A 97276-nucleotide genomic window follows, 5' to 3' on the forward strand; every position below is an offset into this window, starting at 1 on the left:
AGGTTCGCAGGTTCTCATCGGCATTGGTGCGGTTCTTGATCGCATCCGCCAGGCCGGCCTGGGCGTCCTCCAGGTCGTTGACCGACTTCCGGTACGCGAAGCCCGAGTCGATCGCCGCCAGCGCCTGCGCTGCCTGCTCGACCATCGCCGACGTGACGCCGTCGAGCGCGAACTCGGTCGCTGTGGCCTGGCGCTCCAGCTCGCGCTCGGCGGAGGTGAGGGCCCTCGCCGCGCCCTCAGCCTCGCTGCTGCCCTGCCCGTGCTTGGCGACCATGTCGTTCAGGTGCTCGGTGGCGTTGGCGACGCCTCGCTGCGCCTTCTCCAGCGGCGTCATCGCTGCTTCCAGCTGCTTCGCCTTCTGCCCGGCCTGCTCCAGCGTCTGGGCGGTGGTCGCGTACTGCCCCTGAATGCCGGTGAAGAGGCCGACGAGAGCACCCTCGAAGCCCGAGTTGACCTCGGCCATCGCCGTGCCGAAGTCGAGCATCTGCGCGCGGGCCTCATCGGCAGCGTTGCCGCCCGCCGCGAGCGCCTGCGCCCACGAGGTGGCCTGCTCTTCCATGCGGGCCATGACCAGCGTGACGCCAGCGATCGCAGCCCCGAGGATGGGTCCGGCCTTCTCGCTGAGGCTCTCGGCCTTCTCGCCAACCGCCTGCAGCTGCTCGCCCATCGCAGAGCCACCCTCGGAGGCTCCCTGCATCCGCCCGCCGAGGTCACCCAGAGCCGACCCGAGGTTGCTGAGCAGCCCGGTGGCCACCCCGGCGGCCTTGAAGGCGCCGAACGCCGCGACCAGCGGGGGCAGCGCCGGGCCCAGGGCCGTGACGACCGACAGGACCCCGCCCATGGCGGTCGACATCATCGGCAGCACCATCGAGGCAAGCTCGGCGCCCTGGCCGAGGAGCTCCCCGAGGATGGGCAGCAGGTCGCCGACGATGTCGCCGAGCGACGCGAACGCCGCACCGGCGGCCGGCGAGTGGTTGCTGAGCCGGTCGAAGAAGTCGCCGAGCCCCTGCCCGGTCGAGGCCAGGAACGACTCGAAGCCGTCGAACACCGGGCCGGCGGCGGCGACCGAGCGGGCGAGGCCCGGCATGGCGTTCTCGGCGAGCCGGATCACACCGGCGGTGGTCGACTCGATCAGCGGCGCCGAGTCGGCAAACACGGCCCGCAGCTGAGGGCGCATCCGCTGGAACGCGGCACCGATCTGGTCGGCCATCTGCACGTACACCGGCACCAGGACAGCGGAGTCCTCGACCGCGGAGTCGCGGATGTCCCGGCCCATCGCCGTCCACGCCCGCCGCACCTCGAGGGTCTGCGCGGCCGCGGCCCCACCGATGCCTGCGAAGAGGGTCCCTGCCGCGACGGTCATCACCGGCGCCCCAGCGGCGAGCGCCGCGCCCACGCCAGCGACGATCAGCGGGCTGTTCCGGATCAGGCCCTGGTTGATGCCCTGCGCCAGTCGGCCGCCGGACTTGCGGCCCTCGTCTTCGAAGATCCGCGAGACCCGGACCATCTCGCGCTGCACCGTCGGCGGAAGGGTCTCGATCTCGCGCCTGGCCTGCGCGATACCGCGGCCGACGTTGTTCTCGAGCTCCAGTCGGAGGGTGAGCTCACCGAGGTCAAGAGCCATCGGTCAGCCTCTCCCGCGCGGCCAGGATGGCCTCAGACTCCGACCCGGCGGCGGCCAGCTCGGCCAGTGCCGCCTTCGCCGCCGGGTCCGCATCGGCGAGCTGCCGGAACTCCTCCAGCAACTCCTCCCGCTCGCCGACCGGAAGCTGGCGGGCCAGGCAGGCGGCGACGTGCGCCAGCGCCGCGGTCGCAGCGTCCCGGTCGGCTCGGGGCTGGCCCGCCACGATCGAGCGCACACCACGGGCCAGCTCAGGCGCCGTGCCGGCGGTGTCAGCGACTCTCAGCAGCTCCAGCGCCACCCCGTAGGGGTGCAGCCGGATCACGCGGCGTCGCCCTGCTGCCCGCCGTCACCAGCGACGCTGGCGTCCTGGTAACCGGCGGTGGCCTCCTGCTCGGCGAAGCGCGCCTCGAACGCCGCCGCCATCAGCGCCGTGGGGTCCTGCCGAACACCCGCGACGGTCTGCTCAAGGGTGCGCGCCGAGACAGACCAACCAGCCTCCACAGCCTCGAGCTCACGCCGCATCCGGTGCGCCGCAGCCGTGTCCCCGCCGGCGACCTCGGCCAGGCGATCCTCCACGGACCGCACCAGACCGCTGGTGTCGGGCTCCTGCTGCCCGTAGCCCTCCATGCCGGACCGCCGCGGCTGCGTGGCCCACAGGTAGTTGGGGCCGAACTCCCGGATGGCCATGAGGCTCGGCACGTCGGAGAACTGGGTGATGACCTCGGCCATCGAGCGGCCGTTGTCCAGGGCTCGCTGCACGTTCGCCCACGCCATGGTGAGGCGGTTGAGCTGCGCGGCGTCGTCGTCGGCGACCATCGGCCGCTTCCCGTCCGCCCACGCACGGATCTGCGCCGCCGCCTGCCGCTGCTCGGCCTGGAGGCTCTCGAGCTGCTTGGCCGCCTTCGTGCGGGCAATCTCCTCCATCTGCCGACGGCGCTTCCCCAGCCCCTCGGGGGTCAGGTCGGGGTTGCTGTAGCCGGCGGCCTCCTGCAGGGCGTTGCGGAGGTCCCTGTCGACGAGGAACAGCCGGTGCTTGAGGTCGGCCAGCTTGCCGTGCGCCTGCTGCGCGTTCAGCCGATCGAGGAGGTCGCTCATCAGCCGGCCACTCGGGTGGACGGGATGTGCGGGTTGATCGTCTCGGCCAGCGGCGCGAGCTCGTAGACGTCGCCGTCGGGGTAGGTGGTGGTCTGTGCGCCGGTGTCGATGTCGCGCGTGATGGTCGCCATGCGCCCGTCGGGCCCCTGGACCTGGTAGGTCTCGGTGCGGCCGGCGGACTTGCGGGCCACCGGCTGCTCACCCGGCGCGTACATCGCCGCGGGAGCGGTCCCCAGGCCACTGGCGGGCGCGTCACGGGGCGCGTCCACGGTCGACGCGCGCACGCCCTCCGGGGCGTCCTGCGGGCCAGTCAGCTGCTCGGCCATGGTCAGACCACCTCGAGGGAGTACACATTGGAGCCGTGCGGGTTGCCGGCCTCACCCGGCTTCCCGGCGTTCACCGGGGCCCGGTAGTCCCCGGGCTTCGGGTCGACGGCGGCGTCTCGCAGCCGACTTCCGATCTGGATGTCCTGCACGTCGCGGGGGTCGATCATCCGGTGCTCCTGTTCCCTGGCCGCGAGAGCCAGGCGTCGGCGGGCCATCTGGCCCAGGGGGTCGTTGAGGGGCAGCAGCGCGGCCACGTTCGCGGCGACCCGCGCCGGGGACGTCACGGCACCCGCCTGGTGCGGATGTGCCGCTGCAGGTCGTCGACGTCCACAACGAGCGACCGAGCGCCGAGACGGCGGTGCACGACTCGTCCATCCGCGCACAACTGCCGGACACGGCGGCCCGTCATTCCGACGGCCCGGCCGGCCACCTCGGCGCTCGTCCACTCCCTCACGACGTCCATGCTTCCGGCCCGCTCCGTCGCGCTTCCGGTATCGGAAGCCGCCTGGAGGAGGGCCCCGTACAGCTCCACCACCACGCCAGGCACCCGACCGCGGCCACCCGAACGCACCAGCAGCTCAATCGTCGCCAGGAGCCCGTCCGCGGCCTCCTGTGCACGTCGGCCACAGAGCTCCGATAGGTCGCTCACGCCGCCGCCACCAGCCGGGTCCGCTCCGGGCGCGTCAGGCCGCCCCACAGCCCCTCCTCGTCGGCCGCGAGGGCGTACGCAAGGCACTCGGGTTGCACCGGGCAGTCGTCGCAGCCACGGCGGGCCTCCGCCAGCAGGACGCCCTTCGCCTCGAACCACGCATCCGGCACCGCCGACTCCTGGCACGGAGACGGGCCGTGCACCCGCAGCGCCGACCGCAGCTCCTGCCACTCCGACATCTGCTCCGTCCGGCCGGCGGTCACCACGGCTCCGCCTGCTCGCGGCCGGCGGGCAGGTACCACCACTGGCCGGTATCCCGCAGCGGGACAGGCTGGCGCGGCACCAGCAGCCCACCGTTGCTCGTGACGACGTCGAGCTCGCCGGTGGCCAACTGCTCCGCCAGGCGCTCACGCGAACGCTGGTAGCCGTGCTCGGCGGCCTCCCAGTCACCCGGGGAGGCGTAGAAGCTGCCGCCCGGGTTGCGCCACGCGAAGTCGTCGACCTCCCCGACGCACGACACGGCCTGCATCAGCGCGAGCGCCAGATCGTCGTGGCCGGCGCGCTCCGGAACGGCGATCTTCACAGACCCCGACGGGCTGTACTCGAACTGCAGCGCGTTCAGCTGCCGCAGCAGCTCCGGGTGCCGAGGAAGTACTAGCCGCTCCTGCTGCAGCAAGGCCTTTAGCTTGCCGAACCCGGCCTGCTTGCGACGGGCATCCGTCCAGACCTCACACACGTGCACCGACGAGCCGAGCCCGACCCGCTGCAGGCCCTGGCGCAGCATGAAGGTGGCAGGGTCCCCGACCCCGTTGACCTCGGAAGCCGCGACGTGCACCAGGTAGGACGAGCACACCTCCACCAGGTGCTGCACGAACAGCGGCCACGACCAGTCCATCTCAGCCCGCAGCCACGGCACGAACAGCGCCCGCTGACCGACCCCCAACCGGTCGTCGTTCAGCCCCCAGTCCTCCAGCGGCGCCACCAGCGCCACCGCGTTCGCGTCCCGACGCAGACCCCAGTCGATGCCCATCACCGCCGGCAGCGTCCGCTGGTAGCCCGGGCCCTGCACGAACGGCGACGCCTCCCGCGCCACCGCCGGCGACATCAGCTCGTAGTCCGCCGTTGCCGCGTGCAGCTCCTCAGCCGAGAAGTACGCCTGCTGGTCCTGCACCCACTCGGCGAGCACCTCCTGGCGGTACACCCAGTCCGGGTCCGTGCGGCGCCAGTCCTGCAACAGTCGGTCATCCACCAGCGGCGACACCTGCGACGGCCAGTGGAACGACTCGTAGCCCTCCGCGCCGCCCTTCCCCAGCCGGAACGCCTGCCCGAAGAACCGGTCCTGCGACCCGAACGGCGTCCCCGCCATCACCACCCGCGACTCCGGCTTGGCGATGATCGTGTAGCGCACCGCCCGCCACAGCTCATCCGAGATCGACGCCGCCTCGTCCAAGATCAGCAGATCCACCGACGGCCCACGAGCCTGCCGCTCCGACGCCGGGATGCACCGGATCACCGACCCGTTGCTCAACACCACCCGCTGCGTATTCGAGTCCATCTCCGACCCCGACAGCAGCGGCGACGACGACAGCGCCTTGATGTCCTCCAGCAGCTCCTTCGCCGCATCCTCACCGGCCGACAGGATCAGCACCCGGCAGTCCCGGCGGGTGAACGCCGCATGCAGCGCGATCACCGCCAGCGTGCGCGACTTCCCCGCCTGACGGCCGGACACCATCACGCGGGTTCGGGCCGGGGACGTCACCACCTGCTGCTGATGCGCCCACAACGGCTCACCGATCAACTGCCGGGCGAACTCCCGCGGATCCAGCAGTGACTCCACCACCTGCACCGACGTCACGCCCCCTCACCCGACCGCTCCGAGGGCACCCGCTGAGCGGCGTCCTGCGCCTCCTGCATCCGCGACAGCAACTCGGCCATGTCCACCCGGGCCGCCGCCACGTTCCGCCCCAACCGGGCCCGCGACATCGGCGTGAACCCCAGCTGTGTCCGCAGGCTCATCGCCCGCGTCTCCGCCCTGTGCAGCTCCCGGTACGCCGCCTCCACCCGCTTCGCCTCGAGGTCGGCGAGGTCCGTCTCCTCGGCCTCCGCCAGCTTCCCCAGGTACTCCTCGAGCAGCTGCACCTTCGCCTCCGCCCGCCCCAGGGCGTGCAGGGCCGGTCCGTCCGCCGTGGTCAGCCACGTCACCGACGGATCAGCCGCGTACGCGTCGACGAACTGCTGCGCCAGCGGCTCGATGCGCCGGTCGGAGTACACCCCGTGCCGCAACGACAGCGTGTGCCCCGGCTGGAACGGGGGCCGCTGACCCGGGAACGCCGGCGTCCAGTCCGCGGGCTGCTCGGCCGTGGTCACGACGAGCACCCCCCGGCGACCCGACCTACGGTCAGCGGGAGGACCACATCCACCGTGGGCGTGACCGAGGAGAGGGACAGGACATGGCGACGCAGGGCGACGCGAAGGACGCAATCTTCAACCACATCGTGGAGGCGCTGGAGGAGGCCAAGGAGACCCTGGCCGCGTCTGCGCGGGCGGAAGCGATCAAGGAGCTCGCCCTGGCCTACCGGCTCACTTCGGGTGGCACCCAGCCCGGTAGCGCGGTGCTCACGAAGTAGGCCCCGCATCACGGCTCATCCCGCCACGCGTCAGCAGCCAGCGGGGCACGCCCGTCGTCCAGGCCCACGTCGACCAGCAGCCGGCGCAGCGCCATCCCCGCGTCCAGCACGGCCGGGGGAGTGCGATCACCTGACCGCTTCGACAGCTCCTCGAGCGCGTTGAGTAGCCCGCCCGCGCCCCAGGCCGCGACGACCTGCCGCCACTCCGCGGGGTCGACGTACCGCGGGTCGGCCGCCGTGATGGGGGTGTTCATGCCGCTCATGCCGCAGACCGCCCGGCACACTGCCGGTCATGTACGGAATCGCTGACCACTGGGGCTACGGGCAGATCATCACCGCGGCCTGGCTCCGGATCGATGCCGACCGCGAGCGCGGGGGCGCCTACGCCGTGCACGCGCGGCTCAACGAGGAGACGCTCCGAACCCACAAGCCAGCGACCGAACAGCGAGGCGAACCGTGTACCGCCTGTGGCCAGGAGTGGCCATGCGCCGAGTTCGGCAACGTCTTCGCGCCGGACTGACCCAGGGATTGCAGGTCCCACAGCGTTCCTCTGACCAGCGGAGACGAGGCGGATGGGCACAGCGTGGGCACATGGGCTCAGCGTCGACAGTGACATTCGACGTCCCGATGAGAGGCGACCCATCGCGTGCGCGGCATCCCCGCACATCGGCAGGCGGCCGACACCCCGCCGATCGGCCCGGGGTGTCGGCTGGAACCTGTCGGCTGGGGGTGTCGCGTACAGATAGGTGTCGGCTGACGCCGACACCCCTATCAGGTGGGTGTCGGGGGACGTGTCGGGTGACAGGTTCACGGGTTGGGGGTCTCCGTTCGGACGCGGTACCAGAGCCGTTCGCGGCCGGCGCCGAGGTCGAGGTAGTCGGCGATGCCGCGCTGGCGGAGTTGGTTGAGCTCCTTGGAGCAGGTCTGCCGGGTGAGACCGTGGCCGTGGGTGGCTGCGACGTGGTCGACGAGGATGCGGTAGGCCTGCGGGGTCTCTTGGGCGTCGAGGGCGGCCAGGAGCTTGGCGGCGGCCTGGGAGAGGTCGGCGCCCGGTCCGACGGGGGTGGGGTCGGCGACGGTGGGCTCGTCGACGCGGTACTCCAGGGCGCTGTCGAGGTCGTCGGGGTCGAGGGCCCGGATGGTGCGGCGGACGCGGACGGTGCGGTCAGGGACCTCGCCGCCCTGGACGTCGAGTTCGGTGAGCACCGTGGTGGCCTCGGTCACCGGGTCGCTGTGCCGTGAGATGACGGCGGCGGAGATGAGGACGCGCCCCCACTCGGCGGGGCCGGCGCCGGTGATGCGTGCGGCTCCGCGGAGGTCGCGGGACCGGTTGAAGTGGGTGACGACGACGAGGGACGCCCCTGCCTTTTCGCAGAGGTGCTGCGGCTTCTCGAGGAGCTTCCCCATGGCGTACAGATCGGCGCCGTTCGCGCCGCCGGCGGAGAGGTAGAAGGGGTCCAGGACGACGAGGACGGGCCGGGTGGCGGCGAGGTGCTGCCCCATGGCGGCGAGGTGCTCGTCGTCGGCCAGGTGGGGCGCGCGGGTGCACACGCTGATGGGCATGTCGTCGCTCGTGATTCCGCGGCCGGCCGCGATGGCGCGGACCCGGCGGACGATGTTGCCGTCGCCGCCCTCGCCGGCGAAGACGACGACGTGGCCGCTGGTGTCGATCGGGTGCTGGCCGAGCCACGGGGTGGCGGTGGCAACGGAGACGGCCAGGTCGAGCGCGTTCCACGTCTTCCCGGCCTTGGGTTCTGCGGCGTGCACGCCGTAGGCGCCTGCGGGCCAGATGCCGCGGATGAGCCAGCGACGTGGGCCGGCGGCGTCGACGTCGGCGGCGAGCTGCCCGAAGGTGCGGAACTGTAGCGCGGGTCCGGCCGGCGGGACGATGCGTGTCGGCTCGTCCGGTGCTCGTTCGGGCGGTGGGATGTCGCTGTACGGGTCTCGCGGCCAGGGGTTGTGGGCGGCAGCGGTCACCGATCGACGTCCGAGCACGTGACGATGCGTCGCTCGCGCCACTCGGCCCAGGACATGACGTTGTCGACCCGGTCAACGGGGACCATCCAGCGTCCGCGGTCGTGGTCGAAGAGGCGCTCGGTCACGCCGGCGGCGTCGAGAAGTGCCCCGACATCGGGACCTTCGAGCCAGGCGCTGTAGCGCCCGACCTCAACGTGCAGGCTGGCGGGACCGGGGCGTGTGGCGGCAGCGCGCCGGGCCTGGCGAGTGATCCAGTCGGGCCGGAACGAGATGCCTGCGGCTCGGCGTTCGGCGCGGCGACGCTCGAGGTGGGCCCAAGTCTCGGGGACCCAGTGCGGGTGATCCTGGGGCGCTATGGTCATGGTGGCGGCTCCGGGGTGTGGAGTTGTCGGTGGTTGGTGGCGGCCGGCCCCTATGCCCAGGGGTGGCCGCGCCTTCAGGCGCTCGTCACGTGTGCCGCGCTGGCGTCGGCTTTCTCGAGGTCGATGCCGAGGAAGCGGCAGAGCGCAGCGACGGGGACGACGACTCGGCTGCCGACGCGAACGGCCGGGAAGTCCAACTCGCCGCGGCGGAACAGCTCATAGGCCTTGGTGCGCCTGGCCCCGTAAGCGATCTCGCATGCCGTCACCAGGTCGGTGCGGACACCGAGGCAGCGCACCTCGTCCGGCGTCCACGTCTTGGTCAGGCCGCCGGCGGGCACGTCGCCTCCAACTGGCTCTGCAGCCGCCGCAGCAGCCGTACGTACTTCACAGCGACGGGGCCGCGAGGAGTGCGCTCTCCTCGCTCCCACCGACCGATCGCTGAGGGGTCGGCTAGGACCGTCGGTGCGACGTCCATGAGGCTGAGGCGGAGCGCCTCGCGCAGCTGGCGTGCCTCGCCCGACGCAATGAACCTCCGGGCCTCAGCGACCTGCTGCATGGCGCGAGCTGATGTGGTCACGGAAGCCAGCATGCGGCATGACGTGGACATGTCCATGCCAGGAAGCGGGCCAGGATTGCCGACGTAAAACCCGGCATAACCATGGACGGCATGGACTTGACCATGCTAGAAAAGGTCCGTGCCTGATCGAGTGACCGAGGATGACCCGCTCGTGCCAGAGGACGCTCCGCCCCTCAACTTCGTGGAGTCATTCCCCGTGCTCGCCGAGGTCGGCGACCACGTTCTGCTGGTGTGGGTTCACCTGGCGCTGGTGAACGAACGCGTCACTTGCGTCGGCTTCGACGTGCGGAGCTTCATCCCCAAGGTCTACGAGGCGGGAAGCGCCGTCGCGGGATGGGCGCACGAGATGTACCCGACCAACGACAACTACGTCGAGATCACCAGCCCGCTCATCCGAGGACTCAAGGTCGCGCAGATCATCGAGAGGGCACTGACGATGATGAAGTCGAAGGATGCATGGGACGAACGGTTCTTGGTTGCCAAGGCTCCGACGACGGTCGACCTGAGCTCGTTCGATCTGCAATCGGTCGTCGACGGGTTCTTCACCCCGGCGGACGCTGGCCCGCGCCGGGGACCCAAGCCGCAGCTGGACGACGAGGCCCTGCGGACCGTTGTTGCAGCCGCATACCGCACAGGTGGCCGTAGGCCGGTGCAGGCCGTGCAGGCAGCGCTCGAGGAGTCTGGTGTCCTACGCCCGCCAGTGACGATCGACCAGGCGCGGAAGGCAGTTGCCGCCGCCCGAGCCCGGGGCTTCATCCCGCCGGCGAAGCGGGGCCGGCAGGCGGGAGGCCAGTCGTGAAGGGTTCGACGTTCAAGCGGTGTGGCTGCCGCGACGAGGACGGCCGCCAGTTCGGCGCCCGCTGCCCGAAGCTGGGCCGCAAGGGTCATGGCGCCTGGTGGGGTCGGTACGACGCCCCACGCGCAGCGGACGGCCGCCGCCGACAGGAGAAGCTGGGCCCCTTCGACACCAAGACAGAGGCGGACGCCGCCCTGGCCGAGGCCGTGCAGGCGATCAGCCGCGGCACATACTTGCGCCCCGAGAAGGACCTGACCGTCGCCCGGTTCCTCGACGAGTGGCTGGAGGGCAAGACGCGCCTCAAGGCCTCCACCCGGCACGGGTACGCCCAGCACCTCCGCCTCTACCTCAAGCCCGGCCTGGGGCACCTGCGCCTGGCAGAGCTACGCGACGTCGACCTCGAGGCCCTCTACGCCGCCATGCGCCAGATCGGCCGGCCCGTAGACGGCCGCCCGTCGGTGCTGCTGCGCCGCCTCCTCGAGGCACGCACCGACACCCCAGCAGCGCAGCGGGTGCTCGGCGACGCCACGATCCGCCGCGTCCACGCCACCGCCATGTCCGCGCTGGGCACCGCAGTGAAGCGTCGCAAGATCGCCGTCAACCCTGGCGAGCACGTCGAGCTGCCGTCCGGCCGTTCAGACCGGGCGCTCGTGTGGACCGAGCACCGCATCGAGGAGTGGAAGCGCACCGGCAAGCGTCCGGCCGCGGCCATGGTGTGGACCCCGGAGCAGGCCGGTGCCTTCCTCGACCACGCCGCTAGCGACGAGCTCTACGCCCTGTGGCACCTCGTCGCCTTCCGCGGTCTGCGCCGCTCCGAGGCCCTCGGTCTGCCCTGGTCCGACGTCGACCTCGACCGTCGCACGGTCACGGTCCGTGAGACCCGCGTGCAGGTCGCCCGGGACGTCGTCGAGGGCGACACCAAGACCGACGCCAGCGCTCGCACCGTCAGCTTGGACGCCGGCACCATCGAGGTGCTGCGCGCCCACCGCCGGCGGCAGGCCGAGCTGCGGCTGCAGCTGGGCGCCGCATGGGTCGACACCGGCCTGGTGTTCACCAAGGCCGACGGGTCCGCCTTGGTGCCGGACAGCGCCTCCCAGCGGTTCGACCGCATGGTCATCAAGACGGGTCTGCCGCCGGTCCGCCTGCACGACCTCCGGCACCTGGCCGCCAGCCTCACCTACCGCGCCACCCGCGACCTGAAGCTCACCAGCCAGATGCTCGGCCACGCCTCCACGGCGATCACCGAGCAGGTCTACACGTCGGTGTTCGAGGACGTGGAGCGCGAGGCCGCGGAGTCCGCGGCGGCGCTGGTGCCGCGTGCCCACCGTGCGCCGATCGGCGCCGATGTGCCCACCTCGTGCCCACCTGGGGCAGGGGAGGGGCTTCGCGGCCCCGCCGGGAAGAGTGAAACCGCTGGTCAAGACCGGTGGGGCGGGTGGGGCTCGAACCCACGACCCAGGGATTATGAGTCCCATGCTCTGACCGGCTGAGCTACCGCCCCGGTCCTGACAGCCTGCCAGAGAGCTCCGGATCACAGACATCGTCCGCGTGCTGGTCACCTCGGCGAGTCCGCTCCCTAGGGGCCCGGTGCGTCGTTACCTCCCTGTGACAACCGGCGGATCGGGTTGTAGCGTCGCCCGCGGTCCGGACGACCCCGCCCCCGATCCCGGGGGCTCGCCCGGACCCCGCCTAACCGCCTCCGGCCCCCGGGCCGAGCGGACCGGGGACCCACCGTTCCACTGGGGTGAATCCCGCCTGTGCGACCACCGGCAGGCAGGTAGGGCTAGTTCCGGCCCGAACCCGTCAGCTAACTCGGTAGGCGGAGCGAGGAACGGAGAACGTCGCCTTGGCGACCCTGCACCACCTGCACACCCCTGTCCCGGCCCTGCGGCGTTCCGCCGTCGTCGCCACCCTGCTCGCGGCATCGCTGCTCGCGACGCCCACGGCGTCGGCGGCTCCCCGGGACGACCGGGCGGACCAGCAGACGCTCGCCGCCGAGGTCGCGGCCATCGAGCAGCGGGTCCGCGAGGCCGAGGAGAACCTGCAGCGCATGACGATCGAGGCGGAGGCCGCCAGCGGCGCCGCGCTCGAGGCGCAGACGCAGCTGACCGCCGCTCAGCAGCACGCCGAGGCGACCGCGGTGGAGCTCGCCGCCGTCCGCGAGGCCGTCGACCGCACCGAGGACGACGTCGCCGACATCGGCCGGCAGGCCTTCATGGGCGCCGACGAGAGCCGCAGCTCCATGCAGATCGTCCTGCACGCCGACGGGCCGGCCGAGCTGCTGCAGCAGGCGGCCACGCTCGACATGCTGGGGGAGCAGCGCGCCGAGGTCCTCGAGGGCCTGGAGCGTGAGGAGGCCCGGGAGACCCGCCTGGACGAGGAGGCGCGCGCCGCCGTCGTCGACCGGGACGCCGCCGCGAAGGCTGCCGCGGAGACGCAGGCCGCCGTCGAGACCAAGCTGGCCGCCGCGCAGGCCGACTTCGACGCCCGCTCCGCGGAGAAGGCGACGCTGGACCAGCAGCTGCGCGACGCCGAGATCCGCCTGCTGGAGTCGCGCGGGAACGCCGACGCCGAGGCCGCCTGGAGCCAGATGCAGGCCGCCGAGGAGGCCGTCAGCACGCTGACCGCCGCCGGCGGTGCCGTTCCGCCGACGATCGGCCGGGTCACCTCCTGCTACGGCGCGCGCTGGGGAGCCATGCACTCCGGGGTCGACATCGCCGCGCCCATCGGCACGCCGGTGCACTCGCCCGAGCCGGGCGTCGTCCTGCAGGCGGGGCCGGCCAGCGGCTTCGGCCTCGCGGTCGCCGTCGAGCACCCCGACGGGGCCATCACCCTCTACGGCCACGTCAACCAGTACTTCGTCAGCCCCGGTCAGGCCGTCACCGGCGGCCAGCAGATCGCCGAGGTCGGCAACCGCGGCCAGTCCACCGGACCGCACCTGCACTTCGAGGTCCACCGCGGCGGTCTGTACGCCGATCGCTCGAACCCGGTGCCGTGGCTGCAGCAGCGCGGCATCTCCCTCGGGGGCGGCTGCGGCTGATCCTCCGGCGCCGTGACGCAGGATGGTCCCGTGCGCGACGGCGGGGGGATCTGGCTGCGGGCCGCCGTCCTCGGCGTCCTGCTCGCCGTCGGCGTCGTCGCGGCGCTGGTCCTGGACCTGCCCGACGCCGGCCAGGTGCGCACCTGGCTCGACGACGGCGGAGCGACCGCCTGGGTGCTGCTCCTCGGGGGCCTGACCGTCGTGCTCCTGGCGCCGGTCCCGCGGTCGGTGGTCTCGGCCCTGGTCGGGGCGGTGCTCGGCTTCTGGACCGGACTGGCCGTGGCCTTCGCCGGTGGCCTGCTGTCCGCGCTCGCGGCGTTCGGCCTCAGCCGCGCGCTCGGCCGGCCCGCCGCGGCACGATTGGCCGGCCCTCGGCTGCACCGCGTCGACGACCTGTTCACCGAGCGGGCGTTCGTCTCGGTGCTCGCCGGCCGGCTGATCCCGGTCATGCCCTTCGTCGTCGTGAACTACGGGGCGGGGCTCAGCCGGGTCCGCCTCGCCCCCTACCTCGCCGGGACCGCCGTGGGGATGGTCCCCAGCACCGTGGTGCAGGTCGGGGTGGGCGCCTCGACCGCGTTCGTCGTCGACCACCTGACGGCGCTGGCCGTCGTCCCCGCGGTCGTCGTCACCCTCGTGCTGCTCGGTGCAGCCCTCTGGTGGGCGAAGCGGCGCTCCCGGCGGGCGGGGGAGCAGGCACTGCCGGGCTGAGCGGGGTCAGCCGCGGCCGAAGAACCGGCCGATCACGCCACCGGCGCCGCCCATGGTGCGGGCCGCGAGCTGGAGGATCGGTCCGCCGGGGATGCCGGGGACCTTCTGCACGATCGGGGCCAGCTGCAGCAGTCCACCGACGTCGTGCACCTTGAGCTTCCGCCTCGCGACGGCGGGCACCGGGTTGATCCGGCCGGAAGCCGCCTCGAGCAGCAGGTCCGCGGCGCCCTCCACCGCGGGGCCGTCGATCGTGCCGGCGGGCACCCGCCGGACCTGCCACCCCTGGCCGTCGGCGGCGAACCCCCAGCCGCCGTCCGGCGTCGCGAGGGTGACCCGCCCGGTGATGCCCGTGTCGGCGGCCAGCGCCCCGGTGACGTCGGTCAGCGCGGCGAGCCCCGACTGCAGCACGTCGGCCGGCGGCGGCTCGGCCCCGCAGGACACCAGGTCCAGCCAGTGGACGGCGATCTCGTACGCCTGCCCCAGGACGACGCTGAGCAGGGGGATGCGGCCGACGACGGAGACCGCGAGGGCGGTGTCCAGCTCGACGGGCTCCTCGGCGAGGTAGCGGGCGGTGGCGTCCCGGCTGCGGCGCAGGGCGGCGAGCACCTCCTCGCGGGAGGCCGAGCGGTGTGCCGCCGTGACCCGGGCGTTGACCGCATCGGGGTCGGGCGGGGTGCCCTGCTCGCCGGAGCGCGCCGAGGCGATCAGGTCGCGCAGCGCCTGGTGGTCCTCCCAGCACCCGAGGTGGACGCAGATCTCGTGCGCGCGCCACCCGGGCAGCCTCGAGTCGCGGGAGAGGTCCAGCGTCTCCGCCTGGGCGAGGAAGCCGTCCCACGCGTCCAGCACCATGCGGGAGATCTCGTCCCGCCCTGCATCGGCCATTCCCTGGACTCGTCCCACGGAAGCGCCCTACCCGCATCTGCGCTGGTCAGGCATCGGATCCGCCGGCCGTCGCCGTGCTCTGCGCCTCGTCAAGCGGCGTACCACCCCCGCGGGTGAGGAATCGATCAAGGACCAGGTCGGAGCGGTCGATCGCAGGAGGGTGACCGACCGACTGCCTGGGGACCGCCGGGCGAGCAGTACGCCCGCCGCGCGTCCGCTGGGGAGGCTCCGCAGGCTGGGGTCGGCCGTGCGCGCCGGGCTCTACCGCACGCTGGCCGAGGACGACGACCGCGCGGCCTACTGGGTGCGGCACGTGCGCTACGGCGTGATCCAGAGCGAGATCGCCGCCGTCGCGGTGGCGGTCTACACCGCCTTGACGCCCACCCCGATCCGCGGCAACCCGGTCATCTTCGTGCTGGCCGCCCTCGTCGTCGTCGGTTCGCCCATGCTGATGCTGCTCCCGCTGCGCGAGATGATGCGCGACAACCGCGGGCCGCTGCTGATGTACAGCTGGAGCATCTCGACGACGGCGCTGATCACCGTGGCCGCCCGTCTCGACGGCGGCGCCTCCAGCCCGCTGTTCTCCGTGCTGTTCCTGACGCTGGCCTTCATGGCCGTCGCCTACGCGCCCTACGGCGTGGTCGCCATGGGCGCGCTGATGACCGGCTCGTACCTGGCATTCGTCGCGATGCCCGACATCACGCTGTCGGCCCTGTTCTTCGCCACCGTGATGGGCTCGTTCACGATGATCTGCGCGATGGCGTCGGCCAACTCCTGGGCCGCCTACGACCGGCAGCTCCTCCTCATCCGGACCCAGAAGCTGCTCGCCTCGACCGACCCGCTCACCGGCATCCCGAACCGCCGGTTGTTCCTCGACCGGGTCGCCGGGGCGGTGGACGCCTCCGCGTGGGGCCACCGGTCGGTCGCGCTCCTCGTCGACCTGGACGGGTTCAAGGCCGTGAACGACGCCGAGGGCCACGCGGCGGGCGATGCACTGCTCACCGCGGTGGGCGCCGCCCTGGGTGCCGCGGTGCGGGAGACCGACACCGTCGCCCGGCTCGGCGGTGACGAGTTCGGCGTCCTGGCCGACGTCACGTCCGGGACCTCCGCGGCCCTGCTCGCCGAGCGGCTGCGGGAGGCCGTCGCCGTCGCCGGCGCCCGCCACCGGGTGACGGCGAGCGTCGGCCTGGCGGAGATCCACCCGGGGGACGACGTCGAGGACCTCATGCACCGCGCCGACGTCGCCATGTACCGGGCGAAGAGCAGCGGCGGGAACCGGGCGCAGTCGCTCGACGTCTGACCGCCTCCGGGACGGCGTGTGGCGCTCTCGCCACCTTCCGTGATCGGTCACACGCCTGCTTCCGCAGGTCGGGAGCGCCCTGACTGACTGGGCTTGCGACGAACCATGACGCAGAGTGATATCCGTCATGGCGCCGGCGGTCCGCCCGCACGTTCTCCCCGCCGGACCGGCCCGAGAGGTGCTGCGCGGGCAGCCGCTGCGCTACCGGCAGGTAGACGGAGCCCCTGCGGACGTGGTATTGGCCGCTGACCAGCATCTAGAGGCGCCGAGGAAGATCATCGGCCACTTTCGTCCCAGGAGTCGCATCCGGGCTGGCGCGATCGGGTGACCATCGTGCAGACTTGACCCGGGAGCCCTGCTCCGCCACTGCCGAACACAGCCAGTCACCGAATCGATGGGTCCGTAGGGGAAGACGAGACCGATCGAGTCGATGGAGGTGCCCCGTGCAGCGACGGTCAACCCAGGGTGTCGTCTTCGTGCACGCGTGCCCGAAGGCGCTCTGCCAGCATGTCGAGTGGGCGCTTGAGCGCGTGGTCGGCGCGCCGGTCTCCCTGTCGTGGGCTGAGCAGCCCGCGGCGCACGGTTCCTACCGTGCTGAAGTGGCGTGGACGGGTTCGCCCGGCACCGGCGCCAAGCTGGTTGCTGCGCTGCGCGCGTGGCCGATGCTGCGCTTCGAGGTGACCGAGGAAGCCAGCCACGGCAACGACGGCGAGCGCATGTCGTACGTGCCCGGCAAGGGTGTGTTCCGCGCGCCCACGAGCGCCAACGGCGACCTCGTCGTCTCCGAGCAGCAGCTCCGCCACCTCGCCGCGACCGCCGGCTCCATCGAGGCCTTCCGCCACGGTGTGGACGAGCTGCTGGGCGCCGCGTGGGACGCCGACCTCGAGGTCTACCGGCACGCCGGTGACGGCAGCCCGGTCACCTGGCTGCACCAGGTCGTCTAGCTCGTACATCACGAAAGGGGCACGACACTCCCGGGCTCACAATGGAGTCGTCGTAGCCTGGACCGGGCCGTCCGGGCGCCGTCGGGGAAGCGGCGCCGGGGCGGCCTTTCCACGTCTCAGCCACGTCCTCCCTCACCGTTCTGGGTCCTCCCTCGGCGTCGACCGTGAGGGAGGACCCAGAACGATCAGGTCACCTGATCGTCAACGGGCCTCAGAGCGGGATGTTGCCGTGGGCCCCTCGGCCCAGGGGCGCCTCGGACAGCGCCTGGATCAGCCGCCGCCGGGTCTGCGCCGGCTCCACGACCTCGTCCACGACGCCGATCTGCAGCGCGCGGTTCACACCGCCGGCGATGCGCTCGTGCTCGGCGGCCAGCTGCGCGTGCAGCGCCTCGCGCTCCCCGGGAGGGGCGGCGGCCAGCTTCTTGCGGTGCAGGATGCCCACGGCGGCCTTGGCGCCCATGACCGCGACCTCCGCACCCGGCCAGGCGAACACCTTGGTGGCGCCGAGCGAGCGGGCGTTCATCGCGATGTAGGCCCCGCCGTAGGACTTCCGGGTCACCAGCGTCACCCGCGGGACGACCGCCTCGGCGAACGCGTGCAGCAGCTTCGCGCCGCGGCGCACGACGCCGTCCCACTCCTGGCCGACACCGGGCAGGTAGCCGGGGACGTCGACCAGCACGACCAGCGGGATGCCGAACGCGTCGCACATCCGCACGAACCGGGCCGCCTTCTCCGCCGACGCCGAGTCCAGGCAGCCGCCCAGCCGCAGCGGGTTGTTGGCGACGACGCCCACGGTGCGCCCGGCCAGCCGGCCCAGCGCGGTGACGACGTTCGGGGCGAACCGCGGGTGCAGCTCCAGCCCGGGCCCGTCGAGCACCGAGGAGATCAGCGGCTTGACGTCGTAGGCGCGCTGCCGCTGCTCGGGCAGGAGGGCGCTGAGGTCCGCTTCCGGCTCGTCGTCGGCGGCGGCGAACGTGCCCTGGGCGGCCAGCAGGTCGACGGCCAGGCGGGCGGTCTCCAGCGCGGCCGGCTCGGAGTCGGTGACCACGTGCACGACGCCGGATCGACGGCCGTGGGTGTCGGGCCCGCCGAGCTGCTCCTGGTCGACGACCTCGCCGGTGACCGACCGGACGACGTCGGGTCCGGTCACGAACACGCGGCCGGCCGGGCCCATGATCACCAGGTCGGTCAGCGCCGGGCCGTAGGCGGCACCGCCGGCCGCGGCACCGAGCACCACGGAGATCTGCGGGATCCGGCCCGACGCCCGCACCATGGCGGCGAAGACCTCGCCGACGGCGTGCAGGGCGGTGACGCCCTCGGCCAGCCGGGCGCCGCCGGAGTGCCAGATGCCGACCGACGGCACCCGCTCCCGGAGCGCGGTGTCGATGGCGTCGACGATGTGCCGGCAGCCGTCCACGCCCATCGCCCCGCCCATGACGGTGGCGTCGGTGCAGAAGGCGACGACAGGGCTGCCGTCCACGGTGCCGCGGGCCGCCATCACCCCGGAGGTGTCCCGGGCGGCCAGCGGCTGCATCGAGCCCGGGTCGAGGAACCGCGCGAGGCGGTCCTCGGGGTCCCGAGGGTCGGGCGCGGTCAGGGTCGGTGCGGCCGGGGCGGCGGTCACGGCGTCTCCTCGGGAAGCGGGCCTTCGGCGGTGGCGGTCACGCGGTGGTGAAGACCAGCGCGATGTTGTGGCCGCCGAAGCCGAACGAGTCGTTGACGGCGGCGCGGAGCTCGGCCTTGCGCGGTTCGTCCCGGACGATGTCGAGCGCCTGGACGGCGGCGTCGTCGTCGGGGTCGTCGAGGTTGGCAGTGGCGGGCACCACCTGCTCGCGCAGGGCGAGGATCGCGAACACCGACTCCAGGGCGCCGGCGGCGCCCAGCAGGTGACCGGTCTGGCTCTTGGTGGCGCTGACCAGCACGTGCTCGCCGAGCGAGTTGCGGATGGCCGAGGCCTCCGCGGTGTCGCCGACCGGGGTGGAGGTGGCGTGGGCGTTGACGTGCCCGACGTCGGCCGGCGTGAGGCCCGCGTCGCGCAGCGCGGCGGTGATCGCGCGGCCAGCGCCCTCGCCCTCGGGGTGCGGGGCGACCAGGTCGTAGCCGTCGGCGGTGGCGCCGGCACCGGCCAGCCGGGCGTGCACCCGGGCGCCGCGGGCGGCGGCGGAGTCGGCGCGCTCGAGGACCAGCGCGGCGGCGCCCTCACCGAGGACGAACCCGTCGCGGCCCTTGTCGAACGGCCGGGAGGCGCGCTCGGGCTCGTCGTTGCGCGTCGACATCGCGCGCATCGCGGCGAAGCCGGCCATCGGCAGCGGGTGCACGCAGGCCTCCGCGCCGCCGACCAGCACGATGTCGGCACGGTCCAGGCGCAGCAGGTCCAGGCCCCACCGGATGGCCTCGGCGCCCGACGCGCAGGCGCTCACCGGGGCGTGCACGCCGCCCTTGGCGCCGATGGCGAGGCCGACGGCGGCGGCGGGGCCGTTGGGCATGAGCATCGGGATGGTGAAGGGGGAGACCCGCTTGGGGCCCTTCTCCTCGAGGACGTCGTCCTGCCCGAGGAGGGTGAGCGCGCCACCGATGCCGGTGCCGAAGACGACGGCGATCCGCTCGGGGTCCACGCCCGCGTCGGCAGCGCCGGACTCCGCCCAGGCCTGCTCGGCGGCGACGACGGCGACCTGCTGGCTGCGGTCCAGCCGCCGGGCGCGCACCCGGTCGATCTGCTCGGAGGGCTCGGTGGCCAGTCGCGCGACGAGCTGGGCCGGGAACTCCTTGACCCACTCGTCGGTGATCCGGCTGACGCCCGAACGCCCCGCGAGCAGGGCCTCCCAGGTGCTGGCCACGTCGCCGCCGAGGGGCGTGGTGGCACCGAGGCCGGTGACGACGACGTCGGAGGTGGACGCGCTCATGGGGACTCCTCGTTCGGGGAGGGACGGATCGGGCACGGGTCCCGCCGGCGGTCGGCCGGCGGGACCCGAGGGGGTCAGCCCTGGTTGCTCTCGATGAAGCTGATCGCGTCGCCGACGGTCTTGATGTTCGCCAGCTGGTCATCGGGGATGGCGACGCCGAACTTGTCCTCGACGGCGGTGGCGATCTCGACCATCGACAGCGAGTCGACGTCCAGGTCGTCGGTGAACGACTTCTCCGGAGTGGCGTCGGCGGGGGCAACCCCGGCCACCTCCTCCAGGATCTCGCCGAGCCCGGCCTGGATCTCCTGGGTGCTGGCCAACGTGGGGTCCTCTCTCTCGGATGGGACGACGACCCCGGACGGGGTCGACGTCGTCGTCCGGGACACGGTGTCCCGGGAGTCTGTGGCGGTCACGGGAGGACGACGACCTGCCCCGCGAAGGTCAGGCCGGCCCCGTAGCCGAGCAGCAGGGCGACGTCGCCGCTCTTGGCCTCGCCGCTCTCGAGCAGGGCCGCCAGCGCCAGGGGCACCGAGGCCGACGACGTGTTGCCCGAGCGCACGATGTCGCGCGCGATGACCGTGCGCTCCGGCAGCTTCAGCCGCTTGGCCATGAGCTCGATGATCCGCAGGTTCGCCTGGTGCGGGGCGAACACGTCGATGTCGTCAGGTCCGACGCCGGCCCGGCGCATCGCCTCGACCAGCGTGTCGGTGAGCTTGGTGGTGGCCCAGCGGTACACCGCCTGGCCGGCCATGCTCATGCCGGTCTCGTTCTCGGGGATCGCGATGGCCTCGTGCAGGTCGCCGTCGCTGCCCCACACCGCCGGCCCGATGGCCGGCTCGTCCGAGGCGCTGACGACCGCGGCCCCGGCGCCGTCGGCGAAGATGACCGCCGTCGCCCGGTCCTCGAGGTTCGTGTAGTCGGTGAGCCGCTCGCCGCCGATGACCAGGGCGTTGCGCGCCGTCCCGCTGCGGATCGCGTCGGCCGCCGCGCTCAGCGCGTAGCACCAGCCGGCGCAGCCGGCGTTGACGTCGAAGGCGCCGGGGCGGGGCACCCCGAGCTGGTGGGCGATCCGGGGCGCCAGGCCGGGGATCGCCTTGGGCGGGCTGGTCGTGGCCAGCAGCACCAGGTCGATGTCGCCGGCGTCGAGGCCGCTGGCGGCGATCGCCTTGCCGCCGGCGGCGACCGACATCTCGACCAGCGTCTCGTCGGGCTCGGCCCAGCGCCGCTCGGCGATGCCCACCCGGCTCTGGACCCACTCGTCGCTGGTGTCCATCCGCTTCGCGAGGTCGTCGTTGGTCACCCGGGTGCGGGGCCGGTAGCTCCCGAAACCGAGGATCCGGGCGCCGGGGGCGCCGGCGGGCAGCTGGATGGGGGTCACGCGGACACCTCCGGGTAGAGCCGGGCGATCGGGTCGCCGGCGTCGACGAGGTCCCCGTCGTGCACCAGCCACTCGGCGAGCACGCCGTCGTAGCCGGCGGAGACGTTGACCTCCTCCCGCCGGCCGCGGATGCAACCGAGGGGGGAGCCGGCGGGCACGTGCGTGCCCTCGGCGATCTCGGCCGGGCTCACCGTCCCGCGGGCGGGGGCCACGACCATGCGCCAGTCGGGGAAGTGCTCGGCCTCGGCCCGGCCGCGCTCGGCGGCGATGAGCTCACGGGCGCGGTCGAGGTCGGCGGGGCTGCTGACGGCGAGGATCTCGATGCCGGCGCCCTTCCACTCGCGCTTGGCCAGGCCGGCCAGCGCGCCGGCGGGCGGCAGCTCGATGACGGCGGTGACGCCGAGGTCGCGCAGGGTGGCCAGGCAGGAGTCGAACCGCACCGGGCTGGTCACCTGGCTGACCAGGCGGGACAGGGCCTCGGCGCCCGAGGCGACGGCCGCGCCGTCGGCGTTGGACAGCAGCAGCCGGCTGGGGTCGGCCGGGCGGAGGCCGTCGGCCAGGCCCTCGAGCTCCTCCCGGGCGGGTGCCATGTACGAGGTGTGGAACGCCCCGGCGACCGACAGCGGCATGACCCGGGCCTTGGCCGGGGGCTCGGCCTTGAGCGCGGCCAGCCCGTCCAGCGGGCCGGCGACGACGACCTGGCCGCCGCCGTTGTAGTTCGCCGCCGAGAGCCCGTGCCGGTCCAGCGCGGCCTGCAGCTCGTCGGGGTCGCCGCCGAGGACGGCGGACATGCCGGTGGGGGTCTGCGCGCAGGCGGCGGCCATCGCCCGGCCGCGGACGGCGGTGAGCGCGATGGCGGCCTCGACCGACAGCACCCCCGCCAGCGCCGCGGCGGTGAGCTCGCCGACGCTGTGCCCGGCGATGACGACGTCGCGGCCGGCGTGCGGCGAGTGCACGACCGGGCCGGGCAGGCCACCGAGCTCCCGGGCCACGAAGAGGCTCATGGCGACCACGAGCGGCTGCGTGACCGCGGTGTCCTTGATCGCCTCCGCGTCGCCCGTGGTGCCGAGGGTGAGCAGGTCGGCGCCGGCGATCGCCCCGGCCCAGCGGAAGAACGGCTCCGCGCCGGGGAGGTCGAGCCAGTCGGTCAGCATCCCGGGCTTCTGCGCACCCTGACCCGGGGCGAGGACGGCGAGCACCCCTCCACCGTGCCAGTGATCGGGCTTCCGCGCGGTGGGCTGCGGTACGAAAGCCCACCGGTGATCTTTGTGGGAACCCTCCAATACATGCAGCCAAACAGCGACGTGACGGGCCCGTCACTGGTGGGAAGTGCACGGCTGGTGCGGCGTCAGTGCCAGAGCGAGCGGTCCTCGTCGAGAGCGGCGAGGGCCAGCGCGACCTGCAGCGTCCAGCTGCCGCGGGGGTCGGTGGCCGACAGCCCGGTGAGCTCGGCGGCCCGCTTGAGCCGGTACCGCACGGTGTTGGGGTGCACGAAGATGGCCCGCGCGCTGGCCTCCAGGTTGCCGCCGCTGGTGAGCACCGCGCGCACCGTCTCCAGCACGCCGCCGCCGGCCGTCCGCAGGGGCGCGGCGACCCGCTCCTGCAGCGCCGCGCGGGCCAGCGGGTCGCCGTCCAGGGCGCGCTCGGCGAGCAGCGCGTCGGCCGGGACCGGCCGCGGCGCCTCGGGCCAGGCGCGGGCCGCGCGCAGGCCCGCGAGCGCGGCGCCCGCGGAGACCGCCGCCCGGCTCAGCCCGTCGACCACCGGGCCGGTGACGACCGGCCCGTCGCCGAACTCCTCGCTGATCCGCTCCGCCGCGAGGCCGAGGTCGTGCGCGCCGCCGAGGACGACGACCAACTGCTCGGCGTGCACCCCGACCAGCACGTCGCAGCGCGCCGCCCGCGCCGCCCGCCGCACCGCGGCGTGCGGGTCCTCGACGTCGGTGGGCGTCGCGCCCACGACCACGATCGCCGGCGTCGTCGCCGCCCAGCCCAGCGCGGCCGCGCGACCGGACAGCTCGTCGGTGCGCTCGCCCCGCACCAGCGCGTCGACCGCCAGCGCCTCCAGCCGGGCGTCCCAGGCGCCGCGGTTCTCCGCGAAGCTGGCGTAGACGTGCGCCGTGGCGAAGGCGACCTCGCGGCTGAACAGCAGCACCGACAGGCGCAACGCCTCCTCGTCGCCGGGCTCGGCGACCGTGGCCACCCGCTCCTCGACCACCTCGACGGTGACCTTGACCAGGTCGACGGTCTGCTTGAGCGCCACGGTGCGAGCCAGCTCGCGGGGAGCCGCGCCGAACACCTCGCCGGTCAGCTTCGGCGGGCGCCCCGGGCTGCGGCACCACTCCACGAGGGACGCGATGCCGGCCTGCGCCACGAGGGTGACCCAGGAGCGCTGGTCGGCGGGCATCGCCCGGAACCAGGAGAGCTCCTCGTCCATCCGGGCGACGGCCTGGGTGGCCAGCGACCCGGAGGCGCGCTCCAGCCGCCGGAGGGTGGCCTCCGACGGCGGGCGGTTCCCCTCCGGGCTCACCCGGTCAGCGTGTCACGGCACCCGGGGGTGGGGGAGAGTGGACGGGTGAGCGTTCCCCCGGTCGGCACCGCCGATGTCACCCGGGCGCGTGCCGCCGCGCCCGTGTCGCTGGTCGCGGCGACGGTGGCCGGGGTGGCGGTGGTTGCGCTGCTCGGCGCGGGCGTGCGCAGCGACTTCGGCCCGCAGCTGCGCCTCGACGCCGCCGTCAGTGAGGCGCTGTACGCCGGTGACGGCCGCGCGCGGGCGCTCGACTGGCTGCTCGAGGCGCTCACCGCACCCGGGCTGGCGGTGTTCCGGCTCGTGCTGTTCCTGCCCGTCGTGGTGTGGCTGGTCCGCCGGAGCGCCTGGCGGACCGTGGTCTGGGTGGTGCTGTCGGCCGGGCTGATCAGCCCGGTGACGGCGGTGCTCAAGGACTTCTTCGGCCGGGTCCGGCCCCCGTTCGAGGACGGCGGCGCCCGGTACGAGTCGCTCAGCTATCCCAGCGGGCACTCCTCCGGCATCGCCGCGCTGGTCACCGTCGCACTGGTGCTCGCCTGGCCCTGGCTGACCACGTCCGCGCGGCGTGCCTGGGTGGTGGTCGGCGTGCTGGTGGTCCTCCTCGTCGGCCTCACCCGCATGTGGCTGGGCGTGCACTACCTGTCCGACGTGCTGGGCGGATGGGCGCTGGGGCTGTCGTGGTGCCTCCTCGTCGCCGTCGTCGTCGATGCCCTGCCGGGTGGCCGCGCCGCCCTGCCGCCGCGGTGAGCGGGCTCGACCAGCGCATCGTGCTGGCCCCGGAGGACGGCTCGCTCGGCCCGCTGCTGCGGATCGCCGACGACCGGCTGCCACCCCGCGCCGGGTACGGGCGGCACGAGCACCGGGCCGTCGACGTCGTGGCCGTGGTCCTGACCGGGAGCGTGACGCACAGCTGGGCGGAGGGGGCGACGGTGGCCGCGGGCGACGTCGCCGTCCTGCGCGCCGGGCAGGGGCTGGCGCACGACGAGGTCGCCGGCGCCGACGGTGTGCGAATCCTGCAGTGCTACCTGCGCAGCGCCGACCCCGGGGCGCCGACCTCGCACGAGGTGCTGCCCGCCGCGGAGGGCTGGGTGGAGCTGCGGCGCGACGACGCCCGGCTGTGGATCGGGCGCGCGACGCCGGGGGAGGAGCTCGCCGTGCCGGACGGCGTCGTCCTGGTGGCGACCGGCGACGGGGTCACGAGGCAGGACGACGGGCCGGTGCGGGTGACCGGGCCCGCCACGGTGCTGGTGTGGCAGGTCGACACCGCCCGCCCCGCCTGGGCCACCTGACCCCACCCCTGCGGGGAGGGCGCGGTCGTGGGGGGCCCTGTGCGGCGCGGACCCGGCGTCGTGGGCGAGAGTGGGGGCATGCCGACCAGCGCCGCCGACCTGCTGTCCGCCGCCTACAACGACGCCGACCGCACCATCGACCTGCGCCGCAGGTTGCACCGGCGCCCGGAGATCGGGCTGCAGCTCCCGCAGACGCAGGCGATGGTCCTCGAGGCGTTCGGCGACCTCCCGGTGGAGATCACCACCGGCAAGACCACCAGCTCCGTCGTCGGGGTGCTCCGTGGGGCCCGCCCCGGGCCGACCTACCTGCTGCGCGCCGACATGGACGCCCTGCAGGTGTACGAGGACACCGGCCTGCCGTTCGCCTCCGAGGTCCCGGGCGCGATGCACGCCTGCGGGCACGACACCCACGTGGCGATGCTCCTGGGGGCCGCCCGGCTGCTCGCCGAGCGCCGCGACGAGATCGCGGGACAGGTCGTGTTCATGCTGCAGCCGGGGGAGGAGGGCCTGCACGGCGCCCGGTACATGCTCGAGGAGGGGCTGCTGGACGTCGTGCCCGGGGCGCCGGTGAGCGGCGCCTTCGCCATGCACACCATCTCGACGATGCCCAGCGGAAGCATCAACGTCCGGCCCGGGCCGACCATGGCCGCTGCCGACCAGTGGCGGATGACCGTCCAGGGCCGGGGCGGCCACGCGTCGATGCCGCACACCGCCGCGGACCCGGTGCCCGTGGCCGCCGAGATCGTGCTCGCGCTGCAGTCGATGGTGACCCGGCGGGTGGACGTCTTCGACCCGGCCGTCGTGACGGTCGCCCACATCGCCGCGGGATCCCGCGACAACGTCATCCCGGAGATCGCCTTCCTCGAGGGCACGATCCGCACGCTGTCCGCCGAGCGCCGGACGGACGTCGTGACCGCCGTCCAGCGGGTCGCCACGCACATCGCCGCCGCGCACGAGATGACCCTGGTCTTCGAGCACCTGGCCGGTTACCCGGTGACCGTCAACGACCCGGGCGCGGCCGCGCAGGTGCTGGAGAACGCCCGGGAGCTGCTCGGCGAGCCCGCCGCACTCCTCATGCCGGCCCCGATGATGGGCGCCGAGGACTTCTCCTACGTGCTGGAGCAGGTGCCCGGCGCCATGGCGTTCCTCGGGGCCTGCCCGCCCGGGGTCGAACCGGAGACGGCGCCGGCCAACCACTCCAACCTGGTGGTCTTCGACGAGGAGCCGCTGCCGGCCGGCGTCGCGCTCTACGCGCAGATGGCGCTGCAGAACCTCGCCGGCTGAACGCGCGCAGGCTTAGGAACCCGCGCGGGCATAGGAACCTTCGCCCATGGATCCCGGTCGGATCTCCTGGGCAAAGGTTCCTATGCCTGCGTGCCTAGCGGTTCAGGTCGCGGGGGAGGGGTCGGTGCGCTGCTCCGCCGGAGCCGCCTGGACGTCGCGCACCTGGTACTTCTCGACCGCCTCGCGGACGACCGAGCGCTCGACCTGCCCCTTGTCGGCCAGCGAGGCGAGCACCCGGACCACGATCGACTCGGCGTCGACGTGGAAGTGCCGGCGCAGCGCCGGACGGGTGTCGGAGAGGCCGAACCCGTCGGTGCCCAGCGTCGACATGCCACCCGGGACGTAGGGCGCGATCAGGTCGGGCACCGAGCGCATCCAGTCCGACACCGCCACGACCGGGCCCTCGGCGTCGGCCAGCTTCGAGGTCACGAACGGGACCCGCGGCTCCTCCTCGGGGTGCAGCAGGTTGTGCTCGGTGACCTCCTCGGCCTGCCGGCGCAGCTCGCCCCACGACGTCACCGACCAGACGTCGGCCGAGACGTTCCAGTCGTTCGCGAGGAGCTCCTGCGCCCGCAGCGCCCACGGCACGGCCACGCCGGAGGCCAGGACCTGCGCCTTGGGGCCCTCGCCCTGGCCGGGGGCGTACCGGTACATGCCGGCCAGCAGGTCGGCGACCTCGAGGCCCTCGGGCTCGGCCGGCTGCGTGAACGGCTCGTTGTAGACCGTCAGGTAGTACATGACATCCGGCGAGCGGTGGCCGCCCAGCGGGGCGCCGGGGTCGTCGCCGTACATGCGCACGAGGGCGTCCCGGGTGATGTGGGCGACCTCGTAGGAGAACGCCGGGTCGTAGGACACCACGGCCGGGTTGGTGTGGGCGAGCAGCAGCGAGTGCCCGTCCTCGTGCTGGAGGCCCTCGCCGTTGAGCGTCGTCCGCCCGGCGGTGGCGCCGAGGATGAAGCCGCGGGTCATCTGGTCGGCGGCCGCCCAGAAGCCGTCGCCGGTCCGCTGGAACCCGAACATCGAGTAGAAGATGTAGATCGGGATCATCGGCTCGCCGTGGGTGGCGTACGAGCTGCCGACGGCGGTGAACGACGCCGTGGAGCCGGCCTCGTTGATGCCCTCGTGCAGGATCACGCCCTGCTCGGACTCCTTGTAGGCCAGCATCAGCTCGCGGTCGACCGAGGTGTAGCGCTGCCCGGCCGGGTTGTAGATCTTGTGCGACGAGAAGAGGCTGTCCAGCCCGAACGTGCGGGCCTCGTCCGGGATGATCGGCACGAAGCGCGGGCCGAGCTCCTTGTCCTTGAGCAGCTCCTTGAGCAGGCGGACGAACGCCATCGTCGTCGCCACCTCCTGCTTGCCCGACCCGCGGCGGAGCACCTCGAGGGCCTTGTCGTCAGGGGCCTTCAGCGCCTTGGCCTCCGACCGGCGCCGGGGCACCGCACCGCCGAGCTGCCGGCGCCGCTCGAGCATGTACTTCATCTCGTCGGAGTCCGGGTCGGGCTTGTAGTAGGGCGGCAGGGTCTTGTCCAGCGCCGAGTCGGGGATGTCCAGGTAGAGCCGGTCGCGGAAGCCGGCCAGGTCCTCGGCGGTGAGCTTCTTCATCTGGTGCGTCGAGTTGCGGCCCTCGAAGTGGCTGCCCAGCGTCCAGCCCTTGATGGTCTTGGCGAGGATGACCGTGGGCTGGCCCTTGTGCTCCATCGCGGCCTTGTAGGCGGCGTAGACCTTGCGGTAGTCGTGGCCACCGCGGGCGAGGTCCCAGACCTCCTTGTCGCTCATGTCCTCCACGAGCTTGCGGGTGCGCGGGTCGCGGCCGAAGAAGTGCTCGCGGACGAAGGCGCCGTCCTCGGCCTTGTAGGTCTGGTAGTCGCCGTCGGGCGTGGAGTTCATCAGGTGCACCAGCGCGCCGTCGCGGTCGGCGGCCAGCAGCTTGTCCCAGCCGCGGCCCCAGATCACCTTGATGACGTTCCAGCCCGCGCCGCGGAAGAACGACTCGAGCTCCTGGATCACCTTGCCGTTGCCGCGGACCGGGCCGTCGAGGCGCTGCAGGTTGCAGTTGATGACGAAGGTGAGGTTGTCCAGCTCCTCGCGGGCGGCCAGGCCGATGGCGCCGAGCGACTCCGGCTCGTCCATCTCGCCGTCACCCAGGAACGCCCAGACGTGCTGGTCGGAGGTGTCCTTGATGCCGCGGTCGTGCAGGTAGCGGTTGAAGCGCGCCTGGTAGATCGCGTTCAGCGGGCCCAGGCCCATGGAGACGGTCGGGAACTCCCAGAAGTCCGGCATCAGCCGCGGGTGCGGGTAGGACGACAGCCCGCCGGCCGGGTGGCTGACCTCCTGCCGGAAGCCGTCGAGCTGGTCCTCGGTCAGCCGGCCCTCGAGGAAGGCGCGGGCGTAGATGCCGGGGGAGGCGTGCCCCTGGAACCAGATCTGGTCGCCGCCGCCGGGGTGGTCCTTGCCGCGGAAGAAGTGGTTGAACCCGACCTCGTACAGCGATGCCGAGGACGCGTAGGAGGAGATGTGGCCGCCGACGCCGATCCCGGGCCGCTGCGCGCGGTGCACCATGATCGCGGCGTTCCACCGGATGTAGGCGCGGATCCGGCGCTCGACGTGCTCGTCGCCCGGGAAGTAGGGCTCCCGCTCCGGCGGGATGGTGTTGATGTAGTCCGTGCTGCGCAGCGACGGGACGCCGACCTGCTGCTCGCGGCTGCGCTCGAGCATCCGCAGCATCAGGTAGCGGGCGCGACCTCGGCCCGCGTGGTCGATGACGGCGTCGAGGGACTCCACCCACTCCTGGGTCTCGTCGGGGTCGGTGTCGATCAGCTGGCTCGGCAACCCGCTGGTGATGACCGGGCGGGGCTGGCCTGCGTCGCGGGCGGGGTCGCCGTCCGTCTGCTGCGGTGCGCTCATGCGCCCATCGTCCCCCGAGGGGGCAGTCGCCGTCACGTCTCCCGCCGTCCTGCGGAAGGAGGCGTGTCGCGCCGGGGGAGGGACGACGTCCGTCCTGCCTGCGGACGCAGGCTTGCGTCGTGCCCGCCATGCCCTACGCTTCCGCCTGCGGCGCCTCGTTCCGACGGCGCCGCCCCCGGGGGACGTCCGCCGGAGGGCGAGCGCGTCGACGTCAGGCGAGAGGGGTGGCATGACCAGGGTGCGGGTGGTTCTCCCGCTGGTCGTGTCCGCCGTCGGCTCGTGCCCGCTCCGCTCCGGGACCGAACACGTCGCCCGGCCGGTCGTCCTGTGACGCCTCCCCGCGCGGTCACCGGCCCGACAGGGCACCATCCACGTCACAGCCGATCAGCAGGAGCAGCACGCATGGAGGAGCAGCAGGGATGAGCGTCGACAGCGCCGGCATGGCGGCCCGGCTGGGCATCAAGCCGGGCATGGTCGTGCAGGAGCTCGGCTGGAGCGAGGACGCCGACGAGGACCTGCGCGACTCCATCATCGAGGCCTCCGGCAGCGAGATGGTCGACGAGGACACCGACGAGGTGGCCGACGTCGTGATCCTGTGGTGGCGGGAGGACGACGGCGACCTGTTCGACGCCCTCACCGACGCGCTGACCTCCCTGGCCGACGAGGGCGTCGTCTGGCTGCTGGTCCCCAAGTCGGGCCGGCCCGGGCACGTCGAGCCCGGTGACGTCACCGAGGTGGCGCCCACCGCCGGCCTCTCGCAGACCAGCAGCATCTCCGCGGCCAAGGACTGGTCGGGCATCCGCCTGGTCACCCCCAAGGCCGCGCGCAGCCGCCGCTAGTTCAAGGACCCCCTCGCCCCCCGCACCTCGCTCCGCTCGGCGCGGGTCCCTGCGAGGGGGCCGTTCCAGCACGTCGCCGGGCGTGCGGCACGATCGGGGGCATGAGCCTCTCCGTCGGTGACCGCGCGCCCGAGTTCAGCCTTCCCGACCAGGACAAGCAGGTCGTGTCCCTCGCCGAGCTGCGGGGCACCCCCGTGCTCCTGGTCTTCTACCCGTTCGCCTTCTCCGGCATCTGCACCGGTGAGCTGTGCCAGCTGCGCGACGAGCTGGCCGCCTACACCGACGCCGGCGTGAAGGTGCTGGCGATCAGCACCGACCCGGTGTTCAGCCTCAAGGCCTTCAAGGCGGCCGAGGGCTTCGACTTCCCGCTGCTGTCGGACTTCTGGCCGCACGGCGAGACGGCCCAGGCCTACGGCGTGTTCAACGACAAGGCCGGGATGGCCGTGCGCGGCACCTTCCTGATCGACGCCGAGGGCGTCATCACCTTCGCCGAGGTCAACGGTCCCGGTGACGCCCGCGAGCAGTCCGGCTGGAAGGACGCCGTCGCCAAGATCGCGGCGTGATCCGCGGCTCGGGGGCGGGCGCTCGCGCCCGTACCCTGAGCGCGCGGGGCGTGTAGCTCAGCGGTAGAGCCCTCGCCTTACAAGCGAGTGGTCGCAGGTTCGAATCCTGTCGCGCCCACCCCGTGAGGTGCCGGAACGGCCCTCCTCCCCACCGCTCGCGACCCCGCGAGCGGGAGGGAGGAGGGCCCTCCGTCAGGCGGCCGGCTGGGCCGCGATGTCGACCGGGCCCCGGGCCGCCGGGACGGCCGGCTTCGGGAACGCCGGGCGGAGGAATGCCGGAGCCTTGAACGGCTTCCAGGTGCCCTCCGGCTGGGCCAGCCGGTCGGCCACCGCCCAGATCGCGGCCGGGTGGTGGCCGATGCCGAGGTGGCTGGCGGTCACGGCGATGTTCTCGCAGCGCTCGCCGGGCACGTTGAGGCACGTCTGCCAGTGCACGATGCCGTCGAAGTGCGAGTAGATCGAGGTGGCCGGCACGGGCAGCGGGCAGCCGTCGGACTCCAACGGGTACTGGCGCTGCTCCACGTGCAGGTGGGCGAAGCGGTCGAACGCCTTGCCGGCCCGGGTCTGGCTGTGCCGCTCGATGCGGAACGGGCTGCCGAGGGTGATCACCTGGCGCACCTGGTCGGGGCACTGCCGGGCGAGGTCGCGGGCGAAGATGCCGCCCAGGCTCCAGCCGATGACGGTCACCTTCCGGCGGTAACGGCCGTGCAGGTAGTCCAGCTTGTCGCGCAGGCCGTTGACGCAGAGGGCGGTCGGGCCGATGTTGCGGCCCAGCCCCCACCCGTGCACCCGGTAGCCGAGCCGCCGGAGCGTCGCGCGGAGGACGCGGGTCGAGTTGTCGTCGGCGAGCAGGCCGGGGAGGACGAGCACGGGGTGGCCGTCGCCCTTGGGCAGCCGGGCCGCGAGCGGCCGCGCCGCCAGGTAGAGGCCGTAGTCGGCGACCGCCCGGCCGGGCTCGGTGAGGTAGAGCGGGAGTGCCGGGCCGTCACCCTGCTGTCGTGCCACGTCGTCCTCCTGGCTGCCGTTCGTTCTTGGAAGGGCCGGTACCAATCTGAGGCCTGCCTCACACGTGTCCGTCACAAGGACGCGGGCACATGTTGCCGAAATGTGTCCTGCGTCATATCGGCCGCGAGCGTTCCGTTGCGCAAGGCGGATCGTCCCGGGCTGCGCCCTCTGGCAGGACGTGCCACCGTACGGGCGGTCCGGACGGGGAGAGGGGCGCTCATGGGCGAGCAGGGAACGGCGGGACGCAGCGCGACGGTGGACCTGGGAGGCGCGGTCCACTACGTCGACTTCGGCGGCCCCGCCGACGGGCCGGTGCTCGTCCTCGTGCACGGGCTGGGCGGTTCGCACCTGAACTGGGACCTCTTCGCCCCCCTCGTCCGCGAGCACGCCCGGGTGTTCGCGGTGGACCTCCCCGGGTTCGGGCGCAGCGAGCCGGCCGGCCGCGACTCCAGCGTCGCGGCCAACGTGGCGGTGCTGCACCGCTTCCTCACCGAGGTCGTCGGTGAGCCGGTCGTGCTCGTCGGCAACTCGATGGGCGGGATGATCTCGATCCTCGAGACCGGCGAGCACCCCGAGCAGGTGCGGGGGCTGGTCCTGCTCGACCCGGCCGTGCCGGGCCCGCGCCGCGCGCTGGACCCGCTGGTCGTCGCCATGTTCGCCGCCTACGCGCTGCCCTTCGTAGGGAGGCGGCTCATGTGGTGGCGGCGGCAGCGGCAGTCGCCCCTGGGGCGCGTGCGCGAGATGCTCCAGCTCGTCGGCGTGGACCCCGACCAGCTGCCCGCCGAGGTCGTCGACCGCTCGGTGACCCTGCTCGAGGAGCGCCAGGACGTCGACGGCATGGACCGCGCGTTCCTGGTCGCGGCTCGCTCGCTGCTGCGCCTGCTCGCCGACCCCCGCCGCTACCGGTCGGCCATGGCGTCCATCGCCGTCCCGGTGCTGCTGGTGCACGGCGACCGCGACCGGCTGGTGCCGGTCGCGGCCGCGCGCGACATCTCCCGCCGGCACCCGTCGTGGCGCTACGTCGAGTGGGCCGGCGTCGGGCACGTCCCGCAGCTGCAGGAGCCGCAGCGGCTGGCCACCGAGGTGCTGGGCTGGCTCCGGGACTTCTCCCTGGCGCGGCCGCAGGACTGAGCCGGCTCGCTCAGTCCTGCGGGCGCAGCGTGTCGCGGAGCGCCTCGAGGCCCGTGTAGCGCGGGCGCCAGCCCAGCTCCTCGCGAGCCCGTGTGGTGTCCATGATCGCCGGACGGCTGGCCGCCTCGATCCACTCGGCCACGGGTGGCAGGAACGGCAGCCGCGAGACCACCCGCGCCGCGGCCTGGGCCGGAGCCGCCGGCAGCGGGATGGGCAGGGCGCCGAACTCGCGGGCCACGTCGGCGGCGGTCAGGACGCCCTCGCCGGCGATGTTGTAGGCGCCGGCGGGACCGGCGCCCACGATGCACAGCAGGAGCGCCTGGCCGACGTCCTCCTCGTGGATGAACTGCAGCGGGTGCTGCGGCACCAGCAGCGGCACCGGCACCGGCAGGCGGCGCGGCCGGTCGAACAGCTGGCGGCCCAGGGGTGCCAGCGGGCCCGGCAGCACGTCCTTGCCGCCGATCGCGTGCGGACCGACGACCACGGGCGGCCGCAGCAGGTAGAGGTCCAACTCCGGGGCCGAGGCCGACTCGTCCTGCAGCAGGTGCTCGAGCTCGGCCTTCTCCTGGGCGTAGAACAGCCGGGCCGCCGGGCGGACCGGCCACTCCTCGCTGATGCGGTCCGGGTTGTCGCTGTGGAAGCCGTAGGCGGCGACCGACGACGCGTAGACGAAGCGCTTCGCGCCGACCGACGCCGCTGCACGGAACACGGTGAGCGTGCCGTCCACGTTGATGGCACGGGTCGTCTCGCGGGAGGCGTTGCCGGTGATCAGGAACGCCAGGTGCACCACGACGTCGGCATCGCGGAACGCCTCGCGCAGGGCGTCGGGGTCGCGCACGTCGCCCTGGCGGTACTCCATCTTCGTCCAGCCGCGTTCCGCCGGGTCGAACGGCCGGCGGGCCATGCCGATGATCCGGTCGATCCGGTCATCGGCCTGGAGCAGCGGGACCAGGCCCTCGCCGAACGTGCCGGTGGGCCCGGTGACCGCGACCGTCAGCCCGCTCTTCTTCCGCTTCCCGCCGGAGCCCCGCTGCTTGGTGGGGCTCACCGGGCGGCTGCCTTCTTCTTCGCTGCCGGGGCGGTCTTCTTCGCCGCCGGGGCCGCCTTCGGCTGCGGCACGTCGGGGGTGCCCTTCTCCGCGCGGGCGAGCTCGAGCAGCTCCTCGATGCCGCCGCGGATGCCCCCGGAGAGGACGTCGACGTCCGGGAAGGCGTCGAAGTCGGCGTTGATGCCGAAGGTCATCGTCTTGAGGTAGCTGAAGATCCCGATGGAGCAACGGGTGCCACCGGCGATCGGCACGTACGCGTGCGCGGTGCACATCCGCCGGCCGAGCACGTAGAGCGGCACCCGGGGGCCGGGCACGTTCGTCGTCACCGCCTGGCACCACATCTGGCCGGCGTTCACCGCCGCCCGGACGCCCAGCGACAGCAGCGTGGGAGCGACGAAGTCGCCCATCGAGATGATCGAGGGGACGTCGACGGCCTGCATCGCCTGCTTGTACTCGTCCATCTGGCCGCGGATCGTCTCCAGCCGGGACGCCGGGTCGGGGTCACCGACGGGCAGGTCGACGAAGACGGCGGAGACCCGGTTGTCCATGGTCCCCTTCTGCTTCTCCGACCGGACCGAGACCGGCACCATCGACCGCACGACGAGGTTCTCCGACGAGAGCTCCCCGCGGCCCTTGAGCAGGTCGCGGAACCCCTTGGTGATCGCGGTGAGGACGACGTCGTTGACCGTGCCGCCCAGCGCGGTCCGGACCTCCTTGAACTCGTCGAAGTTCCCCGCGGTCCAGGCCCAGCGCCGGTGCGGGCCGATGGTCCCGTTGAGCGACCGGGCGGTGGGGGTGACGGCCTGCTTGGCCAGCGACGGGATGGTCTGGGCCAGCGTGCGACCGGAGTCGGCCATGCTCTTGGCGGTGCGCACCGCGCTGCCCACCGTGGGCAGCGAGCTGATCGTGCGCAGCGGCTGGGTCATCGCCTCGGTGACGGCGCCGGCCACGAGCGCGGCGCCGGACGGGTCGCGGCGGGGCGTCCAGTCACGCGGCTCGTCGTGCTCGGCGTCGGGGGAGAGGTCGAACATCAGCTGCATGAGGTCGCTGCCGGCGACACCGTCGACCATGCAGTGGTGGACCTTGGAGATGATCGCCCAGCGGCCCTCGGCCAGGCCCTCCACGAGCCACAGCTCCCACAGCGGCTTGGCCATGTCGAGGCGCTGACCGAGCACCCGACCGGCCAGGTTGCGCAGCTGCTCGTCGTTGCCCGGGGAGGGGACGGCGGTGTGCCGCACGTGGTAGAGGATCTGGAAGTGGGGGTCGTCGACCCACATCGGCCGGCCGAGCTGCAGGGGCACCTCGCGCACCCGCTGCCGGTACCGGGGCACCAGCGGCAGCTTGCTCAGGAGCAGGCGCACCACGTCGCCGTAGGTGGGCGCGGGGCCCTCGAAGATGGCGACCGAGCCCACGTGCATGGGCGTGTTCTCGCCCTCTGCGAAGTAGAACCCGCTGTCGAGGGCGCTCATGCGGTCCACGTCTCGCTCCTAACCGCCCCGGGACCTCAGCTCGGTCGGGGCCGTCGCACGGTGTCGGTTGGCCGCCGAAGTTAGGTGTGTCGCTGAGTGCGCGCAAATCGAGCATGTGGCGGCGGCCACATCCTGCATGCCCCGCCGAACCGCTGGTCAACCGGCCTGTCGCAGTCCCTCCTGCGCGCGGTCCAGCAGGTCCAGCAGCGCCCGGTCGACGACGTCGGTGCGGGTGAGGTTCACGCTGTGGCCCGCGCCCTGCACCATCACCAGCTCGGCGCTCGGCCCGATGTCCTCGGCCAGCCGGCGGCCGTGCGACGCCGGGGTCAGCCGGTCGTGCGAGGCGGCGACCACGGTGACCGGCACCCGGCTCAGCACGGGCAGCGACTCGTACTCCTCGTGGTCGAGGAAGGTCGCGTAGAAGGCGGCGGTGACCGGGAAGGGGGTCTCCTCGAGCAGGCCCTGGACCAGGCGCACGCTCGTGGGGTCGGCGTCGGCCCGGTTGCCGAACAGGAAGCGCCGGGTGAACCAGCGGCCGAAGGGGCTGCCCCGCCAGCGGAAGCGCTCCAGCAGCGGCGCCGTCAGCTGCAGGATGCGCAGGTAGACCGGCAGCAGGTGCAGCCGGCGGACGAGCTTGAGCAGCCAGCCGAGCAGCCCGCTCTCCACCAGGCCACCGGCGGAGGTGGCGAGCAGGAAGGCTCCGACGACGCGGGTGCCGAACAGCTCGGGACGGCGCCGCGCGAGGGCCATGATGCTCATCCCGCCCATCGAGTGGCCCGCGAGCACGACCGGCCCGGGAGGGACGACGGCGTCGAGCACATGGGCCAGGTCGCGGCCGGTGCGGTCGATCGTCGCGTCGGGCAGAGGGGTGGCCGCCGACCGGCCGTGCCCGCGCTGGTCCCAGAGCACCAGCCGGTAGCGGTCGCGCAGCACCAGCCGCTGCAGCTCCCACTCCGCCAGCCGGGCGGTGAACCCGTGGCAGAACACCACCGTCAACGGGGCGTTCGCGGGGCCGTCGAACTCGACGTGCAGGTTCACGCCGTCGTCGGTGCGCACGACCTGCGAGCCCGGCGGGGGCGGGTCGGTGAGCGGCGGGAGGATCAGCGGCGGCGGCAGGTCCCTGGGCACCGCGTCATCCCAGAGGCTGCGGCGTCCGGCCGCAACCCGAGGCCCGACGCGGTCAGTGCGGGGCGCGCCAGGTGGGGGCCGACTCCCGCACGAGCCGGCGGACCGCGTCGACCTCGCGGGCGACCGGCGCGAGGACGCCGTCGGCGTGCAGCTCGGCGTCGTCCGGCGGCCGGTGCTCTCGGACGTCGTCCTCCAGCCGGCGGATCGCCCGGCGCAGGGTGGCCACCTGGGCGAGATCGGGGGCGGGCTCGCCGCCGCGGGTGGCGATGACCGCCCCGGTGATCGCGTCGGAGGTCCGCTCCAGCTGGACGATGACCGGCCACCAGGCCGCGGCGCGGGTGCTGATCGGCGGCGGCTCGGCCAGCCGGCGCTGGAGCTGGGTCTGCAGCTCGGTGAGCGCCCGGTAGTTGCGGCGCCGGGCCCGGCGCCGTTCGGCCGGGCTGCCGGTGAAGGCGGCGTCGACGAACCCGTCCAGGGCCACGGCGGCGTCGCGCAGCGCCTGGTCCAGCGGTGCCCGCCAGGTCTGCGGCCACAGCAGGTAGCCGAACACCAGCACGATCGCGCAGCCGACGAGCGTGTCCAGCAGCCGCGCGCCGACCAGCCCCGGTCCGCCGGGCAGCGCGAGGTCCAGCATCAGGATGATCAGCGGCGTCTGGAAGACCGAGAACAGGCCGAAGTTCGTGTCCCGGGCCCACGGCAGCACGGCGGCCGAGCACACCAGGGCGACGACCACCCAGCCGTTGCGGGGGAGCACCGCCAGCAGCGCCGACCCCAGCAGCACGCCGAGCAGCGTGCCGGCGCCGCGCTGGATCGCCCGGGTGAACACCGAGCCGAAGTCGGGCTTGAGCACGATCGCGACGGTGAGCAGCACCCAGTACGGGCGCTCGAAGGGCAGGTACTGGCGGGCGATCTCGGCGATGGACATGCACAGCGCCAGCCGGACGGCGAAGCCGCGCGCGTCACCGCTGGCCAGCGTCCGGTCGATGACGTCGCGCAGCCGGGCGCGCAGGCTCACCGTCGGCTGCAGGGCGGCGGCGCGGGAGCGCTCCTCGGGGTCCCCGACCACCGTCCAGGCCAGGCGCACGCCGTGCCGGACCGCCCGCAGCGCCGGATGGCCCTGCTCCCGGTCGGGCGGCCGGTCGTCGGACAGCGGGAGGCTGCCCGAGACCGCAGCGGCGAGGGCGTGCACGGCGGCCACGTCCCGCGGATCGGCCTGCACGCCGGCGCTCGCGGTGGCGACCGCACCCTCGACCAGCACCGCCGCGGCGTTGAGGACCCCGGCGAGCTCGCTGAGCTCCTTGCTGCGCCCGGCCGAGCGGCTGCGGCTGCGGATGACCCGGTCGTAGGCGGCGTTGAGCGCGGTGGTCAGCGCCCGGCGGGCCGTCGGCGCGGAGTCGGTGCCGGCGACGGTGAGCAGCTCCGCGATGCGGGTGAACACGGTCGCCACCGCGGAGCGGTCGGGGTCCACCGGCTCGGTGCGGATCTGCACGAGGGTGGCGAGCGTCGCCCAGGCCGCCCCGCAGAGGAAGAAGCCGACCTCCGCCGCGGCCGACAGCGGGGTGATCAGCCCCGAGGCCAGGGCGGTGTAGATCAGCAGCTGCAGCGCGCCGAGCGAGAGCGCGGAGTTCACCGCGCTGACCAGGGCCGCCACCGCCGAGAGCAGGGCGATGACCGCCACCGGCTCCCAGCCACCACCGGTCGCGTACTGACCGGCGACCAGCCCGAGCATGCCGAAGGTGGTCGCCGCGGCGATCCGCCGGAGCCGCTCGCGGAGCGGGCCGGGCTGCGGGGCCAGCGAGGCGGCGAGCGCCCCCATGGTGCCGAAGACGCCGGCGCCCAGCGTCGCGCCGGAGTCCAGCCCCCCGCCGATCACGATCGCGAGGGCGAGGGGAGCGGGCACCGCGACGGCGAACCGGACGACGTCGCGCCACGGCACGCGGGGTGGCGTCGTGCGCAGCAGCTCCTCGAGCCAGGCGGGAGCACGCAGGCCGCGTTCCCGACGCCGCTCCTCCGCCACGCGCAGAGCTTGACATCCCACGGGGCGGTTCCGCCGTGGACGCCTACGCTGCGGAGCCGTGCCCGTGCTGCTCGGTGAGGTCCTCGCCGCCCTCGACGCCCGCTACCCGTCCGCGCTCGCCGAGAGCTGGGACGCCGTGGGCCTGGTCTGCGGCGATCCCGACGAGCCGGTGGCGACGGTGCTGTTCGCCGTCGACCCGACCGCCGCCGTCGTCGACGAGGTGCTGGCGACCGGCGCCGGCCTGCTCGTCACCCACCACCCGCTGTTCCTGACGCCGGTGCACGGTGTGCCGGCCGACGACCCGAAGGGCCGGCTGGTGCACCGGCTCGTCCGGGCCGGTGCGGCGCACCTGGTCGCGCACACCAACGCCGACCGCGCGCCGGAGCACGGCGTCAACGACGCGCTGGCCGCGGCGCTCGGCCTCGAGGACGCCGTTCCGCTGGAGCCCGACGCGACCGACCCGCGGGCCGGGCTGGGCCGGGTGGGCCGGCTGGCCGAGCCGATGACGCTGCGGGAGTTCGCCGAGCACGCCGCCCTCGCGCTGCCGGTCACCGCCGGCGGCGTCCGCGCGGCGGGCGACCCCGACCGCCCGGTGCGCACGGTCGCGGTGTGCGGCGGCAGCGGCGGGTCGCTGCTGGGTGCCGCCGCGGCGGCCGGTGCCGACGTCCTGCTGACCAGCGACCTGAAGCACCACCCGGTGAGCGAGGCGCTGGAGGCCCCGGGCCCGGCGCTGGTCGACGTCGCGCACTTCGCCTCCGAGTGGCCCTGGCTCCCGGTGGCCGCCGAGGTGCTGCGCGCCGACCTGGGCGGGCGCGTGGAGGTCGTCGTCTCCACCCGCCGGACCGATCCCTGGACCTGCCGCGCCGGCCAGGAGGAGGGCGGCGGCAGGCACGCGGCGGGCTGAGCGCCGGGGACGGCCCGGGGGCACAGTAGCGAAAGGACCCCCGTGCCCCCCGCCCCTCGCAAGCTCGCGGCGGGATCCTGCACGGGGGCCGAGGACATCGGGCTGCACAGGTAGGTTCTCCGCGTGAAGGTGGACCATTTCGAGCAGCAGAAGCTCCTGGAGCTGGCGGCGGAGGACGTCGCGCTCACCCAGCTCGCGCACCGCAGGCGCACGCTGCCGGAGGCAGTCGCCGTGGAGACCGCGGCCGAGGCCGAGCGGTCCCTCGCCGACGACGTCGTCCGCGCCGAGACCGCGGTGCGCGACCTCCAGCGCGAGGTGAAGCGGCTCGAGGGCGACGTCGACACGGTGCGGGCGCGGGCGACCAAGGACCAGAACCTGCTCGACTCCGGCAGCGTCTCGGCCAAGCAGATGACCGACCTGCAGCACGAGCTGGAGTCCCTGAAGCGCCGTCAGTCGGACCTCGAGGACCAGGAGCTCGAGCTGATGGAGAGCCTGGAGACGGCGGAGACCGCGCTGAAGGCCGCGCAGGAGGGCCGGGACGCGGCCCGCGCGGAGCTGGAGCGGGCCGAGCAGCTGCGCGACGACGCCCTGGCCGACATCACCGACGGCACGAACCGGCACGAGGCCGCCCGCGCGGCGGTGGCCGGCGGCATCTCCGCCCCGCTGCTGACCCTCTACGACCGGATCCGCACGCAGACCGGCACGACCGGCGCGGCGATGCTGCAGGCGCGTCAGTGCCAGGGCTGCCGGCTCGAGCTCTACGGCAACCAGCTCACCGCCGTCCGCAACGCCGACCCGCACGAGGTCGTGCGCTGCGAGAACTGCGGCCGGATCCTGGTCCGTACGGCCGAGTCCGGCCTGTGACCCGTCGGTTCGTCGTCGAGGCCGACGGCGGGTCGCGGGGCAACCCGGGCCCCGCCGGGTACGGCGCGCTCGTCCGGGACGCCGAGACCGGCCGGGTGCTCGCCGAGCGCGCCGCGTCGGTCGGCCGGGCGACCAACAACGTCGCCGAGTACGGCGGTCTGGTTGCAGGCCTGCAGGCGGCGCTGGACCTGGACCCGACGGCGTCGGTGGAGGTCCGGATGGACTCCAAGCTCGTCGTCGAGCAGATGTCGGGGCGCTGGAAGGTCAAGCACCCCGACATGCAGAAGCTCGCGCTGCAGGCCCGGCAGATCGCCCGCCAGCTGGGGCAGGTCCGCTACACCTGGGTCCCGCGCGCGCAGAACGGCGCCGCCGACGCGCTGGCCAACAGCGCCATGGACGGCCGGCCGATCCACCGGGACGCCGCCGCCGAGGCCGTCGTCCTGGAGGACGACGTCCAGCCGACGCCCGAGCCCGCCCCGGTCACCACCACGGTCACCCACCTGCTGCGGCACGGCCAGACCGAGCACACCCCCGAGCGCCGGTTCAGCGGCCGCAACGACCTGCCGCTGTCCCGCACCGGCCGCGCCGAGGCCGAGGCCGCCGCGCACCGGATGGCGGGGCTGGGCATCGACGTCGTCGTCGCCTCACCGCTGCGCCGCACGCGGGAGACCGCCGAGGCCGTCGCCTCCGTGCTCGGCCTGCCGGTGCAGCTGGACCAGGACCTGGTGGAGCTGGACTTCGGCGACCTCGAGGGCCTGTCCGGCGACGAGGCGAGGCAGAAGTTCCCGCTGGCCGTGCGCCGGTTCCTGTCCGACGTGCGGGTGGCCGCGCCCGGCGGGGAGTCGATCGCCGACGTCAGCGCCCGGGTGGCGCGGGCCCGTCAGCGGATCCTGGCCGAGCACGCGGGGAAGACGGTGCTGGTCGTCAGCCACGTCACCCCGATCAAGCTGATGCTGGCCGCCGGGCTCGGCGCCGGCGACGACGTCGTCCACCGGGTGTTCCTGGAGGCGGCGTCGCTGTGCACGGTGGCGTGGTCGTCGGACGGGCGCACCTCCGTGCGGCTGGTGAACGACACCGCCCACCTGCGCTAGAGCCGCGCGAAGAGGTAGGCCGACACCGCGACGGCGAAGACCACGATGAACACCCGCAGCGGCGTGACCGGGATGCGGGTGGCGATCCGGGCGCCGACGAAGCCGCCCACCAGGCTCGCGGGCGCGGCGACGCCGACGACCGCCCAGTCGATCGGCCCGAAGATGCCGAACACCACGAGGGTGACGGTCGCGGTGACCGCCGACAGCGCCGACTTGAAGGCGTTGGCCAGCTTGAGCCGGTGCAGCCCGATGCCCAGGACGCCGACCAGGATCACCCCGAGCGCGCCGCCGAAGTAGCCGCCGTAGGCGGTCGCGAGGAACAGCGCGACGTGCAGCCAGACCGGGTCCCGCCGCGGCCCGTCGTCCCCGCGGTCGGCGATGCGCCGCGTCAGCAGCGGCTGGACGGCGAGCAGCGCGGCGGCCAGCAGCACCAGCACGGGGACGACGACGTCGAAGGCCTCGGACGGGGTGGTCAGCAACAGCACGCTGCCGGTGAGCCCACCGGCCACCGCGACCGCGCCGAACCGAAGCAGCCGGCCGCGCTGCCCCTCGTACTCGGCGCGGAACCCGATCATGCCGCCCAGGTAGCCGGGCCACTGAGCGACCGAGTTGGTCACGTTGGCCGCGACGGTGGGCAGCCCGAGCGCGACGAGGGTGGGGAAGAGGATCAGCGATCCGCCGCCGGCGATGGAGTTGATGACGCCGGCGACCAGGGCCACCCCGGCAGCGACGACGAGATCGGCGACGGACACCGCGCCAACCTACGGTGGGCCCATGAGGAAGCCGGGCAAGGCGTCGATGCTGGCCGCGCTGCTGGGCGGAGGCGGCGTGCTCCACCTGGTCCGGCCGCAGATGTACGACTGGCTGGTGCCGCCGGAGCTGGGGGACCAGCGCACCTGGGTGCTGGCCAGCGGCGTCGCTGAGATCGGCACCGCGGCCCTCCTGGCGGCACCGGCGACGCGCCGCCTCGGTGGCTGGTCGGCCGTGGGGCTGCTGCTCGCGTTCGTGCCGGCGCACGTGCACACGTTCCGGGTGATCCCGAAGAAGCCGCTGCCCATGGCGGTGGCCATCGGCCGGCTCCCGCTGCAGATCCCCCTGGTGAACGCCGCGCTGCAGGTCGCCCGCGGGGGCTGACCTCCCCGGCAGACTCGCCCCATGCCTCCCGCCCCGATGCCCGACGACTGGCAGCGCGCCCTCGTCGTCGCCGCCCACCCCGACGACATCGAGTACGGCCTCGCGGCCGCCGTCGCGGTCTGGACGGCGGCCGGCAAGGAGGTGCACTACCTGCTCGCCACCCGCGGCGAGGCGGGGATGGCCGGGGTGCCGCCGGCGGAGGCGGGGCCGCTGCGCGAGGACGAGGAACGGCGCTCGGCCGCGGTCGTCGGGGTCTCGGAGGTGGAGTTCCTCGGCCACCGGGACGGCGTCCTGGTGGCCGGCGTCGAGCTGCGGCGCGACCTGGCCGCGGCGATCCGGCGGCACCGTCCCGAGCTCGTCGTCACCGGGTACTTCGGGCCGACCTGGACGCCCCCGGGGGTGTCACCGGCCTACCTGAACTCCGCCGACCACCAGGCGCTCGGGCAGAGCGTGCTGGACGCGGTCGCCGACGCGGGCAACGAGTGGATCTTCCCCGACCTGGAGGAGGAGCCCTGGCGGGGCGTGCAGTACATCGCGGTGAGCGCGATGACCGACCCTCCGCACGAGGTGGACGTCAGCGGCACCGTGGAGCTCGCCGTCGCGTCGCTCGTGGAGCACCGCCGCTACCTGGAGCTGCTGTCCGACGACCCGGTCGAGCAGCAGGCACGCCAGGTCGTGGACATGTCCACGCTGACCGAGGACGGACGACGGCGCGTGGGGTTCACCCTCTACTGGGGCTGAGTCGCCGCCACCCGGGTGAGCCACTCCTCGACCTGCTCGGCCGGGAGCGGCCGCGAGTGCAGGAAACCCTGGCTGAGGTCGCAGCCCAGCGACCGCAGGTGGGCGGAGGTCTCCGCCGTCTCCACGCCCTCGGCGACGACCCGCAGCCCCAGCCGGTGGGCCAGCTCGACGGTGCTGGCCACGATGGCCGCGGTGCGGCCGTCGGTGAGCAGGTCGGCGGTGAAGGAGCGGTCGAGCTTGAGCTCGCCGACGGGCAGGTCGCGCAGGTAGGCCAGCGACGAGTAGCCGGTGCCGAAGTCGTCGATGCTGACGCAGGCGCCGAGGTCGGCGAGGCTGCGGACGACGGCGATGCTGCGGTCGGGGTCGGTGAGCAGGACGCTCTCGGTGACCTCGAGGATCAGGTGTCCGGCGGGCAGCCCGTGCTCGTCCAGCAGCGCGGCGACCCGTGCGGGCAGGCCGCTGTCGAGCAGGTTGCTGGCCGACAGGTTGACCGACATGCGCAGGTCCAGCCCGCGCCGGTGCCAGTCGGCCGCCTGGGCGACGGCCCGGTCGAGGACGACCTCGGTGAGCCGGCCCATGAGGCCGTGCACCTCGGCCAGGGGGAGGAACTCACCGGGGCCGAGCAGCCCGCGGACCGGGTGCTGCCAGCGGACCAACGCCTCGACGCCGACCGGCCGGCCGGTGGCGACGTCGAGCTGCGGCTGGTGGTGCAGGACGAGCTGGTCACCGGCGAGGGCGGCGCGCAGGTCCTCGACGAGCACGAGGTTGCCGCTGCTGCCGCCGTGCCGGGAGCTGTCGTAGACGGTGGCGCCGGAGCCGGTGCGCTTGGCGTCGTACATGGCGACGTCGGCCTCGCGGAGCAGTTCCGCCGGTAGCGCCGGGGACTCCTCGCCGCCGCGTGCGACGGTGAGCCCGACGCTGACCGAGGCGTGCACGGTCATGCCCTCGATCGGGAAGGGCTCGGCCATGCGTTCGTGCAGCCGGCGGCCCAGGCTCAGCGCGGCGTCGGCCAGCGGCGCGTCGGCATCCATCGGCGCGAGCACGGCGAACTCGTCGCCACCCAGGCGGGCCAGGACGTCGCCGGGGCGCAGCTCGGACTCCAGCCGGTGGGCGACCATGCGGAGGAGGTCGTCGCCCGCGGCGTGCCCGAGGGCGTCGTTGACCTCCTTGAACTTGTCCAGGTCGAGCAGGGCGAGCGCAAGCGGCGTGCCTTCCCGGCCCAGCTCCGCCACCCGGCGCAGCACCGCCCGGCGGTTGGCCAGCCCGGTGAGCTCGTCGGTCAGCGCCTCGCGCCGGGTGACCGCCAGCACGGCGAGCTCCCGGACGTTGACCAGCAGGCGGACGCCCGAGCCGGTGGCCGCCAGCGCGGCGGCCCAGGTCGCCGCCCCGGTGACGCCGGACTGCGCGGCGACGAGCAGCACGCCGGTGGAGGCGACGATGACGACGAACGCGCCGATCGTGGAGGCGGTCGGGTCCGCGGGCTGCGGTTCCGCGCGGCCGGGGCGGAGGACGGCGGCCAGCGCGAGGCACACGACCGCGATCGGCTCGGTCGCCCAGGCCCAGGAGTCGGGGCTCCCGCCGGCGAGCAGCACGGCGGTGCTGCCCAGCAGCGTGGCGCCGAACGAGGCGAGGACCAGCCAGGTGCGGGGGTCGCGGCCCATGTCGCCGAGGAACGGCAGCGTGGCGACCGTGCCGAGGATGACGAACGAGACGGCGAACTGGGCGCCGACGGCCAGCGCCGTCGCGGCGGGAGCGGCGGTCAGCGGCCCCTCGCCGAGGTGCCCGAGCAGCTGGATGACCGCGACCACGGCGAGGACCGCCGAGACGCCGTTGAGCGTGTCGTTGGGGTCGGCCAGGTTGCTGCTGAAGCGGTTCCACCGGACCAGGCCGCCGTAGAACAGCGGGAAGGCGACGACGGGCGCCCACAGCGTGACCATGGCGGCCACGCCCTGGGTGGCCGGCGCCAGGCCGAGCAGGGTGCCGAGCAGCGTCGTCCCGGCGACCAGGACGGCGCCGGCGGCGATGCGTGTCCAGACGGTGCGCTCGTGGGCGACCGCCTGCGCCCGCCACACGAGCAGGGCCAGCAGCCCGCCGTGCAGGGTGAGGGTGAGCAGGACGCGCAGCGGGCCCGTGTCCGACGGCGCGCTGGCCTGGAGGCGGCCGGTGCCCACGAGCAGACCGATGACACCGGCGACGACGACGAGCGCCGTCGTGCGGAGGGGCGCCCTGGGCAGCAGCCGGGGGCGCAGGGCGGCCTGCATGGGACGTCCATCGGCTCCGGAGGGGAGCCGGTGAACCCGGGCGCGGCCAGGTCCCCCCTTGGGGGCAGGGAACCGGTGATCACCGCCTAGACTGCTCGGCACGACGGACGAGTCGGCTGGGCGGTCGCGTCGGCGGGGGAGACCCTGCCGCCGAGGAACGTCCGGGCTCCACAGGGCAGGGTGGTCGTTAACGGCGACCCGGGGTGACCCGCGGGACAGTGCCACAGAGAACAGACCGCCAGCGCTCGCGCTGGTAAGGGTGAAACGGCGGTGTAAGAGACCACCGCACACCGGGTGACCGGTGTGGCTCGGTAAACCCCACCCGGAGCTAGATCAAGAAGGGACGACGGTTCGCCGGCGTCCTGCGCAGGCGTTCGAGGGCGGCCCGCCCGAGCCTGCGGGTAGATCGCTCGAGCCTGCCGGCAACGGCAGGCCTAGATGGATGACCGCCCATCGGGAGGCCGCAAGGCACCCGTGGACAGAACCCGGCGTACAGGTCGACTCGTCCGTCGCCTCCCGCTGACGTCGACGCAGGAGCGATCGCGGGGCACCCCTGGGGCACGACCGCACCGACGTCGATGGACTGTGCCCGAGCGTCTGCAGTCGTGCAGGGTCACTGATCGGGCCCGTCGCGAGGTGGGCCAGGCGTGCCGGCCGCCGGCGTCCACCGGCAGACGCTCCGACGTGTACGGGAGACATCCCGTCGGACGGCGTGGCTATGGTCCCGAGCCGTGGAGGCTCCCCGGCTCAGTCGCCGTCTCGACCAGCTCGAGTACGACCCTGCCGAGCTGGCCCACCACCTCGACCAGGACGCCCGGTGGCGCGAGCGGTCCGAGGTGATCGGCGGGCCGCTGCGCACGTTCGATGGGCAGATGGCTCCGGTGCCGGCCTTCATGCGGCTCGATCTGCAGACCGACCGCAACGGTCCAGTGCCTGAGCACCGGCCCGATCTCGGCGCGTGTTGGCTCTGGACCGGGGTCCCGGTCCACGGCTACGGCTACATCCGCATCGGCAAGCGGAAAGTGCAGGCCTACCGGGTCAACTACGAACGGTGGATTGGCCCCATCCCCCACGGCGCGGTCATCGACCACCTGTGCCGGGTGAGGGCGTGCGTTCGCCCGGACCACCTGGAGCCGACGACGTACTCGCAGAACACGGTGCGCTCACCGATCCACGGCTCGCAGGTCAAGGCCGCCCGCGGCGAATGCCCCGCCGGACATCCTTTCGACGAGCGAAACACCTACCGCCGGCCGGGCACGAACGTGCGCCAGTGCCGAGCCTGCCTTGCCGAGAACAAGCGTCGGCGGACCGGTGCCCAGCCCCGGCCACGGGCCACCGAGACGCACTGCGCGCGAGGGCATGTGTGGACGCCACCCCGGGGGAAGCGGTGTCCCACCTGCAATCGCGAGGCCGGCGCTGCGTTCCGGGCGCGAGACCGGGCAGCGCGCGCTGCTGGTTGATGGTGCGCCGGATGGCGCGAGCAGATGAGACGCCGCATCGTCGGGAACAGGCGGTAGCGGTACGCGTTCGTCTTGACACGTGATGGAGCGATGACCAGCCTCGGTCCATGACGGTGATCCCGCTTCCTCGGCACGGGCAATGGGTCGGCGACCTCCGCGGCCAGGGGCGCAGCGTCCGCGTCTCGGCGCACGTCGACGTCGGGGTGATGAACCTCAGCCTCTGGCGCGACGACACCTGCGTCGGCACCGCCCGCCTGGCGCCCAGCGACGTGGCCACGCTGATCAGCGGCCTCTCCGACGGTCTGGCCGAGATCGCCGTCCAGCCGCCTGCGCCGGCGGAAGGCGACGGCGGACGGCTGTCCCGGCTGGAGGAACGGCTGGCGGGGCTCGAGTTCCGGCTCGCCCCGTCGGCGCGACCGACCGCGGTGGCACGGGTCCGCCGGATGGCGCGGACCGCCAGCACCTCCGCCGGCAGGTGGCTGCGCGACTACCGCTAGCTCGCCTGCCGGGAGCACCGGCAGCGCTGTGCGAAGGTGGCCGCGTGCTCGCCGTGGTCGTGGTCCTCGCCGCGTTCCTCGGGCTGGGCGTGGGGGCGGCGGCGAACCGCGCGGCCGGCGCCTTCCCCTGGGGCGGGGCCGGTGAGCGGTCGGGACGGGCGGTCCGCCTCCCGGTGCTGGAGCTGCTCACGGCGGTGTTCTTCGCGCTGACCGCGCTGCGCTTCGGTCCCGCGTGGGAGCTGCCCGCCTTCCTCGCCGTCGTGGGCGCCGGTGTGCTGCTGACCGTCATCGACCTCCGGCACCGGCTGCTGCCCAACCGGGTGGTCGTGCCGGCCCTGCTGGTCACGGCGGCGCTGCTGGGGCTGGCGGCCGCCGCCGACGACGCGTGGGACCTCCTGGTCCGCTCGCTGCTGGCCGCCGCGGTGCTGTTCGCCGTCTACCTCGGGATGGCGCTGCTCTCACCCGGCGCCATGGGCATGGGCGACGTGAAGCTGGCCGCGCTGCTGGGCCTCGTCCTCGGCTGGATCGGCTGGGGTGCGGTGCTGCTCGGGGCCTTCGCCGGCTTCGTCGTCCAGGCCGTGCTGGCGCTGGTGCTGATCGCCGCCCGGCGGATCTCCCTGCGCGGTGAGCTGCCCTTCGGGCCCGCCATGCTGGTCGGCGCGGCGCTCGTCGTCGGCTGGAGCGAGGCCCTGCTGGGCTGACATGCCCATTCTTGCCACGCAGCGTGACGAGCCGTAGCTCCTTGTAACCCGATGGGTGGGCGCGTGTCCGTGGACCGGGTGACGAACGCTCAAGCCCCGAACCGCCGCATCCGACGACTCCCTGCAGCAGCCGCGAGGCCGGATCACCCGATCCGATCCTGAACGGCCGACACCTCAGGGAGCAATCGAGATGCTGAACCCCTTCACCGCTCTGACCACGTTCGTCTCCTTCGCCCAGGCCCGCCTGCGCACCGAGGAGAAGGGCGCGACCGCCGTGGAGTACGGCCTCATGGTCGGCCTGATCGCCATCGCCATCATCCTCGCCGTCACCACCCTCGGCACCGAGCTCTCGGGCCTGTTCGACGGCATCGGCGACGAGCTGGGCGACGTCCCCGTCGGCGGCGCCGCCCCTGCGGCCGGCTGATCCACACCTGACCGGTCGCGGCTGTGACGACGCAGCGGCCCCCGCACGGGGGTCGCTGCGTCGCCGCACGAGGAGGGAGGTGGGCATGAGCGCGAGATCCCGGCTGCGCGACGAGCGCGGTGCGAGTGCGGTGGAGTTCGCCTTCATCGTCCCGGTGCTCCTCCTCCTGGTCCTCGGGATCGCCGAGTTCGGCCGCGCCTTCCAGGTGCAGGGCACCATCTCCGCCGCCGCCCGCGAGGGGGTCCGGATGATGGCGCTGCAGAACGACCTGCCCGCCGCCAAGGCGGCGGTGCAGAACGCCGCGGGTTCGCTGGACCCGGGCATCGGCCTCGACCAGATCACGGTCGACCCGCCCAGCGGCTGCACCGGCGCGACCGGGGCGTCCGGCCAGACCGTGGAACTGACTATCGAGTACGACATGCCCTTCCTCACCGACTTCTTCGGAGCGGGCCTGACACTGACCGGAACGGGGGTCATGCGATGCAACGGCTGACCACCCGCCTGCGCCGGCGGCTCGTCCGCCAGGAGGGCGCCTCGGCGGTCATGGTGTCGCTGCTCCTGGTGCCGCTGCTCGGCTTCGCGGCCATCGCCGTCGACGTCGGCGCGCTCTACGCCGAGCGGGCCCGGCTCCAGGTGGCCGCTGACGCCGCCGCCATCGCGGTCGCGCAGGACTGCGCCCGCGGCAACTGCGGCGACATGCTCGCGACCGCCACGGCGCTCCTGCGCGCCAACGACCCCGACGGCACGGCGCGCCAGCCGGTGCTCGGCACCGACCCGATCAGCGTGACCGTCACCGGCAGCACGCCCAAGGAGCACTGGTTCGCGCCGGTCATCGGGCACGAGTCCACCGGCGTCTCCGCCGCGGCGACCGTCGGCTGGGGTGCACCCACCGGTGGGACCGCGATGCTGCCGCTCACCTTCTCCTGGTGCTCGTTCAAGAAGCAGACCGGTGGCGGGCTGCCCTCGACCACCACGCTCCAGGTCATCAAGCTGTCCAAGTCCGACGGCACCACCTGCACCGGACCCTCGGGCAACGCCATCCCCGGTGGGTTCGGCTTCGTGAAGACCGACGCGGGCGGCTGCGAGGCCACCAGCTCGGTCGACGTCAAGCTCTCCTCGGACCCGGGTGAGTCGCCGCCGCAGGGCTGCGACGCCGCCGACTTCGCGGCGATGGTCGGCACGACGGTGCTCATGCCCATCTACGAGAACCACGGCGGCACGGGCACCAGCGGCTGGTACGAGGTCTACGGCTACGCCGCCTTCCGCCTCACCGGCTACCACTTCACCGGCCAGTTCAAGACCGAGCCCAAGCCGTGCAGCGGCAACGAGCGCTGCGTCTCCGGCTACTTCACCCGCTTCGTGGAGCTCTCCGACGCCTGGTCCTACAGCCCTGACGCCCCGAGCCTCGGAGCCTCCGTCCTCCGACTGATCCGATAGGGGGCCGACAGTGAGACGTCGCATCCTCGCCGCCGTCGCGGCACTCGTCCTGCTCCTCGTCGGAGCGGTGGTCCTGCTGTCCTACGTCCGCGGCGCGGACGCCCGCGCGATGGCCGGGGCCCGCACCGTCGAGGTGCTGGTGGTCGTCGAGCCGATCCCGGCCGGTACCCCCGCCGAGCAGCTCGCCGAGTTCCTGACCGTCGAGCCGGTGCCGGCCAAGGCCGCCGTGCCCGGCCGGGTCACCGACCTGGCCGAGCTGGCGGGGCAGGTGGCCACGGTCGACCTGCAGCCGGGGGAGCAGCTGATCGCCGCCCGCTTCGCCGCTCCGGACGACGTGCGCGGACCCGGCATCGTCGAGGTGCCGGCCGGCCTGCAGGAGGTGTCGGTCCTGCTCGACCCGCAGCGCGCGGTCGGAGGTCGGCTGGTCGCCGGCGACACCGTCGGGGTCTTCGTGTCGCTCGAGGACGGCCGGACCCACGCCGTCCTGCACAAGGTCCTGGTCACCCAGGTCCAGGGGGCGCCTGTCGCCGCCCCGGCTCCCGAGGGGACTCCCGAGACGGCGTCCACCGGCGCCGGCCCGGCGCCGGAGGGCAGCCTGATGATCACCCTCGCCGTCAGCGCACCCCAGGCCGAGGCCGTCGTCTTCGGCATGGAGCACGGCACCGTCTGGCTCTCCCTCGAGAACGCCGACGCCGACACCTCCGGCACCGAGGTCGTCACCCCGGGCACCATCTACGAGAAGGACTTCTCATGAGCCGCGTCGTGCTCGCCGCCGCCGACGAGGAGCTGATCCTCCGCGTCAAGCAGGCCACCGACGGTGACCTCTCCGTGCTGCCGCCCGGCCGGCTCCCCGGGGAGCCCTCCCGGCTCTTCGAGCAGCTCCTCGACGGCGAGCTGCCCGAGGTCCTCGTCATCGGCCCGCTGGCAACCGTGGCCGAGGCGCTGGGTCTCGCCGCCCGGCTGGACGTGCAGAGCCCGGGGATCAGCGTCGTGCTGGTCGCCGAGCCGACGCCCGAGCTCTGGCAGGCCGCCATGCGCGCCGGCATCCGCGACCTGGTGTCCCCGGGCGCCGACGTCCTCGAGCTGCGGGCGTCCGTCGAGCGCGCCGGCTCCACCGCGAGCGGACGGCGCCGCGTGCTGCGCCCGGTCGAGGAGACCGCCCGCTACACCGGCCGGGTCATCACCATCGCCTCGCCCAAGGGCGGCGTGGGCAAGACGACGGTCTCGACCAACCTGGCCCTGGGTCTGACCGCCGCGGCGCCGCAGTCGACGGTGCTGGTCGACCTCGACGTCCAGTTCGGCGACGTCGCCTCGGCCCTCGGGCTGACACCTGAGTACACGCTGCCCGACGTCGTCCGCGGCCCGGCGGCCGAGGACACGATGGTGCTGAAGACCTTCCTCACCCAGCACCCGAGCGGCCTGTTCACCGTGTGCGGTGCCGAGTCGCCCGCGGCCGGTGACACCGTCCGCGGCGAGGACGTCACCCGACTGCTCGCCGCGCTGGCGCGGGAGTTCCGCTACGTCGTCGTCGACACCGCCCCGGGCCTGTCCGAGCAGACCCTCGCCGCCCTCGACCGCGCCAGCGACGTCGTGATGCTGACCAGCATGGACGTGCCCGGGGTGCGCGGGCTGCGCAAGGAGCTCGACGTGCTCCGCGAGCTCTGCATGATCCCGGCCGGGCGGCACGTGGTCATGAACTTCGCCGACCCCAAGGGTGGGCTGTCGGTGCGCGACGTCGAGACGACGATCGGCACCGGTGTGGACGTCGTCCTGCCGCGGTCGGCCAAGGTGCCGGCCTCGACCAACCAGGGCGTGCCGCTGATCGCCTCCGGGAGCCGCCGCGACCCGATGGTCAAGGAGCTCAACCGGCTGGTCACCCGCTTCCAGGCCACCCCGCTCAAGGCCCCGGGCCGGTACCGGGCCAAGCACCGGGCGGCCGCGCGATGAACCTCGCCGACCGCCTCGAGGTCGCCCGCGGCCGGCAGGCCGTCGAGGACCCGGCCCTGCCCACCGCGCGGACCGCGCGCCCGACCGTGCCCCCGCCGGCGCCGGTGACCGACGCCCTGGGCCGGCTCAAGGACCGGGTGGGCAAGGCGCTGTTCGAGCGCATGGGCGCCCGGATGAACGACACGTCGATGGGCGAGGACGCCCTGCGGGCGATCGTGCTCGACGAGCTCGACGCGGTGGTCGAGGAGGAGAACGTCCCCCTCAGCACCGAGGAGCGGCAGCGGCTGACCGCCGACCTCGCCGACGACGTTCTCGGCTTCGGCCCCCTGCAGCGGCTGCTCGACGACGACTCCGTCAGCGAGGTCATGGTCAACGGGCCGGACAACATCTACGTGGAGCAGAACGGGAAGCTGGTGCGCACCGGCGCCTTCTTCACCTCGGAGGAGCACCTGCGCCGGGTCATCGACCGGATCGTGTCCCGGGTGGGCCGGCGGATCGACGAGTCCTCGCCGCTCGTCGACGCCCGGCTGGCCGACGGGTCCCGCGTCAACGCGATCATCCCGCCGCTGGCGTTCAGCGGTTCGACGCTGACGATCCGCAAGTTCTCCAAGGACCCGTTCACCGTCACCGACCTCATCGGGTTCGGCACGCTCTCGCCGGAGATGGCCGAGCTGCTGCACGCCTGCGTCGACGCCCGGCTCAACATCATCGTCTCCGGCGGTACCGGCACGGGTAAGACGACGCTGCTCAACGTGCTGTCCTCGTTCATCCCCGAGGGCGAGCGCATCGTCACCATCGAGGACGCCGTCGAGCTGCAGCTGCAGCAGGACCACGTCGTCCGGCTGGAGTCCCGCCCGCCGAACATCGAGGGCAAGGGCGCGATCACCATCCGCGACCTGGTCCGCAACTCGCTCCGCATGCGGCCCGACCGGATCGTGGTCGGGGAGTGCCGCGGGGGTGAGTCGCTGGACATGCTCCAGGCGATGAACACCGGCCACGACGGGTCGCTGTCCACGGTGCACGCCAACTCGCCCCGCGACGCCATCGCCCGCCTGGAGACGCTGGTGCTCATGGCCGGCATGGACCTCCCGCTGCGCGCGATCCGCGAGCAGATCGCCTCCGCCGTCGACGTCGTCGTGCAGCTCACCCGGCTGCGCGACGGCACCCGCCGGGTCACCCACGTAACCGAGGTGCAGGGGATGGAGGGGGAGACCGTCACCCTCCAGGACGCCTTCCTCTTCGACTACTCCGCCGGCGTCGACGCGGCCGGGAAGTTCCTCGGCAAGCCGGTGCCCACCGGCGTGCGCCCGCGGTTCACCGAGAAGTTCGACGACCTCGGCATCACGCTCTCGCCGCGCGTCTTCGGCGCGACCGAGGCCGCCGCCGCCCGCGGGTGGCAGTGATGTCACCGGCCCTGCTGGTCCTCGGCCTCGCCGCGGTCGCCGTCGCGCTGCTGCTGCTCACCCTGGTGGTGCTGCCCGGGGGCCCCGGGCGCGTGCCGCTGAGCCGGCTGGACCCGTCGACCGCACCGCCCACCTCGGCCCTGGCCGGCGCGGGCGCGGCGGCCGGCGCCGCGGTGGAGAAGGTCCTGGCCGAGCGGGGCCGGCTCGCCGCGGGCGCCGCCGCGCTGGAGACCGCGGGCATGCGTACCAGCCTGCCGAACTTCGTCCTCACCACCGGCCTCGTCGCCGTGGTCGCCGGCGCCGTCGGGGCACTGACCGGCGGTCCGGTCCTCGGGCTGGTCGCCGTCGTCGCCGTCCCGCTGGGCGCCCGCCTGCTCGTCCGCTTCCGGACCAGCCGTCGCCGGGCCGCCTTCGCCGACCAGCTCGACGACTCCATGCAGCTCATGGCGAGCAGCCTCCGGGCCGGCCACAGCCTGCTGCGCGCGGTGGACGCCGTCTCCACCGACGCCTCCGCGCCGACCTCCGAGGAGTTCGCCCGGATCGTCAACGAGACCCGGGTGGGCCGCGACCTGGGCGACGCGCTCGACGAGGTCGCCCAGCGCATGGGCAGCGACGACTTCGTCTGGGTCGCCCAGGCGATCAGCATCCACCGCGAGGTCGGGGGGAACCTGGCCGAGGTGCTCGACGCCGTGGGGCACACGATCCGCGAGCGCAGCGCCATCCGCCGGCAGGTCAAGGCGCTCTCGGCCGAGGGCAAGCTCTCGGCGATCGTGCTGATGGTGCTGCCCTTCGGTGTGTTCGGCTTCCTCTCCATCAGCAACCCGGCCTACGTCAGCGGGTTCACCGAGAGCCTCATCGGCTACGCGATGCTGGGCGCCGCGGCGCTGATGCTGTGCATCGGCGCGTTCTGGCTCAAGAAGACCGTCGAGATCAGCTTCTGATGACCACGCTGCCGATCCCCGTCCTCGCCGCCGTCCTGGCCGTGGCCGCCGCCGTCCCGCTGCTCGGGTGGGCGCTGCTGGCACGGCCGGCGTCGCCGACCGCCCGTGCCCGGGACAACCTGCTGCGCGGCATCGACCTGGGCGGGGCGGGGCGGAGCGCCAAGCCGGCCGGCCCCGGAGTGCTGCGCCGCCTCGTCGACGGGCTGACGCCGGGCGGTACCACCGACCGGCTCGACCGGCTGGCGAGCACCGCGGGCCGTCCGGCCGCCTGGCCGGTGCCCCGGCTGGTGGCCGCCAAGCTGGTGCTCGCAGCCATCGCGGGCGGGCTGTCCGCACTCGTCGTCAGCGCGAACCCCGGTGGTCTGCCGCTGGTGCTGGCCGCCGTCCTCACGGTCGTCGCCTACTTCGTGCCGGAGCTGCTGCTCTACTCGCGCGGGCAGGAGCGGCGGGCGGCCATCGGCCTGGAGCTCGCGGACACCCTCGACCAGATGACCATCGCGGTGGAGGCCGGTCTCGGTTTCGAGTCGGCGATGGCGCGGGCGGGGAAGAACGGCACCGGCCCGCTGGCCGAGGAGCTGGTCCGCACCCTGCAGGACATCGCCGTCGGCCAGCCGCGGCGCGACGCCTACCTGGCGCTCGCCGACCGGACCGGCGTGCAGGACCTGCGGCGGTTCATCGCCGCGATCGTCCAGGCCGACGCGTACGGCGTCTCCATCGCCGACGTGCTGCGCACGCAGGCGCAGGTGATGCGGCTCAAGCGGCGTCAGCGGGCGGAGGAGAAGGCGATGCAGATCCCGGTGAAGGTGATCTTCCCGCTGATCCTGTGCATCCTGCCGACGCTGTTCATCGTGCTGCTGGGCCCAGCGGTCCTCGACATCGTGGACGCCTTCAGCGGCTGAATCGCCGTCCCACCCTGCTCGTTCCCCGCTCCCGTCCCACCGTCCCCGGCCGGCGCGGGAGGCCCGCGGGGTGCGCCTCGAGGTGGCTAGCGTCGCGCGACCTCGCCGGCCGGCGGGGCACCGGAACGTCGTGAGGAGCCCCCATGCTGCGCCGCGCACTCCCGGTCGGCCTCGCCGCCGCCGCTCTCGCTCTCGTCCCCGCCGGGGCGTCCGCCGCGCCCGCCAGTGCCGGCGACGCCGCGAACGCCTCCACGTCGATCAGCTACTACGCCCACGGCAGCGTGACGCTCCCCGACGGCCGGTCGGCCGACGTCTCGCTCGGCGAGTTCCGTGCCGTCGACGGGTGGACCGGCTCGCTGAACCTCTACCTGTCGCCGCCCCCCTGCACCGGCTGGCCGTGCATGCCGACCATGGAGTCCGGCTACGCCGAGCTGGACGCCGACGACGTGACCTTCGACCGCAACCTCAACCGGGCCGCCGTCGAGGACGTCCCCGTGACCCTGTCGAGCTGGAGCTGGGGAGGCGGTTCCACCCAGCGCGAGGTGACCGTCGACGTGGTCCTCACCGGGACCGGGCGGGTCGACCGCGACACCTACCGCGGTCCGTGCGGCGAGGGCTCTCCCGGCTGCAAGGGCGTCCGCGTCGACGCCGCGCGCGACGCCGACGTCGTCCTGACCATCGACGGTGAGGATTCGACCGGCACCGGGCGGATCACCCGGGGCTTCGGGGTGGACATCGGGGCCCCCACGAACGGGGGCGGCGAGGGCTGAACCGCGGCGAGGTCGACGAACTCGTGGTGATCAGCTGGTGATCACCACGAGTTCGTCGACCTCGTGCAGCGCGGTCAGCCGCTAGCGGGGCTGGGCCGGGTTCGTCGGGTCGCCCTGCGACGGCGGGTTCACCGGGGGACCGGAGGTGGCCTCCGACGCCTTCGACCCACCCACGGCCGACGGCGGGGCGTCGGCCCCGGTCGCGGCGGGGTCCCCGCCCGAGGGCTGGGCGCCGTCGGCGAGACCCGAGAGCCGGTGCTCCATGGCGCTGACGACCTGGATGCGGTTGGCGTGCGAGCGCTCGTACGCCAGCAGCGTGGTCAGGTCCTCCGAGCCCAGGGTGCGGATCCGGGTGGTCAGCGAGCCCACGGGTAGGTGGTCGTAGTCGGGCAGCGGCAGGTCGTCGCGCTCGGTCAAGGTTCCTCCTCGGGTCGTCCATCTGTCGGGCAGGTGGGCCGAGGTCCGCCTACCCGCTGCGGCGCGTCCGACACCGCCTCCTGCGATCGCGGCGCCTCGGCAAGAGCGAGGTGTGACGGCGAGGTCGACGGGTAGGCGGCGGACATGAACCTCTCGTTCCTGGAGCCTGTCTTCGCCGCGTCCGGGCCCTTCGCCACGGTGCTCGCCGACGTCACGCACACCACCGAGAACGCCGACGCCGAGCTCGAGCTCCGTGTCCGCGCGGTCACCGAGAAGCTCAGCGAGCAGGGCGTGCCGGAACCGGTCCTGGAGGCCGTCCGCAGCCGGCTGCTCGAGGGCAACGACGGCGGCGAGGCCGGCCGCCTGAAGGGCCGCGCCGTCGTCGTCGCCGCCGACGGGTCCGTCGTCCTCGACCAGGGGCTGGCCGCCGCGCCGGTCCGCGAGATCGCCGAGTGGGCGGCCTCGCCCGACCTGCTCCCGATCCTGCGCCAGCTCGCCGGCCGCGTGCCGCACGTCGTGGTCGTCGCCGACCGCGTGGGCGCCGACATCACCGTCGCCGGGCTGGGTGACCAGCCCGACGAGGAGCGCCAGGTGGAGGGCGACACCTTCCACATGCGCAAGGTCCAGGTGGGCGGCTGGGCGCACAACACCTACATGCACACCGCCGAGAACCAGTGGGTCGAGAACGCCGACAAGGTGGCCGCCGACATCGGCTCCCTCGCCCGGCGCATCGGCCCTCGCTTCGTCCTCCTGGCCGGCGACGTGCGCGCCCGCCAGATCCTCTCCGACCGCGCCGGCGGCGGTTGGTCCGACCTCGTGGTGACGATGGACGGTGGCGGTCGCGCCGCCGGTGCCGACCGGCACCCCGTCGACGCACGCGCGGCCGAGCTGGTCGCCGAGCACGAGGCCCGCGAGGTCTCGGAGACCATCGAGAAGATCGAGGGCGCAGCCGCTTACGGGCTGTCGGTCACCGGCGTCGACCGCGTGGTCGAAGCACTGCGCAAGGGGCAGGTGGAGACCCTCGTGCTGACCGACGAGCAGGACGCCGGCGCGACGCTGCTCGTCGGCAACGGGCCCCTGGAGCTCGGTGTGGACCAGAAGGACATGGACGCGCTCGGCGTGCACGGCGAGATCGTGCCCGCCGACCGTGCCCTGCTCGCCGCCGCGGTGGCGAGCGCCGCCGACGTCGTGGTCGTGCCGAAGGCCGCGATGCCCGAGGACGTCCCCGTCGCCGCCGTGCTGCGCTACGCCGACGCGTCCACCGACGTCGGCAGCTGATCGGCCCACCCCGTACCGACGAAGGAGATCGACGTGACCGACCCGCACCAGCCCGCCACCAGCCCCGGCACCGACCAGGGCGACATCGAGCGCCGCGCGGCCCTCGCTGAGGCCCTGGGCAAGGAGGTGTGGCCGGCCGACCGCGACCAGCTGATCGCCAAGGCCCAGGAGGGAACGCCCGCCGACCGCGTCCTGTCCGACCTGCAGCGACTGCCTGCCGGCCAGCAGTTCGAGAACGTGCAGGACGTCGCGCAGGCCCTGGGCCTGGGCACCGAGCAGCAGCGGTTCTGAGGTGACGACGCAGAAGAAGCCCAGTCCCGAGGCGCTGGACAACGTCACCGAGCACAACATCGAGACGCGGTCGCACCTCCTGCCCGAGGAGGAGGACATGCGTGGCAGCGGCATGGAGGAGGTCGCCGCCGAGGTGATCCTCGCCGAGTCCGAGGAGCGCACGGTCCACGCCGACCCCGACGACGCCCAGGGCGGGCACCGGCAGTCGTCGGACACCGCCGACCTGCCCTGACGTGCGGCAGGAGCACCGGGTCCAGCTGCGCTGGTCCGACCCCGACATGCTCGGGCACGTCAACCACGCCCGCGCGCTGGCGCTCCTCGAGGACGCCCGGCTGGCCATGACCGACGGCCGGCCGGGCGGCGGGCTGATCCTCGCCCGCCTGGAGGCCGACTACCTGCGCCAGCTCTACTACCGCGTCGCCGAGCCGCTGACCGTGACGAGCTGGGTGACCCGGCTCGGCACCAGGTCGGTGACCGTCCGGCAGGAGCTGGTCCAGGACGGCGAGGTCGCCATCCGGGCGGACATCGTGCTCGTCGTCTTCGACTTCGAGGCGAACGCCAGCCGCGAGATGACGGAGGACGAGCGCGTCCACTGGAAGTCCCTGCTGGACGGATGACCATCACCCGCTCGGACGGCGATGTGATCATCTGCGCCGGCCCGGGTAGGTGGGGCGCCGACCCGAGAGGAGACGGCGATGCCGAAGACCACGAAGAAGGGCGACGCCAAGCAGTCGGAGCTGCCCAGCACGCTGCGACGCTCGGAGAAGAAGGCCCAGCGCACGTTCAGCAAGGCCTACGACTCCGCGATCGACGAGTACGACGACGAGGAGCGTGCCAACCGCACCGCCTGGGCGGCGGTCAAGCACTCCTTCGAGAAGGTGGGCGACCACTGGGAGAAGAAGGAGGGCGGCAAGAAGGGGCCCTCCGACGAGCAGGCCAAGGGCGGCCGCGGTACGGGCAAGGCGACCAAGGGCGGCGTCGATGCCAACGCCACCAAGGAGCACCTGCTGGAGCTGGCGAAGAAGCTGAACGTCACCGGCCGCTCGAAGATGAAGAAGAAGGAACTCGTCGACGCCATCCAGAAGGCGAACGACAAGAAGACGGCCTCCGCGCGGAAGAAGTGACCGCGGCCGGGGACGGCGTCAGCCGATGAGGACGAACTCCGTCTGTCGGCCGCCCAGGAACTCGACGCCGTCCCCGGTGACCGCGATGCCCTCCTCGAGGCCGAGCCGCACGCACTGCCCGTCCCACTCGGGCACGGGACGGCGCACGGCCAGCTCCAGGGCGTAGGCCGTGTCGGGGTGCACCGGGTAGTCGCCGGCACCGGGCACCCCGGACTGCTCGTCCCACTGGCCGATCGCCGGCCCGGCGCCGTGCCCGTGGTAACCGATGGGGTGGGAGTAGATCTCGCCGTCGATGCCCTCGGCGGCCGCGGCCACGCGGGCCGCGGCGAGGACCTCGTTGCCGGTGCGGCCGGGGACCAGGGCCTCGAGGGTCAGCTCCTGCAGCCGGTTCGCGGCGCGCATGGCGGCCCGCAGTCCCTCGGGGGCCGCCGTCTCCCCGGGCCGCAGCACGTAGGCGTTGCGCTGGTTGTCCGTCCGCAGTCCCAGGCAGCTCAGGCCGACGTCGCAGTGCAGCAGGTCGCCGGGCTCGACCACCGCGTCGAACGGGACGGCGGGCAGCAGGGCGCCCTGCTCCTCCAGCAGCGGCACCCCGGCGCGCTGCAGCAGCACCGAGGGTTGGAACCACGGCTCCACACCCAGGTCGTGCAGCCGCTGGCGGATCCACCAGGCCACGTCCAGCGCGGTCGTCTCGCCGACGGTCACAATCTCGGCGGAGAAGGCCTGGTCGACGACGTCGTGGACCAGCCGGTTGAGCTGGTGGAGCACCGCGATCTCCTCCGGCAGCCGGGTCTCCAGCCAGCCGATCGCGAGCCGCTCGGCCGACACGAGCCGTTCGGCCCACGGGCCGAGCGCCTCGGTGAGCAGCCGGTGCTCGGTGTGCGAGAGCCCGTCGGCGAGGCCGAAGTGCTCGGAGACGTCGACACCGATGCGCTCGGGCGCGGCCTGCTCGACGAACCGGCGCACCTCGGCCCATTGGGTGTCGGACCCGCTGGAGGCGCCCGGGGTCCAGGCCGGCACGAACTGGCCCACCGGGTAGCGGGACACCGCCGCTGCCGTGACGCCGTCGTCGCTGCGGTGCAGGACGAGGATCGTGCGCCGCCGGGCGGAGAGCCAGGTCGCCGGCAGGAACGTGGCCAGCACCGGGTCCTCGTTGTACTCGCGGCCGACCACGATCCACAGGTCGATGCCCGTGCGGTCCATCAGACCCGGGAGCACGTCCAGCAGGCGCTCGGTCAGCCAGCGGTCGCGCACGCCGGCCTGCTCGCGCAACGGCAGGGGCACCGTCCGCAGCGGGTCCGGCGCGACGAGCGACATGCCTCAAGAAAAACAGAGAAGCGGCGAACGCACCGGTCGAGAGCGCGAACCGGGTCCTCCGGCCGGGCGACCACGGGCCCGGGCCGGTGTCCCCTCAGGCCGTCGTCCCCTCAGGCCGTCGTCCCCTCAGGCCGTCGTCTCCTCCGGCCGCGGGGCCCGGGCGCGGGGGACGGCGGCCGTGGCGACCCGGTCCCGGCCGCTTCGCTTCGCCTCGTACATCGCGGCGTCGGCCTGGTCGACCAGCCGCCACAGCGACGCGACCGCGTCCTCGCCGTCCTCGGGCCGGGTGACCGCGACCCCGACGGAGGCGGTGACGCCGTACCCGTCGTCGGTCCGCCCGGCGGAGACCGCCGCCCGGAGACGTTCGGCCAGCTGCCCGGCCTCGGCCGCGTCGGCCACCAGCCCGAGCACCACCAGCTCCTCGCCTCCCGTGCGGGCCAGGACGTCGGCGGGGCGGACCGTGCCCTGGAGGGCCCGGGCGACCGCCCCGAGCACACGGTCGCCGACGGCGTGCCCGAACTCGTCGTTGAGCCGCTTGAAGTGGTCCAGGTCCAGGACCATCGCGGTCACCCGGGTGCCGTCGCGGCGCGCCTGCCGCCAGATGCGGGGCGCCTGCTCGACCAGGTAGCGCCGGTTGAACAGCCCCGTCAACGGGTCCAGCCGGGTGAGGGTCTCGGTGGCGGCCAGCAGGCGCTCCACGCGCCGCCGCAGCAGGAAGACCCCGAGCGAGGCGGCGCTGAGCATCCCCGCGCTGACGCCGACCTGCACGCCCAGCCCGACGGGGTTGTCGTAGCTGGGCCACAGCGCGGCGAGGCAGACCGCCGTCGTGACGACCATGTGCACGCACAGCTGCCGCAGCTCGAGGAACCACGCTGCCACCAGCGCGGGGAACAGCAGCATCAGCGGCGTGGCGTAGCGCAGCGGGTCGTCGATGCACAGGACCACGACCAGGTAGACGACGTCGCCCAGCAGCACCAGCGTGAAGGTGTGCCGCGGGCTCACCCGCCCGCGGGCGGCGATGGAGGCGCCGAGGGCCAGGAGGGTGAGCATCGTGGCGCCGTACGCCCACCGCCCGGCGCCGTCGCGCAGCACGCCGTCGACGAGGAGGTTGATCGACCCCATCAGCCCGCCGGTGACGAGCAGCGCGGCGACGGTCAGCGCCGCCAGACGGCGGTCGGGCATCCGCGGGAGTTCGACGTCCTCGCTGGTCACGGCCGCATGATGCCGCACGATCCGGCTGCGCGGGAGCGTCTTGTGCGCGGTGGGCTCATGGGGGGCGGAGGGGACCCCGGGGTGGAAGGCTGGGGACGCCGACGAGCGAAGGAGGCCGCGCATGGCCGGAGGACCCTGGTACTTCTGCCTGAAGCACCACACCGTCGAACCGCTGGAAGGGTGCGCCGAGAAGCACCGGCTGGGGCCGTACGAGACCCGTGAGGAGGCCGAGCGCTCGCTGCAGTCCGTGGCGGAGCGCAACGAGGAGCTCGACGCCGAGGACCGCGCCTGGAAGGGCGACTGACGGTCGTCAGGGCCGGGCGGGGCATGATCGAGGGAGAGCGTCCGGGCTGTCCGGCGCCGCGGGAGGGGTGGACGTGACGGACGGTCGCGCGGTCGAGGAACTGGTCGTCGGGGTGCTAGGGGGCACCGGGCCGCAGGGGCGCGGGCTCGCCGTCCGGCTGGCCGCGCAGGGTCAGCGCGTGCTGCTGGGCTCCCGCGACGCCGAGCGCGCCGTCGAGGTCGCGGCCGAGGTCGCCGAGCGCGCCGCCACGGTCGCCGGCGACGTCGAGGTCTCGGTCACCGGCGGGTCGAACGTGGACGTGGCCGGCGCGGCGGACCTGGTCATCGTCGCCGTCCCGTTCGCCGGGCACGCCGCCACGCTCCGCGACCTCGTCACCCCGCTGGCCGGGAAGATCGTCGTCGACTGCGTCGTGCCCATGGGCTTCGACGAGCTCGGCGCCTACGTCCTCGACGTCGAGGAGGGGAGCGTGGCGCAGCAGGCGGCCGCGCTGCTGCCCGACTCGCACGTGGTCGGCGCGTTCCACCACCTGTCGGCGAAGCTCCTCGAGGACCTCTCGCAGCCCACGCTGGACGGCGACGTCATGGTCGTGGGCGACGACCGGGCGTCGATGGACACCGTGCAGGCGCTGGCCGGACGGCTGCCGGGGATGCGCGGCATCTACGCGGGCCGGCTCCGCAACGCCCGCCAGGTCGAGGCGCTGACGATCAACCTCGTGTCGGTCAACCGGCGCTACAAGGTGCACGCCGGCGTCCGCATCACCGACGTCTGATGACGGGCGCCGAGCTGAGGTCGGTGCAGCTCGGCCGGCCGCCCTGGGGGCGTAGGGGCTACGACCCCGCGGAGGTGGACGCGTTCCTGGCCCGCGCCGCGGTGGCGCTCGACGCCCTCGCGGGCCGTCGGGCTCCGGGGATGACCGCTGAGGACGTGCACTCCGTGGTCTTCGGCAAGCCGCCGCTGGGCAAGGGCCGCGGGTACGACGAGGACCAGGTGGACGAGCTGCTCGACCGGATCGAAGGCACTCTCCGCTCCGCGTCGGCATGACTCGAGGGGCCGTTCCGGAGCTGGACGACGAGGGACGGCCCTGCACGGGGCCGGTGCCACGTCGGGTGGCCTCGCTCGTCCCTCGCTGACCGAGCGATCGCGGCCACCGACGCCGCACTGCCGGGCGCTGCTCGATCAGCGGGGTGGCCGGCCGTCGCCCTCCAGCTCCTGCACCGCGAGCAGGGCAGGGCGGATGCCCAGGTGGGTGCGCTGCCGGACCAGCCGGACGGCCTCGATGCGCTCGCCCTCGGCCAGGAGGACCCGGACCTCGGCGGCCAGCGGTTCCGGCAGCAGGACCGGGACCGGCGGCTCGTCGAAGTGCCAGTTCTCCGGCCACCAGCCGGGCCGCCGCCATCGCGCCATGGGGAACGCCTACTCGAAGGAGTGCTCGGGGCCGGGGAAGACACCGCCGCGGACGTCGTCGGCGTACTCCTTGGCCGCCCGCAGCAGCTCGCTCCGCAGGTCGGCGTACTTCTTCACGAACTTCGGCACCCGGCCGCCGTTCATCCCGGCCATGTCGGGCCAGACCAGCACCTGGGCGTCGCAGTCGACGCCGGCGCCGATGCCGACCGTCGGGATCGACAGCTCCGCCGTCACCCGGCCGGCGATCGCCGCCGGGACCATCTCCAGGACGACGGCGAACGCCCCGGCCTCCTGCACCGCGCGGGCGTCGGCCAGCAGCTGCTCGGCACCGGCGCCGCGGCCCTGCACCCGGAAGCCGCCGAGGGCGTGCTCGCTCTGCGGCGTGAAGCCGATGTGCGCCATCACCGGGATGCCGGACTCGCTGAGCAGCTTGATCTGCGGGGCGACGCGGGTGCCGCCCTCGAGCTTGACCGCCTGCGCGCCGCCCTCCTTCATCAGCCGGACGGCGTTGTCGAAGGCCTGCTGCGGGCCCGACTCGTAGGAGCCGAAGGGCATGTCGGCGATGATCAGCGCGCGCGAGGTGGAGCGGGTGACGGCCTTGGTCAGGAAGAGGATGTCCTCGACCGTGACCGGCACCGTGCTGCTGTGGCCCATGACCACGTTGCCCGCCGAGTCGCCGACGAGCATGACCGGGATGCCGGCCTCCTCGAAGACCGCGGCGCTGTAGGTGTCGTAGGCGGTGAGCATCGCCCACTTCTCACCGCGCGCCTTGGCCTGCTGCAGGTGGTGGATGCGCACCCGTGCGGAGGAGGTCCCGCCGTACAGCACCGACTCGGTCACGCCTTCGCTCCTTCGCGGACGGTGGGCAGGGTCTCCCGCCACCGGTTGGTGATGGGCAGCCGCCGGTCGCGGCCGAACGCCTTGAGGCTGATCTTGGTGCCCGGGGCCGACTGGCGGCGCTTGAACTCGGCGACGTCCACCAACCGGAGGACCCGGGCGACGACCTCGGCGTCGTGCCCGCGCTCCAGCAGCTTGGCCATGCCGAGGTCGCGGTCGACGTAGTCGGCGATGACCGCGTCCAGCTCCTCGTAGGAGGGCAGCGAGTCGCTGTCCTGCTGGCCGGGTGCGAGCTCCGCCGAGGGTGGCTTGTCGATGGAGTTCTGCGGGATCGGCTCAGTCTCACCGCGGTCGCGGGCGTAGGCGTTGCGCCAGCGGGCGAGCTCCCACACCAGCGTCTTGGGCACGTCCTTGATCGGGGCGAACCCGCCGGCGGCGTCGCCGTAGAGCGTGGAGTAGCCGACGGCGACCTCGCTCTTGTTCGACGTCGCGAGCAGCAGGTGCCCGTGCTGGTTGGACAGTCCCATGAGCAGCGTGCCGCGCACCCTCGCCTGCAGGTTCTCGGCGGCGACGCCGGAGAGCTCGACGGAGGCCTCGTAGGCGTCGACCATCGGCGCGATCGGGACGACGGAGTAGTGCATGCCCAGCCGCTTCGCCGAGTCCGCGGCGTCGGAGAGCGAGTGCTCGCTGGACCACTTCGACGGCAGTCCGACGCCGTGCACCCGGTCGGCGCCGAGGGCATCCACGGCGAGCGCGGCGACCAGCGCGGAGTCGATGCCGCCGGACATGCCGAGCACCACCGACGGCATGCCGTTCTTGTCGATGAAGTCCTTGAGGCCCAGCACCAGCGCCCGCCAGACCTCCTCGCAGTCGCTGAGCGGGTCGACGACCGTGGCCGGCCGCGCCTCGTAGGCGGGCACCGGCTCCTCGCTCAGCACGTGGCGGGTGACCGTCATCGGCCCGACCCGGCCCTCGCGGCGCTCCGGCACCGACGCCGGGTCCAGCGCCAGGTCGACGGTCAGCAGGTGCTCGACGAACTGGGGGGCGCGGGCGAGTAGCTCGCCGGTGGGGGAGACCGCCATCGAGTCGCCGTCGAAGACCAGCTCGTCCTGCCCGCCCACCTGGTTGCAGTAGAGGATCGCCGCCCGCGCCTCGGCCGCCCGCCGCTGCACCAGCGGCAGCCGCAGGTCGTCCTTGGCCCGCTCGTAGGGGGAGGCGTTGGGGGAGACGACCAGGTCGACGCCGGCCTCGCCGGCCACACCGCACGGCCCGCCCTCGACCCAGAGGTCCTCGCACACGGTGAGCGCGACGTCGACCCCGTGCAGCCGCACCACCGGCAGTTCGGTGCCGGGCACGAAGTAGCGCGCCTCGTCGAAGACGCCGTAGTTGGGCAGGTGCCGCTTGTAGTAGCGGACGACGACGTCGCCGCCGTGCAGCAGGGCGGCCGCGTTGCGCGGGGCGCCGCGGCGGGGGTTGGCGTCGCTGGGCCGGTCGTCGTCGGTGTCCGGGTGGTCGACCGGGGCGGGACCCGCGCCCTCGGTGTGCGCCAGGTACCCGACGACGACGGCGAGGTCGCCCAGCCCGTCCGCGGCCAACCGGGCGGCGAGGTCGACCAGTGCCTGCTCGCTCGCGGCGGCGAAGGACTCTCGCAGCACGAGGTCCTCGGGCGGGTAGCCGGTCAGGGTCATCTCCGGGAAGACGACGAGGTGCGCGCCGGCCTCCGCGGCCTTCGCCGACCACGAGACGACGAGCTCGCTGTTCCCCTCGAGGTCGCCCACGCGCGTATCGACCTGGGCCAGGGACACCCGCAACTGCACCGGCTGCTGATCGCTCACGGCGCCCATCCTCGCCGCTCACCGCGCGCACGGGCGAGGTGGGGCCGCGAGGCGCCCACCCGCGCACCGGCGGGCGGGGTGACACGGGGGAGCGGTCGCCCTAGCGTGCACGCATGGGCGACCCCCTCGTGATCTCGCGCCTGGTGGCGGGCGGCTACGCGGCGATCGGCGCAGGTGCGGTGCTGCGCCCGTCCCTGGTGCCCGCGGTGTTCGGCGGATCGGCCCGGACGCCGGAGTCCCGGACGGAGGTGCGGGCGGTCTACGCCGGCATCCCGCTGGCGTTCGCCGCGGCGCTGCTCCGGTCGGAGGGGCAGCAGCCGGCGGCGCGCTCGGCCGTGCTGCGGACGGTCGGCGACGCCAGCGCCGGGATGGCGGTGGCCCGGCTGGGCGGTGCGCTGCTCGAACGCCGTCTGCGTGCCTGGCCCACCGCGGCGTTCCTCGCGCTCGAGGCGGCCCTCGCCGTCGCGTGCTCCGCCGCCGCGCGAGTCCAGGAGGTCCCGCCGAAACCCTAGCGTCGCGCCGCCGTCCAGGCCCGGCCGCGCGTCCCCGCGGGCACGACCGCCACGGCCCCGGCCACCCCCTCGACGACGGCACGGCTGACCGAGCCGAACACCGCCCCGCGCGCCGGACCCCGGCCGCGGGTGCCGACGACCACGAGGGCGGCGCCCACCGAGCTCTCGACCAGCGCGGACGTCGGGTCCCCGCGCACGACCTCGGGGACCACGGCGACGTCCGGATACTCCGTGCGCCATCGGGCGAGCGACCGGTGGAGGAGGTCGTGGGCGCCGACCTCGGTGGTGATCAGCGGTGCGGTGACGGCCTCGAGGTCGGCGGGACGGTCGGGTGTCCACGCGTGGACGGCCGTGACGCCGAGGCCCCGCTGCCGCGCCGCGCGGAAAGCGAACCCGACGGCGGCGTCGGAGCGGCGGGCGCCGTCGACCCCTACGACGACGTGCGGGTTCCCGGGGCACGGGGGCAGGGCCCCGCTCCCGGCGCGGACCACCGCGACCGGGCAGCGCGCGGAGGCGGTGAGGCGGACGGCGAGGGAGCCCGGCAGCCGCCGCTGCCCGGCCCCCGACGGCCCGTTCGACCGGTGTCCCAGCACGAGCAACCGTGCGTCGCGGCTGTGCCGGAGCAGGACCTGCCCCGGGTTGCCCGGCTGCAGGTGGGCGGTCACCTCCAGCGCCGGGTGCACCGACCGGGCCCGGGCGACGGCGGACTCCAGGGCGCGCGCTCCCGCGACCTGGGGCGCCGGTGGTTCCACGAAGCCCGGGAACAGGCCGGCGAGGTCGAGCCCCCTGGACGGGCGCAGCGCGTGCACCACGTGCAGGGGGCACCGCTGGGTCGCGGCCTCGGCCGCCGCCCACTCGACGGCGCGTCCCGCCGCGTCGCTCCAGGCGGTCACCCCGACGACGACGGGGGCGGCGAGGCCGCGGAGACGGTCGGCGACGGGCAGCACCATCCGGGCGAACGACGCGTCGGAGAGGAGGCCGGCCTCGAGTGCCGCGATGGTCCGGCGTTCTGCCTCACTGAGCACGGGCCCCTCCCCGGGACGATCCGAGCCCGTATCGTAGAGCGATACATCTCGCCGGGCCAGGTGTCCGCGCGTGGTGAGATGTGCCGGTGTCCTCGCCCGACGACCCGGCCGCCGCGCCGCTGAGCAAGCAGGACTTCGAGGCGCTCGCCCGGTTCCGGTTCGGCATCCGGCGCTACCTGCGCTTCAGCGAGGAGATCGTGCGGCGGCACGGGCTCACGCCGCAGCAGTACCAGCTGCTCCTGGCGGTCAAGGGCTTTCCGGAGCGGGACTGGGCGACGGTGCGCGAGCTGGCCGACCGGCTGCAGCTGCGCCACCACAGCGTCGTGGAGCTCGTCGACCGCGCGCAGAAGCAGGACCTCGTCGGCCGGGCGACCCATCCCGACGACGCGCGGGCGGTCCGGGTGGTGCTCACCGAGGCGGGGGAGGAGGTCCTCGGCAGGCTGGCCTCGCTGCACCGGGCCGAGCTCGCCAGGATGGCCGCCGTCCTGAGCCCTCCGCACTGGGAGCTGCCCGGCTGACCACCACCGCCCGCCGCGACACAGCGGTGTCCGGCTCCCCGGACCGTGTGCGAATCGCCCGCAGGGGGCAGGCTTGCGGCGACGTCACACACCTGAAACGAGCGGACTGGATCATGGCGGGCATGGACCGACAGCAGGAGTTCGTCCTGCGCACCCTGGAAGAGCGCGACATCCGCTTCGTGCGGTTGTGGTTCACCGACGTCTCCGGCTACCTCAAGGCCGTCGCGGTGGCCCCGGCCGAGATCGAGGCGGCGTTCGCCGAGGGCATCGGCTTCGACGGCTCCGCGATCGAGGGCTTCGCGCGGGTCTACGAGTCCGACATGCTCGCCAAGCCCGACCCGGGCACCTTCCAGGTGATGCCCGCCCGCGAGGGCCGGCCCAGCGACACGGCGCGGATGTTCTGCGACATCACGCTGCCCGACGGATCGCCGTCGTGGGCCGACCCGCGGCACGTGCTGCGCCGGGCGCTCGGCAAGGCCGCCGACATGGGGTTCACCTTCTACACGCACCCCGAGATCGAGTTCTTCCTGCTCAAGGACCTGCCCACCGACGGCACCCCGCCCCAGCCTGCCGACACCGGCGGCTACTTCGACCTCTCCACGCACAACGTCGCCCACGACTTCCGCCGCGAGGCGGTCTTCGCGCTCGAGGCGATGGGCATCTCGGTGGAGTTCAGCCACCACGAGGTCGCGCCCGGGCAGCAGGAGATCGACCTGCGCTACGCCGACGCCCTGTCGATGGCGGACAACATCATGACCCTGCGGCACGTCGTCCGTGAGGTCGCGCTGGCCCAGGGCGTGCACGCCACCTTCATGCCGAAGCCCTTCACCGAGCTGGCCGGCTCGGCGATGCACACCCACCTGTCGCTGTTCGAGGGCGACCGCAACGCCTTCCACGACCCGGCCGACCCGATGCGGCTGTCGACCACCGGCAAGCAGTTCATCGCCGGGCTGCTCACCCACGCCCGCGAGGTCACCGCGATCACCAACCAGACGGTGAACTCCTACCGGCGGCTCCTGGCCGGCACCGAGGCGCCGACGGCGGCGACCTGGGGCCGGGCCAACCGCTCGGCGCTGGTCCGGTTGCCGTCGTACAAGCCGTCGAAGGCGCAGTCGGCCCGGGTCGAGGTCCGCTCGCCGGACTCCGCGTGCAACCCGTACCTGACCTTCGCCGTCCTGCTGGCGGCCGGGCTCCGGGGCATCGAGAAGGGCTACGAGCTGCCGCCGGAGGCCGAGGACGACGTCTGGTCGCTCACCGACACCGAGCGCCGTGCGGCCGGGTACGAGGACCTGCCTGTCTCCCTCGGCGAGGCGCTGACCGCGATGCAGAGCAGCGAGCTCGTGGCCGAGACCCTGGGCGAGCACGTGTTCGAGTTCTTCCTCCGCAACAAGTGGGAGGAGTTCAACTCCTACCGGCAGAACGTCACGCCCTTCGAGCTCCGGCGGTACCTGCCCGGCCTCTGAGGCGCCCGCTCGACGGGTGTTCCTCGGTCTCTGCGGGTTCTGCCGGACCCGTAGAGCACGAACAGCACCCGCAGAGCGTGGTCGAGCGGCGCAGCGCGCGGCCCATAAGCTCAGCCCTGTGACCCGCCTGCTCGTCGTCGTCCCGAGCGAGACCGACCCGCCCGCGCGGCTGGGGGAGTGGCTGCGCGCCGCCGGCCTGGAGCTGGACGAGCGCCACCTGGGGCTGGGCGAGCGCTTGCCGGACACCCTCGACGGGTTCGACGGGCTGCTGGTCCTGGGGGGCCCGCAGTCCTCGATGGACGACGAGACGACCAGCCCCGAACTCGTCGGCGTCCGCGAACTGCTGCGCCAGGCGGCCGCCGCCGACCTGCCGACGCTGGCCATCTGCCTCGGCGCCCAGCTGCTGGCCGGGGTGGGTGGTGGCCGCACCCGCGTCGGCGTCGACGGCCCCGAGGTCGGTGCCACGCTCGTGGCCAAGCGGGACGCGGCCGACCGGGACCCGGTCTTCGGCCCGCTGCCGCTCTCGCCCGACGTGATCCAGTGGCACCACGACGAGATCTCCGAGCTCCCGACCGGGGCCACGCTGCTGGCGAGCAACCCGCACTACCCGCACCAGGCCTACCGGGTCGGCTCGCACGTCTACGCGCTGCAGTTCCACATCGAGACGACGCCGGAGATGGTGCGCGCCTGGGCGGAGAGCGACCCGGTCGGCATGGCGGCCAGCCCGCTGGACGTCGAGACCCTCTGCGCCCGCGCCACCGCCGCGCACGACGACCTCGCCGAGGTCTGGCAGCCCTTCGCCGGGCGGTTCGCCGATCTGGTGCGCGCCCGGGCCGGGACGCGGGCGTGAGCACGCCGCCCCCGGAGATCCCGCGCCCCGCGAGGATCCGGCTGGTCCGGTTCGGCTTCGGCGACGGCGAGCGGGCGGCCCGGCTGCTGTCGGACCCGGCGCTGGGCCTGTGGGACCTCGGGCGCAACGAGCCGGCCGACCCCGAGGCCGGCCCGGTCGTGGCGGCCCTCGCCCGCGCCGGTGACCCCGACCTCGCCGTCCGTTCGCTGCACCGGCTGATCGAGGCGCTCGACGAGGAGGACCCCGACGGCTCGGCCGCCGCGGCGCTCCTGGCCCGGCTGCGCGGACCCGGCTCCTTCCGCGCCCGGCTGGTGTCGGTCCTGGGCGCCAGCTCCGGCCTGGCCGACCACCTCGCCGCGCACCCGCTGGACTGGCACGTCCTCGACGACGACCGGCACGGCCCCTCCCGCCCGACGCCCAACGCGCTGGAGCGGCAGATGCTCAGCGCGGTGGGCGCCGACCCCGACGACCCGCCGTGGGGCGTCCGCCTGGGCAAGGGCGCGCCCGACGCGGGCCCGGAGCGCGTGGCCGCCCTCCGGCTGGCCTACCGGCGCGCCGTGCTCTCCCTGGCCGGACGGGACCTCGGCGACGGGCTGCCCGCGGAGGAGGTCGCCGTCGAGCTGGCCGACATCGCGGCCGCCGTGCTCACCGCCGGCCTGGCGATCGCGGTCGGCGAGCAGCCGGCCGACGCCGCCGCGTGCCGGCTCAGCGTCATCGCGCTGGGCAAGGCCGGCGGCCGCGAGCTCAACTACGTCAGCGACGTCGACGTCGTCTTCGTGGCCGAGGCCGTGGACCCCTCCGACCCCGAGGGCGCCGCCCTCTCCACCGCCACCCGGGTCGCCGCCACGCTCATGCGGGTCTGCCACGAGGCCGCGTGGGAGGTCGACGCCGCGCTGCGTCCCGAGGGCAAGGCCGGTGCCCTGGTCCGCACGGTCGCCGGGTACGCGGCCTACTACGCCCAGTGGGCCGAGACCTGGGAGTTCCAGGCGCTCCTGAAGATGCGCCCGGTGGCCGGCGACCCCGACCTCGGGCGCGCCTACGTCGACGCGCTCTGGCCGCTGGTGTGGAAGGCCGGTGACCGGCCCGGCTTCGTCGCCCAGGTGCAGGCGATGCGCCGCCGGGTGGAGGCCAACATCCCGCCGGCGCAGGCCGAGCGCGAGCTCAAGCTGGGCCGCGGCGGGCTGCGCGACGTCGAGTTCGCCGTCCAGCTGCTGCAGATGGTGCACGGTCGGGCCGACGAGCGGCTCCGCGTCGGTGGCACGGTGCCGGCCCTGACGGCGCTGTCGGCGGGCGGGTACGTCGGCCGGGAGGACGCCGCCACGCTCATCGCCTCCTACCGCTTCCTGCGCACCGTCGAGCACCGGCTCCAGCTGCTCCGCCTGCGCCGCACCCACCTGCTCCCCACCGACGAGCAGCAGCTGCGCTGGCTGGCCCGGTCGCTGGGCTACAAGCCCGACCACCGCGGCGACGCCGTCGTCGTGCTGCGCGCCGAGCTCGCGCTGCACACCCGCGAGGTCCGGCGGCTGCACGAGAAGCTCTTCTACCGGCCGCTGCTCTCCGCGGTCGCCCGTGTGCCGGGGGAGCACCTGCAGCTGGGCTCCAAGGCCGCCGGCGACTGGCTGCGGGCGCTGGGCTTCGCCGACCCCGACGGCGCGCTGCGGCACCTGGCCGCGCTGACCGGCGGGCTCTCCCGGTCGGCGTCGATGCAGAAGTACCTGCTGCCGGTGCTGCTGCAGACCTTCGCCTCCTGCCCGAACCCCGACGCCGGGCTGCTCGCCTACCGGCAGGTGAGCGAGGCGCTGGGCGGCAACCAGTGGTACCTGCGGCTGCTGCGCGACGAGGGCCAGGTCGTCGAGCGGCTGGCCCAGCTGCTGGGCTCCAGCCAGTACGTGGCCTCGCTGCTCACCCGGACCCCCGAGGCGCTGAAGCTGCTCGCCGACGACGCCGAGCTGGAGCCGCGCAGCGCGGCGACGCTGGCCAAGGCCTGGCGGCAGGCCGCCGGTCGGGCGCCCGACCCGCAGGCCGGCATCCGCGTGGTCCGGGGGCTGCGCCGCCAGGAGCTGCTGCGCATCGCCTCGGCCGACCTGCTCGGTCGGCTCGACGTGCACCGGGTCGGGCAGGCGCTGACCGACGTCGCCGTGGCGACCCTGCGCGCCGGTCTCGACGTCGCCCAGCGGGCGCACGCGGCCGAGGCGGGCATCGACGTCGCCGAGCTGCCGATGGACCTCGCGGTCATCGGGATGGGCCGCCTCGGCGGCGGCGAGCTCGGGTTCGGCTCGGACGCCGACGTGCTGTTCGTGCACCGCCCGCGGGCGGGCGCCGACGACACCGGGGCGGCGGCCGCGGCCAACGCCGTCGCGCACACGATGCGCCGGCTGCTCAGCGAGCCGGCTCCGGACCCGGCCTTCGAGGTCGACGCCGACCTGCGCCCGGAGGGCCGGCAGGGGGCGCTGGTGCGCAGCCTGTCGGCGTTCCGCGAGTACTACGAGCGCTGGGTGTCGGTCTGGGAGGTGCAGGCGCTGGTGCGAGCGGCCCCCGTGGCCGGCGACGAGGAGCTGGGCGCGGAGTTCGTCGCGCTGGTCGACCCGATCCGGTACCCGGCCGAGGGGCTCACCGCCGAGCAGGTCGCGGAGATCCGCCGCATCAAGGCCCGCGTCGAGCGCGAGCGGCTGCCCCGGGGCGCGGACCCGGCCACGCACACCAAGCTGGGTCGCGGCGGCCTCGCCGACGTCGAGTGGACCGTCCAGCTGCTGCAGCTCCAGCACGCCGCCGAGGTCGAGAGCCTGCGGGTGCCGTCCACGGTCGCGGCGCTGGAGGCGCTGACGGCGAGCGGGCACCTCGACGAGGAGCAGGGCAGCGCCCTCCGCGAGGCCTGGGAGCTGGCGACCCGCGCCCGCAACGCGATCTTCCTGGTGCGGGGCCGGCCTAGCGACCAGCTGCCGCGCCCGGGCCTGGAGCTCGCCGGGGTCGCCCAGGCCTGCGGCTACGGACCCGACCAGGAGCCCGGGCAGTTCGTCGAGGACTACCGGCGCACCACCCGGCACGCCCGGTCGGTCGTGGAGCAGGTCTTCTACGGCGCCCCGGCGACGGCGTGAGCGGACCGTACGGGTGACCCCGGGTGTGAGCGGGCCGGGCGCCGGGCACGAGAACTCCGTGTCAGCGCAGCCGGACGACGAGCTCCCCGCCGAGGAGCGGGGGAGCGGCGCCACGATCACGCCCTACCGCGACGGTCCGCTGATCGTGCGCGGCGACTTCACGCTGGTCGACCAGGACGGCGCCGAGATCGACCCGGGCCGGGGCACCGTCGCGCTGTGCCGGTGCGGCAAGTCCGGCATCAAGCCGTTCTGCGACGGCTCGCACAAGCGCTCCGGCTTCTCCGCGCCCAGCGCGCCGAGCCGGCCGCGGCCCGCAGCGCAGCTCCGCCAGGAGGGCTGAGCGCACAGCGGGCCGGTGCGTCAGCGCGTGCTCTCGAACGCCCGGGCCATCCGCACCTGCTCCTCGAGGATCTCGCCGATGCGGGCCTGCACCGCGTCCAGCTCGCCGATCACCTCGCTGGTCGCGTGGATGCCCTCGGACACCGACTGGGTGCCGGTCTGGATGCCGGCGATCTGCTCGGAGACCTTGCTGGTGGCCGAGGCGGTCTCGCGGGCGAGCTCCTTGACCTCGTTGGCCACGACGGCGAAGCCCTTGCCCGACTCGCCGGCGCGCGCGGCCTCGATGGTGGCGTTGAGCGCCAGCAGGTTCGTCTGGTCGGCGATCGAGGAGATGATCCGGATGACGTCGCCGACGGCGGCCGAGGCGCTGGCGAGCGCCTGCACCTCCGTGGTCATCGACGAGGCCTTGCCCACCGCGCTGTCGGCCACCCGGCCGGCGTCGTCGGCGGCCTCGCGCAGCCGGGAGACCGTCTCCAGCAGCTCGCGGGAGTTCGCCGCGTCGGCCTCCGCCCGCCGCAGGATGTCCAGTCGCTGGGAGACCAGCTGCTGCACGTTGCGCAGCGCGGAGGCGCGGGAGTCGGACAGGTCGATGGTCTCGGTGACGAAGAAGTCCATCGTCCCGACGACCTTGCCGTCGCTGATGATCGGGAAGCAGACGCCGGACCGGACACCGGCCCGCTGGGCGGCGGGAGCACGCACGCAGTCGGTCACCTGCGCGAGGTCGCGCACGAAGACGAGGTCACGGGCCCGCCAGGCGCGGCCGGAGAGACCCACGCCCTCGGCGAAGCTGGCGGCGAGGGTGACCGTGCGGAACTCGTCCCCGGCCGAGCCGGACTCGCGCTGGAACTTCAGCACGTTCTCCTGGGGGTCCAGCGCCCAGAAGGAGCCGTACGCCCAGCCGAACGACTCGCGCACCGAGTCGAGCGCCACCTGCAGGGCGGTGGACTCGTCCCCGGCCTCGCCCACCGTGGCCACGACCTCGGTGACGGCGTTGCGGTCGTCCAGGCTCTCGCGCAGGGCGGCGCTGGTCAGCACGCTGCGCCGGGCGTGCGCGATGAGCCGGCCGAGGGCCGCCCACTTCTGGGCGCGCCCGCCGAAGAACGGCAGGGGGCTGCGGCTGTAGTACTCCAGGACGGCGGTCACGCGGTCGCCCTCCACGACGGGCAGGAAGCACCCCTGCACGGCGCCGTTGTCGCGGGCCGCGGCCCAGCGCAGGCAGGTGCTGGTGGTCGTGGAACCGTCCATCAGCACGGACGTGCGGCGCCGCAGCGCCTCGCCGCCGAAGCCGCCGCCCTCGACCATGGCCTCCCCGGACGTCCAGCGGGCAGCCATCGCGTCCGCGGTCTCACCGGCCGTCACCTGCAGCACGAAGCGGCCGTCCCCGTCGGGCAGCCAGGCCGCGCCGTAGGTCAGGCCGAGGGCGTCGACGAGCACGGCCATGATCCGCCGGTGCGCCTCCAGCTCGCTGGTGACGCCGTCGTCCAGCGCGTCGATCACCCGTTCCAGCGCCTCGACGTCCCTGGGCTGCTCGACCGACGCCGCTGCTGCTCGTCCGCTCCCGCGCCTGCGCATGGCGTCCCCCCGCTCCTCGCGACCGGCATGGTGCAGGTCAGCTCGCGAGGTGGTTTCGGCCGACAACGGTACGAGGTTGAGCCGTATCTCGGCATCGCTCGATCCGGCGGGTTGAGAGGTCGATCACCCGGCGTGTGACCTGCATCCCCCATGATGCGGGGGCGCCGCACCGGGCGCCCCGATCGGAGGTCCGATGGATTCCGCGCTCACCACCGTCGCCCTGCCGCTGGCGCTGGCCATCGTCATGTTCGGACTCGGCCTCTCGCTCACCCCGAGCGACTTCGCGGCCATCGGGCGCCGGCCCAAGGTCGTGCTCATCGCGCTCGCGCTGCAGCTGCTGGTCCTGCCCGCCCTGTGCTTCGGCATCGTGCTGGCCTTCGACCTGCCGCCCATCCTGGCGGTCGGGATGCTGCTCCTGGCGGCCTCGCCGGGTGGTACGACGGCGCACCTCTTCAGCCACCTGTTCCGCGGCGACGTCGCGCTCAACATCACGCTCACGGCGATCAACTCCGTGATCGCCGTGGTCACGCTGCCGGTCGTCACCAACCTGGCCATCGCGTACTTCGACCCGGCCGACGGCGGCTCGCTGGGGCTCCAGTTCGGGAAGACCCTGCAGGTGTTCGCGGTCGTGCTCGTGCCGGTGGCGCTGGGCATGGTGGTGCGCCGGCGCTCGGCGGCCTTCGCCGACCGCATGGACAAGCCGGTCCGCATCCTGTCGGCGGTCGTGCTCGCGCTGGTGATCGTCGGGACCATGCTGGCCGAGCAGGACCGGATCGGGGAGTACCTCCGCCAGATCGGGCTGCCCGCCGTCGTCTTCTGCCTGCTCAGCCTGTCCATCGGCTTCGCCGTGCCCCGGCTGCTGGGGGTGGAGCGCCGGCAGGCGACCGCCAGCTCGTTCGAGATCGGCATCCACAACAGCACGCTGGCGATCGCGGTGGCGATCAGCGTGCTGGACAGCGTGGAGCTGGCGGTGCCGGCGGCGGTCTACGGCGTGCTGATGTTCCCGCTGGCCGCCGTCTTCGGGTGGCTCATCAGCCGGAACGCCGGTGCCGGGGTCGATCAGGCGGCGAGCGCCCGGTCCCGGTAGAGCCCGGAGCGGCCCGCCTCCCAGGCGTCCAGGAGGTGGCGGGCGGCGAGCCCGTCCATCGCCAGGGAGGCGGCCGCGCCGAAGAGCACGTCGGCGGTCAGCTCCGGCTCACCGGCGACCAGCGAGCCGCACATGTCGACCGAGGCGATCTGCTCGTGGACGGCGTCGGCCTCCACGTGCTCGTCGTAGAACACCGTCGTCCGCTCGTCGTACCCCAGCCGGCGCAGCCCGGACGAGTAGCGCCGGCTGGGCTCCGAGGAGGTCATCTCCACCGCGGTCAGGTGGCCGAGGGCCGCTCCGCGCCACCGCCGGTGAAGGCCGAAGAGCGACATCGTGTTCACCGACGCGAACGCCGCCGCCGGGGCCTCGTCCCACAGCGCGCCGTAGTCGGCGTCCAGGTCGAGGTCGCGCATCAGGCCGGCGAAGAGCTCGCTGTGCATCCGCGCCGCCGAGCCGCCGCCGTACTCGTCGGCCTGGATCTCGACCATCGCCGCCTTGGTCCGCCCGGAGAGCCGGGGGATGGCGAAGGTGTGGGGATCGGCCTCCTTGAGGTGGTAGACCGAGCGCAGCGTCAGGTACTCGCGCCACTGCTCCGCCGAGCCGCGCTTGGCCATGAAGGAGGAGAGCGACGGGCTCTCGTCGGCGTCGATCAGCGCGGTGATCTGCCGGTCCACCGGCTCGTCGGTGACCTCGATCGGCCCGACCAGCGCGAGCAGGCCGGCCAGGTGCCGCCGCTCGAGGCTCGAACGCAGCCCGAGCAGCGACGGGTCCCACTCCCAGTCGTCGGAGACGCCGTCGAACCCGCGGTAGTGCAGCTCGTAGGCGATCGCCAGGGAGAGCTGCAGGTCGTCGTCGAGCAGGGCGTCGGCCGGATCGGCGGCGGACTCCTCTCCGAGCGCGACGGTCTCGGGGGAGAGCGTGGTCCGGGTGGCGAGGTCGCGGGCGAGGGCATCGCTGAGGGGACCCCGTGGCTCGGGCAGGCGCATGATCGTCCTGGTGCCCAGCGCGAGCGGATTCGATGCGCCCGTGGATGTGATGTCGCCCGGGGGTAGGAGCGGGCCATGACCGATCTGCAGCACCGCGTCGTCCTCGTCACCGGCGGGAGCGCCGGCATCGGCCGGGCCACGGTGCGGCGGCTCGCCGCCGGCGGGGCGCGGGTGGTCACCTGCGCGCGGGACGGCGACCGGCTCCGGGAGGCGGTCGGCGCGCTGCCCGGGGTGACGACGACGAGGGCCGACCTCGCCGACGCCGCGGACCGGGCCGCGCTGGTCGAGCGGGTGCTGACCGAGCACGGCCGGATCGACGCGGTCGTGCACAACGCCGGCCTCGGGTGGGCCGGGCTGGTCGAGGACATGCCGGGTGAGGCGGTCGAGGGCGTCGTCGCGACCAACCTGACGGCCGTCGTGGAGCTGACCCGGCTCTGCCTGCCGCACCTGCTGGCGACGGCGGGGGAGCGCGGGCGGGCCGACGTCCTCGCCGTGTCGTCGGTGGCCGCCTGGTCGCAGGTGCCGCCGCTGACGGTCTACTCGGCGACCAAGGCCGGGCTGCAGGGCTTCGTGACCGGGCTGCGGCGGGAGGTCACCGCCCGGGGCGTGCGGGTGCACTCGGTGAACCCGTTCTTCGTGCGCACCGAGTGGCTGGCGCGCGGGCACGGGCACGCACCGGTGTCCGACGCCGACGCCGAGGGCCGCCTGTCGCGCGGGATCGACCCGGACCGGGTGGCCGACCGGATCGCCGACTGCCTGGCGGCGCCCCGGTCGCGGACCGTCGCCGTCCCGCGCTGGTCGGGCATCGCGCGCCTGGGCGAGCTGCCGCCCGTCGACCGGGTGCTCGACGCCGTGCTGTCCCGCCGGGCCGCGACGGTCCGCCGCGCCGCCGGTCGCGTGGTGTCGCGGAGGACGGGCTGAACGGTTGGCATGATCCGGCGTGTGGACCGGACGACCGCGCGCATGGTGGGCCGTCCTGGCCGTCGTCGTCGCGCTCTCGGTGGGCACGGAGTTCGTGCTGCACCTCGTGGACCCCGACGACCCCTCGCTCGGCGTCGTCGAGCGCGTCGTGCGGTTCTTCAGCTTCTTCACGGTGCAGAGCAACCTGCTGGTGCTCGCCGCCGTCGTGCCGCTGGTCCGGGACCCGTTCCACGACGGTCCGGGATGGCGGGTGGTCCGGCTGGCGTCGCTGCTCGGCATCACGATCACCGGGATCGTCTACGCGGTGGTGCTCGCCCCGCTGTACGACCCGCGGGGGATCGACGCCTGGACCAACGCCGGTGAGCACTACGTCTCGCCGGTCATGACGGTGCTGGGCTGGCTGCTGTTCGGCCCGCGCCCGCGGATCGACGGAGGAGTGGTGGCACGGGCGCTGCTCTGGCCCGTGGCCTGGATCGCCTGGATCCTCGCCCAGGGCACGGTCACCGACTGGTACCCGTACGACTTCATGGACGTCGCCGCGCACGGGTACGCCGTCGCCCTGCGGAACCTGGCGTTCGTCGTGCTGCTGGCGCTCGCCTTCCTCCTGCTGTTCCGCGTCGTCGACCGCCGGCTCCCGCGGACGCAGCCGGCCGAGCAGCTCGTGCACGCGGGCTGATCGCCGTGCCCATGGAGTCGGGGGACGTCGTCGTCCGGAGCGTGGACGACGACCACTGGTCCGTGGAGGAGCCGCTGGTCTACCGCGGGCGGCGCGACCGCTTCGTCGTGCCCGCCGGGTTCCTCACCGACTTCGCGACCGTGCCCCGCCTGGTGGTGTGGCTCGTGCCGCGGTTCGGGCGCTACACGGCGGCGGCGATCCTGCACGACTGGCTGTGCACCGAGGGCATCCGCAGCGGGGCGGTCACCTCGCCCGAGGCCGACGGCATCTTCCGCCGCGTCATGCGGGAGAACGGCGTGCCCGTGCTGCGGCGCTGGCTGATGTGGTGCGGCGTGCGGTGGGGCGCCCTGGTCGACGCCGAGCGCCGTCCCGGCTGGTGGCGGAGCGCGCCCGGCGTCCTCGGCATCTCCGTGCTGGCCGCGCCGGTGGTCGTACCGCCGGCCCTGGTCATCGGCCTGGCGCTGCTCGTCTACGCCGCGGTCGAAGGCGTCGTCGGTGTGGTGACCGGGTCGCCGAGAGGTGACGCCGGCTCGTTCCGGACCTGAGCGGCCGGGAGGCGCGCCCGCGATCAGTCGAGCGGGCGGGTCGGCGTCCCGGCGTTGAAGACCTCGAGGGTGTGGCGGTCGAACCGCCGGATCATCGCCCGCACGGTCCCGCCGGCCCGTGTCGCACGGCTCGCCGGGCGGCCGGTGCGGGTGCGCGTCGGGGTGCCGCTGCTCGCACGCCGGGTGCGTGACTGGGGGGTCTGGAGCGCGGCGGCCTCGTGCGCGAACGACGTGGCCAGCTCGTCGGCGAGGTCCTCGCGGTCGGCCTCGACCGCGGAGTTGATCTTGTGCAGGTACGCAGCGCGCATGCGGACGAGCCGGTCGTCGGCCGCCTCGTGCCGGGGGTGCGCGGTCGCGGGTGCGGGAAGGGCGCCGGGGAACCGGTCGCCGTGGTCGTCGTTCAGGGGGAGTCGCTCTGCGTTCACGGGGAAACCTCTTGTCTCGGGACGGCGTGCGGCGCGGAAGGCCGCGCAGGAATGCGAGACGACGGTGTCTGCGAACGTGCTGGGTGGCTCGCGTGGTGCGGTGCCGGGCCGGCCGGGGCGCGCCGCGATGGGCGCCTCTCGAGCATGCGAGGCCCGCGTTGCCTGGAGGTGACAACCGGAGCAGGGGCGGGTGGCATTCCCGGAAAAGAGGACGACGTCGGCCGGGCGGGGGCGCTACCTTCTCCCGGCTCGTGATCAGCAGCCGGGCGGCATCACCGCCGCGGGTCCTGCGCGTCGGTCACGGGTTGCCATGTATGGGCAAGCGTCTCAGGAACGCGCGGGTTCGACTCCCGACGCCGCCCGGCGCGCGGTCATCCCGGCTCCGGTGGTCTGCAGCGTCATGTGCGCTCCCCACCGGCGCCCGACCGCGTGCCGGGCGGTCCGCGCGACCGGAGCCGACGAGGAGGTGGAGAGCATGCGGGTGACCGCGCAGGAGTGGGAGCGGGTCCTGGTGTACCGGGACGGCCGCTTCGAGACCGAGCTGGGGCCGGGACGGCACCGGGTCCGGGCATGGCGGCGCCGGCAGGTGCGGGTGCTCGTCCGCCCGCGGCTGCTCCTCGTCCCGGCGCAGGAGGTGCTGACCGCTGACGGGCTGGCGGTGAAGGTGAGCCTGATCGCGACCGTCCGCGTCGCGGACCCGCGGCGCTGGCACGAGGCGACGGAGGACGCCGACGGCTTCCTCTACGTCGCGCTGCAGATCGGGCTGCGCGAGGCCGTCGCCGGCCGGACCCTCGACGAGGTGCTGGCCGCCCGCGACTCGCTGCCCGAGGGCATCGCGGAGCGGGTGGCGGCGACCGCCGGCGACGTGGGCATGGTCCTCGAGGGCCTGGCGGTCCGCGACGTGATGGTTCCCGCCGAGCTCCGACGGGCCGCCGCCGACGTCGCGGCCGCCCGGGCGCAGGGCCAGGCCGCCCTGGAACGGGCCCGGTCGGAGGTCGCGGCCGCGCGGGCTCTGGCGAACGCCGCCCGGATGGTCACCGAGCAGCCGGGTCTGCTCCAGCTGCGGACCCTGCAGGCGGTCGAGGCCGGGGGAGCGACGGTCGTGCTGTCGACCTCGCCCGTACCGGCGCCGACGATGCCAGCGAGCTGACCGCCGACGCACTGCGGCCCCCGTCCTGACGAGCAGGACGGGGGCCGCAGTGGGACCGCCTGCGCTAAATGGTCGGCCCGACACGGAAGAGTCGCATCCAACCTGGTGCGGGCAGCTTGCGTGTCCGGTTACATGCGGCTACTCGAGGGCGGAGGTGTCTCGCGGGGGAGTGCCCATGAGCTGGTCGATGCGGTGCTCAAGGCCTCGCCCGATGGCACGCGAGACAGGCACGACGATGTTCACGAAGAGGGTGGCTCCGCCCGCAATGAGAACGAGCGTGAGCGATGGCTCAGGACCCACCCCAGCGACAATGCCAGCCCCGGTGAGACCTCCCCCGATACCCAGGAGGGCTCCCAGCTTCCCCCAATCTTGGGGTGGGGAGCCGTACACCGGGATGCGCGTGTTCTCCACGAGCCCTTCAGTCACGAGATCCCGGCTGTACTCCCAGGTACCCCCTGATCTGGCGAGGACGTCGTCGACGAAGCTGGCAGCGATCCAGGTGTTGCTGGCGTTCTCGTGCACCGCGTAGAGGTCGATATTCAGCAAGTGCTTGTCCCAGTTCACCTGGAGGGGGCCACCTGGGACGGCTCGCACGTTGTCGAAGGCTCGGTCCAGCCAGTGCTCGTCGGGGATGGCGACCACTCGGATCCACAGCGGATCGTGGTACCCCTCGCCGCCCTCAAGATCGGACTCTAGGGCGTATTCGGTGGAGATGACCCAGGAGTAGTCGTCGCTCCGCACGACGTGATCCTGACAGGCGGTGAGGGGTCACGCGCGGAGGCGATCACGAGTCCTCCGTCCCCGGGTCAGGTGAGGGGCCCTCCAGGCGACGCTTCACTCGCAAGGCCACACCGTCCCCAATGGCCTTTGAGATGGGAACGCAGATGTTGGCGCCAAGCCGGAACAGCCCGATCATGACGATGAGCAGGCCCAGTCCTAGGAGGAGCCTGACTGAGGGCTGGATGCCGCCGACGGCGGTTGCGCCGGCACCCACCGCGATGGGGGACAGCCGCACCCATGACTCAAAGGTGGCGTGCCAGGGGGACGAGGGGGGCTCACTCACGGACCGCTCCATCCAGCCTCGACCCCCAACTGGCCGAGATCAGGTTGGCGACCTCGTGCGGTGGTCCAGCAGCTCGCGTCGCCCTCCTGGGGCTTGGTCCCTTCCTGAGGGACCCGCTTACTCGGATGTGACTATTGAGCACCTTCGGCGAACTCGGAGTTGGGCCGAGCCGCTCTAGTGCGCATCACCCAAGGTGCTGCCACCCGACCCGGCACTCACGCTGTTCGCACTGGGACGGACTGGGTGAGTTGCGGCCCACGGCCAGCCAACTCACCTTGCGCGGAAGGGTACGCCCTGGAAGCGACGTTGACGAGCCGTTGCCTTCGCCGCGAGAAGTCCGCCCGCACGGAGCTGTGAACGGGCGTTTATACATGCGACTCCACGTGGGTCTGCCTCTGTCCGGGAGCGACGATTCCGCTCGATCTTCCAAACGGACCGCGGCCCCCGTCCTGACGAGCAGGGCGGGGGCCGCAGTGGCGGTACGACTCAGATGTCGTAGTACATCGCGAACTCGTGCGGGTGCGGGCGCAGGCGGATCGGGTCGATCTCGTTGGCCCGCTTGTAGTCGATCCACGTCTCGATCAGGTCGGGGGTGAACACCCCGCCGTCGATGAGGAACTCGTGGTCGGCCTCGAGGTTGTCCAGCGCGGCGTCCAGCGAGGCGGGCACCTTCTCGATGCCCAGGGCCTCCTCGGGCGGCAGCTCGTAGAGGTCCTTGTCGACCGGCGCCGGCGGCTCGATCTTGTTCTTCACGCCGTCGAGGCCGGCCATGAGCATCGCCGAGAAGGCGAGGTAGGGGTTGGCCGACGGGTCGGGCACGCGGAACTCGATGCGCTTGGCCTTCGGGCTGTCACCGGAGATCGGGATGCGCAGGCACGCCGAGCGGTTGCGGGCCGAGTAGACGAGGTTGATCGGCGCCTCGTAGCCCGGGACCAGGCGGTGGTAGCTGTTGACCGTCGGGTTGGTGAAGGCCAGCAGCGACGGGGCGTGGGCCAGCAGGCCGCCGATGTAGTGGCGGGCCATGTCGGACAGGCCCGCGTAGCCGGTCTCGGCGTGGAAGAGCGGCTGCCCGTCCTTCCAGAGGCTCTGGTGGCAGTGCATGCCGGAGCCGTTGTCGCCGAAGAGCGGCTTGGGCATGAAGGTGGCGGTCTTGCCGTGGGCCCAGGCGGTGTTCTTGATGACGTACTTGAACAGCATGAGGCTGTCGGCCGAGCGCAGCAGCGTGTCGAACTTGTAGTTGATCTCGGCCTGACCGCCGGTGCCCACCTCGTGGTGCCCGCGCTCGAGCTCGAGGCCCGCCTGCGCCAGGTTGACCATCATGTCGGCGCGCAGGTCGCTCTGCTGGTCGTAGGGCTCGACCGGGAAGTAGCCGCCCTTGGGGCGGGCCTTGTACCCGCGGTTCGGGCTGCCGTCGAGCTCGGTGGCAGCGCCGCTGCGCCAGGAGCCCTCCTCGGAGTCGATGTGGTAGTAGCCCTCGTTGATCGAGGTGTCGTACCGGACCGAGTCGAAGACGTAGAACTCGGCCTCGGGGCCGAAGTACGCGGTGTCGGCGATGCCGGAGCTGGCGAGGTAGGCCTCGGCCTTCTTCGCCACGTTGCGCGGGTCGCGGCTGTAGGCCTCGCGCGTGATCGGGTCGTGGATGAAGAAGTTGACGTTCAGCGTCCGGTGCTTGCGGAACGGGTCCACGAACGCGCTGTTGGCGTCGGGCAGCAGCAGCATGTCCGACTCGTTGATCGCCTGGAACCCGCGGATCGAGGAGCCGTCGAAGCCGAGGCCCTCGCTGAAGGTGTCCTCGCCGAACGTCGACGCAGGGATGGTGAAGTGCTGCATGACGCCGGGCAGGTCGCAGAAGCGGACGTCGACGAACTCGACGTCGTTGTCGCGGATGTAGGCGGCGACCTCGTCGGGACTGGTGAACATCGATCCTCCGGGTGTGGGCGGAAAGCCGAACTGCACGTTACGAGCGGGGAATTGCCCTGCGGTGTCCCGAGTGTTTCGGGGGCGTAACAACACGCCGGGCTCGTCGCCCGTGGTGCGGCCCTGCGCGGGGGCCGGGCAGTGGCTTCCTCTTACTACGCTGGTGGTCATGGTCAGGAATGTCGATCAAGCCTCTCAGGCTCCGGGCCGAGGCGCCTCCCTGGGGCTACCGGCCGAAGGGCCCGGATCTCTGGCGTCCTTCACGTCGCGGGCCGGTGGCTACGTGGTCGACGCGCTGCTGTCCGCCGTCATCGCCTGGGCGTTCACGGCTCCCGAGGCTCCGGGCTACTGGAGCCTGCTCGTGTTCGGCGTCCTCACCGTCGTCTGCCTCGTCGCCTTCGGGCAGACACCCGGGCACCGGCTGATGGGGCTCCGGCTGGCGCACCCGACGCCGAAGGCCCGGCTGGCTCCCTGGCGGGCCGTCGCCCGCACCGTGCTGCTCGTCCTGCTGGTGCCGGCGCTGATCACCGACGCCGACGGCCGCGGCCTGCACGACCGGCTCACGAGCACCGCCGTCGTCCGCGCCTGAAACCGGTGGACCGGCCCCGGCCGGCCCCGGAGACTGCCGCGGTGATCATCCGTCGCGAGCGGCCCTCCGACCACGCCGCCGTGCACGCGGTCCACGAGGCGGCCTTCGCCGTCGATCCGCGGACCGGCGCCCCCCGCGCGCCGGACGACGTCCGCGAGGCCCGGCTGGTCGACCGGCTCCGGGAGGACGCCGGCTTCCTGCCGCACCTCTCCCTGGTCGCGGTGGACGACGGCGTGGTCGTCGGGCACGTGATCGCCACCCGTGGGTGGCTGGAGCCGTACGGGACGGCGGTCCTCGGGCTCGGCCCGCTGGGGATCGTGCCGGCCCCGCAGCGACGGGGAACCGGCACCGCCCTCGTGCACGCGGTCCTGGCGGTCGCCGAGGCGGCCGGCGAGCGGCTGGTCGCCCTGCTGGGCGCACCCGGGTACTACGGGAGGCTCGGGTTCGTCCCGGCGCTGGCCCTCGGCGTCACCTCGCCCGATCCCGCGTGGGGCTCGTACTTCCAGGCGCGCCTGCTGCAGGGTGATCCGGTCGGCGGCGCGTTCCGCTACGCGGAGCCGTTCTCCCACCTGTGACGAAGGAGGGCCCCGTCCGCACCGGACGGGGCCCTTCTCGTGCGGGCTGGATCAGCCGCGGCGGCGAACCTGCCGCTGGCTGACCGACATCTGCCGGCCGCCGGGGAGCGGGCCGCCGGGGACGGGCATCCGCGCACCGCCGAGGGCGCTCATGCGCCGGCCCAGGCTGTTCAGCTCGGCGGCGGAGAGGTTGCGGGGCAGCTTCATCACGTGGGCGCTCAGCTTCTTGAACGGCACCTGGCCCTCGCCGTCGCCGACGACGACGTCGTAGATCGGGGTGTCGCCGACGACGCGGGCGATCTTCTTCTTCTCCTGGGCGAGCAGGCCGCGCACGCGCTGCGGCGAGCCCTCGCCGACCAGGATCACGCCGGGGCGGCCGAGCACCCGGTGGACGGCGTCGAGCTGCGGGGTGCCGGCGACACCGGAGCTGACCCGCCAGTCACCGCGCATGTTCTCCAGTGCCCAGGCGGCCGCGCCGGGCTGGCCCTCCACCTGGCGGTACGCGGAGCCCTGGGCCCGCCGGCCGAACACGATGAGCGCGGCGAGCGCGCCCATGATGATCGCGAAGGGCAGGAAGAGGAACGGCGAGTCCAGCAGGATGCCGATCAGCTCGACCACCGAGAAGACGACGATGAACCAGATCAGCAGGACCCAGGGCAGCTTCGGGTCGTTCCGGCGGGTCAGCGAGAACGCCTGCTTCATCAGCCGGCCGTTGTTGCCGATCTTCTTGAGCCGGCCGACCTTGGGCTGACCGTCCTTGCCGACCTTCCCGGCCCCCGAGGCGGTCGCGCCCTTGGGCGCCTTGCCGCCGCCGCTCGGCGCGGTCTGGTCTGAGGACTTGCTGCGTGCCATGCACCCAGAATAGGGCGACCGCCGCCCGGAGCTGCGTGCGCCGAGCGGATTCGACCGCCGGTCAGCCCTGAGGAGTGAGCCCGCGGGCCTCGACGGCCTGCTGGTACAGCCGTCCGGCGCGGTAGGAGCTGCGCACCAGGGGGCCGGCCAGCACGCCGGGGAAGCCGATCGCCTCGGCGTCGGCCTGGAAGCCGACGAACTCGTCGGGCTTGACCCAGCGGACGACGGGGTGGTGCCGCGGCGAGGGGCGCAGGTACTGGGTGATGGTGAGCAGGTCGCACCCGGCGTCGTGCAGCGCCTGCATCGTCTCCCGGACCTCCTCGGGCTCCTCGCCCATCCCCAGGATCAGGTTGGACTTGGTCACCAGGCCGGCCTCGCGAGCGGCGGTGATGACGGCGAGGGAGCGCTCGAAGCGGAAGCCGGGGCGGATGCGCTTGAAGATGCGCGGCACCGTCTCGACGTTGTGCGCGAGCACCTCGGGCCGGGAGGAGAAGACCTCGGCGAGCTGCTCGGGGTCGGCGTTGAAGTCGGGGATGAGCAGCTCGACGCCGCAGCCGGGGAGCTGGGCGTGGATCTGGCGGACTGTCTCGGCGTAGAGCCACGCGCCGCCGTCGGGCAGGTCGTCGCGGGCGACGCCGGTGACGGTGGCGTACTTCAGGCCCATCGTGGCGACGCTCTCGGCGACCCGGCGGGGCTCGTCGGCGTCGAACTCGGCCGGCTTGCCGGTGTCGATCTGGCAGAAGTCGCAGCGCCGGGTGCACTGGTCACCACCGATGAGGAAGGTGGCCTCCCGGTCCTCCCAGCACTCGTAGATGTTGGGGCAGCCGGCTTCCTCGCACACCGTGTGCAGGCCCTCGCGGCGCACCAGCGACTTCAGCTCGGTGTACTCCGGGCCGGTCTTGAGCCGGGTCTTGATCCACTCGGGCTTGCGCTCGATCGGCACCTGGCTGTTGCGCACCTCGAGGCGGAGCATCTTCCGGCCGGCCGGCTCGAGCGGGGAACCCGAGGACTGTGCTGGAGCGGCCGTGTCACCCATGCCCGCCACGGTACTCGCCGGACGCACGTCGCCCCCGTCACCGAGAGGGGTGACGGGGGCGACGGTGCGAGCCGGTGAGCGGCGGTCAGATCTGCTTGTCGTCCGGACCGGCGGTGGGGCCCGCCGAGCTACCGCCGCCGGAGCTGAAGGGCTCCGGGGAGTTCTTGATGTCCTCGCCGGCGGTGTCGGCGCCGTCGCCGTCGACGAACTGGGCGTCGCGGACGCCCATGTCCGACTCGGCCGGGGCGGAGTCACCGGTGGTGTCGGCGGTGGAGACGGTCTTGCCGGCGTTGTCGGAGCTGGGGGAGCTGGGCACGGGGTCCTCTCGGTAGCTGGGCACCGGGCCGTCACCGGCCGGGGCGGGCGTCCACTCGTCGGACTTGTTCCGGCGCAGCAGGACGAACACCGCAGTACCCACTGCCGCGAACACGAACACCCAGGGCCAGCGGCGCGGCTCGGGCTCGGCGCCCACCCGGCGCTTGACCGTCTTGGCGGTGGCCTTCGCCGCCTTCTCGAACTCGCGGTGCTTCTTGGCGGCCTTCTTCCGGGCCTTCTTCGCCGTCTTGCGGGCCCGGCGCCCGGACTCGGCGGCGGCCGCGGCCAGCTCGGCGCGGCGGGCGTCCAGCTCGCTGCGGGCGCTGTCCACGCCGGCGATCAGCGTCTCGCGGGCGCTGTCCAGGGCGGGGGCCACGACCTCGCGGGCGGCGGCCACGCGCGGGGTGGCGTAGGCGAGGGCGGCCGCCTGCGCAGCGGTCACCCGCGGAGCGACGTCGTCCTCGAGCGCCTTGCGGGCCGACTTCTGCGCGGCCGCCACCCGGGGGGCGACGTCGTCGCGCAGCGACTTCTGCGCCGCCTCGACCCGGGGGCCGAGATCCGCGGCCGCCTTGGTCGCGGCGGCCTGCGCGGCGACGACGGCGGCGGCGACCTTGGGCGCCGCGGCGTCGCGGGCGGCCTCGTACCGCGGGGCGACGGCGTCACGCGCGGCCTCCACGCGGGGGGCGAGCGTGTCGCGCGCCGTGGCGACGGCCGGGGCCGCGGCCGCGACGGCGGCGGCCACCTTGGGGGCCACCGCGCGCTGGGCGGCGTCGAGCGCCGGGCCTGCCGCCTCGCGGGCCGCGACCACGCGCGGCCCCAACTGCTCGGCAGCCAGTCGCCCTGCCTCCGTGGCGGCGACCCCGATGTGGGCGAAACCCTCCTGGAGCTCGGCGCCGATGACCTGACCACGCGTCTTCTTGCGGAACACGAGCTGCACCTCCGAGTTGATCGTCTGGCGATCATCCTGCCCGGTCACGGCGGCGAGCACACCCCGAGATCGCAGGTCGGTGCGCGTCCGGCCGTGGTTCTCGTTACGGTCCGGCGGTGCAGTTGCGCATCTTCACCGAACCGCAGATGGGCGCGACCTACGACGACCTGCTCGCCGTGGCGCGCCGCACGGAGGAGACCGGCTTCGACGCCTTCTTCCGTTCCGACCACTACCTGACCATGGGCGGCGACGGCCTCCCCGGCCCGACCGACGCCTGGATCACGCTGGCCGGGCTGGCCCGCGAGACGAGCCGGATCCGGCTGGGCACGCTGATGACGGCGGGCACGTTCCGGCTGCCCGGCCCGCTGGCGATCGGGGTCGCGCAGGTCGACGCGATGAGCGGCGGGCGGGTCGAGCTGGGCATCGGCTCGGGCTGGTTCGAGGACGAGCACACGGCCTACGGCATCCCGTTCCCGTCGCTGGGGGAGCGGTTCGACCGCTACGAGGAGCAGCTCGCGGTCATCACCGGGCTGTGGCGCACGCCGGTGGGGGAGAGCTTCGACTTCGACGGCCGGTACTACCAGCTGTCCGGCTCACCGGCCCTGCCCAAGCCGGTGCAGGAGGGCGGTGTGCCGATCCTGATCGGCGGCGCCGGCAAGAAGCGGACCCCGCGGCTGGCGGCCCGCTACGCGAGCGAGTTCAACGTCCCGTTCATGTCCGCGGCGGACAACGCCCGGTTGTTCGCCGGCGTGCGGGAGGCCTGCGACGAGGCCGGCCGCGACCCGTCGTCCCTGGTGTACAGCTCGGCCCTGGTCCTGTGCGTCGGCCGGGACGGGGCGGAGCTCGCCCGCCGGGCGGCCGCGATCGGCCGGGAGGTCGGCGAGCTGCGCGAGCACGGGGTCGCCGGCACACCTGCGGAGGCCGTCGACGTCCTCGGCCGGTACGCCGAGGCCGGAGCCCAGCGGGTCTACCTCCAGGTGCTCGACCTCTCCGACCTCGACCACCTGGACCTCGTGGCCGCCGAGGTGGCGCGCCAGCTCGGCTGACCCCTAGCCGCGCAGCGAGCGGCCCGCGTCGCGCAGGGGGTGCTCCGGGCGGTCGAGCCACCGGAGGAAGTCGGTCACCGGCATGGGGCGGGCGATCGCGTAGCCCTGCGCGACGTCGCACCCGAGGGCGGCGAGCGCGGAGCCGGTGGCGTCGTCCTCGACGCCCTCGGCGACGACGGAGATGCCCAGCTCGTGGGCCAGCGCGACGGTGTGCCGCACGATCGAGGCCGCCCGCGGTTCGGTGCCGACGTCGTGGGTGAGGCTCCGGTCCAGCTTGAGCTCGTCGGCGGGCAGGTGCCGGAGGTAGGCCAGCGAGCTGTAGCCGGTGCCGTAGTCGTCGATGGAGGTGCGCACGCCCAGCCGGCGCAGCTCGCCGAGCACCTGGCGCCCGCGCTCCGGGTCGGTCATGAAGGTGTCCTCGACCAGCTCGAGGGTGAGCGCCCGGGCGGGCAGGCCGTGGCGGACCAGCGCCTGCGCCACCTTGCCCGGCAGGTCCAGGTCGGTGACGTTCGCCGCGGACAGGTTGACCGACACGGGCACGGCCTGCTCGGGCCACCAGCGCGCGACGGCGCCGAGCGACAGCTCGAGCACCGCGTCGGTGAGCGACCGGAGCAGCCCGGCCTGCTCGGCGGCGGGGAGGAGGTCGGCGGGGGAGAGCAGCCCGCGGGTGGGGTGCTGCCACCGGACGAGGGCCTCGGCGCCCACGACCGCGCCGCTGAGCAGGTCGACCTGCGGCTGCAGGTGGACCTCCAGCTGGTCGTCGGCCTGCAGGGCGGTGCGCAGCTCCTCCATGGTGCGGAGGCGGTCCCCGGAACCGCCGCGGGGGTCGGGGACGTAGACGTGCACGCCGGACCGGCCGGCCTTCGCGGCGTACATCGCGACGTCCGCGCAGCGCAGCAGCTCCTCGACCGTGGCGGCCGGGACGGGTGCGCTGGCCACGCCGATGCTCACGCCGACGTGCAGCCGGATGCCCTCGACGGCGAAGGGCTGCGCGATCGCGTCGTGCAGGCGCGCGGCCAGCGCCTCCGCCTCGTCCAGACCGGCGTCGGGCAGCAGCACCGCGAACTCGTCACCGCCCAGGCGGGCGAGCAGGTCGTTGCTGCGGAGGGCCGGGCGCAGGCGCGGGCCGATCTGGCGGAGCAGCTGGTCGCCCGCGTGGTGCCCGAGGCTGTCGTTGACCTCCTTGAACCCGTCCAGGTCCAGGAGGAGGAGGGCGGCCGGGCGCTGCGCGGTGATGTCGGCGAGCAGCGCGGACGCCTCCTCGAGGAGGGCGCGCCGGTTGGGCAGCAGGGTCAGCTCGTCGGTGCGGGCCTGCTCCCGGACCTCGTTGAAGGCGCGCACCTCGCGGAAGGTGATCGCGACGCGGGCCAGGGCGGCGAGCACGCAGCCGACGGCGAGCCAGGCGGCCGCGGGGTTGAAGCGGTGGCCGGAGTCGAAGCCCAGGACGACCAGGCTCGCGACGTTGCAGGCGAGGGGGACGGCCAGCACGCGCCAGCCGACGCGGGTGCTCGGCACGGCGCGCGCGGAGGAGCCGGCCCGCCGGCGGGTGCCGGTGTGCGCGGCCACGGCCATGAGCGTGACGGCGGTCAGCCAGGTCAGGTCCAGCGGCCCGCCCTCGACGTAGATGCCCTGGGTGGCCAGGTCGAGGAAGACGATGTCGCCGACGAGGTTGGCGCCGATGGCGGCGGCGAGCAGCAGCAGGGTGCGGTCGCGGCGGACGCCCAGGATCGCCCCGACCGCCACCAGCAGGGCGAGCAGGACGACGTCGGCGATCGGGTACGCCAGGCTGGTGACGACGGCGGACGTGTCGCCCTCGGTCACCTCCAGGGCCGGTCCGAGCATGACCGCGACGCAGACGGCGCCGGCGCCCAGCGCCCCGACCACGCCGTCGAGCCACATGCTGGCGTGGAACCGCTGCACCCGGCTGCGGATGAGCGCGACGAGGGCGACGTAGAGCGGCAGGTAGTAGGCCAGGTAGAAGAGGTCGGCCACCGAGGGGAACGGCTCCTCGGCCATCGGGGCGATCGCCAGCGTGTAGACGAGGTTCCCGGCGACGCCCAGGACGATGGCGACCGTCAGCGCCGCCCAGGCCAGCCGGTCGGCCGACGACCGCCGGACGGCGAACAGGCAGACGATCGCCGCGCCGACGTAGACCGCGTTGTAGAGACCCAGGTCGTACACCGCACCCCAGGCCGCGCCGTCGAAGCGCGGCCCCACACCCGTGGTGAACAGGCCGAGGCAGACGACGGTGGACCACAGGGCCAGCCGCGACGGGGTGGCCCGTCGGCGCTGCGCGGATTCCGGTTGCACACGACGGATATCGGTCGAGGCACGCGGTTGCTCGACCCGAAGGAGTACCGGAACCTCCCCCTAGGGGTGAGAGCGGCGGCCCGCCGCGGCGCCCCGGCCGAAGGACGGCACCTCCGGGGCGGCCAGCCAGCGCAGGAAGTCCGCCACCGGCATGGGCCGGGAGATGGCGTAGCCCTGGGCGATGTCGCAGCCCAGCCGGGCGAGGACGGCGCCGGTCGCGGCGTCCTCGACGCCCTCGGCGACGAGGCGCAGGCCCAGCGCGTGCGCGAGCGACGCCGTGTGCTCGACGATCGCGGCCGCCCGGCCGTCGCGGTCGACGTCGGCGGTGAGGCTCCGGTCCAGCTTGAGCTCGTCGGCGGGCAGGTGCCGGAGGTAGGCCAGCGAGCTGTAGCCGGTGCCGTAGTCGTCGATCGAGGTGCGCACGCCGAGCCGGCGCAGCTCGGCCAGGATCTGGCGACCGCGCTCCGGGTCGGCCATGAGGGTGTCCTCGACCAGCTCGAGGGTCAGGGCCTCGGCGGGCAGGCCGTGCCGGGCCAGGGCGGCGGCGACCTTGCTCGGCAGGTCGACGTCGTTGACGTTGGCCGCGGCCAGGTTGACCGACACCGGGACGCGGCGCTCGGGCCACCAGAGCGCGGTGGCGGTGAGCGCCAGCTCCAGCACGGCGTCGGTGAGGGGACGGAGCAGACCGGCCTGCTCGGCGGCGGGCAGGAGGTCCGCGGGGGAGAGCAGCCCGCGCACCGGGTGCTGCCAGCGCACCAGGGCCTCGGCGCCGACCACCTCGCCGTCGGGCAGGCCGACCTGGGGCTGGAGGTGGACGACGAGCTGACCGGTCTGCAGGGCGATCCGCAGCTCCTCCATGGTCCGCAACCGGTCGCCGCTGCCGCCGTGCGGGTCGGGGACGTAGACGTGCACGCCCTCCTGGGCGCCCTTGGCCGCGTACATGGCGACGTCCGCGCAGCGCAGCATCTCCTGGACGGTGGCGGCCGGGACCGGCCCGGTGGCCACCCCGATGCTGACGCCCACGTGCAGCCGGATGTCCTCCACCGGGAACGGCTGGAGGACCAGCGCGCGCAGCCGCTCGGCCCGCTGCTGGGCCTGGTCGAGGGACACCCCGGGGAGCAGGACGGCGAACTCGTCGCCACCGAGCCGGGCGAGCAGGTCGTCGGGACCGAGGGCCGGCAGCAGCCGCGGCCCGATCTGGCGCAGCAGCTGGTCGCCGGCGGTGTGCCCGAGGCTGTCGTTGACCTCCTTGAACCCGTCGAGGTCCAGCAGGAGCAGGGCGGCCTGGTCGCGGGCGGTGGCCGTGCGCAGGACGCGGCCGGCCTCCTCGAGCAGCGCGCGGCGGTTGGGCAGGCCGGTCAGCTCGTCGGTGCGCGCCTGCTCCTTGACCTCGTTGAAGGCGCGGACCTCGCGGAAGGTGACACCGGTCCGGGCGACGGCGGCGAGGACGCAGCCGATCGCCAGCCAGGCGGCGGCCACGGGCAGCTGGTCGCCCCAGCCGACGGCCAGGACGACGAGGCTGGCGACGTTGCAGACGAGGGGGAGGGCGAGCAGTCGCCAGCCGAGGCGGGTGCGGCCGGTGGCCTCCGGCCGCGGCACGGGCCGGGGCCGGGCCCGGGAGGCGGCCAGCGAGACGAGCACGATGCCGACCAGCCACACCAGCTCCAGCGGGCCGCCGTCGACGTAGGTGCCCCGGACGGTCCGGGCGAAGAGGAGCACGTCGCCCACGAAGATCGAGGCGAGCGCGGCGATGACGAGCACCAGGGTGCGGTCCAGGCGGACGCCGAGGATCGAGCCCACGGCGACCATGAGGGCCAGCAGCAGCACGTCGGTGACCGGCAGGACCATCTGGACCAGCGGCACCGCCTCGCGGCCGGCCGCCGGGTCGAGGTAGGGGCCGATCAGGAAGGCCACGCCGACCGCGGTGGTGCCCAGCGCCCCGATCAGCCCGTCCAGCCACATGCTCGGGTGGAAGCGCGGCACGCGGGCCCGGATCAGGACCACCATCACCACGTAGAGCATCAGGTAGGCGCTCAGCGACGCGATGTCGACCGCGAGGACCGGGGAGGTCCCGCTGCCGTCGACGCCGGCGGTCCACGTGCGCAGGGCGTTGGCCAGCGCGTTCAGGACCAGCGACGCGGCCAGCACCCGCCAGGCGGTCCGCTCCCGGGGCACCCGGTGCGAGGCGTGCCAGCAGGCCACGGCGGCCGTCAGGTAGGCGAGGTTGTAGAGGACCACGTCGTAGAGGCGGTCCCAGCCCTCGCCCGGTGGCCGGGGCCCGGTGCCGGTCGCGAAGAGCCCCACGGCCAGCACCGTGAGCGCGACGAGCACCCAGGAAGAGGGCGCGCGACCGCGCACCGCCGTCCCCTCGTCCTGGCTCACCCGTCGTACATCGGCCGGGACGTGCCGGATCTGGAGCCCGGGTCGCGGCCGTCCCCCCGCGGGGGGACGGACGGCCGGGAACGGCCGACGACGCGTCGCGGTAGCATCGGCGCGTGACCGGCCGGCTCCTCCTTCTCCGGCCGTGCTGACCTGATTCCGATCGGACAGCACGGCGACCCCTCCTGCGCGAGGGGTTTTTTTCTGCCCGCCGCCGGTTCGACCCCCACGGGAGCCCCACGATGAGCCAGACCGACCGTCAGCCCGCCGCCTCCACCGGCGACGGCGTGCCCGCGCACCGGTACACGCCGGCGCTGGCGCAGCAGATCGAGCTCGACTGGCAGGACCGCTGGGAGGCCGAGGGCACCTTCGCCACGCCGAACCCCACCGGGCGGCTGGACCAGGGCTTCGAGAAGGTGGCCGACCGGCCGAAGTTCTTCGCGATGGACATGTTCCCGTACCCCTCGGGTGCGGGCCTGCACGTCGGCCACCCGCTGGGCTACCTGGGCACCGATGTCACCAGCCGGTTCCGCCGGATGGACGGCGACAACGTCCTGCACCCGATGGGCTACGACGCCTTCGGCCTGCCCGCCGAGCAGTACGCCGTGCAGACCGGCCAGCACCCGCGGGTCACGACCGAGGCGAACATCGCCGCGATCAAGGCGCAGCTGCGCCGCCTGGGCGTCGACCACGACGACCGCCGCAGCTTCGCCACGATCGACCCGGGCTACTACAAGTGGACCCAGTGGATCTTCCTGCAGATCTTCGGCTCCTGGTTCGACGAGACGCAGGGGTTGGCGCGGCCGATCGCCGAGCTGGTCGAGGAGCTGGACGCCGGCACCCGTGAGCCGGCCGCCGGCACCAACCCGTCGGGCCGCCCGTGGGCGGAGCTGGACGAGGTCGCGAGGCGCACCGTCGTCGACGCGCACCGGCTGGCCTACCTGAACGAGGCGCCGGTCAACTGGTGCCCGGGCCTGGGCACGGTGCTGTCGAACGAGGAGGTGACCCCCGACGGGCGCTCCGAGCGGGGCAACTTCCCGGTGTTCCGACGTCCGCTGAAGCAGTGGATGATGCGGATCACCGCCTACGCCGACCGCCTGCTGGCCGACCTGGACCGGCTGGACTGGCCGGAGTCGCTGAAGCTGATGCAGCGCAACTGGATCGGGAGGTCGACCGGCGCGCGGATCCGGTTCGGCTGCGGCGACGAGACCGTCGAGGTCTTCACCACCCGTCCCGACACCCTGTTCGGGGCCACCTACATGGTGCTGGCGCCGGAGCACCCGCTGGTCGAGGAGCTGACCGCGGCCGCCTGGCCCGACGGCACCGACCCGCGCTGGACCGGCGGTGCGGCGACCCCCGCCGAGGCGGTGCGCGAGTACCAGCGGCAGGCGTCGCGGCGCTCGGAGCTGGACCGGCAGGACGCCGGCCGCGAGAAGACCGGCGTGTGGCTGGGCGTCACCGCGGTCAACCCGGTCAGCGGCCGCGAGCTGCCGGTGTTCATCGCCGACTACGTGCTGACCGGCTACGGCACCGGCGCGATCATGGCCGTGCCCGGTGAGGACACCCGTGACTTCGAGTTCGCCGAGGCCTTCGGGCTGCCCGTCGTCCGCACGGTGCAGCCGCCGGCGGACTTCGAGGGCGGCGCCTTCACCGGCACCGGCCCGATGATCAACTCGGCGAACGACGAGATCTCCCTCGACGGCCTGGACAAGGCCGAGGCCATCGCGAAGATCACGGAGTGGCTGGTCGCCAAGGGTGCGGGCGAGGCGACCACCACCTACAAGCTGCGCGACTGGCTGTTCAGCCGGCAGCGCTACTGGGGCGAGCCGTTCCCGATCGTCTACGACGAGGACGACCTGCCGGTCGCCGTCCCGCAGTCCATGCTGCCGGTGCTGCTGCCCGAGGTCGACGACTACTCGCCGAAGACCTTCGCCGACGACGACGCCGACTCCGCGCCCGAGCCGCCGCTGTCCCGCGCCTCGGAGTGGACGACGGTCGAGCTGGACCTGGGCGACGGCCCGAGGAAGTACCGCCGCGAGACCAACACGATGCCCAACTGGGCCGGGTCCTGCTGGTACTACCTGCGCTACCTGGACCCGGGCGACGACGAGCGGATGGTCGACCCGGAGCTGGAGCGGTACTGGATGGGCCCACGCAGCGAGGGCGACACCGGCGGCGTCGACCTGTACGTCGGCGGCGTCGAGCACGCGGTGCTGCACCTGCTGTACGCCCGCTTCTGGCACAAGGTGCTGCACGACCTGGGCCACGTCTCCAGCGAGGAACCGTTCCGCCGGCTGGTCAACCAGGGCTACATCTCGGCCTACGCCTACACCGACGAGCGCGGCTTCTACGTGCAGGCCTCCGAGGTCGTGGAGAAGGACGGCCGGTTCTTCCACGAGGGCAAGCCGGTCAACCGCGAGTACGGGAAGATCGGCAAGAGCCTGAAGAACATGGTCACGCCGGACGAGATGATCGGCGCGTACGGCGCGGACACCTTCCGCGTGTACGAGATGTCGACCGGCCCGCTGGAGCAGTCCCGGCCGTGGGAGACCAAGGCCGTCGTGGGCTCGCAGCGCCTGCTGCAGCGGATCTGGCGGGTCGTCGTCGACGAGGAGACCGGCGCGGTGCGGGCCAGCGACGTCGAGCCCGCCGAGGAGACGCTGCGCGCGCTGCACAAGGCGATCGACGGCGTGCGCGACGGCTACGCGACCCTGCGGTTCAACATCGCGATCGCCCGCATCACCGAGCTGACCAACCACCTGACGTCGGCGTTCGGCGCCTCGTCGCCGGTGCCGCGCTCGGTGGTCGAGCCGCTGGTGCTGATGGTCGGCCCGCTGGCCCCGCACCTGGCCGAGGAGCTGTGGTCGCGGCTGGGCCACGAGGAGTCGTCGGCGTGGGCGCCGTTCCCGGTCGCCGACCAGCGCTGGCTGGTCGAGGACACCGTGCAGGTCGCCGTGCAGGTGAACGGCAAGGTGCGCTCGCAGGTCACGGTGCCGGCCGGCGCCGACGCGGCCGCGCTCGAGGCCGCCGCCCGGGCCGACGAGAAGATCGCCGGCTACCTGGACGGCGCCACGATCCGCCGCGTCGTCGCCGTCCCCGGCCGGCTGGTGAACTTCGTCCTCGGCTAGGGCCGAAATGGCCATTGTGGCCCTAGCGGGGCCGAAAACCGGTTGCCGGGGGCGGTAGAACCAGAGGCGTGACCTCCTCGACCGCGACGCTCGCG

General features: G+C 73.7%; 99 protein-coding genes, 2 tRNA genes, 1 other RNA gene, 2 pseudogenes and 1 riboswitch (1 of these 105 cut by a window edge). Of the genes and pseudogenes, 57 read left to right on the forward strand and 47 right to left on the reverse strand.

Annotated elements, in window-relative coordinates:
* From DQ244_RS06075 to DQ244_RS06115, 8 genes are all read right to left on the reverse strand, one after another.
* Positions 1-1624, reverse strand: partial view of a hypothetical protein gene (locus DQ244_RS06075; protein ID WP_113810457.1) — the 5' portion only. It extends 893 nt beyond the left edge of the window; the window shows 1624 of its 2517 coding nt (coding positions 1-1624); it begins with the start codon at positions 1622-1624; its stop codon lies beyond the left edge, outside the window.
* On the reverse strand, positions 1614-1946 hold the full coding sequence (locus DQ244_RS06080; protein ID WP_113810458.1) for a hypothetical protein: 333 nt from the start codon (positions 1944-1946) through the stop codon (positions 1614-1616). Before DQ244_RS06080 ends, DQ244_RS06075 begins: the two co-directional genes overlap by 11 nt.
* A complete protein-coding gene (locus DQ244_RS06085; protein ID WP_113810459.1) occupies positions 1943-2719 on the reverse strand; it encodes a hypothetical protein in 777 nt (258 codons plus the stop codon). The genes DQ244_RS06080 and DQ244_RS06085 overlap by 4 nt, the downstream gene beginning before the upstream one ends.
* Complete coding sequence (locus DQ244_RS06090) at positions 2719-3045, reverse strand: hypothetical protein (protein ID WP_113810460.1); 327 nt, start codon at positions 3043-3045, stop codon at positions 2719-2721. The genes DQ244_RS06085 and DQ244_RS06090 overlap by 1 nt, the downstream gene beginning before the upstream one ends.
* A gap of 2 nt (positions 3046-3047) precedes the next feature.
* Entirely contained in the window at positions 3048-3329 is a 282-nt protein-coding gene (locus DQ244_RS06095) for a hypothetical protein (RefSeq protein ID WP_113810461.1), read from the reverse strand.
* Positions 3330-3690: 361 nt separating this feature from the next.
* Positions 3691-3957 carry a WhiB family transcriptional regulator gene (locus DQ244_RS06105; RefSeq protein WP_113810463.1) on the reverse strand — a complete coding sequence of 89 codons (267 nt, stop codon included), beginning with the start codon at positions 3955-3957 and terminating at the stop codon, positions 3691-3693.
* Positions 3954-5549: a terminase large subunit domain-containing protein gene (locus DQ244_RS20130; protein ID WP_113810464.1), complete on the reverse strand. Its 1596-nt coding sequence runs from the start codon at positions 5547-5549 to the stop codon at positions 3954-3956. The genes DQ244_RS06105 and DQ244_RS20130 overlap by 4 nt, the downstream gene beginning before the upstream one ends.
* Positions 5546-6061, reverse strand: coding sequence for a P27 family phage terminase small subunit (locus DQ244_RS06115; RefSeq protein ID WP_147251476.1), 516 nt, complete (start codon positions 6059-6061; stop codon positions 5546-5548). Before DQ244_RS06115 ends, DQ244_RS20130 begins: the two co-directional genes overlap by 4 nt.
* A gap of 83 nt (positions 6062-6144) precedes the next feature.
* On the opposite strand from DQ244_RS06115, the gene DQ244_RS19355 reads away from it, so the two are divergent.
* Positions 6145-6321 (forward strand): hypothetical protein, encoded by a 177-nt coding sequence (locus DQ244_RS19355; RefSeq protein ID WP_158544481.1) that lies wholly within the window; start codon positions 6145-6147, stop codon positions 6319-6321.
* A gap of 8 nt (positions 6322-6329) precedes the next feature.
* On the opposite strand, the gene DQ244_RS06120 is transcribed toward DQ244_RS19355, so the two are convergent.
* Positions 6330-6575: a hypothetical protein gene (locus DQ244_RS06120; RefSeq protein WP_147251477.1), complete on the reverse strand. Its 246-nt coding sequence runs from the start codon at positions 6573-6575 to the stop codon at positions 6330-6332.
* A gap of 38 nt (positions 6576-6613) precedes the next feature.
* On the opposite strand from DQ244_RS06120, the gene DQ244_RS06125 reads away from it, so the two are divergent.
* Positions 6614-6841, forward strand: coding sequence for a hypothetical protein (locus tag DQ244_RS06125; protein ID WP_113810467.1), 228 nt, complete (start codon positions 6614-6616; stop codon positions 6839-6841).
* A gap of 287 nt (positions 6842-7128) precedes the next feature.
* Here DQ244_RS06125 and DQ244_RS06130 read toward each other — a convergent pair whose 3' ends face one another.
* The 4 genes from DQ244_RS06130 to DQ244_RS20225 form a co-directional block, all read right to left on the reverse strand.
* Positions 7129-8298 carry an AAA family ATPase gene (locus DQ244_RS06130; protein ID WP_158544482.1) on the reverse strand — a complete coding sequence of 390 codons (1170 nt, stop codon included), beginning with the start codon at positions 8296-8298 and terminating at the stop codon, positions 7129-7131.
* Positions 8295-8660 (reverse strand): hypothetical protein, encoded by a 366-nt coding sequence (locus DQ244_RS06135; protein ID WP_113810469.1) that lies wholly within the window; start codon positions 8658-8660, stop codon positions 8295-8297. Before DQ244_RS06135 ends, DQ244_RS06130 begins: the two co-directional genes overlap by 4 nt.
* A gap of 74 nt (positions 8661-8734) precedes the next feature.
* The gene (locus tag DQ244_RS06140; RefSeq protein ID WP_199580224.1) at positions 8735-8998 is read right to left on the reverse strand and encodes a DNA-binding protein; all 264 of its coding nucleotides are present in this window, start codon (positions 8996-8998) and stop codon (positions 8735-8737) included.
* Positions 8980-9273, reverse strand: coding sequence for a helix-turn-helix domain-containing protein (locus DQ244_RS20225; RefSeq protein WP_369832090.1), 294 nt, complete (start codon positions 9271-9273; stop codon positions 8980-8982). The genes DQ244_RS06140 and DQ244_RS20225 overlap by 19 nt, the downstream gene beginning before the upstream one ends.
* A gap of 160 nt (positions 9274-9433) precedes the next feature.
* On the opposite strand from DQ244_RS20225, the gene DQ244_RS06150 reads away from it, so the two are divergent.
* Together DQ244_RS06150 and DQ244_RS20230 are read left to right on the forward strand one after the other, a co-directional pair.
* Positions 9434-10036, forward strand: coding sequence for a hypothetical protein (locus DQ244_RS06150; protein ID WP_147251479.1), 603 nt, complete (start codon positions 9434-9436; stop codon positions 10034-10036).
* Between the two features lie 203 nt (positions 10037-10239).
* A pseudogene (locus DQ244_RS20230) lies at positions 10240-10386 on the forward strand (hypothetical protein); the annotation flags it as partial.
* A 30-nt stretch (positions 10387-10416) separates the two neighbouring features.
* Here the strand turns inward: DQ244_RS20230 and DQ244_RS19845 are convergent.
* Entirely contained in the window at positions 10417-10647 is a 231-nt protein-coding gene (locus tag DQ244_RS19845; RefSeq protein WP_233491193.1) for a hypothetical protein, read from the reverse strand.
* A 96-nt stretch (positions 10648-10743) separates the two neighbouring features.
* Here DQ244_RS19845 and DQ244_RS20235 point away from each other — a divergent pair.
* Positions 10744-11241, forward strand: a pseudogene (locus DQ244_RS20235) (site-specific integrase); the annotation flags it as partial.
* A 219-nt stretch (positions 11242-11460) separates the two neighbouring features.
* Here the strand turns inward: DQ244_RS20235 and DQ244_RS06160 are convergent.
* Positions 11461-11534, reverse strand: a tRNA-Ile gene (locus DQ244_RS06160).
* A 175-nt stretch (positions 11535-11709) separates the two neighbouring features.
* Positions 11710-11872: riboswitch (cyclic di-AMP (ydaO/yuaA leader) on the forward strand.
* A gap of 7 nt (positions 11873-11879) precedes the next feature.
* Here DQ244_RS06160 and DQ244_RS06165 point away from each other — a divergent pair.
* Both DQ244_RS06165 and DQ244_RS06170 read left to right on the forward strand, forming a co-directional pair.
* Entirely contained in the window at positions 11880-13073 is a 1194-nt protein-coding gene (locus tag DQ244_RS06165) for a M23 family metallopeptidase (protein ID WP_233491195.1), read from the forward strand.
* 30 nt (positions 13074-13103) lie between these two features.
* Positions 13104-13781 carry a TVP38/TMEM64 family protein gene (locus DQ244_RS06170; protein WP_158544483.1) on the forward strand — a complete coding sequence of 226 codons (678 nt, stop codon included), beginning with the start codon at positions 13104-13106 and terminating at the stop codon, positions 13779-13781.
* 6 nt (positions 13782-13787) lie between these two features.
* On the opposite strand, the gene DQ244_RS06175 is transcribed toward DQ244_RS06170, so the two are convergent.
* Entirely contained in the window at positions 13788-14663 is an 876-nt protein-coding gene (locus DQ244_RS06175) for a maleylpyruvate isomerase family mycothiol-dependent enzyme (RefSeq protein ID WP_199580226.1), read from the reverse strand.
* Positions 14664-14910: 247 nt separating this feature from the next.
* On the opposite strand from DQ244_RS06175, the gene DQ244_RS06180 reads away from it, so the two are divergent.
* Together DQ244_RS06180 and DQ244_RS06185 are read left to right on the forward strand one after the other, a co-directional pair.
* Positions 14911-15963: a GGDEF domain-containing protein gene (locus DQ244_RS06180; protein WP_113810474.1), complete on the forward strand. Its 1053-nt coding sequence runs from the start codon at positions 14911-14913 to the stop codon at positions 15961-15963.
* A 476-nt stretch (positions 15964-16439) separates the two neighbouring features.
* Complete coding sequence (locus DQ244_RS06185) at positions 16440-16907, forward strand: DUF3145 domain-containing protein (RefSeq protein ID WP_232796851.1); 468 nt, start codon at positions 16440-16442, stop codon at positions 16905-16907.
* A gap of 211 nt (positions 16908-17118) precedes the next feature.
* Here DQ244_RS06185 and DQ244_RS06190 read toward each other — a convergent pair whose 3' ends face one another.
* The 6 genes from DQ244_RS06190 to DQ244_RS06215 form a co-directional block, all read right to left on the reverse strand.
* Positions 17119-18531, reverse strand: coding sequence for an acyl-CoA carboxylase subunit beta (locus DQ244_RS06190; RefSeq protein WP_233491196.1), 1413 nt, complete (start codon positions 18529-18531; stop codon positions 17119-17121).
* A gap of 37 nt (positions 18532-18568) precedes the next feature.
* Positions 18569-19810 (reverse strand): beta-ketoacyl synthase, encoded by a 1242-nt coding sequence (locus DQ244_RS06195; RefSeq protein WP_113810475.1) that lies wholly within the window; start codon positions 19808-19810, stop codon positions 18569-18571.
* A 74-nt stretch (positions 19811-19884) separates the two neighbouring features.
* Complete coding sequence (locus DQ244_RS06200; protein WP_113810476.1) at positions 19885-20130, reverse strand: acyl carrier protein; 246 nt, start codon at positions 20128-20130, stop codon at positions 19885-19887.
* Positions 20131-20219: 89 nt separating this feature from the next.
* Positions 20220-21188 carry a beta-ketoacyl-ACP synthase III gene (locus tag DQ244_RS06205; RefSeq protein ID WP_113810477.1) on the reverse strand — a complete coding sequence of 323 codons (969 nt, stop codon included), beginning with the start codon at positions 21186-21188 and terminating at the stop codon, positions 20220-20222.
* Complete coding sequence (locus tag DQ244_RS06210) at positions 21185-22387, reverse strand: acyltransferase domain-containing protein (RefSeq protein WP_113810478.1); 1203 nt, start codon at positions 22385-22387, stop codon at positions 21185-21187. Before DQ244_RS06210 ends, DQ244_RS06205 begins: the two co-directional genes overlap by 4 nt.
* Before the next feature lie 149 nt (positions 22388-22536).
* On the reverse strand, positions 22537-23715 hold the full coding sequence (locus DQ244_RS06215; RefSeq protein ID WP_113810479.1) for a CdaR family transcriptional regulator: 1179 nt from the start codon (positions 23713-23715) through the stop codon (positions 22537-22539).
* A gap of 45 nt (positions 23716-23760) precedes the next feature.
* Between DQ244_RS06215 and DQ244_RS06220 the strand changes: the two genes are divergently transcribed.
* The 3 genes from DQ244_RS06220 to DQ244_RS06230 all read left to right on the forward strand — a co-directional run bounded on the left by DQ244_RS06220 (position 23761) and on the right by DQ244_RS06230 (position 26285).
* Positions 23761-24459 (forward strand): phosphatase PAP2 family protein, encoded by a 699-nt coding sequence (locus DQ244_RS06220; RefSeq protein ID WP_233491197.1) that lies wholly within the window; start codon positions 23761-23763, stop codon positions 24457-24459.
* Positions 24456-25001, forward strand: coding sequence for a pirin family protein (locus DQ244_RS06225; protein ID WP_233491198.1), 546 nt, complete (start codon positions 24456-24458; stop codon positions 24999-25001). The genes DQ244_RS06220 and DQ244_RS06225 overlap by 4 nt, the downstream gene beginning before the upstream one ends.
* A 78-nt stretch (positions 25002-25079) precedes the next feature.
* A complete protein-coding gene (locus DQ244_RS06230) occupies positions 25080-26285 on the forward strand; it encodes a M20 family metallopeptidase (protein WP_113810481.1) in 1206 nt (401 codons plus the stop codon).
* A gap of 102 nt (positions 26286-26387) precedes the next feature.
* Here the strand turns inward: DQ244_RS06230 and aceE are convergent, their stop codons facing one another.
* Positions 26388-29189, reverse strand: coding sequence for a pyruvate dehydrogenase (acetyl-transferring), homodimeric type (gene aceE / locus DQ244_RS06235; protein ID WP_113810482.1), 2802 nt, complete (start codon positions 29187-29189; stop codon positions 26388-26390).
* 419 nt (positions 29190-29608) lie between these two features.
* On the opposite strand from aceE, the gene DQ244_RS06240 reads away from it, so the two are divergent.
* The 3 genes from DQ244_RS06240 (at position 29609) to DQ244_RS06250 (ending at position 30709) form a co-directional block, all read left to right on the forward strand.
* The gene (locus DQ244_RS06240) at positions 29609-30028 is read left to right on the forward strand and encodes a DUF3052 domain-containing protein (RefSeq protein ID WP_113810483.1); all 420 of its coding nucleotides are present in this window, start codon (positions 29609-29611) and stop codon (positions 30026-30028) included.
* Positions 30029-30129: 101 nt separating this feature from the next.
* A complete protein-coding gene (locus tag DQ244_RS06245) occupies positions 30130-30591 on the forward strand; it encodes a peroxiredoxin (RefSeq protein ID WP_113810484.1) in 462 nt (153 codons plus the stop codon).
* 46 nt (positions 30592-30637) lie between these two features.
* Positions 30638-30709: transfer RNA gene (locus tag DQ244_RS06250), tRNA-Val, on the forward strand.
* A 74-nt stretch (positions 30710-30783) separates the two neighbouring features.
* Here DQ244_RS06250 and DQ244_RS06255 read toward each other — a convergent pair.
* Positions 30784-31596, reverse strand: coding sequence for a triacylglycerol lipase (locus tag DQ244_RS06255; protein WP_113810485.1), 813 nt, complete (start codon positions 31594-31596; stop codon positions 30784-30786).
* A 219-nt stretch (positions 31597-31815) separates the two neighbouring features.
* Between DQ244_RS06255 and DQ244_RS06260 the strand changes: the two genes are divergently transcribed.
* Positions 31816-32727, forward strand: a complete 912-nt coding sequence (locus DQ244_RS06260) for an alpha/beta fold hydrolase (protein ID WP_113810486.1) — start codon at positions 31816-31818, stop codon at positions 32725-32727.
* A gap of 10 nt (positions 32728-32737) precedes the next feature.
* Here DQ244_RS06260 and DQ244_RS06265 read toward each other — a convergent pair whose 3' ends face one another.
* From DQ244_RS06265 to DQ244_RS06280, 4 genes are all read right to left on the reverse strand, one after another.
* Entirely contained in the window at positions 32738-33775 is a 1038-nt protein-coding gene (locus tag DQ244_RS06265) for an NAD-dependent epimerase/dehydratase family protein (RefSeq protein ID WP_113810487.1), read from the reverse strand.
* On the reverse strand, positions 33772-35244 hold the full coding sequence (locus tag DQ244_RS06270) for a wax ester/triacylglycerol synthase family O-acyltransferase (protein ID WP_233491223.1): 1473 nt from the start codon (positions 35242-35244) through the stop codon (positions 33772-33774). Before DQ244_RS06270 ends, DQ244_RS06265 begins: the two co-directional genes overlap by 4 nt.
* A gap of 156 nt (positions 35245-35400) precedes the next feature.
* Positions 35401-36372, reverse strand: coding sequence for an alpha/beta fold hydrolase (locus tag DQ244_RS06275; RefSeq protein WP_233491199.1), 972 nt, complete (start codon positions 36370-36372; stop codon positions 35401-35403).
* 52 nt (positions 36373-36424) lie between these two features.
* Positions 36425-38389 (reverse strand): FUSC family protein, encoded by a 1965-nt coding sequence (locus tag DQ244_RS06280; RefSeq protein WP_113810489.1) that lies wholly within the window; start codon positions 38387-38389, stop codon positions 36425-36427.
* A gap of 58 nt (positions 38390-38447) precedes the next feature.
* Between DQ244_RS06280 and DQ244_RS06285 the strand changes: the two genes are divergently transcribed.
* The 3 genes from DQ244_RS06285 to DQ244_RS06295 all read left to right on the forward strand — a co-directional run bounded on the left by DQ244_RS06285 (position 38448) and on the right by DQ244_RS06295 (position 41248).
* Positions 38448-39293, forward strand: coding sequence for a Nif3-like dinuclear metal center hexameric protein (locus DQ244_RS06285; RefSeq protein ID WP_113810490.1), 846 nt, complete (start codon positions 38448-38450; stop codon positions 39291-39293).
* Positions 39294-39416: 123 nt separating this feature from the next.
* The gene (locus DQ244_RS06290) at positions 39417-40157 is read left to right on the forward strand and encodes a zinc ribbon domain-containing protein (protein WP_113810491.1); all 741 of its coding nucleotides are present in this window, start codon (positions 39417-39419) and stop codon (positions 40155-40157) included.
* Positions 40154-41248, forward strand: coding sequence for a bifunctional RNase H/acid phosphatase (locus DQ244_RS06295; protein WP_113810492.1), 1095 nt, complete (start codon positions 40154-40156; stop codon positions 41246-41248). Before DQ244_RS06290 ends, DQ244_RS06295 begins: the two co-directional genes overlap by 4 nt.
* Here DQ244_RS06295 and DQ244_RS06300 read toward each other — a convergent pair.
* Complete coding sequence (locus DQ244_RS06300; protein WP_113810493.1) at positions 41245-42000, reverse strand: sulfite exporter TauE/SafE family protein; 756 nt, start codon at positions 41998-42000, stop codon at positions 41245-41247. The genes DQ244_RS06295 and DQ244_RS06300 overlap by 4 nt on opposite strands.
* A 22-nt stretch (positions 42001-42022) precedes the next feature.
* On the opposite strand from DQ244_RS06300, the gene DQ244_RS06305 reads away from it, so the two are divergent.
* Positions 42023-42382, forward strand: a complete 360-nt coding sequence (locus DQ244_RS06305; protein WP_113810494.1) for a hypothetical protein — start codon at positions 42023-42025, stop codon at positions 42380-42382.
* A gap of 21 nt (positions 42383-42403) precedes the next feature.
* Positions 42404-43123: a PIG-L deacetylase family protein gene (locus tag DQ244_RS06310; RefSeq protein ID WP_113810495.1), complete on the forward strand. Its 720-nt coding sequence runs from the start codon at positions 42404-42406 to the stop codon at positions 43121-43123.
* Here DQ244_RS06310 and DQ244_RS06315 read toward each other — a convergent pair.
* A complete protein-coding gene (locus tag DQ244_RS06315; RefSeq protein WP_113810496.1) occupies positions 43111-45384 on the reverse strand; it encodes a bifunctional diguanylate cyclase/phosphodiesterase in 2274 nt (757 codons plus the stop codon). The genes DQ244_RS06310 and DQ244_RS06315 overlap by 13 nt on opposite strands.
* 108 nt (positions 45385-45492) lie before the next feature.
* Here DQ244_RS06315 and rnpB point away from each other — a divergent pair.
* The 13 genes from rnpB (at position 45493) to DQ244_RS06380 (ending at position 55863) form a co-directional block, all read left to right on the forward strand.
* An RNA gene (gene rnpB, locus DQ244_RS06320) (RNase P RNA component class A) lies at positions 45493-45893 on the forward strand.
* Positions 45894-46115: 222 nt separating this feature from the next.
* On the forward strand, positions 46116-46844 hold the full coding sequence (locus tag DQ244_RS06325; protein WP_199580228.1) for an HNH endonuclease signature motif containing protein: 729 nt from the start codon (positions 46116-46118) through the stop codon (positions 46842-46844).
* A gap of 107 nt (positions 46845-46951) precedes the next feature.
* On the forward strand, positions 46952-47341 hold the full coding sequence (locus DQ244_RS06330; protein WP_113810497.1) for a hypothetical protein: 390 nt from the start codon (positions 46952-46954) through the stop codon (positions 47339-47341).
* 44 nt (positions 47342-47385) lie between these two features.
* Positions 47386-48042 (forward strand): A24 family peptidase, encoded by a 657-nt coding sequence (locus tag DQ244_RS06335; RefSeq protein ID WP_113810498.1) that lies wholly within the window; start codon positions 47386-47388, stop codon positions 48040-48042.
* Between the two features lie 190 nt (positions 48043-48232).
* The gene (locus tag DQ244_RS06340; protein WP_113810499.1) at positions 48233-48466 is read left to right on the forward strand and encodes a Flp family type IVb pilin; all 234 of its coding nucleotides are present in this window, start codon (positions 48233-48235) and stop codon (positions 48464-48466) included.
* Positions 48467-48551: 85 nt separating this feature from the next.
* Positions 48552-48959 carry a TadE/TadG family type IV pilus assembly protein gene (locus tag DQ244_RS06345; RefSeq protein WP_113810701.1) on the forward strand — a complete coding sequence of 136 codons (408 nt, stop codon included), beginning with the start codon at positions 48552-48554 and terminating at the stop codon, positions 48957-48959.
* The gene (locus DQ244_RS06350) at positions 48947-49903 is read left to right on the forward strand and encodes a pilus assembly protein TadG-related protein (protein ID WP_113810500.1); all 957 of its coding nucleotides are present in this window, start codon (positions 48947-48949) and stop codon (positions 49901-49903) included. The genes DQ244_RS06345 and DQ244_RS06350 overlap by 13 nt, the downstream gene beginning before the upstream one ends.
* A 10-nt stretch (positions 49904-49913) precedes the next feature.
* The gene (cpaB, locus tag DQ244_RS06355; protein ID WP_113810501.1) at positions 49914-50657 is read left to right on the forward strand and encodes a Flp pilus assembly protein CpaB; all 744 of its coding nucleotides are present in this window, start codon (positions 49914-49916) and stop codon (positions 50655-50657) included.
* Complete coding sequence (locus DQ244_RS06360) at positions 50654-51850, forward strand: AAA family ATPase (protein ID WP_113810502.1); 1197 nt, start codon at positions 50654-50656, stop codon at positions 51848-51850. The genes cpaB and DQ244_RS06360 overlap by 4 nt, the downstream gene beginning before the upstream one ends.
* The gene (locus DQ244_RS06365) at positions 51847-53253 is read left to right on the forward strand and encodes a CpaF family protein (protein ID WP_113810503.1); all 1407 of its coding nucleotides are present in this window, start codon (positions 51847-51849) and stop codon (positions 53251-53253) included. Before DQ244_RS06360 ends, DQ244_RS06365 begins: the two co-directional genes overlap by 4 nt.
* Positions 53253-54194: a type II secretion system F family protein gene (locus DQ244_RS06370; protein ID WP_113810504.1), complete on the forward strand. Its 942-nt coding sequence runs from the start codon at positions 53253-53255 to the stop codon at positions 54192-54194. The genes DQ244_RS06365 and DQ244_RS06370 overlap by 1 nt, the downstream gene beginning before the upstream one ends.
* A complete protein-coding gene (locus DQ244_RS06375) occupies positions 54194-55093 on the forward strand; it encodes a type II secretion system F family protein (protein ID WP_113810505.1) in 900 nt (299 codons plus the stop codon). The genes DQ244_RS06370 and DQ244_RS06375 overlap by 1 nt, the downstream gene beginning before the upstream one ends.
* A gap of 143 nt (positions 55094-55236) precedes the next feature.
* Positions 55237-55863, forward strand: coding sequence for a hypothetical protein (locus DQ244_RS06380; RefSeq protein WP_113810506.1), 627 nt, complete (start codon positions 55237-55239; stop codon positions 55861-55863).
* A gap of 81 nt (positions 55864-55944) precedes the next feature.
* On the opposite strand, the gene DQ244_RS06385 is transcribed toward DQ244_RS06380, so the two are convergent.
* Positions 55945-56280, reverse strand: a complete 336-nt coding sequence (locus DQ244_RS06385) for a hypothetical protein (RefSeq protein ID WP_113810507.1) — start codon at positions 56278-56280, stop codon at positions 55945-55947.
* 144 nt (positions 56281-56424) lie between these two features.
* Here DQ244_RS06385 and DQ244_RS06390 point away from each other — a divergent pair, with 144 nt between their 5' ends.
* The 5 genes from DQ244_RS06390 to DQ244_RS06410 all read left to right on the forward strand — a co-directional run bounded on the left by DQ244_RS06390 (position 56425) and on the right by DQ244_RS06410 (position 58973).
* Complete coding sequence (locus DQ244_RS06390) at positions 56425-57558, forward strand: Vms1/Ankzf1 family peptidyl-tRNA hydrolase (protein WP_113810508.1); 1134 nt, start codon at positions 56425-56427, stop codon at positions 57556-57558.
* A 33-nt stretch (positions 57559-57591) separates the two neighbouring features.
* Complete coding sequence (locus DQ244_RS06395) at positions 57592-57849, forward strand: DUF2795 domain-containing protein (protein WP_113810509.1); 258 nt, start codon at positions 57592-57594, stop codon at positions 57847-57849.
* 1 nt (position 57850) lies between these two features.
* Complete coding sequence (locus DQ244_RS06400; RefSeq protein ID WP_113810510.1) at positions 57851-58081, forward strand: hypothetical protein; 231 nt, start codon at positions 57851-57853, stop codon at positions 58079-58081.
* Position 58082: 1 nt separating this feature from the next.
* Positions 58083-58466: a thioesterase family protein gene (locus DQ244_RS06405; protein WP_113810511.1), complete on the forward strand. Its 384-nt coding sequence runs from the start codon at positions 58083-58085 to the stop codon at positions 58464-58466.
* Between the two features lie 78 nt (positions 58467-58544).
* The gene (locus DQ244_RS06410; RefSeq protein WP_113810512.1) at positions 58545-58973 is read left to right on the forward strand and encodes a ChaB family protein; all 429 of its coding nucleotides are present in this window, start codon (positions 58545-58547) and stop codon (positions 58971-58973) included.
* An 18-nt stretch (positions 58974-58991) separates the two neighbouring features.
* Here the strand turns inward: DQ244_RS06410 and DQ244_RS06415 are convergent, their stop codons facing one another.
* Together DQ244_RS06415 and DQ244_RS06420 are read right to left on the reverse strand one after the other, a co-directional pair.
* Positions 58992-60287 carry a M24 family metallopeptidase gene (locus tag DQ244_RS06415; protein ID WP_113810513.1) on the reverse strand — a complete coding sequence of 432 codons (1296 nt, stop codon included), beginning with the start codon at positions 60285-60287 and terminating at the stop codon, positions 58992-58994.
* A gap of 126 nt (positions 60288-60413) precedes the next feature.
* Positions 60414-61499 carry a diguanylate cyclase gene (locus DQ244_RS06420; RefSeq protein ID WP_233491200.1) on the reverse strand — a complete coding sequence of 362 codons (1086 nt, stop codon included), beginning with the start codon at positions 61497-61499 and terminating at the stop codon, positions 60414-60416.
* Between the two features lie 121 nt (positions 61500-61620).
* Between DQ244_RS06420 and DQ244_RS06425 the strand changes: the two genes are divergently transcribed.
* The 3 genes from DQ244_RS06425 to DQ244_RS20135 all read left to right on the forward strand — a co-directional run bounded on the left by DQ244_RS06425 (position 61621) and on the right by DQ244_RS20135 (position 62844).
* Complete coding sequence (locus DQ244_RS06425) at positions 61621-61803, forward strand: hypothetical protein (RefSeq protein ID WP_113810514.1); 183 nt, start codon at positions 61621-61623, stop codon at positions 61801-61803.
* 73 nt (positions 61804-61876) lie between these two features.
* Positions 61877-62572: an NADPH-dependent F420 reductase gene (gene npdG / locus DQ244_RS06430; protein WP_113810703.1), complete on the forward strand. Its 696-nt coding sequence runs from the start codon at positions 61877-61879 to the stop codon at positions 62570-62572.
* Positions 62572-62844 (forward strand): DivIVA domain-containing protein, encoded by a 273-nt coding sequence (locus DQ244_RS20135; RefSeq protein ID WP_113810515.1) that lies wholly within the window; start codon positions 62572-62574, stop codon positions 62842-62844. Before npdG ends, DQ244_RS20135 begins: the two co-directional genes overlap by 1 nt.
* 135 nt (positions 62845-62979) lie before the next feature.
* Here the strand turns inward: DQ244_RS20135 and DQ244_RS06440 are convergent, their stop codons facing one another.
* From DQ244_RS06440 to DQ244_RS06450, 3 genes are read right to left on the reverse strand one after another with little or no spacing between them, the layout of a single operon-like run.
* On the reverse strand, positions 62980-63207 hold the full coding sequence (locus tag DQ244_RS06440) for a hypothetical protein (RefSeq protein WP_113810516.1): 228 nt from the start codon (positions 63205-63207) through the stop codon (positions 62980-62982).
* A 9-nt stretch (positions 63208-63216) separates the two neighbouring features.
* Positions 63217-64047, reverse strand: a complete 831-nt coding sequence (gene panB / locus DQ244_RS06445; RefSeq protein WP_113810517.1) for a 3-methyl-2-oxobutanoate hydroxymethyltransferase — start codon at positions 64045-64047, stop codon at positions 63217-63219.
* A complete protein-coding gene (locus DQ244_RS06450; protein WP_233491201.1) occupies positions 64044-65879 on the reverse strand; it encodes an NAD+ synthase in 1836 nt (611 codons plus the stop codon). Before DQ244_RS06450 ends, panB begins: the two co-directional genes overlap by 4 nt.
* A 113-nt stretch (positions 65880-65992) precedes the next feature.
* Here DQ244_RS06450 and DQ244_RS06455 point away from each other — a divergent pair, with 113 nt between their 5' ends.
* Positions 65993-66391 (forward strand): DUF4345 family protein, encoded by a 399-nt coding sequence (locus DQ244_RS06455; protein ID WP_113810519.1) that lies wholly within the window; start codon positions 65993-65995, stop codon positions 66389-66391.
* Here DQ244_RS06455 and DQ244_RS06460 read toward each other — a convergent pair.
* A complete protein-coding gene (locus DQ244_RS06460; protein ID WP_113810520.1) occupies positions 66388-67416 on the reverse strand; it encodes a universal stress protein in 1029 nt (342 codons plus the stop codon). The two genes, DQ244_RS06455 and DQ244_RS06460, sit on opposite strands and share 4 nt — an antisense overlap.
* An 86-nt stretch (positions 67417-67502) precedes the next feature.
* On the opposite strand from DQ244_RS06460, the gene DQ244_RS06465 reads away from it, so the two are divergent.
* The 5 genes from DQ244_RS06465 (at position 67503) to DQ244_RS06485 (ending at position 73682) form a co-directional block, all read left to right on the forward strand.
* Positions 67503-67934 carry a MarR family winged helix-turn-helix transcriptional regulator gene (locus tag DQ244_RS06465; RefSeq protein ID WP_113810704.1) on the forward strand — a complete coding sequence of 144 codons (432 nt, stop codon included), beginning with the start codon at positions 67503-67505 and terminating at the stop codon, positions 67932-67934.
* Between the two features lie 122 nt (positions 67935-68056).
* Entirely contained in the window at positions 68057-69397 is a 1341-nt protein-coding gene (glnA, locus tag DQ244_RS06470; RefSeq protein ID WP_113810705.1) for a type I glutamate--ammonia ligase, read from the forward strand.
* 118 nt (positions 69398-69515) lie between these two features.
* Positions 69516-70247, forward strand: a complete 732-nt coding sequence (locus DQ244_RS06475; RefSeq protein ID WP_113810521.1) for a type 1 glutamine amidotransferase — start codon at positions 69516-69518, stop codon at positions 70245-70247.
* Positions 70244-73342, forward strand: coding sequence for a bifunctional [glutamine synthetase] adenylyltransferase/[glutamine synthetase]-adenylyl-L-tyrosine phosphorylase (locus tag DQ244_RS06480; protein WP_199580229.1), 3099 nt, complete (start codon positions 70244-70246; stop codon positions 73340-73342). Before DQ244_RS06475 ends, DQ244_RS06480 begins: the two co-directional genes overlap by 4 nt.
* Before the next feature lie 58 nt (positions 73343-73400).
* Entirely contained in the window at positions 73401-73682 is a 282-nt protein-coding gene (locus DQ244_RS06485; protein ID WP_113810707.1) for a CDGSH iron-sulfur domain-containing protein, read from the forward strand.
* Positions 73683-73702: 20 nt separating this feature from the next.
* On the opposite strand, the gene DQ244_RS06490 is transcribed toward DQ244_RS06485, so the two are convergent.
* Positions 73703-75253 carry a methyl-accepting chemotaxis protein gene (locus tag DQ244_RS06490; protein WP_113810522.1) on the reverse strand — a complete coding sequence of 517 codons (1551 nt, stop codon included), beginning with the start codon at positions 75251-75253 and terminating at the stop codon, positions 73703-73705.
* A gap of 193 nt (positions 75254-75446) precedes the next feature.
* Between DQ244_RS06490 and DQ244_RS06495 the strand changes: the two genes are divergently transcribed.
* On the forward strand, positions 75447-76340 hold the full coding sequence (locus DQ244_RS06495; protein ID WP_113810523.1) for a bile acid:sodium symporter family protein: 894 nt from the start codon (positions 75447-75449) through the stop codon (positions 76338-76340).
* Here DQ244_RS06495 and DQ244_RS06500 read toward each other — a convergent pair.
* Positions 76313-77326: an iron-containing redox enzyme family protein gene (locus tag DQ244_RS06500; RefSeq protein ID WP_113810524.1), complete on the reverse strand. Its 1014-nt coding sequence runs from the start codon at positions 77324-77326 to the stop codon at positions 76313-76315. The genes DQ244_RS06495 and DQ244_RS06500 overlap by 28 nt on opposite strands.
* Before the next feature lie 75 nt (positions 77327-77401).
* Between DQ244_RS06500 and DQ244_RS06505 the strand changes: the two genes are divergently transcribed.
* Genes DQ244_RS06505 through DQ244_RS06515 form a run of 3 tightly spaced genes read left to right on the forward strand, consistent with a single transcriptional unit; the run spans position 77402 to position 79468 of the window.
* Positions 77402-78247, forward strand: coding sequence for an SDR family oxidoreductase (locus DQ244_RS06505; protein WP_113810525.1), 846 nt, complete (start codon positions 77402-77404; stop codon positions 78245-78247).
* 19 nt (positions 78248-78266) lie between these two features.
* Positions 78267-78923: a Pr6Pr family membrane protein gene (locus tag DQ244_RS06510; protein WP_113810526.1), complete on the forward strand. Its 657-nt coding sequence runs from the start codon at positions 78267-78269 to the stop codon at positions 78921-78923.
* A gap of 11 nt (positions 78924-78934) precedes the next feature.
* Positions 78935-79468, forward strand: a complete 534-nt coding sequence (locus DQ244_RS06515) for a DUF1353 domain-containing protein (protein ID WP_233491225.1) — start codon at positions 78935-78937, stop codon at positions 79466-79468.
* A 23-nt stretch (positions 79469-79491) separates the two neighbouring features.
* Here the strand turns inward: DQ244_RS06515 and DQ244_RS06520 are convergent, their stop codons facing one another.
* Positions 79492-79893 (reverse strand): hypothetical protein, encoded by a 402-nt coding sequence (locus DQ244_RS06520; protein ID WP_113810528.1) that lies wholly within the window; start codon positions 79891-79893, stop codon positions 79492-79494.
* 475 nt (positions 79894-80368) lie between these two features.
* On the opposite strand from DQ244_RS06520, the gene DQ244_RS06525 reads away from it, so the two are divergent.
* The gene (locus DQ244_RS06525; protein WP_113810708.1) at positions 80369-81043 is read left to right on the forward strand and encodes an SPFH domain-containing protein; all 675 of its coding nucleotides are present in this window, start codon (positions 80369-80371) and stop codon (positions 81041-81043) included.
* Positions 81044-81181: 138 nt separating this feature from the next.
* On the opposite strand, the gene DQ244_RS06530 is transcribed toward DQ244_RS06525, so the two are convergent.
* Together DQ244_RS06530 and glnA (DQ244_RS06540) are read right to left on the reverse strand one after the other, a co-directional pair.
* Complete coding sequence (locus tag DQ244_RS06530; protein ID WP_113810529.1) at positions 81182-81784, reverse strand: hypothetical protein; 603 nt, start codon at positions 81782-81784, stop codon at positions 81182-81184.
* 808 nt (positions 81785-82592) lie between these two features.
* Entirely contained in the window at positions 82593-84026 is a 1434-nt protein-coding gene (gene glnA / locus DQ244_RS06540) for a type I glutamate--ammonia ligase (RefSeq protein ID WP_113810531.1), read from the reverse strand.
* A gap of 280 nt (positions 84027-84306) precedes the next feature.
* Between glnA (DQ244_RS06540) and DQ244_RS06545 the strand changes: the two genes are divergently transcribed.
* Positions 84307-84612, forward strand: coding sequence for an RDD family protein (locus DQ244_RS06545; protein WP_233491202.1), 306 nt, complete (start codon positions 84307-84309; stop codon positions 84610-84612).
* 41 nt (positions 84613-84653) lie between these two features.
* Positions 84654-85187: a GNAT family N-acetyltransferase gene (locus DQ244_RS06550; RefSeq protein WP_113810709.1), complete on the forward strand. Its 534-nt coding sequence runs from the start codon at positions 84654-84656 to the stop codon at positions 85185-85187.
* Between the two features lie 51 nt (positions 85188-85238).
* Here DQ244_RS06550 and DQ244_RS06555 read toward each other — a convergent pair whose 3' ends face one another.
* The 3 genes from DQ244_RS06555 to DQ244_RS06565 all read right to left on the reverse strand — a co-directional run bounded on the left by DQ244_RS06555 (position 85239) and on the right by DQ244_RS06565 (position 88366).
* The gene (locus DQ244_RS06555; protein WP_113810533.1) at positions 85239-86039 is read right to left on the reverse strand and encodes a DUF4191 domain-containing protein; all 801 of its coding nucleotides are present in this window, start codon (positions 86037-86039) and stop codon (positions 85239-85241) included.
* Positions 86040-86100: 61 nt separating this feature from the next.
* Entirely contained in the window at positions 86101-87075 is a 975-nt protein-coding gene (lipA, locus tag DQ244_RS06560) for a lipoyl synthase (protein WP_113810534.1), read from the reverse strand.
* Positions 87076-87160: 85 nt separating this feature from the next.
* Positions 87161-88366: a hypothetical protein gene (locus DQ244_RS06565; RefSeq protein ID WP_147251480.1), complete on the reverse strand. Its 1206-nt coding sequence runs from the start codon at positions 88364-88366 to the stop codon at positions 87161-87163.
* A 68-nt stretch (positions 88367-88434) separates the two neighbouring features.
* On the opposite strand from DQ244_RS06565, the gene DQ244_RS06570 reads away from it, so the two are divergent.
* Positions 88435-89364: an LLM class F420-dependent oxidoreductase gene (locus DQ244_RS06570; RefSeq protein WP_113810536.1), complete on the forward strand. Its 930-nt coding sequence runs from the start codon at positions 88435-88437 to the stop codon at positions 89362-89364.
* A 3-nt stretch (positions 89365-89367) separates the two neighbouring features.
* Here DQ244_RS06570 and DQ244_RS06575 read toward each other — a convergent pair whose 3' ends face one another.
* Both DQ244_RS06575 and DQ244_RS06580 read right to left on the reverse strand, forming a co-directional pair.
* Positions 89368-91674, reverse strand: a complete 2307-nt coding sequence (locus tag DQ244_RS06575) for a bifunctional diguanylate cyclase/phosphodiesterase (RefSeq protein ID WP_113810537.1) — start codon at positions 91672-91674, stop codon at positions 89368-89370.
* Positions 91675-91734: 60 nt separating this feature from the next.
* A complete protein-coding gene (locus tag DQ244_RS06580) occupies positions 91735-94056 on the reverse strand; it encodes a bifunctional diguanylate cyclase/phosphodiesterase (protein WP_233491203.1) in 2322 nt (773 codons plus the stop codon).
* Positions 94057-94295: 239 nt separating this feature from the next.
* Here DQ244_RS06580 and leuS point away from each other — a divergent pair, with 239 nt between their 5' ends.
* A complete protein-coding gene (leuS, locus tag DQ244_RS06585) occupies positions 94296-97181 on the forward strand; it encodes a leucine--tRNA ligase (protein WP_113810538.1) in 2886 nt (961 codons plus the stop codon).
* The last annotated feature ends 95 nt before the right edge of the window (positions 97182-97276 follow it).

Origin of the sequence: Blastococcus sp. TBT05-19 (assembly GCF_003319095.1) — a bacterium.
In the GTDB taxonomy this organism is placed as follows: Bacteria; Actinomycetota; Actinomycetes; order Mycobacteriales; family Geodermatophilaceae; genus Blastococcus.

What these genes read in the sequence shown, in the direction of transcription:
- DQ244_RS06085 (WP_113810459.1), bottom strand. Translation starts at nt 2,719, where the DNA reads ATGAGCGACCTCCTCGATCGGCTGAACGCGCAGCAGGCGCACGGCAAG.
- DQ244_RS06090 (WP_113810460.1), bottom strand. Translation starts at nt 3,045, where the DNA reads ATGGCCGAGCAGCTGACTGGCCCGCAGGACGCCCCGGAGGGCGTGCGC.
- DQ244_RS19355 (WP_158544481.1), top strand. Translation starts at nt 6,145, where the DNA reads ATGGCGACGCAGGGCGACGCGAAGGACGCAATCTTCAACCACATCGTG.
- DQ244_RS06120 (WP_147251477.1), bottom strand. Translation starts at nt 6,575, where the DNA reads ATGAACACCCCCATCACGGCGGCCGACCCGCGGTACGTCGACCCCGCG.
- DQ244_RS06125 (WP_113810467.1), top strand. Translation starts at nt 6,614, where the DNA reads ATGTACGGAATCGCTGACCACTGGGGCTACGGGCAGATCATCACCGCG.
- DQ244_RS06135 (WP_113810469.1), bottom strand. Translation starts at nt 8,660, where the DNA reads ATGACCATAGCGCCCCAGGATCACCCGCACTGGGTCCCCGAGACTTGG.
- DQ244_RS20225 (WP_369832090.1), bottom strand. Translation starts at nt 9,273, where the DNA reads ATGGACATGTCCACGTCATGCCGCATGCTGGCTTCCGTGACCACATCA.
- DQ244_RS06175 (WP_199580226.1), bottom strand. Translation starts at nt 14,663, where the DNA reads ATGGCCGATGCAGGGCGGGACGAGATCTCCCGCATGGTGCTGGACGCG.
- DQ244_RS06195 (WP_113810475.1), bottom strand. Translation starts at nt 19,810, where the DNA reads ATGAGCGCGTCCACCTCCGACGTCGTCGTCACCGGCCTCGGTGCCACC.
- DQ244_RS06230 (WP_113810481.1), top strand. Translation starts at nt 25,080, where the DNA reads ATGCCGACCAGCGCCGCCGACCTGCTGTCCGCCGCCTACAACGACGCC.
- aceE (WP_113810482.1), bottom strand. Translation starts at nt 29,189, where the DNA reads ATGAGCGCACCGCAGCAGACGGACGGCGACCCCGCCCGCGACGCAGGC.
- DQ244_RS06240 (WP_113810483.1), top strand. Translation starts at nt 29,609, where the DNA reads ATGAGCGTCGACAGCGCCGGCATGGCGGCCCGGCTGGGCATCAAGCCG.
- DQ244_RS06245 (WP_113810484.1), top strand. Translation starts at nt 30,130, where the DNA reads ATGAGCCTCTCCGTCGGTGACCGCGCGCCCGAGTTCAGCCTTCCCGAC.
- DQ244_RS06260 (WP_113810486.1), top strand. Translation starts at nt 31,816, where the DNA reads ATGGGCGAGCAGGGAACGGCGGGACGCAGCGCGACGGTGGACCTGGGA.
- DQ244_RS06270 (WP_233491223.1), bottom strand. Translation starts at nt 35,244, where the DNA reads ATGAGCGCCCTCGACAGCGGGTTCTACTTCGCAGAGGGCGAGAACACG.
- DQ244_RS06305 (WP_113810494.1), top strand. Translation starts at nt 42,023, where the DNA reads ATGAGGAAGCCGGGCAAGGCGTCGATGCTGGCCGCGCTGCTGGGCGGA.
- DQ244_RS06310 (WP_113810495.1), top strand. Translation starts at nt 42,404, where the DNA reads ATGCCTCCCGCCCCGATGCCCGACGACTGGCAGCGCGCCCTCGTCGTC.
- DQ244_RS06315 (WP_113810496.1), bottom strand. Translation starts at nt 45,384, where the DNA reads ATGCAGGCCGCCCTGCGCCCCCGGCTGCTGCCCAGGGCGCCCCTCCGC.
- DQ244_RS06330 (WP_113810497.1), top strand. Translation starts at nt 46,952, where the DNA reads ATGACGGTGATCCCGCTTCCTCGGCACGGGCAATGGGTCGGCGACCTC.
- DQ244_RS06340 (WP_113810499.1), top strand. Translation starts at nt 48,233, where the DNA reads ATGCTGAACCCCTTCACCGCTCTGACCACGTTCGTCTCCTTCGCCCAG.
- DQ244_RS06345 (WP_113810701.1), top strand. Translation starts at nt 48,552, where the DNA reads ATGAGCGCGAGATCCCGGCTGCGCGACGAGCGCGGTGCGAGTGCGGTG.
- DQ244_RS06350 (WP_113810500.1), top strand. Translation starts at nt 48,947, where the DNA reads ATGCAACGGCTGACCACCCGCCTGCGCCGGCGGCTCGTCCGCCAGGAG.
- DQ244_RS06360 (WP_113810502.1), top strand. Translation starts at nt 50,654, where the DNA reads ATGAGCCGCGTCGTGCTCGCCGCCGCCGACGAGGAGCTGATCCTCCGC.
- DQ244_RS06365 (WP_113810503.1), top strand. Translation starts at nt 51,847, where the DNA reads ATGAACCTCGCCGACCGCCTCGAGGTCGCCCGCGGCCGGCAGGCCGTC.
- DQ244_RS06370 (WP_113810504.1), top strand. Translation starts at nt 53,253, where the DNA reads ATGTCACCGGCCCTGCTGGTCCTCGGCCTCGCCGCGGTCGCCGTCGCG.
- DQ244_RS06375 (WP_113810505.1), top strand. Translation starts at nt 54,194, where the DNA reads ATGACCACGCTGCCGATCCCCGTCCTCGCCGCCGTCCTGGCCGTGGCC.
- DQ244_RS06380 (WP_113810506.1), top strand. Translation starts at nt 55,237, where the DNA reads ATGCTGCGCCGCGCACTCCCGGTCGGCCTCGCCGCCGCCGCTCTCGCT.
- DQ244_RS06390 (WP_113810508.1), top strand. Translation starts at nt 56,425, where the DNA reads ATGAACCTCTCGTTCCTGGAGCCTGTCTTCGCCGCGTCCGGGCCCTTC.
- DQ244_RS06410 (WP_113810512.1), top strand. Translation starts at nt 58,545, where the DNA reads ATGCCGAAGACCACGAAGAAGGGCGACGCCAAGCAGTCGGAGCTGCCC.
- DQ244_RS06415 (WP_113810513.1), bottom strand. Translation starts at nt 60,287, where the DNA reads ATGTCGCTCGTCGCGCCGGACCCGCTGCGGACGGTGCCCCTGCCGTTG.
- DQ244_RS06425 (WP_113810514.1), top strand. Translation starts at nt 61,621, where the DNA reads ATGGCCGGAGGACCCTGGTACTTCTGCCTGAAGCACCACACCGTCGAA.
- DQ244_RS20135 (WP_113810515.1), top strand. Translation starts at nt 62,572, where the DNA reads ATGACGGGCGCCGAGCTGAGGTCGGTGCAGCTCGGCCGGCCGCCCTGG.
- DQ244_RS06440 (WP_113810516.1), bottom strand. Translation starts at nt 63,207, where the DNA reads ATGGCGCGATGGCGGCGGCCCGGCTGGTGGCCGGAGAACTGGCACTTC.
- DQ244_RS06455 (WP_113810519.1), top strand. Translation starts at nt 65,993, where the DNA reads ATGGGCGACCCCCTCGTGATCTCGCGCCTGGTGGCGGGCGGCTACGCG.
- glnA (WP_113810705.1), top strand. Translation starts at nt 68,057, where the DNA reads ATGGACCGACAGCAGGAGTTCGTCCTGCGCACCCTGGAAGAGCGCGAC.
- DQ244_RS06490 (WP_113810522.1), bottom strand. Translation starts at nt 75,253, where the DNA reads ATGCGCAGGCGCGGGAGCGGACGAGCAGCAGCGGCGTCGGTCGAGCAG.
- DQ244_RS06495 (WP_113810523.1), top strand. Translation starts at nt 75,447, where the DNA reads ATGGATTCCGCGCTCACCACCGTCGCCCTGCCGCTGGCGCTGGCCATC.
- DQ244_RS06500 (WP_113810524.1), bottom strand. Translation starts at nt 77,326, where the DNA reads ATGCGCCTGCCCGAGCCACGGGGTCCCCTCAGCGATGCCCTCGCCCGC.
- DQ244_RS06505 (WP_113810525.1), top strand. Translation starts at nt 77,402, where the DNA reads ATGACCGATCTGCAGCACCGCGTCGTCCTCGTCACCGGCGGGAGCGCC.
- DQ244_RS06515 (WP_233491225.1), top strand. Translation starts at nt 78,935, where the DNA reads ATGGAGTCGGGGGACGTCGTCGTCCGGAGCGTGGACGACGACCACTGG.
- DQ244_RS06525 (WP_113810708.1), top strand. Translation starts at nt 80,369, where the DNA reads ATGCGGGTGACCGCGCAGGAGTGGGAGCGGGTCCTGGTGTACCGGGAC.
- glnA (WP_113810531.1), bottom strand. Translation starts at nt 84,026, where the DNA reads ATGTTCACCAGTCCCGACGAGGTCGCCGCCTACATCCGCGACAACGAC.
- DQ244_RS06555 (WP_113810533.1), bottom strand. Translation starts at nt 86,039, where the DNA reads ATGGCACGCAGCAAGTCCTCAGACCAGACCGCGCCGAGCGGCGGCGGC.
- lipA (WP_113810534.1), bottom strand. Translation starts at nt 87,075, where the DNA reads ATGGGTGACACGGCCGCTCCAGCACAGTCCTCGGGTTCCCCGCTCGAG.
- leuS (WP_113810538.1), top strand. Translation starts at nt 94,296, where the DNA reads ATGAGCCAGACCGACCGTCAGCCCGCCGCCTCCACCGGCGACGGCGTG.